The organism is Mycobacterium riyadhense, assembly GCF_963853645.1.
Taxonomy (GTDB): Bacteria; Actinomycetota; Actinomycetes; order Mycobacteriales; family Mycobacteriaceae; genus Mycobacterium; species Mycobacterium riyadhense.
On record NZ_OY970456.1, the window covers coordinates 230,687 to 344,585 of the forward strand.

General features: G+C 65.1%; 98 protein-coding genes, 5 pseudogenes and 2 riboswitches (2 of these 105 cut by a window edge). Of the genes and pseudogenes, 60 read left to right on the plus strand and 43 right to left on the minus strand.

From position 1 onward, the window contains the following. Positions 1-1,727 carry the 5' portion of a heavy metal translocating P-type ATPase gene (locus tag AADZ78_RS01015; RefSeq protein ID WP_085250414.1) on the minus strand. 508 nt of this gene lie to the left of the window's left edge, so the window shows 1,727 of its 2,235 coding nt (coding positions 1-1,727); its start codon is at positions 1,725-1,727; the stop codon falls past the left edge of the window. Positions 1,728-1,880: 153 nt separating this feature from the next. Next, positions 1,881-3,341, minus strand: a complete 1,461-nt coding sequence (locus tag AADZ78_RS01020; RefSeq protein WP_085250413.1) for a DUF4185 domain-containing protein — start codon at positions 3,339-3,341, stop codon at positions 1,881-1,883. Between the two features lie 260 nt (positions 3,342-3,601). On the opposite strand from AADZ78_RS01020, the gene AADZ78_RS01025 reads away from it, so the two are divergent. Beyond that, complete coding sequence (locus AADZ78_RS01025; RefSeq protein ID WP_085250412.1) at positions 3,602-4,507, plus strand: SDR family NAD(P)-dependent oxidoreductase; 906 nt, start codon at positions 3,602-3,604, stop codon at positions 4,505-4,507. Continuing rightward, the gene (locus tag AADZ78_RS01030; protein WP_085250411.1) at positions 4,504-6,081 is read left to right on the plus strand and encodes an AMP-binding protein; all 1,578 of its coding nucleotides are present in this window, start codon (positions 4,504-4,506) and stop codon (positions 6,079-6,081) included. Before AADZ78_RS01025 ends, AADZ78_RS01030 begins: the two co-directional genes overlap by 4 nt. On the opposite strand, the gene AADZ78_RS01035 is transcribed toward AADZ78_RS01030, so the two are convergent. Together AADZ78_RS01035 and AADZ78_RS01040 are read right to left on the minus strand one after the other, a co-directional pair. Beyond that, complete coding sequence (locus tag AADZ78_RS01035; protein WP_085250432.1) at positions 6,078-10,946, minus strand: cation-translocating P-type ATPase; 4,869 nt, start codon at positions 10,944-10,946, stop codon at positions 6,078-6,080. The genes AADZ78_RS01030 and AADZ78_RS01035 overlap by 4 nt on opposite strands. A gap of 159 nt (positions 10,947-11,105) precedes the next feature. Continuing rightward, positions 11,106-12,074, minus strand: coding sequence for a sigma-70 family RNA polymerase sigma factor (locus AADZ78_RS01040; RefSeq protein WP_264033244.1), 969 nt, complete (start codon positions 12,072-12,074; stop codon positions 11,106-11,108). A 169-nt stretch (positions 12,075-12,243) separates the two neighbouring features. Between AADZ78_RS01040 and AADZ78_RS01045 the strand changes: the two genes are divergently transcribed. Together AADZ78_RS01045 and AADZ78_RS01050 are read left to right on the plus strand one after the other, a co-directional pair. Continuing rightward, a complete protein-coding gene (locus AADZ78_RS01045) occupies positions 12,244-13,002 on the plus strand; it encodes an SDR family oxidoreductase (protein ID WP_085250410.1) in 759 nt (252 codons plus the stop codon). A 38-nt stretch (positions 13,003-13,040) separates the two neighbouring features. Then, positions 13,041-13,796, plus strand: coding sequence for a DUF899 domain-containing protein (locus AADZ78_RS01050; protein WP_085250409.1), 756 nt, complete (start codon positions 13,041-13,043; stop codon positions 13,794-13,796). Positions 13,797-13,853: 57 nt separating this feature from the next. Here AADZ78_RS01050 and AADZ78_RS01055 read toward each other — a convergent pair whose 3' ends face one another. Further along, complete coding sequence (locus AADZ78_RS01055; RefSeq protein WP_083113642.1) at positions 13,854-14,078, minus strand: hypothetical protein; 225 nt, start codon at positions 14,076-14,078, stop codon at positions 13,854-13,856. Positions 14,079-14,411: 333 nt separating this feature from the next. On the opposite strand from AADZ78_RS01055, the gene AADZ78_RS01060 reads away from it, so the two are divergent. The 3 genes from AADZ78_RS01060 to AADZ78_RS01070 all read left to right on the plus strand — a co-directional run bounded on the left by AADZ78_RS01060 (position 14,412) and on the right by AADZ78_RS01070 (position 18,596). After that, positions 14,412-16,310, plus strand: coding sequence for a PPE family protein (locus tag AADZ78_RS01060; protein ID WP_204903493.1), 1,899 nt, complete (start codon positions 14,412-14,414; stop codon positions 16,308-16,310). 168 nt (positions 16,311-16,478) lie between these two features. Further along, a complete protein-coding gene (locus AADZ78_RS01065) occupies positions 16,479-16,937 on the plus strand; it encodes a PE family protein (RefSeq protein ID WP_085252357.1) in 459 nt (152 codons plus the stop codon). 156 nt (positions 16,938-17,093) lie between these two features. Then, positions 17,094-18,596 carry a PE family protein gene (locus AADZ78_RS01070; protein WP_085252356.1) on the plus strand — a complete coding sequence of 501 codons (1,503 nt, stop codon included), beginning with the start codon at positions 17,094-17,096 and terminating at the stop codon, positions 18,594-18,596. Here AADZ78_RS01070 and AADZ78_RS01075 read toward each other — a convergent pair. Beyond that, entirely contained in the window at positions 18,593-18,979 is a 387-nt protein-coding gene (locus AADZ78_RS01075) for a nuclear transport factor 2 family protein (RefSeq protein ID WP_085252355.1), read from the minus strand. The genes AADZ78_RS01070 and AADZ78_RS01075 overlap by 4 nt on opposite strands. Before the next feature lie 56 nt (positions 18,980-19,035). Here AADZ78_RS01075 and AADZ78_RS01080 point away from each other — a divergent pair, with 56 nt between their 5' ends. The 3 genes from AADZ78_RS01080 to AADZ78_RS01090 all read left to right on the plus strand — a co-directional run bounded on the left by AADZ78_RS01080 (position 19,036) and on the right by AADZ78_RS01090 (position 22,107). Then, on the plus strand, positions 19,036-19,896 hold the full coding sequence (locus AADZ78_RS01080) for a rhomboid family intramembrane serine protease (protein WP_085252354.1): 861 nt from the start codon (positions 19,036-19,038) through the stop codon (positions 19,894-19,896). Beyond that, positions 19,893-20,354, plus strand: a complete 462-nt coding sequence (locus AADZ78_RS01085; RefSeq protein WP_085252353.1) for an SRPBCC family protein — start codon at positions 19,893-19,895, stop codon at positions 20,352-20,354. The genes AADZ78_RS01080 and AADZ78_RS01085 overlap by 4 nt, the downstream gene beginning before the upstream one ends. Positions 20,355-21,009: 655 nt before the next feature. Further along, positions 21,010-22,107, plus strand: a complete 1,098-nt coding sequence (locus tag AADZ78_RS01090; protein WP_085252352.1) for an LLM class flavin-dependent oxidoreductase — start codon at positions 21,010-21,012, stop codon at positions 22,105-22,107. Positions 22,108-22,145: 38 nt separating this feature from the next. Here AADZ78_RS01090 and AADZ78_RS01095 read toward each other — a convergent pair whose 3' ends face one another. After that, on the minus strand, positions 22,146-22,934 hold the full coding sequence (locus AADZ78_RS01095; protein WP_085252351.1) for an SDR family NAD(P)-dependent oxidoreductase: 789 nt from the start codon (positions 22,932-22,934) through the stop codon (positions 22,146-22,148). Position 22,935: 1 nt separating this feature from the next. Beyond that, the gene (locus AADZ78_RS01100) at positions 22,936-24,540 is read right to left on the minus strand and encodes an AMP-binding protein (RefSeq protein ID WP_239656807.1); all 1,605 of its coding nucleotides are present in this window, start codon (positions 24,538-24,540) and stop codon (positions 22,936-22,938) included. Positions 24,541-25,094: 554 nt separating this feature from the next. Between AADZ78_RS01100 and AADZ78_RS01105 the strand changes: the two are divergent. The 3 genes and pseudogenes from AADZ78_RS01105 to AADZ78_RS01115 all read left to right on the plus strand — a co-directional run. Further along, positions 25,095-25,352 (plus strand): annotated as a pseudogene (locus AADZ78_RS01105) (short-chain dehydrogenase); the annotation flags it as partial. Further along, positions 25,345-26,508 carry a CaiB/BaiF CoA transferase family protein gene (locus AADZ78_RS01110; protein WP_085252349.1) on the plus strand — a complete coding sequence of 388 codons (1,164 nt, stop codon included), beginning with the start codon at positions 25,345-25,347 and terminating at the stop codon, positions 26,506-26,508. The pseudogene AADZ78_RS01105 and the gene AADZ78_RS01110, both read left to right, overlap by 8 nt. A 191-nt stretch (positions 26,509-26,699) precedes the next feature. Then, complete coding sequence (locus tag AADZ78_RS01115; RefSeq protein WP_085252365.1) at positions 26,700-28,706, plus strand: acyltransferase family protein; 2,007 nt, start codon at positions 26,700-26,702, stop codon at positions 28,704-28,706. On the opposite strand, the gene AADZ78_RS01120 is transcribed toward AADZ78_RS01115, so the two are convergent. Next, on the minus strand, positions 28,707-29,372 hold the full coding sequence (locus AADZ78_RS01120) for an O-methyltransferase (RefSeq protein WP_085252348.1): 666 nt from the start codon (positions 29,370-29,372) through the stop codon (positions 28,707-28,709). Positions 29,373-29,429: 57 nt separating this feature from the next. Further along, a riboswitch (M-box (ykoK) riboswitch) is annotated at positions 29,430-29,604 on the plus strand. A gap of 234 nt (positions 29,605-29,838) precedes the next feature. Here AADZ78_RS01120 and AADZ78_RS01125 point away from each other — a divergent pair. Together AADZ78_RS01125 and AADZ78_RS01130 are read left to right on the plus strand one after the other, a co-directional pair. Then, positions 29,839-30,027 carry a hypothetical protein gene (locus AADZ78_RS01125; protein ID WP_085252364.1) on the plus strand — a complete coding sequence of 63 codons (189 nt, stop codon included), beginning with the start codon at positions 29,839-29,841 and terminating at the stop codon, positions 30,025-30,027. A 104-nt stretch (positions 30,028-30,131) separates the two neighbouring features. Continuing rightward, positions 30,132-31,805 (plus strand): NRAMP family divalent metal transporter, encoded by a 1,674-nt coding sequence (locus AADZ78_RS01130; RefSeq protein ID WP_085252347.1) that lies wholly within the window; start codon positions 30,132-30,134, stop codon positions 31,803-31,805. Between the two features lie 121 nt (positions 31,806-31,926). Here AADZ78_RS01130 and AADZ78_RS01135 read toward each other — a convergent pair whose 3' ends face one another. Further along, positions 31,927-32,682 (minus strand): L,D-transpeptidase, encoded by a 756-nt coding sequence (locus AADZ78_RS01135; RefSeq protein ID WP_085252346.1) that lies wholly within the window; start codon positions 32,680-32,682, stop codon positions 31,927-31,929. A 235-nt stretch (positions 32,683-32,917) separates the two neighbouring features. Between AADZ78_RS01135 and AADZ78_RS01140 the strand changes: the two genes are divergently transcribed. Beyond that, positions 32,918-33,850: a LysR family transcriptional regulator gene (locus AADZ78_RS01140; RefSeq protein ID WP_085252345.1), complete on the plus strand. Its 933-nt coding sequence runs from the start codon at positions 32,918-32,920 to the stop codon at positions 33,848-33,850. 23 nt (positions 33,851-33,873) lie between these two features. Here the strand turns inward: AADZ78_RS01140 and oxc are convergent, their stop codons facing one another. Further along, the gene (oxc, locus tag AADZ78_RS01145) at positions 33,874-35,580 is read right to left on the minus strand and encodes an oxalyl-CoA decarboxylase (RefSeq protein ID WP_085252344.1); all 1,707 of its coding nucleotides are present in this window, start codon (positions 35,578-35,580) and stop codon (positions 33,874-33,876) included. A 198-nt stretch (positions 35,581-35,778) separates the two neighbouring features. Between oxc and AADZ78_RS01150 the strand changes: the two genes are divergently transcribed. Continuing rightward, positions 35,779-37,329: a FadD7 family fatty acid--CoA ligase gene (locus tag AADZ78_RS01150; protein WP_085252363.1), complete on the plus strand. Its 1,551-nt coding sequence runs from the start codon at positions 35,779-35,781 to the stop codon at positions 37,327-37,329. 6 nt (positions 37,330-37,335) lie between these two features. Here the strand turns inward: AADZ78_RS01150 and AADZ78_RS01155 are convergent, their stop codons facing one another. From AADZ78_RS01155 to AADZ78_RS01165, 3 genes are all read right to left on the minus strand, one after another. Next, entirely contained in the window at positions 37,336-37,803 is a 468-nt protein-coding gene (locus tag AADZ78_RS01155) for a DUF2231 domain-containing protein (protein WP_085252343.1), read from the minus strand. A 6-nt stretch (positions 37,804-37,809) separates the two neighbouring features. Next, positions 37,810-39,957, minus strand: coding sequence for an elongation factor G-like protein EF-G2 (locus AADZ78_RS01160; RefSeq protein WP_085252342.1), 2,148 nt, complete (start codon positions 39,955-39,957; stop codon positions 37,810-37,812). A 119-nt stretch (positions 39,958-40,076) separates the two neighbouring features. Beyond that, the gene (locus AADZ78_RS01165) at positions 40,077-40,484 is read right to left on the minus strand and encodes a TIGR03668 family PPOX class F420-dependent oxidoreductase (protein ID WP_085252341.1); all 408 of its coding nucleotides are present in this window, start codon (positions 40,482-40,484) and stop codon (positions 40,077-40,079) included. Positions 40,485-40,520: 36 nt separating this feature from the next. On the opposite strand from AADZ78_RS01165, the gene AADZ78_RS01170 reads away from it, so the two are divergent. The 5 genes from AADZ78_RS01170 (at position 40,521) to AADZ78_RS01190 (ending at position 46,124) form a co-directional block, all read left to right on the plus strand. Further along, entirely contained in the window at positions 40,521-40,982 is a 462-nt protein-coding gene (locus AADZ78_RS01170) for a nuclear transport factor 2 family protein (RefSeq protein WP_085252340.1), read from the plus strand. 121 nt (positions 40,983-41,103) lie between these two features. Further along, positions 41,104-42,156, plus strand: a complete 1,053-nt coding sequence (locus AADZ78_RS01175; protein ID WP_085252339.1) for a S1C family serine protease — start codon at positions 41,104-41,106, stop codon at positions 42,154-42,156. Positions 42,157-42,240: 84 nt separating this feature from the next. Next, positions 42,241-44,037, plus strand: a complete 1,797-nt coding sequence (gene treS, locus AADZ78_RS01180) for a maltose alpha-D-glucosyltransferase (RefSeq protein ID WP_085252362.1) — start codon at positions 42,241-42,243, stop codon at positions 44,035-44,037. Then, positions 44,034-45,407: a maltokinase N-terminal cap-like domain-containing protein gene (locus tag AADZ78_RS01185; protein ID WP_085252338.1), complete on the plus strand. Its 1,374-nt coding sequence runs from the start codon at positions 44,034-44,036 to the stop codon at positions 45,405-45,407. The genes treS and AADZ78_RS01185 overlap by 4 nt, the downstream gene beginning before the upstream one ends. Before the next feature lie 36 nt (positions 45,408-45,443). Beyond that, positions 45,444-46,124 carry a YoaK family protein gene (locus AADZ78_RS01190; RefSeq protein ID WP_085252337.1) on the plus strand — a complete coding sequence of 227 codons (681 nt, stop codon included), beginning with the start codon at positions 45,444-45,446 and terminating at the stop codon, positions 46,122-46,124. A gap of 67 nt (positions 46,125-46,191) precedes the next feature. Here the strand turns inward: AADZ78_RS01190 and ag85C are convergent, their stop codons facing one another. The 3 genes and pseudogenes from ag85C to AADZ78_RS01205 all read right to left on the minus strand — a co-directional run bounded on the left by ag85C (position 46,192) and on the right by AADZ78_RS01205 (position 49,050). Continuing rightward, entirely contained in the window at positions 46,192-47,256 is a 1,065-nt protein-coding gene (gene ag85C / locus AADZ78_RS01195) for a diacylglycerol acyltransferase/mycolyltransferase Ag85C (RefSeq protein WP_085252336.1), read from the minus strand. A 169-nt stretch (positions 47,257-47,425) separates the two neighbouring features. Continuing rightward, positions 47,426-48,244, minus strand: coding sequence for an ABC transporter permease (locus tag AADZ78_RS01200; protein WP_085252335.1), 819 nt, complete (start codon positions 48,242-48,244; stop codon positions 47,426-47,428). After that, a pseudogene (locus tag AADZ78_RS01205) lies at positions 48,234-49,050 on the minus strand (ATP-binding cassette domain-containing protein). The gene AADZ78_RS01200 and the pseudogene AADZ78_RS01205 overlap by 11 nt, the downstream one beginning before the upstream one ends. A 423-nt stretch (positions 49,051-49,473) precedes the next feature. Between AADZ78_RS01205 and AADZ78_RS01210 the strand changes: the two are divergent. Next, on the plus strand, positions 49,474-49,929 hold the full coding sequence (locus AADZ78_RS01210; protein WP_085252334.1) for a MaoC family dehydratase: 456 nt from the start codon (positions 49,474-49,476) through the stop codon (positions 49,927-49,929). A 67-nt stretch (positions 49,930-49,996) separates the two neighbouring features. Here the strand turns inward: AADZ78_RS01210 and AADZ78_RS01215 are convergent, their stop codons facing one another. Then, positions 49,997-51,292 carry an acyl-CoA dehydrogenase family protein gene (locus AADZ78_RS01215; RefSeq protein ID WP_085252333.1) on the minus strand — a complete coding sequence of 432 codons (1,296 nt, stop codon included), beginning with the start codon at positions 51,290-51,292 and terminating at the stop codon, positions 49,997-49,999. A 167-nt stretch (positions 51,293-51,459) separates the two neighbouring features. On the opposite strand from AADZ78_RS01215, the gene AADZ78_RS01220 reads away from it, so the two are divergent. After that, positions 51,460-51,783, plus strand: a complete 324-nt coding sequence (locus AADZ78_RS01220; protein WP_204808665.1) for an NAD-dependent epimerase/dehydratase family protein — start codon at positions 51,460-51,462, stop codon at positions 51,781-51,783. 281 nt (positions 51,784-52,064) lie between these two features. Here AADZ78_RS01220 and AADZ78_RS01225 read toward each other — a convergent pair whose 3' ends face one another. The 3 genes from AADZ78_RS01225 to AADZ78_RS01235 all read right to left on the minus strand — a co-directional run bounded on the left by AADZ78_RS01225 (position 52,065) and on the right by AADZ78_RS01235 (position 55,241). After that, positions 52,065-52,292, minus strand: coding sequence for a hypothetical protein (locus AADZ78_RS01225; RefSeq protein ID WP_372510518.1), 228 nt, complete (start codon positions 52,290-52,292; stop codon positions 52,065-52,067). Between the two features lie 59 nt (positions 52,293-52,351). Then, positions 52,352-54,064, minus strand: a complete 1,713-nt coding sequence (gene ctaD, locus AADZ78_RS01230) for a cytochrome c oxidase subunit I (protein WP_085252331.1) — start codon at positions 54,062-54,064, stop codon at positions 52,352-52,354. A gap of 79 nt (positions 54,065-54,143) precedes the next feature. Further along, positions 54,144-55,241 (minus strand): F420-dependent hydroxymycolic acid dehydrogenase, encoded by a 1,098-nt coding sequence (locus tag AADZ78_RS01235; RefSeq protein WP_085252330.1) that lies wholly within the window; start codon positions 55,239-55,241, stop codon positions 54,144-54,146. Positions 55,242-55,331: 90 nt separating this feature from the next. Here AADZ78_RS01235 and AADZ78_RS01240 point away from each other — a divergent pair, with 90 nt between their 5' ends. Together AADZ78_RS01240 and AADZ78_RS01245 are read left to right on the plus strand one after the other, a co-directional pair. Further along, a complete protein-coding gene (locus AADZ78_RS01240; protein WP_085252329.1) occupies positions 55,332-55,937 on the plus strand; it encodes a GNAT family N-acetyltransferase in 606 nt (201 codons plus the stop codon). A 42-nt stretch (positions 55,938-55,979) separates the two neighbouring features. Then, on the plus strand, positions 55,980-56,300 hold the full coding sequence (locus AADZ78_RS01245) for a hypothetical protein (protein ID WP_085252328.1): 321 nt from the start codon (positions 55,980-55,982) through the stop codon (positions 56,298-56,300). Between the two features lie 37 nt (positions 56,301-56,337). Here the strand turns inward: AADZ78_RS01245 and AADZ78_RS01250 are convergent, their stop codons facing one another. Together AADZ78_RS01250 and AADZ78_RS01255 are read right to left on the minus strand one after the other, a co-directional pair. Beyond that, positions 56,338-56,508 carry a hypothetical protein gene (locus tag AADZ78_RS01250; protein ID WP_169726376.1) on the minus strand — a complete coding sequence of 57 codons (171 nt, stop codon included), beginning with the start codon at positions 56,506-56,508 and terminating at the stop codon, positions 56,338-56,340. 349 nt (positions 56,509-56,857) lie between these two features. Continuing rightward, on the minus strand, positions 56,858-57,532 hold the full coding sequence (locus AADZ78_RS01255; RefSeq protein ID WP_085252327.1) for a TetR family transcriptional regulator: 675 nt from the start codon (positions 57,530-57,532) through the stop codon (positions 56,858-56,860). Between the two features lie 70 nt (positions 57,533-57,602). On the opposite strand from AADZ78_RS01255, the gene AADZ78_RS01260 reads away from it, so the two are divergent. Both AADZ78_RS01260 and AADZ78_RS01265 read left to right on the plus strand, forming a co-directional pair. Next, the gene (locus AADZ78_RS01260; protein WP_085252326.1) at positions 57,603-58,664 is read left to right on the plus strand and encodes a flavin reductase family protein; all 1,062 of its coding nucleotides are present in this window, start codon (positions 57,603-57,605) and stop codon (positions 58,662-58,664) included. Positions 58,665-58,745: 81 nt separating this feature from the next. Further along, positions 58,746-59,882 carry a fatty acid desaturase family protein gene (locus AADZ78_RS01265; protein WP_085252325.1) on the plus strand — a complete coding sequence of 379 codons (1,137 nt, stop codon included), beginning with the start codon at positions 58,746-58,748 and terminating at the stop codon, positions 59,880-59,882. Here AADZ78_RS01265 and AADZ78_RS01270 read toward each other — a convergent pair. Together AADZ78_RS01270 and AADZ78_RS01275 are read right to left on the minus strand one after the other, a co-directional pair. After that, positions 59,809-60,921 (minus strand): DUF1214 domain-containing protein, encoded by a 1,113-nt coding sequence (locus AADZ78_RS01270; RefSeq protein WP_085252324.1) that lies wholly within the window; start codon positions 60,919-60,921, stop codon positions 59,809-59,811. The two genes, AADZ78_RS01265 and AADZ78_RS01270, sit on opposite strands and share 74 nt — an antisense overlap. After that, on the minus strand, positions 60,918-61,493 hold the full coding sequence (locus AADZ78_RS01275) for a TetR/AcrR family transcriptional regulator (RefSeq protein WP_085252323.1): 576 nt from the start codon (positions 61,491-61,493) through the stop codon (positions 60,918-60,920). Before AADZ78_RS01275 ends, AADZ78_RS01270 begins: the two co-directional genes overlap by 4 nt. Positions 61,494-61,590: 97 nt before the next feature. On the opposite strand from AADZ78_RS01275, the gene AADZ78_RS01280 reads away from it, so the two are divergent. Together AADZ78_RS01280 and AADZ78_RS01285 are read left to right on the plus strand one after the other, a co-directional pair. After that, positions 61,591-62,763: a sulfotransferase family protein gene (locus tag AADZ78_RS01280; protein WP_139828940.1), complete on the plus strand. Its 1,173-nt coding sequence runs from the start codon at positions 61,591-61,593 to the stop codon at positions 62,761-62,763. Between the two features lie 10 nt (positions 62,764-62,773). Then, entirely contained in the window at positions 62,774-63,664 is an 891-nt protein-coding gene (locus AADZ78_RS01285; RefSeq protein WP_085252321.1) for an alpha/beta fold hydrolase, read from the plus strand. Positions 63,665-63,770: 106 nt separating this feature from the next. Here the strand turns inward: AADZ78_RS01285 and AADZ78_RS01290 are convergent, their stop codons facing one another. Both AADZ78_RS01290 and AADZ78_RS01295 read right to left on the minus strand, forming a co-directional pair. Further along, positions 63,771-63,983 carry a TOBE domain-containing protein gene (locus AADZ78_RS01290; protein ID WP_085252320.1) on the minus strand — a complete coding sequence of 71 codons (213 nt, stop codon included), beginning with the start codon at positions 63,981-63,983 and terminating at the stop codon, positions 63,771-63,773. 40 nt (positions 63,984-64,023) lie between these two features. Further along, entirely contained in the window at positions 64,024-64,629 is a 606-nt protein-coding gene (locus tag AADZ78_RS01295; protein ID WP_085252319.1) for a TetR/AcrR family transcriptional regulator, read from the minus strand. A gap of 113 nt (positions 64,630-64,742) precedes the next feature. Between AADZ78_RS01295 and AADZ78_RS01300 the strand changes: the two genes are divergently transcribed. Beyond that, positions 64,743-66,071, plus strand: a complete 1,329-nt coding sequence (locus AADZ78_RS01300) for a cytochrome P450 (protein WP_085252318.1) — start codon at positions 64,743-64,745, stop codon at positions 66,069-66,071. Positions 66,072-66,158: 87 nt separating this feature from the next. Here the strand turns inward: AADZ78_RS01300 and msrA are convergent, their stop codons facing one another. Beyond that, complete coding sequence (gene msrA, locus AADZ78_RS01305; RefSeq protein ID WP_085252317.1) at positions 66,159-66,674, minus strand: peptide-methionine (S)-S-oxide reductase MsrA; 516 nt, start codon at positions 66,672-66,674, stop codon at positions 66,159-66,161. A 39-nt stretch (positions 66,675-66,713) separates the two neighbouring features. Between msrA and AADZ78_RS01310 the strand changes: the two genes are divergently transcribed. Genes AADZ78_RS01310 through AADZ78_RS01325 form a run of 4 tightly spaced genes read left to right on the plus strand, consistent with a single transcriptional unit; the run spans position 66,714 to position 69,480 of the window. After that, complete coding sequence (locus tag AADZ78_RS01310; protein ID WP_085252316.1) at positions 66,714-67,220, plus strand: nuclear transport factor 2 family protein; 507 nt, start codon at positions 66,714-66,716, stop codon at positions 67,218-67,220. Next, a complete protein-coding gene (locus AADZ78_RS01315) occupies positions 67,217-68,239 on the plus strand; it encodes an NAD-dependent epimerase/dehydratase family protein (protein WP_085252315.1) in 1,023 nt (340 codons plus the stop codon). The genes AADZ78_RS01310 and AADZ78_RS01315 overlap by 4 nt, the downstream gene beginning before the upstream one ends. A 52-nt stretch (positions 68,240-68,291) precedes the next feature. After that, the gene (locus AADZ78_RS01320; RefSeq protein WP_085252361.1) at positions 68,292-69,077 is read left to right on the plus strand and encodes a class I SAM-dependent methyltransferase; all 786 of its coding nucleotides are present in this window, start codon (positions 68,292-68,294) and stop codon (positions 69,075-69,077) included. 25 nt (positions 69,078-69,102) lie between these two features. Next, positions 69,103-69,480, plus strand: coding sequence for a DUF427 domain-containing protein (locus AADZ78_RS01325; protein WP_085252314.1), 378 nt, complete (start codon positions 69,103-69,105; stop codon positions 69,478-69,480). Here the strand turns inward: AADZ78_RS01325 and AADZ78_RS01330 are convergent. Further along, positions 69,464-69,874 carry a nuclear transport factor 2 family protein gene (locus AADZ78_RS01330; RefSeq protein ID WP_085252360.1) on the minus strand — a complete coding sequence of 137 codons (411 nt, stop codon included), beginning with the start codon at positions 69,872-69,874 and terminating at the stop codon, positions 69,464-69,466. The two genes, AADZ78_RS01325 and AADZ78_RS01330, sit on opposite strands and share 17 nt — an antisense overlap. Before the next feature lie 70 nt (positions 69,875-69,944). Between AADZ78_RS01330 and AADZ78_RS01335 the strand changes: the two genes are divergently transcribed. Further along, on the plus strand, positions 69,945-70,856 hold the full coding sequence (locus tag AADZ78_RS01335) for a DNA-3-methyladenine glycosylase family protein (protein ID WP_085252313.1): 912 nt from the start codon (positions 69,945-69,947) through the stop codon (positions 70,854-70,856). Between the two features lie 82 nt (positions 70,857-70,938). On the opposite strand, the gene AADZ78_RS01340 is transcribed toward AADZ78_RS01335, so the two are convergent. Beyond that, entirely contained in the window at positions 70,939-72,357 is a 1,419-nt protein-coding gene (locus AADZ78_RS01340; protein ID WP_085252312.1) for a chloride channel protein, read from the minus strand. Positions 72,358-72,451: 94 nt separating this feature from the next. Here AADZ78_RS01340 and AADZ78_RS01345 point away from each other — a divergent pair, with 94 nt between their 5' ends. The 6 genes from AADZ78_RS01345 to AADZ78_RS01370 all read left to right on the plus strand — a co-directional run bounded on the left by AADZ78_RS01345 (position 72,452) and on the right by AADZ78_RS01370 (position 78,538). Continuing rightward, complete coding sequence (locus AADZ78_RS01345) at positions 72,452-73,411, plus strand: pirin family protein (protein WP_085252311.1); 960 nt, start codon at positions 72,452-72,454, stop codon at positions 73,409-73,411. Between the two features lie 2 nt (positions 73,412-73,413). After that, positions 73,414-74,049 carry a TetR/AcrR family transcriptional regulator gene (locus AADZ78_RS01350; protein WP_085252310.1) on the plus strand — a complete coding sequence of 212 codons (636 nt, stop codon included), beginning with the start codon at positions 73,414-73,416 and terminating at the stop codon, positions 74,047-74,049. A 151-nt stretch (positions 74,050-74,200) separates the two neighbouring features. Further along, positions 74,201-75,133, plus strand: a complete 933-nt coding sequence (locus AADZ78_RS01355) for a class I SAM-dependent methyltransferase (protein WP_139828939.1) — start codon at positions 74,201-74,203, stop codon at positions 75,131-75,133. Between the two features lie 105 nt (positions 75,134-75,238). Further along, a complete protein-coding gene (locus tag AADZ78_RS01360; RefSeq protein ID WP_085252308.1) occupies positions 75,239-76,672 on the plus strand; it encodes an aldehyde dehydrogenase family protein in 1,434 nt (477 codons plus the stop codon). Positions 76,673-76,703: 31 nt separating this feature from the next. After that, positions 76,704-77,564, plus strand: coding sequence for an SDR family oxidoreductase (locus tag AADZ78_RS01365; RefSeq protein ID WP_085252307.1), 861 nt, complete (start codon positions 76,704-76,706; stop codon positions 77,562-77,564). A 5-nt stretch (positions 77,565-77,569) separates the two neighbouring features. Next, positions 77,570-78,538 carry an NADPH:quinone oxidoreductase family protein gene (locus AADZ78_RS01370; RefSeq protein WP_085252306.1) on the plus strand — a complete coding sequence of 323 codons (969 nt, stop codon included), beginning with the start codon at positions 77,570-77,572 and terminating at the stop codon, positions 78,536-78,538. Positions 78,539-78,544: 6 nt separating this feature from the next. On the opposite strand, the gene AADZ78_RS01375 is transcribed toward AADZ78_RS01370, so the two are convergent. The 4 genes from AADZ78_RS01375 to AADZ78_RS01390 all read right to left on the minus strand — a co-directional run bounded on the left by AADZ78_RS01375 (position 78,545) and on the right by AADZ78_RS01390 (position 84,288). Continuing rightward, complete coding sequence (locus AADZ78_RS01375) at positions 78,545-80,326, minus strand: PE-PPE domain-containing protein (protein WP_085252305.1); 1,782 nt, start codon at positions 80,324-80,326, stop codon at positions 78,545-78,547. A 169-nt stretch (positions 80,327-80,495) separates the two neighbouring features. Further along, positions 80,496-82,109: a PE family protein gene (locus AADZ78_RS01380; protein ID WP_085252304.1), complete on the minus strand. Its 1,614-nt coding sequence runs from the start codon at positions 82,107-82,109 to the stop codon at positions 80,496-80,498. A gap of 147 nt (positions 82,110-82,256) precedes the next feature. Next, on the minus strand, positions 82,257-83,075 hold the full coding sequence (locus AADZ78_RS01385; protein WP_085252303.1) for a tyrosine-protein phosphatase: 819 nt from the start codon (positions 83,073-83,075) through the stop codon (positions 82,257-82,259). Between the two features lies 1 nt (position 83,076). Continuing rightward, on the minus strand, positions 83,077-84,288 hold the full coding sequence (locus AADZ78_RS01390) for an acyl-CoA dehydrogenase family protein (protein WP_139828938.1): 1,212 nt from the start codon (positions 84,286-84,288) through the stop codon (positions 83,077-83,079). A 190-nt stretch (positions 84,289-84,478) separates the two neighbouring features. Then, positions 84,479-84,589: riboswitch (glycine riboswitch) on the plus strand. 46 nt (positions 84,590-84,635) lie between these two features. On the opposite strand from AADZ78_RS01390, the gene AADZ78_RS01395 reads away from it, so the two are divergent. From AADZ78_RS01395 to AADZ78_RS01425, 7 genes and pseudogenes are all read left to right on the plus strand, one after another. Further along, on the plus strand, positions 84,636-86,069 hold the full coding sequence (locus tag AADZ78_RS01395) for an amino acid permease (protein ID WP_085252301.1): 1,434 nt from the start codon (positions 84,636-84,638) through the stop codon (positions 86,067-86,069). Beyond that, on the plus strand, positions 86,066-87,445 hold the full coding sequence (locus AADZ78_RS01400) for an L-serine ammonia-lyase (RefSeq protein WP_085252300.1): 1,380 nt from the start codon (positions 86,066-86,068) through the stop codon (positions 87,443-87,445). The genes AADZ78_RS01395 and AADZ78_RS01400 overlap by 4 nt, the downstream gene beginning before the upstream one ends. 26 nt (positions 87,446-87,471) lie before the next feature. Next, positions 87,472-87,942, plus strand: a pseudogene (locus tag AADZ78_RS01405) (DUF1348 family protein). A gap of 103 nt (positions 87,943-88,045) precedes the next feature. Further along, entirely contained in the window at positions 88,046-89,146 is a 1,101-nt protein-coding gene (locus AADZ78_RS01410; protein ID WP_085252299.1) for a Re/Si-specific NAD(P)(+) transhydrogenase subunit alpha, read from the plus strand. A 2-nt stretch (positions 89,147-89,148) separates the two neighbouring features. Next, positions 89,149-89,484 carry an NAD(P) transhydrogenase subunit alpha gene (locus tag AADZ78_RS01415; RefSeq protein ID WP_085252298.1) on the plus strand — a complete coding sequence of 112 codons (336 nt, stop codon included), beginning with the start codon at positions 89,149-89,151 and terminating at the stop codon, positions 89,482-89,484. After that, on the plus strand, positions 89,481-90,902 hold the full coding sequence (locus tag AADZ78_RS01420) for an NAD(P)(+) transhydrogenase (Re/Si-specific) subunit beta (RefSeq protein WP_085252297.1): 1,422 nt from the start codon (positions 89,481-89,483) through the stop codon (positions 90,900-90,902). Before AADZ78_RS01415 ends, AADZ78_RS01420 begins: the two co-directional genes overlap by 4 nt. Before the next feature lie 13 nt (positions 90,903-90,915). Next, positions 90,916-91,068, plus strand: a complete 153-nt coding sequence (locus AADZ78_RS01425; protein WP_169726375.1) for a hypothetical protein — start codon at positions 90,916-90,918, stop codon at positions 91,066-91,068. An 88-nt stretch (positions 91,069-91,156) separates the two neighbouring features. On the opposite strand, the gene AADZ78_RS01430 is transcribed toward AADZ78_RS01425, so the two are convergent. The 3 genes and pseudogenes from AADZ78_RS01430 to AADZ78_RS01435 all read right to left on the minus strand — a co-directional run bounded on the left by AADZ78_RS01430 (position 91,157) and on the right by AADZ78_RS01435 (position 94,818). After that, complete coding sequence (locus AADZ78_RS01430) at positions 91,157-93,346, minus strand: PGRS repeat-containing protein (RefSeq protein WP_423752183.1); 2,190 nt, start codon at positions 93,344-93,346, stop codon at positions 91,157-91,159. Between the two features lie 63 nt (positions 93,347-93,409). Then, positions 93,410-93,646: pseudogene (locus AADZ78_RS28865) on the minus strand (PE family protein); the annotation flags it as partial. A 1,046-nt stretch (positions 93,647-94,692) separates the two neighbouring features. Then, a complete protein-coding gene (locus tag AADZ78_RS01435) occupies positions 94,693-94,818 on the minus strand; it encodes a hypothetical protein (protein WP_139829005.1) in 126 nt (41 codons plus the stop codon). 153 nt (positions 94,819-94,971) lie between these two features. Here AADZ78_RS01435 and AADZ78_RS01440 point away from each other — a divergent pair, with 153 nt between their 5' ends. Next, the gene (locus AADZ78_RS01440) at positions 94,972-95,595 is read left to right on the plus strand and encodes a TetR/AcrR family transcriptional regulator (RefSeq protein ID WP_085252763.1); all 624 of its coding nucleotides are present in this window, start codon (positions 94,972-94,974) and stop codon (positions 95,593-95,595) included. A 13-nt stretch (positions 95,596-95,608) separates the two neighbouring features. On the opposite strand, the gene AADZ78_RS01445 is transcribed toward AADZ78_RS01440, so the two are convergent. Further along, positions 95,609-97,024, minus strand: a complete 1,416-nt coding sequence (locus AADZ78_RS01445; protein WP_085252762.1) for a PE family protein — start codon at positions 97,022-97,024, stop codon at positions 95,609-95,611. A 95-nt stretch (positions 97,025-97,119) separates the two neighbouring features. Next, on the minus strand, positions 97,120-98,613 hold the full coding sequence (locus AADZ78_RS01450; RefSeq protein ID WP_085252761.1) for a PE family protein: 1,494 nt from the start codon (positions 98,611-98,613) through the stop codon (positions 97,120-97,122). A gap of 185 nt (positions 98,614-98,798) precedes the next feature. Between AADZ78_RS01450 and AADZ78_RS01455 the strand changes: the two genes are divergently transcribed. The 4 genes from AADZ78_RS01455 to AADZ78_RS01470 all read left to right on the plus strand — a co-directional run bounded on the left by AADZ78_RS01455 (position 98,799) and on the right by AADZ78_RS01470 (position 104,008). Beyond that, positions 98,799-99,884, plus strand: a complete 1,086-nt coding sequence (locus tag AADZ78_RS01455; RefSeq protein WP_085252760.1) for a diacylglycerol kinase — start codon at positions 98,799-98,801, stop codon at positions 99,882-99,884. An 18-nt stretch (positions 99,885-99,902) separates the two neighbouring features. Then, positions 99,903-100,652, plus strand: coding sequence for a glucose 1-dehydrogenase (locus tag AADZ78_RS01460; protein ID WP_085252759.1), 750 nt, complete (start codon positions 99,903-99,905; stop codon positions 100,650-100,652). A 12-nt stretch (positions 100,653-100,664) separates the two neighbouring features. Continuing rightward, entirely contained in the window at positions 100,665-102,005 is a 1,341-nt protein-coding gene (locus tag AADZ78_RS01465) for an FAD-binding oxidoreductase (protein WP_085252758.1), read from the plus strand. 236 nt (positions 102,006-102,241) lie between these two features. Further along, a complete protein-coding gene (locus AADZ78_RS01470) occupies positions 102,242-104,008 on the plus strand; it encodes an IS1634 family transposase (protein WP_239655096.1) in 1,767 nt (588 codons plus the stop codon). Between the two features lie 80 nt (positions 104,009-104,088). Here AADZ78_RS01470 and AADZ78_RS01475 read toward each other — a convergent pair whose 3' ends face one another. From AADZ78_RS01475 to AADZ78_RS01485, 3 genes are read right to left on the minus strand one after another with little or no spacing between them, the layout of a single operon-like run. After that, a complete protein-coding gene (locus tag AADZ78_RS01475) occupies positions 104,089-104,628 on the minus strand; it encodes a TetR/AcrR family transcriptional regulator (RefSeq protein WP_085252124.1) in 540 nt (179 codons plus the stop codon). Next, on the minus strand, positions 104,625-105,449 hold the full coding sequence (locus AADZ78_RS01480; RefSeq protein WP_085252123.1) for a thioesterase family protein: 825 nt from the start codon (positions 105,447-105,449) through the stop codon (positions 104,625-104,627). The genes AADZ78_RS01475 and AADZ78_RS01480 overlap by 4 nt, the downstream gene beginning before the upstream one ends. Beyond that, complete coding sequence (locus AADZ78_RS01485) at positions 105,449-106,270, minus strand: SMP-30/gluconolactonase/LRE family protein (RefSeq protein WP_085252126.1); 822 nt, start codon at positions 106,268-106,270, stop codon at positions 105,449-105,451. The genes AADZ78_RS01480 and AADZ78_RS01485 overlap by 1 nt, the downstream gene beginning before the upstream one ends. 143 nt (positions 106,271-106,413) lie before the next feature. Between AADZ78_RS01485 and AADZ78_RS01490 the strand changes: the two genes are divergently transcribed. The 3 genes from AADZ78_RS01490 to AADZ78_RS01500 are packed head-to-tail and all read left to right on the plus strand — an operon-like array spanning position 106,414 to position 109,406. After that, on the plus strand, positions 106,414-107,304 hold the full coding sequence (locus tag AADZ78_RS01490; protein ID WP_085252122.1) for an acyl-CoA thioesterase: 891 nt from the start codon (positions 106,414-106,416) through the stop codon (positions 107,302-107,304). A 5-nt stretch (positions 107,305-107,309) separates the two neighbouring features. Continuing rightward, entirely contained in the window at positions 107,310-108,230 is a 921-nt protein-coding gene (locus AADZ78_RS01495) for an LLM class F420-dependent oxidoreductase (RefSeq protein WP_085252121.1), read from the plus strand. Beyond that, the gene (locus tag AADZ78_RS01500) at positions 108,231-109,406 is read left to right on the plus strand and encodes an acyl-CoA dehydrogenase family protein (protein ID WP_085252120.1); all 1,176 of its coding nucleotides are present in this window, start codon (positions 108,231-108,233) and stop codon (positions 109,404-109,406) included. A gap of 8 nt (positions 109,407-109,414) precedes the next feature. On the opposite strand, the pseudogene AADZ78_RS01505 reads toward AADZ78_RS01500, so the two are convergent. Then, positions 109,415-109,641, minus strand: a pseudogene (locus AADZ78_RS01505) (hypothetical protein); the annotation flags it as partial. Between the two features lie 200 nt (positions 109,642-109,841). Here AADZ78_RS01505 and AADZ78_RS01510 point away from each other — a divergent pair. The 3 genes in view from AADZ78_RS01510 to AADZ78_RS01520 are tightly spaced (at most 37 nt apart) and all read left to right on the plus strand, a layout consistent with a single transcriptional unit that may run on beyond the window. Further along, on the plus strand, positions 109,842-111,260 hold the full coding sequence (locus AADZ78_RS01510) for an OFA family MFS transporter (RefSeq protein ID WP_085252119.1): 1,419 nt from the start codon (positions 109,842-109,844) through the stop codon (positions 111,258-111,260). Between the two features lie 37 nt (positions 111,261-111,297). Further along, positions 111,298-112,812, plus strand: a complete 1,515-nt coding sequence (locus AADZ78_RS01515; RefSeq protein WP_085252118.1) for an HNH endonuclease signature motif containing protein — start codon at positions 111,298-111,300, stop codon at positions 112,810-112,812. 28 nt (positions 112,813-112,840) lie between these two features. After that, positions 112,841-113,899, plus strand: the 5' portion of a protein-coding gene (locus tag AADZ78_RS01520) for a CaiB/BaiF CoA transferase family protein (protein ID WP_085252117.1). It continues 111 nt past the right edge of the window; 1,059 of the gene's 1,170 nt are visible here — the first part of the coding sequence; the start codon lies at positions 112,841-112,843; the stop codon falls past the right edge of the window.

Below are 113,899 nucleotides of genomic sequence, written 5' to 3' on the forward strand. Positions count from 1 at the left end.
GCGTCGGCCGCGGAATCCTTGATGGTGTCGGCAATCGCAATGGCGGCGCAGGCGACACCATCGACCGACACGAAAACTACTGTCTCGCCGCGGGACTCGCCTTCGACTCGCGCGGACTCAAGCACGGAATCACGTGGCCCACTACGGGTAATCCAGGACGGTTTGCCCACCTCGACGTTACGGCTGCCGACGACCCCCGACACGCCGCACCCGGCAACCGATGCAAACTCGGTAACCGGGACGGGATCCGGTGAAGCGGCGACAATGGCCGTCGCCACCGCATGCTCGGAAGCGGCCTCGACCGCGGACGCCAGCGCCAGGACTTCCTGGAAATCACGCCCATCGAGCGTCGTCACGTTGCTCACGGTTAGCTGTCCGACCGTCAACGTGCCGGTCTTGTCGAATACCACGGTATCGATCCCGCGGATGGTTTCCAGTGCTCGGTAGCCCTTGATGAAAATCCCCAGCTGCGCACCCCGCCCGGAAGCGACCATCATCGCGGTGGGCGTCGCCAGCCCGAGCGCACACGGGCACGCGATCACCAATACCCCGAGCGTCACCGAGAAAGCGCGATCCACGCCTGCCCCGCTGGTCAGCCAGGCTGTGCCAGCTAATCCGGCGATGGCGAACACCACCGGGACGAACACCGCCGAGATGCGATCGGCGAGGCGCTGGGCGCGAGCCTTCTGCGCTTGCGCTTGCTCGACGAGGCGGACCATTGCGGCGAACTGGGTATCGCCACCGACGGCGGTGGCCTCGATGACGAGCCGGCCGTCCAGCACAACGGTGCCACCGATGACGGTCGCCTCCGGATATGCGCGCACCGGTTTGGCCTCACCGGTCATGGCGCTCATGTCGATCGCCGCGGCGCCGTCGACAACCACTCCGTCGGCGGCAATGGTCTCGCCGGGCCGCGTCACAAAGCGCTGTTGCTTCTTGAGTTCGCCGGCCGGCATTACCAACTCCGCCCCGTCGGGCAGCAGGACCGTGACATTTTTGGCGCCCAGCGCTGCGAGGGCGCGAAGCGCGCCGCCGGCCTTGGATTTGGCGCGGGCTTCGAAGTATCGACCCGCAAGAACGAAGACCGTGACCCCGGCGGCGACCTCGAGGTAGATCGAATCGCTATGCAGGATCGCCTGCCAAATTCCGCGGGTTTCCCGCAGCTGGTGATGCACGAAGACCGTCGATAACGACCAGGCGGTGGCCGCCACGATGCCAACCGAGATCAGCGTTTCCATGGACGCTGTCCGGTGGCGGGCATTGCGCAGCGCCACCGAGTGAAACGGCCAGGCGGCCCATGTCACGATCGGGGCCGCCAGGGCGGCCAATAGATAGCCCCAGCCGGCGAACCTGACACTGGGCACGATCGCGAACATCGTCGACAGATCGGCCAGCGGCACGAACAGCACCGCAGCGACTAAAAGCCGCCGCAGCAGGCGGCGAGCGTGGTCGGCGTCGGGATCCTGTTGCTCGGCGACCGACTCGGTGCGTGGAGCCGCCCGGTATCCGGCCTTCTCGACCACTTCGCACAGGTCTTCGACGCCCATGTCGACGGCGTCGATGGTCGCCACCCGGGTAGCGAAGTTGACGGATGCCCGCACGCCAGGAAGCTTGTTGAGCGTCGTTTCGACGCGGCTCGCGCAGGCCGCGCACGACATTCCCGAGACTTCCAGCTGGACGCGCCGCACCGAGTTGAGGTCGGAGTCCTCTAAAAGCGGCGCCGTCACGGCCCTCCTCGGGTCAGCTGTCTGGTCGGTATCTTTGGTACCGCCAGCGTACAAGCGCCGCTAGACCTGATTGCTGGCCGCGCGCTCCGGCGATGAGCGCGCGGTGGCGCCAGCGGCCCGGCATGCCCCACGCACGCTGCACAACAGCGCCGCTTAAGGCAACACCGTGTGCATCAACATCACGTTGTATGCAGACCACAGTGACAGGTTGAAGTACACGTCTTTGCCCGTCGACCAAGGATGCATCATCGGCGCGTAGATGCCGCCAGGCATCTGCCACGACGACACGAGCATCGTCTCTGGGCTCCACGGTCCTTGCGGCGCCGGCGCGGTCCGCGCCACGACGTCGTTGGCGCCGTTGGTGTACATCACCAAGTACTGCTTGAGATAGGTGTTGTACTGGGCCGACATTTCGCCCACCGGACCCGGGATAACCACCGTGGCCGCCTCGGGCTTGTTGCGGACCCAGGAGTTCGAATCGCCGTTCCAGTATTCGTATTTGGTGAGGTCGGGAACAAAGCGCTGGGGAACTCGGGTCAGATGCGCCGAACCGCCGCGTCCAGGCGGCGTCCCGAACGAATAGAGGTAACCGTCGCTGGACTTAAGGAACGCCCCCATCTGGAAATTCTCGTTTCCCGGAACGAATCTGGCTCGCCCGCTGTCGGTCCCGGACGCGCGGATGGTGCCCGGGTAGACCCCCCAGGTTTGGCCATTGTCGTTGGACACCGCGATACCCGAGTAGTTCGTCGTCCATTCGCCGTCACGGCCCCAATCCCTGATGGACATGAAGTTGACATATTGGGTTCTCCCGACCGAGATCGCGGACGTCGGAATGATTCCTGTCTCGTTGGGCGCCCACTTGATGCTGTTGATGAGCTGCTTGGAAAAGCCCGGGTGGCTGATCGGTGAGCCGGAATATCTGTTGGACGGATCGCCGGACGCCACGTGGATTCCGTCGGCCAGGTCACGGTCTTGGCTGCGGAACATCACGTTGTATCGCCATTGGTGTTCGTGCACGGCGCAATAGCCGAACGTGTCACCGAAGATCATGAGTGTCTGACGGTTGGCGGGATCGCCGTTGTCCCAGAGGATTCCGAGGTCGGTCCCGGAGACGCCGAAACGTTCGAGCGTCTTGTTGGGGCCGTCAGGCCCGGTGACCCACTCGGCCAGCGATGTCGTAGCCCCCCCGATGTCAGCAGGTTCTGGTCCCGGCGCAGGGGCTGGTGCGGGCGCCGCGTTCGGGGCCACCTGAGCCGCGTTAGGGGATTGTTGGGTGCCCGGGGCGGGAGGATTGGGCCCAGGCGGCAGCACACCCGCTTGAGGTTGTAGCGGCGCGGAGTATCGCTGACCCGGGTTGGTCAACCGAGACAGCGGTCCCAGCCTGGGAAGGGGCGCACGGTCATTCGCACCACGAGGCCGGGGCCCTCGCGGTATCGGGCCGAGTGTTTTAGAACTGGGCGCGGTCACCACGGCATTCGGTGGGGGTGGGGCGTTTGCAGCGTCGCCACTGCAGGGCACGGCGGACGCTGGTGGCGCGAGGCCTACCGCACTGATGAGTCCAATAGCGGCCGCGGACGCCAGCGATACCGACATGATTCGAGCAATCGCCGACATGTCACACCTTCCCTGGGAGGTCGCTTTTGACTTCCGCAATTGGATGATGTGACGATAGTGATCACTGAGGCTTTTGTGATCAGTGATCCGCGGATAGGTATGCGTCCGTAACCGTGTCGCAACCCATCTGTTCACCGTGCGAATGATCGCCGATCGGCCAAAACGGCTCGCCGCGTGAAACCAATGACGCGGCACCCGCTCGACTGCAAGAGTGGCATTGAGCGAAGATTGGTCGAACGTAATCGGGGGGACGCAGCCCAATGAATCTGGCAGCGCAGGCATTGACGGCGGTTACTCACAGACTGGTCAACCCGGCGCGCACAACAGATCCCGACAGGCTGCGCAGCGCCGTTTCCGGCAAGACCGCGCTCGTGACCGGCGCGTCGTACGGAATAGGCGAGGCAACCGCGCGCAAACTGGCCGCGGCCGGAGCGATCGTGCTGGTGGTGGCCCGATCGGCGGAACGGCTCGACGACCTTGCGGCTTCGGTCAACGCCGGCGGCGGCCAGGCCGTCGCCTACCCCGCCGATCTCACCGACGAGACCGCCGTCAGCGAGCTCACAAAACAAATCACCGAGAACCACGGACCGCTGGACATCGTGGTGAGCAATGCGGGTAAGTCGCTGCGGCGGTCGCTGCATCACCAATACGACCGGCCGCATGATTTTCAGCGGACCATCGACATCAATTATCTGGGCCCGATCTGGCTGCTCCTGGGATTGCTCCCGGTGATGCGCGAGAACGGTCAGGGGCACATTGTGAACGTGTCGAGCGTCGGCGTGCGCGTCGTTCCGGGTCCGCAATGGGGCGCCTACCAGGCGTCCAAGGGCGCCTTCGATCGCTGGCTGCGCAGCGTGGCGCCGGAACTGCATGTTGATGGCGTGGCCGTGACCACGGTCTACTTCGCTTTGGTCCGCACCCGGATGATCGCGCCGACCCCTATCCTGGGCACGCTTCCGGGCCTGGATCCGGATGAGGCTGCGGACACCATCGCCAAGGCGATCATCGAGCGCCCGCGCACGATCGAACCGCCCTGGATGCGGCCCGCCGAGCTAGCCTCGGTGCTGCTGGCCGGGCCCGCCGATGTTGCGGCCCGGGTGTGGCATCGTCGGTTCTTTGCCGAATCCGGCCCGGAATCCGACAACGAGCGAGGGGATCGTCGATGACCGGCAGCGTGGCAGGCACCGCGGCTCGGGCTTTGCTTGGTTCGGGTCTGCTCGGTCCGCCGGGTCCGGTCGCGGTGTTGCGGCTCGTCCGCGAGATCCATCGGGGTGGCGCGAATTTCTATACTCTGCTTGCCATCGCGGCCGCGCGATGGCCGGATCGAACCGCGCTCGTTGACGACGACGGCGCGCTGCGCTATTCCGAACTGCAGTCGCTCACCGAATCGTTGGCTCACGAGCTTCTTCGCGCGGATGTGGAGGCGGGGCAGGCGGTGGGCATCATGTGTCGCAATGGTCGCAACTTCGTGGCGGCGGTATTCGCGACGAGCCTGGTAGGTGCCGATGTTGTGCTGGTGAACACCGAGTTTCGCAGCGACGCCCTTGCCGGCGCAGTGAGCGCATACCAGATCCGAACGATGTTGTGCGACAAAGAATTCGTCGACCAGATACGCCAAACCGGCGAATCAATACGGGTTATCGATCCTCAGACCGTTGCGCCGCAAGCAGATTCGCGGCCCAAAGTCGCCTCGGCGGGCCGTATCGTGCTGCTCACTTCGGGCACCACGGGTGTACCGAAGGGGGTCTCGCGCACACCCACGATGAGTTCGGGAGTAGGCGTTGGCGTCACGATTCTGGACCGCACCCGGCTACGTGTCGGATCGCGAGTCGCCTTGGCGGTACCGATGTTTCACGGGTTGGGCTTCGGCATGTTGATGCTCGCCATCGGCCTGGGCGGCACGGTATTGACACGTCGGCGTTTTGACGCCGAAGCCACACTGGCACAAGCGTCGTTGCATCGCGCTAACGCGTTGAGCGCGGTGCCGATCATGCTGGCCCGCATTCTGGACCTGCCGCAGCGGGTAAAGACCCGAAATCCGTTGCCGTGCTTGAAGGTAGTGATTTCCAGCGGCGACCGGCTCGATCCCAATCTGACACGCCGATTCATGGACGCCCACGGCGACATCCTGTACAACCTCTACGGCTCCACCGAGGTCGGCATCGGCGCACTGGCAACACCGCTCGAACTGCGACGGTTCCCGGAGACGGTGGGTAAACCCGTTGCGGGCTGCCCGGTCCGAATCTTCGACAAATCCGGCAAGCCCGTCGGACCTCGCGTCATCGGACGTGTCTTCGTCGGCGGCGAACTGACATCACAGGGCTATACCCGGGCCGGGGGCGGCACGCTTCCTAATCGCGAAGCCGTCATCGACCGGATGACGAACACCGGAGACATGGGCTACCTCGACGAATCGGGCCGGCTGTATATCGTTGGCCGCGAAGACGACATGATTGTCTCCGGGGGCGAGAATGTCTATCCGCGCGCACTGGAGAACGCGCTCGCCCGGCACCCCGGCATCGCCGAGAATGTGGTCGTCGGAGTGCCTGACGAGCAGTTCGGACGTCGATTGGCCGCCTACGTCGTCTTGCGGCCGGGCAGCGACCTCGACGCGCCGGCCCTGCGGGAGTTCTTGAAGGGCAAGGTTTCTCGCTTCGAACAGCCCAGGGACATCAACATCGTCGACAGCATTCCGCGTAATCCCGCCGGCAAGGTCCTGCGCAAGCAGTTGTCGACCTAGTCTTCGGTCTCCTCTTGATCGGGCCGCACAGCACCCACTGTCTTGGCCAACCACTTGGGCGCCAGCACTGAGACCGCGGTGGCTCCCGCCGTGGCGCTGATCACCCCGGTCCAGGCGACCGGCCCCAGCGGCGTGCAGCCGAAAAACTGGCTGACAACCGGGGTTTGGATGATGCCGACCAACACGCCGGCACTGCCCAGCGCCGTCGCAACGACGAGTGGGCTGTGACTGCGGGTCAACAGAGTTTGCGCCAGCTGTGTCGTCACCAGAGCCGTCAATCCCATTGTCGACGTGCGTCTTTCGCTGCCGGGTGTCCAACGCCCGATGGCCCACGCGGCCGTTGCTCCCGCCGCCGTCACGACGCCACGGTTGACGATCTGGCGCATCAGCGGCTCGTCCAGTGACGGCTTTGCCGCGGTCAGCACTTCGCGCTGGCGTGACCGCCGCGCTTGGGCAACCTCTTCGTCGCTGAGATCCTCATCCTCCTCCGGATCCTCGTATTGCGAGGTGACGGCCACGGCAAGCGCGGGGAACATATCCGTGAGCAGGTTCACCAGCAGCAGTTGACGAGTGCCCACCGGCGCCCGTCCGGCGCCGAACGCCGTTCCGATAATGGTGAACAGCACCTCGCCGACATTGCCGCCGACCAGGATGGTCACCGCATCGCGAACACCCGCCCACATGCTGCGGCCCTCGACTAGCGCGTCGAGCAGCACGCCCAGATCATCGTCGGTCAAGACGATATCGGCGGCCCCGCGGGCGGCCGACGAACCGCGACCGCTGACCCCAATACCGACGTCGGCCATCCGGATGGCGGCGGCGTCGTTGGCCCCGTCGCCGACCATCGCGGTCACTCGCCCGCAACGCTGCAGTGCCGCCACGATCTGCACCTTTTGCTCCGGGCTGACGCGGGCAAACACCTGCACGTCGGCGGCGAGTTTGGCGGACGCATCTTCGTCGAGATTGGCGAGCTCGGCGCCGGTCACCACCCTGGCATCCGAGGGCAGCCCCAACTGGCGAGCGATCGCCCGTGCGGTGACGGGGTGGTCGCCGGTAATCAGCACCACGTTGCGCTCGGCATCCAGCAAGGCTTCGATCAACGGGCGCGATGACGCTCGCGCGGTGTCCGCCAAACCGACGTAGCCGAGCAGTTCGAGGTCGTGAGCAGCGGCGTCGACGGCGTCGGCGTCGGTTTCCTCGTCGTCGGTGGTCCCGTTCTCCCAGGGACGCTGCGCCACCGCGAGCACCCGCAAGCCCTGCTCGGCGAGGCTGCGTACCAGAGACTCGGCGTGCTGCAGGTCGGCCTCGGAATCGCCCCCGGAATGGGCGAACCGGCAGCGCGGCAGGATTGTCTCCGGTGCGCCCTTCAACATCAACATCGGTGCCGCGGCTGTGCCCGCCGTGCCGATCGCTGCGGCGTAACCGCGACTGGATTCGAACGGTACCTCGGCCAGCACCTTCCATTCCGAATCATCTTGGCTATCAAGCGAACTCGCTGCAGTAAGGATTGCCTCGTCGGTGGCGTGCGCGTGTCCCTCCCCGTTGTGGGGCTGCGTGGACGCACGGGCCGCGGCCCGTAGTACCTCGATGGAGTGCTGATCGGTGAGCTTCGGCAACTGACGGGTTGTCAGCGTGGCCGTGCTAGGCACGGCGCAAACAACGCGCAACCGGTTCTCGGTCAGCGTGCCGGTCTTGTCGAAGCAGATGGTGTCGACCCGGCCCAGCGCCTCGATGGTGCGTGGAGAGCGCACCAGCACGCCGTGCGCCGTCAGGCGCTGGGCCGCGGCAAGTTGGGAAAGGGTCGCCACCAATGGCAGGCCCTCGGGAACCGCGGCCACCGCAATCGCCACTCCGTCGGCTACCGCTTGACGCAACGATGCGCGGCGCAGCAGCGCCAGACCGGTTACCGCCGCGCCACCGGCAAGTGTCAGCGGGAGGACCTTGCTGGTCAGCTCGCGCAACCGAGCCTGCACGCCGGCCGACGTTTCGACGTCGGCGACCGCCGAGATGGCGCGGTGCGCCGCGGTGCCGACTCCGGTGGCCACGACGATCGCGCGGGCCCGTCCTGCGACGATCGTGCTGCCTTCGAACAGCATGCTGGCGCGTTCCGGGTCGGCGACGGCGACCGCGTCGACCTGCTTATCGACCGGCAACGACTCACCGGTGAGGAAGGACTCGTCGACCTCGAGGTCCTCAGCCACCAACAGCCGGGCATCCGCCGGGACCACCTCCGGGGCGGCCACGTCAATGACGTCGCCGGGTCGCAGCGACTTCGCGGAGACGGTGGCCGTGCGGGTGGCGTGCCGGGCGGCCTCCAAGCGGCGACGCGTCGTCGCTACTGCCGGGACCACAACGCGGCGCACCAACTGGTCCTGTTCAGCGAACAGTTCGGCGGCCGCGGCCTCGGCTCGCAACCGTTGCACCCCGCCCGTGAGGGCGTTGACGGCCATCACGCCCGCGACCAGCAAGGCGTCGATATTGCTGCCGACGATCGCCGATGCCGCCGCTCCGACCGCCAGGATGGGTGTCAGCGGATCGGCGAGTTCGTGCCTGGTGGCGACGGCAAGTCGCCCCAGGCTTTGTGCCGGGCTGCGCAGGGGCGCCACCAGCGGCTCGTAGGACAGGTCGTTGAGACGGCGGCGCCAGGTAGAAGTTCCGGGCTCGACGGCCAGGGGGCGCGCACCGCCGGCCAGCCGCGAGTAAACGATCTCGGGGTCCAGCGCGTGCCACGCGGTCAGCGGTTGCGGGGTCGGATCGGGCAGCCGCAGCACCCTGGCGGCCGACCAGGTCCCCGACACCAAAGCCGTTGCGGCGGCGGCGTTGACCGGATTGAGCCAGCGACGGAAGCTCGCCGGATTCGTGGATCGATCTTGTTCGCCGGTAACCAGCAGCAGCCCAGCCAACGTGGTGCCGCCCTGCGCGAGGTGTACCGCCGATTCGCTGGCGGAGCGGGCCACCGGAATCGCCGACAGGATCCGCACCGCCGCGGCGAGATCGGTGTCGGTGATGATGTCGGCGGTCCATGGTGTGGCCGCGCGGGGATCGTCGAGGGCGACTCCGACGTCGGCGATGGCCAGCGCGGCCAAGGTGTCGGTCGACGCACAATCCCGGTGCAGTGCGGTGATCAGCAAAACCGGTCCGCGGTCCGAGCGCAGCTCCCGTACCAAATTCAGCAGCGGCGTACCCGGTGGATGGGTCGAGCCAACGCTGGCAGACAGATCTTCGGTGCCAGCCACATGGCGCAACACCACCCGGGCTCCGGTTCGGTGCGCCGTCTGCAGCAGCGGGATCGCGTACGGGTCGACCTCCCACCCAACCTCGACGCTGCCCACGGATTGGCCATCGCAGATCAGGTCCGCGTGTTCGAGGCCCTGTGCGGGTGCCGCCGACGGACCCTGCGACCTGACCCAGCGCAGCCGCGCGCCGGTGGCGGGCAACTCGTCGGGATCGGGGTCGGGGGCCTCCTCGCCGTGCAGGAGAGCGTCGGCAACCTCGTAGACGCGTTCGTCATCCCACCCGGGTTCGTCTCCCAGCGCATGCAAGACAGCGCGGTGATCGCCGCGCAGCGCAGCACCGTCGATGACGACCACCTTCACCCGATCCAGGCGGCGCAGCGCGCCCGGGTCGAGAACGAGTAGTCCGGCGTTTGCCAGACCGCGACCGAGTGTGGCGGCGAACGCCTGCCGGCCAAGATGCGCGGCTTTCGGGACTCCGGCGAGAATCGCTTCGGCAGCCTCGCCGGCGCCGCCGCCGGCGAACAACGCACCTGCCGCAGCAATCACCGATCCGCCGGCCGCCTGACCCACGTATTCCTCTACTGGACCGGCCATGGAGCCCTTGGCGGTATCGATCGCAGCGTCGATTGCGCCATCGACGACGACGTGGGAGGCCTCACCCGCCGCTGCCGCTGCCCAGTTGTGTCGCGGCGCTTGAGATTCGGCGCCGGCAGAGGAGAGGACCGGCACCACCGGAGCCTGTGGTCGGCTGGGCGAGGCGAGTTCGGGTTCGCGGTCGCGCCACCGCTGGCGGTGTGCCGCCGCCTCGGAGAGCTGGAGGCCACGCTGCAGCAGGTCCAGCAGGGGCGTGCCGACCGACTGGCTGAGCCCGTACGCCAACGCCGTCGAACCGCTGAGCGCAATGTCTGTTCCTACTCGACCCAGCTTCGACTCGAGGACGGCCACCAGCCGCGGTTGATAGTTCAGCAGTGCGGCCGCGGCTCGTGCACTGCGCGGTGCCATGGGCAGCCGGGTGAACCAGCCGGTCACCGCCGCACCGATCGCCACGACGTCCATTGCCGCCGCGGTGAGCGGGACCAGAATCGCCAGCGGGTTACCGGGGTCGGCGAACGGCGCCGCTGGAGGCGCCGACGTTGATCCCGTCAGTGATATGTCGGCCGCTATGGCGGCAACCGTTTCCCGCACCTCGTCTAAGACAATGTCGCTGTCCGCGTCCTCGTCGAGTTCGACTACCAACCGGCCCAATGAGCCCTCAACGTGGGCCCCGGCCACACCCGTGATTCTGCGAACGGGCTCCTCCACCACCGCCGCATGCTCATGCCATCGCGGGAACGGCAGCAATGGATCCAGGTCGAAATGCACGCGTTGCCCGCTATACCAACGCACCGGCGGCTCGATGCCGTCAGCGGAGCCATTCGAGGACTTGCCCGTGCCCAGCATTCGGCTGGTTGACTGAGCTGCTGACTGCACCACTGGGCCAACGAGCTCCGCCACCGGACTGGCCAGTGTCTGCACGGTGTCCGCAGCGCCGGCCGCGGTTTGCACGCCGGCCCGCACTACCTGCATCGCCGCTCCGGTCAGACCGCCGGCTACATCGCCGACGAGGCTGGGCACACCCGGAATCTTCACACCATCACCCTTCATACACCTACCGCGCTAATACTGGTGGCGCCATGAGGACGTGTCCACCGATGGCGCCATTGATGTGCGGTGTGTTGTCATCAATGACTGTGGTGGTCCCGGAGAATGGCTCCCGCAACCGACGCCCGATCGCGCGCGCGACCCTGACTACCGTACCGACGGCAAACCGAACGCGGTAAACAGTGCCGGCTCGAGAAAGACGGTCATGGCCGTGATCTCGGTGCCACGCGTGGTAAGTACGTGTATCGAGTGGGCCCGCATGAGGTGGTCTTCGCTGCGCCGGTACTCGGCGACGGCGGGTTGCCCATTGGCGGCGGTCGGGATCATCACGATATCGCCGGCTCTTGTGAAGGCGTGCGCGGCCAGGAAGCGCAGCACGGCGTCTCGGCCGGTGAACCACGTTGGCACCGGCGGCATTTCGAGCTTGACGTCGGCTTGCAGCAGCTCGGTGAGGGCGGCCATGTCCGCGTCTTCGAATGCCGCACAGTAACGGTCGAGCAATTCACGGCGCTGGGCTTCATCGGGCTCGGCCAGGCCTTCCTCGGCGGGGGAGATCTCCGAGAGGTGTGCGCGGGCCCGCTGTAGCGAGCTGTTGACGGCCGCGGGCGTGGTTTCGAGCAGTTCGGCCACCTCGGCGGCGCTGAACTGCGCGACGTCACGCAGGATCAACGCGGCTCGCTGGCGCGCCGGCAGCTCCTGCAGGGCCGTCATCACCGCCAGCCGGACACTTTGTCGTGTGGCGAAAGCTGTTTCGGGTGTCAGGGCGTCGGGGATCGGCTCAAGCCAGGCGGGTGCGCTGCCCGCAGCGGCCGCGCCGTCGAGACGGGTCTCCGGGTCCACCGAGGCGCCGCCCAACCCGGCCGGCAGCACCCGCCGCGCGCGGCTCTGCAACGCACGCAGGCACGCGGTCGTCGCGATCCGGTACAACCAGGTCCGTAAGGCCGCGCGTTCTTCGAACGCTTCGTACCCGCGCCAGGCCCGTAGGTATGTTTCTTGAACCAGATCCTCGGCGTCATGCACGGAACCCAGCATGCGGTAGCAATGCGCGATCAGTTCGGCGCGAAAGGGCGCCGCCTGCTCGATGAAGTTCTCCTGGACCGGCACCTCGTGCTCCATCTGTCGTATGCGGCGGGAACGACGGCCATCTGCCTCGCTATCCACGTAGACAGCTCCGGCGGCCAAAAATCATCGCCGACCTGGGCAGCGATGAATCGTGGCGCCGCGATGCATCTGCATGAATAACCACAATCGAACGTCGAAAGGGAGCACGACCGTGAACCAGCCCATGCAAACCCATGCCGACGGCCTCGCCGGCACGACGGCGATCGTGACCGGGGCCAGCCGCGGATTCGGCCGTGCGATCGCGGTGTCGCTGTCGTCGGCCGGTGCTCACGTCGTCGGTGTCGCGCGCACCCGCGCCCATCTCGAGGACGTGCGCGAGCAGCTCGGCGACACCTTTACCCCGGTGGCCGCCGACGCGGCCGACCCTGCGACAGCGAGCCGGCTCATCGAGCAATACCGGCCGCGCACGATCGTGCTGAGCGCCGGATTGGCTCCGCAGCTTATCCCGCTACCGGAACAAACTTGGGAGACCTTCAGCCAGAACTGGAATGTTGACGTCGCGCAGGCGTTCCACTGGATTCGTTATGCGCTGGCGCGCCCGCTGGCGCCCGGCAGCGCGGTGATCGCAATCTCCAGCGGGGCCGCGGTCAACGGGTCGCCGTTGAGCGGCGGCTACGCGGGTGCGAAGGCAACCGTCAAATTCATCACCAGCTACGCCGCCGTCGAATCGCAACGGGCCGGCCTGGGTATCACCTTCATCTCGGTGCTGCCGCGACTGACCCCGGCAACCGAGCTGGGCGCGACGGCGGTGGCGGCCTACGCCAAGCGCCAAGGCGTCGATGTCGAAGCCTTCCTGCGGTCCACAGGGCCGGTGCTGACCGTCGAACAAGTCGCACGCTCGGTATTGGAGATCGCCAGTGGCGGCCGACGCGACCACGACGCATACCTACTCGCATCGGCGGGACTATCGCCAATGCCATGAGTGGGTAAGCAACGAGAACAGAAAGGTGGAATACCGAAATGAAGACACCCGAGATCGTGTCGGTGCAGGAATGGGAAGCCGCACGCCAGCAATTGCTCGTCAAGGAAAAGGAGCTGACGCGTGCCCGTGACGCGCTGGCGGCGCAGCGGCGGCGCATGCCATGGCTCGCCGTGGACAAGGAGTACGTGTTCGACGGGCCCGAGGGAAAGGTCGATCTGCTGGGTTTGTTCGCTGGCCGGCGCCAGCTCATCGTCTATCGCGCCTTCTTCCAGCCCGACGTGCATGGCTGGCCCGATCATGCCTGCCGAGGCTGCTCCATGGTTGCCGACAACATCGGCCACGTTGCCCATCTGAATGCCCGGGACACCACGCTGGTGTTCGCCTCGCGGGCGCCGCAATCAGACATCGATCGCCTGAAGGCGCGGATGGGCTGGCAGATGCCGTGGTACACGATCATCGACGACAGCGGTCATTCATGGGACGCGGACTTCGGCGTGGACGAGTGGCACGGCACCAACGCGTTCATCCGCGACGGCTCCCGGGTGTTCCGCACCTACTTCATCAACAACCGTGGTGACGAGGCGCTGGGCACCACCTGGAGCTTCCTGGACATGACGGCACTTGGGCGGCAGGAACTCTGGGAGGATTCCCCGGAGGGCTACCCGCAGACCCCGCCGTACGAGTGGTGGGATTGGCACGACGAATACGGTCAGCACGAGCCATCGCGCTGGTTTGGCGAACCAGACCCAAACGATCCCAACGATCAACGTCCGCCGCGCAGTGACACTGCATGAACTATCGGCAGCCCGCGCACGGGCTCGCTGCCGCAGTAGAGGGACTACAGGCGCGGTTTACAGAATTCGGTGGTTTGCCTTGCCGACGTGGTACCCGGTCGGGAACGACTTCTCGATGACCTGAAGTTGATGGTCAACCCTGGACTCGAGTTCGAGGACCACGCAGCTGTCGCCGACGGCCTTCGACTCAAGAACTATGTAACGTTGACCGCCGTCAGTGATCGGGTCACCTGAATGCAATGTTTCGACGGGCACCAATTCGGGCGTTCCGTGTGACTCCACGCGATTCACAGTAAGGCAATTCCGCTGACCAGGGAACAGCCTGAGATGTTACAAAACGTGTCGCTTGATAGGTGGGGTCGTCGGGCAATGCCGAAGCGCTTGTCGAGCAGGCTATTTCGAGCTTGTACTGCAGCCGTAGTTCGTCGGTGTGGTGGTGGTGAGCAGCAGTGCGTCGAAGAGGAACCCGGCGAGGCGCCACCAGGTGCGAATTTACAAGTGGGACTTGTAAATACGTGGTCGCACACGAATATTCTCAATATTGTGACACGTGTCAAACAGCGTTGCTACGCTGCTCCGGCACAGGGGTGCTGTCGTTGAGAAGGGGTCGTGGTGATGAATTTTTCGGTGTTGCCGCCCGAGGTCAATTCGTTGCGGATGTTCACCGGGGCGGGGTCGGCTCCGATGCTGCAGGCGGCCCTCGGGTGGGACGGGTTGGCCGCGGAGTTGGGTTCGGCCGCGGACTCGTTCGCCTCGATGACGTCGGCGTTGGCCAACCAGGCCTGGCAGGGCCCGGCCTCGCAGGCGATGATCACCGCGGCAGCGCCGTATGCCGGGTGGCTAAGCGCGGCGGCGGCGCGCGCTGCCGGGGCGGCAACCCAGGCCAAAACGATCGCGAACGCGTTCGAGGCCGCCCGAGCGGCGACGATTCATCCGTTGGCGGTGGCGGCCAATCGCACGGCGTTTGTGCAGTTGGTGGTGTCGAATGTGTTCGGGCAAAACGCTGCGGCAATTGCGGCTGCCGAAGGCGTGTATGAGCAGATGTGGGCCCAGGACGTCGCGGCCATGGTCGGATACCACGGCGGTGCCTCGGCCGCCGCGGCGGCATTGCAGTCGTGGCAGCAGGTGCTGCAGACCGTGCCGGGCCTGTCCGATCTCAACCTCGGCATCGGCAACATCGGCAATAACAACGTGGGTTCGGGAAACACCGGCGACGACAACCTCGGCATGGGTAACCGCGGCAACGCCAACTCAGGCAGCGGAAACAGCGGCGACGCCAACACCGGTTCGGGAAACCTCGGCACTACCAACCTGGGGTCGGGAAATACCGGAAACTACAACCTCGGTAGCGGCAACTTCGGCGACAACAACCTGGGCTCCGGAAACACCGGCGACAACAACCTGGGCTCAGGTAATAACGGCGACCGCAACCTCGGCAACGGAAACACAGGCGATTCCAACGTCGGGTCGGGGAACATCGGCGACGGCAACATCGGCAGCGGAAACCTCGGTTACCGAAACATCGGTTTCGGCAACTCGGCGGGGGACAACAATATTGGGTTCGGCAACACCGGCAACAACAACCTGGGCTTCGGTAACACCGGCAGCAACAACTTCGGCATCGGGCTTACCGGCGACAATCAATTCGGTATCGGCGGGCTGGACTCCGGCAGTGGAAACATCGGTTTGTTCAACTCCGGCGCCAACAATATCGGCTTCTTCAACTCCGGCGAGGGAAACCTCGGCATCGGGAACTCCGGCGTCACGAATACCGGCTTTTTCAACTCGGGCAGCCTCAACACGGGTTTCTCTAACTCAGGCGGTCTGAATACGGGCTTCGCCAACTCCGGTGACACAAGCATGGGTAGCTTCAATTCCGGGACCGGCGGTTTCAACGTAGGTAGCTTCAACGCTGGCGGCGGTGGCAATGTGGGCAACTTCAACTCGTCGTTCGGTAATAATGTGGGCAACTTCAACTCGGGCGACGGCTTCAACCTCGGTAGTTTCAACTCTGGCGGCGGGCAAGGCAGCAACACGGGCTCCTTCAATTCGGGTGCCCACAACACCGGTTGGGCCAATTCAGGCAACACCAACACCGGTGTCTTCAACTCGGGTACTCTCAACACGGCTATCGGCGCTACGGAGTTACTCGATCTCGATAACTCAGGATTCGGAAACGTCGGCGTGGGTAACTCGGGCTTCTTCAACATCGGAGACTTTAACTCGGGTGTGGGAAATAATACGAGTGAAGGTGACCTGAACGTCGGCTTGTTCAATTCCGGCGTCGGTAAGAACAGCACCGGCATCGGAAACACCGGCGGTAACAACGTGGGCTTCTTTAACTCGGGCGCCCTCAGCAGGGGTTTCTTTAATCCCGGCATGAGCGACGTGGGCATCCTAAACATGGGCGCCTCAAGCACGGGCGTTCTCAACCTGGGCTTTATCACCTCGGGCGCCTTAAACGTGGCTACCCAGCGATCGGGTTTCTTGCACGGGTTGGTCCCGGGCTGGTGAGCTGCGCTCCCTCGTAGCTGGCCAACACACGAATACGGCATCAAGGGGTCCAAGAAAATTAGTGCACGGGGCACCTCTGGGGCCCGGTTACGATTTATTTCTGCCGATCTTTAGCAATGGCGACCGTATGAATCCGATTGGTCCTCGGGCCTGGTGAAAGGTGTCTAAATGCCGTTTGTAAACGCATACCCGGAGCTGGTGGCGGCGGCGGCATCCGATCTTGCGGTCATCGGTTCGGCGATCAGCACGGCCAACGCTGCTGCAGCGATCCCGACTTCGGGGGTCTTGGCCCCGGGTGCAGACGCGGTATCGGCCGGGATCGCGGCGCTATTCGGCGCGCACGCCCAGGCGTATCAGGTGCTGAGTGCTCAGGCGGTCACGGTTCACGATCAGATTGTTCAGACGCTGAACGCGGGAGCGAACTCGTATGCGGCCGCCGAAGCCGCCAACGCAGCTCCGCTCCAGGCTGTCCAGACCGCACACCACGACCTGCTGGTGACGCGATCGGATGGCCCCGCCAGGGCGGGGTTAGCGGCACCGGCGTCGGCGACACCGGTGCCGGCTCCGGCACCAGCCAGGCCTGTGGTGGCGCCGGCGCGTCCACCGGGCAGGCGCGCTCCTGGCTAGAGTGCATAGGTCGCGCGGCGCGAGTGGTAACAGGATCTGGGCGTGCTTGAAAGACAAGGTCCCTCACGTACGAGCGCGTAGGTATCACAGTTCCAGGTTTGCCCCGATTGGCGATGAGAGCGGGGTAAGTTTGGCCTTCCTAGGGGAAGGTGTCCAATGTCGTTTGTGATCGCGGCGCCGGAGATGGTTACGGCGGCGGCGACGGATCTGGCTGGTATCCGTTCGGTGATCAGCGCGGCCAATGCCGCGGCCGCAGTGCCCACGACCAGTGTCTTGGCCGCCGGTGCCGATGAGGTATCCGCAGCGATCGCGGCGTTATTCGGCGCGCACGCCCAGGCGTATCAGGCGCTGAGCGCTCAAGCGGTGGCGTTCCACGACCAGTTAGTCGAGGCGCTCAACTCGGGTGCGAGCGCCTATGCCGCTGCCGAGTTCGCCAACGCGTCACCGCTGCAGGTTCTGCAGGCTGTGCAGCAGGACGTGCTCAACGCAGTGAACGCGCCTGCCCAGGCGCTGTGGGGGCGGCCACTGATTGGCAACGGCGCTGACGGGTTACCGAACACCGGGCAAGACGGCGGGCCAGGCGGGTTGTTATACGGCAACGGCGGCAATGGGGGGTCCGGCGGGGTGGGCCAGGCCGGCGGTAATGGTGGTCCGGCCGGCTTGATCGGCAACGGCGGGGCCGGGGGAATCGGCGGTCCTGGCACCGGGACCTCGATGGCCGGCAAACCGGGTGGGGCCGGCGGTGCCGGCGGGTGGCTGTTCGGCAACGGCGGCGTGGGGGGTGCAGGGGGAGTGAGTGTCATGACGGGTGACGGCGGGCAGGGCGGTGTCGGCGGGAGCGCTGTCGGTCTGTTCGGCAACGGCGGAGCCGGTGGCGCGGGCGGGACAGGCGGGCAGGGCGGTGTCGGCAACGGCGGGAACGCTGGCAATGGTGGCAATGCCGGTCTGTTCGGCCGCGGCGGGGTAGGCGGGGAAGGTGGCGTTGGCAGTCTCAACGGCGGGCTTGGCGGTCGTGGGGGCAACGCTGGGCTCATGGGCGACGGCGGCCACGGCGGGGCCGGTGGCCTCGGCGACACCGGAGACGGAGGGGGCGCCGGTAACGGCGGTGCGGGCGGGGTGTTCGGCGACGGCGGGGTCGGCGGGGACGGCGGCATCGGCAGTGTTAATGGCGGGCTTGCCGGCAATGGGGGCAACGCCGGGTTCTTCGGTGACGGCGGCACCGGCGGCAACGGTCAATTGGGTAGTGGCGGAAACTCGTCGGCGGGCGGTATCGGCGGTAACGGGGGCGTCGTGATCGGCAACGGCGGCGCCGGTGGGTTAGGCGGGGTGGGTGCCTTTGCCGGCAACGGCGGTAACGGCGGCACCGCCATCGGGCTGTACGGCCAGGGCGGGGTTGGCGGGACCGGAGGAGCGGGTATCGGCGGTAACGCTGGCGGCAACGGTGGTAACGGTGGTACCGGCGGATTCATCGGCAACGGCGGGACCGGTGGTGGCGCCGGCACCAGCACTGGGCAGCCGGCCGCTGGCGGGCAAGGCGGTAATGCCCGGTTGATCGGCAACGGTGGTGACGGTGGGCCCGGTATGTTCGGCGGGGCCGGCGGCGCCGGCGGTACGGGCGGCACCATATTCGGCTTCGACGGCGCTCCCGGGCCGAGCTAGCCTGCTGGTGACCTGCTGTCGGCCCCCCGCTGCTTGAAGAACACGCTGACGCGAGAAATCAGGCCGTCGTCGCACTGTTCGAACAGCAGGCATTCGGGCCACGCGGCGGGAACACCGTCGATCTCGAAGGTCTCTGTCAACTCGACGTACGACACCCGAGAATCCACATGCGAAATCCGTTGTACATCCAAGCGATGACCCTTCAGATGGGTGAGAACGCTGCGCAGGTAGCTGACGTAGGGCTCCTTGCCTTCGATGACGTCGCAGAACGGGCCCTCTCGGATCAATCCCTCATCGGCGATAGTGGTGGCCAGGCCGTCCCAATCGTGACCGGCCAGGCAGGTCAGATAGCGCTCAACAACCCCGCCCGTGCGCTCACTCACAGAAGCACCGTAAGTCAACGCGATACACCGCGAAAGGCCCAAGCAACAATGGTGCGATGAGTGGGCCAAGCACGCCGGAGTCACCAGCCTGCTATCGACACCCCGGGCGCCGGACCTACGTCCGCTGCACCCGATGTGATCGGTACATCTGCGGGGAATGTATGCGGGTGAGCCCCGTCGGCCACCAGTGCGCGGAGTGCGTGGCAGCGGGCGCCCGGACTGTTCGCCAACCCATCTCGCAATTCGGCGGACGGCAGCGGTCTGCCCACCCGGTGGTCACGTATGTGCTGATCGCGGTGAATCTGCTGACCTTCACACTGCAGATGACTTCGGTGGGTCTGGAACGGCAGCTCGCACTGTGGCCACCCGCGGCCGCCGATGGTCAGCTGTACCGGTTGGTGACGGCGGCGTTCTTGCACTACGGCGTGATGCATCTGCTGCTGAACATGTGGGCGTTGTTTGTCGTCGGTCCGCCGCTGGAGATGTGTCTGGGTGCATTGCGATTCGGGGCGCTGTATGCACTGAGCGCGCTGGGTGGCTCGGTGCTGGTTTACCTGATCGCACCGCTCAACACGGCGACGGCGGGGGCGTCGGGGGCGGTGTTCGGTCTCTTCGGAGCCACCTTCGTGGTGGCAAAGCGGCTCAATCTTGACGTCCGCTGGGTTGTCACGCTCATCGTGATCAACTTGGCCTTCACTTTCGTCGCCCCGGCCGCCGGTTCGCAGCCGATCAGCTGGCAGGCACACGTAGGTGGGCTGATCACGGGTGCGCTGGTCGCCGCCGCGTTTGTATACGCGCCCCGGGAACGTCGCAATGCCATCCAAGCCGGCGTGACGACCGCTGTCTTGGGTGCTTTCGTCGTGCTGATCTGGTGGCGCACAACCGATCTGCTCGCGATGCTCGGCGGGCAGCTATGAGCTGTTGGATCGTCCACGCCGAGCGCATGCTCACCGCAGAGGTCTCCGCGCCACCGGACGCCGTTCGCGATTTCTATGTGGATCTGGACAACATCAAAGTCGTGCACCCGCTGATCGTGTCCGTGGAAGCGCTGTCTCGCACCGAAACCTCGGACGGCTACCGGCAACACTATCGGGTGGTAGATCGAATTTCGTTGGGCCCGTTCGTTACTCAGCTCTCCTATCGGGCTCGGCTGGATGTCCCCGTGGTAGGCGATGTGAAGACCGAGGCCGATCAGTGGCCAGGAGTGCGGCTACGCGGAACGGTAACCTTTGCACCGATTGGCGGCGGCACCCGTCTTACCGAGAAGCTACGGATAGCGGCGCCGCGGCCCCTGGCCGCGTTCACCGCCCGCGAGGCGGTTAAAGCGCACGCCGCGATGCTCGGCGGCATTCGGCGTCACTTCGAATCGGGTTGAGCGCGAACTACATTCTGGGCGTGGGACGACCATCGGCCGACGTGAGGAGTCGGTAGGTCCGTGGGTTGCGGCGGCCAGCTTGTTGCGCGCCAAACTTCCTGGCTGTCTAGCGATGTGTTGCATTGTCGCTCGGCTTACCGGCTTAGCGGTCGAGCAATTCGCGGCGCGTCGCGTCGTTGGGCTCGGCCAGGGAGTCTTCGGTGGGGGAGACCTGGGCGAGGTGGGCGCGGGTCCGCTGCAAGGAGCTGTTGACCGCGCCCCGGGCGTGGTTTCCAGGAGCTCGGCAATCTCGGCGGCGATGAACTGTACGACGTCGCGCAGGACCGTCGCGGTGGTTTGGCGAGCCCGACCCAAACGATCCCAATGATCAGCGGCCGCCGCGCAGCGACTAAAACGGTTGCTTGAATACGAATTCGCGGTAGCCGTCGAACGGCAATGACGGCATCGAGGGCGAAGAACGCGGCATCCGAGCTGCGTCGAGCGCGGTTGCGGATTTTGGCGTCGTGGCCCGTTGCGGGCTGGCCGCGCTCAGCGTGCAGGATCAGGCGCACCGGCATATGGTTGCCGAGATTTTTCAGTTACATCCCGTCGCGGCCGGGCTTGACCATTCATCGAACGGCAACGATGCGAGCGATACTGCGGAGGCGAACTTTTCATGCAGAAGACGATAGGATCGGGTGTATTCATTCCGATCAGCAATCACGGATGGATCCGCTCGGTTCACTCTCCCGCGGTTGAAACGGCCGAGTACACGCGCGTGCTGGAAATCGTACGCGGCGCGGAATGCCTCGGCTTCGACTTCGTTCTCAGCCCTGCCAATTGGCGCGGCCTCAGGGGGCCGTCTCAACATTGGTGGTACTCACTGGAATCGGTGACGACCTCGGCGGCGCTCCTTCAGGCGACCAGCCGCATCAACGTCTTCAGTACCGTCCATGTGACGATCTTCCCGCCTGCCTTGGTCGCGAAGATGGCGGTTACGCTCGACCAGATCGGGCCGGGGCGCGTCGGGCTGAATCTGGTGACCGGAGGTAGCTATCTGGACCTGGCGCATCTAGGGATGTGGAACGACGCCCTGGATCATGACGGGCGCTATGACCTAGCCGACGAATGGCTCGACGTGGTCAAGCGGCTTTGGACCGACGAGGTCGTCACGCATAAGGGAAGGTTCTTCGAAACAATGGGAGGGACCATGCGTCCGAAGCCCTCGCGCATGCCGCAACTGGTAAATGCCGGGGCATCGTCGCGCGGTTTACGATTTGCGTTTGAGAATTGCGATGCCGCCTTGATCACGACCGGTGACGACCCGAACCTGACCGAGACGACCCGAAACGCAAAACGCAAGGCGCAGGAATTGAATAAGCCCAATCTGAAGATCTTCGGCGTCATCACCGCGATTCCCGGTAGTACCGATGAAGAGGCGCAGGCAAGGCTCGACTATTTCGAAGCGGGCATGGATCGGGAGGCACAGGCCGACGCCGTGGCGGGTTATGAGCAGAACCGTAGCTGCAAAGAGCTGAGCAAGGCGTCGAGGTCGCTCACCGTGCAAAGCTCAGTCTTGCCGGGAACGATCGTCGGCGCTCCCGAAACGCTCGCTAGTCGGCTGGCGGCCACGGTGATCGACGGAGAGCTCGACGCGCTCATGCTCATCGTGCCAGACTATGTTGACGATCTGAAGATCATCGCGACCAAGGTCTTCCCGCTCATGGCCGAGTATGGAGTTACCGTAAACCTAAACGCCACCGCCGCCGCCTAGTCAAAGCGCACATCCAAGTGTTGGCCGGCAATCCGCCGTCACGTTGAATTGCGTTGAGCGGCCTTCCACTCCGAAGTCAACGCGAACTCCGAGAGGTATCTTGTCGAGCTCCATCCGCCGTCCACGACGATTGTTTGACCGTTGATGAAAGCGCCACCGGGAGAACACAAAAACGCCACGGTGCTCGCGACGTCTTCGACCGTGCCCAACCGCTGATGCGGTGTCATCTCGGCATTGATCCGCCGGAACTGCTCGTCCTGCAGCCGCCGCGCGGTCATAGGCGTCTGTATGACCCCGGGAGCGACTGCGTTGCAGCGTATTCCGCGTGCGCCGTATTGGCAGGCGATGTGGGTGGTCAGGGCCGTGAGGCCGCCCTTGGCGGCCGAGTAGGCGCCGCCGCGCATGCCGCCCACCACGGCGAACGTCGATGTGATGTTGATGATTGCTGAGCCGGGCCGCAGGTGCGGCAGCACTTCGCGCGTCAGTCGAAACGGTGCCCGCAGCATCAAACCCAAGAAGTGGTCCAATGATTGGTCGTCGGTTTCGTGGAGCGGCTTGGGGCTGCCCACCCCGGCGCCGTTAATCAGGAAGTCGATCCGGCCCCACCGGGTGACGGCGGCGTTCGCGATCTGTGTGGGCGCGTCGTCCTCGGTGAGATCGACGGCGTGGGTGGCCACCCGATCGGGGTCATTGATCGCTTGCGTCAGTGTGGCCAGCTTGTCCTCGTTGCGTCCGGTCGCCAGCACCGCCATGCCCATCTCGGCGAGCTTGATCGCACAACCAAAACCGATTCCGCCGGTCGCCCCCGTGACGATCGCCACCTCCATGTCACCGCTCTGCCTTCATCAGTGCCGCCTTGATCTGGTATTTGAGAATCTTTCCCGCGTCGTTCTTCGGTAGCGCATCCCAGATAACCACTTGCTCGGGCACTTTGAACCGTGCAACGCCCGCGGCCTCCAGAAAGCTGCGCAGGCTCGCTAGCTCCAGTCCGGCGTCCGACCCGTGCCTTGCGGCGGTGGGTACGACGACCGCGCACGCCCGCTCCCCGGTGCGATCGTCGGGCACTCCGACGATGGCGATCTCGGCGATTTCGAGATGGCCGGCCAGGATGTCCTCGACCTCCTTGGGCGAAATGTTCTCGCCATTGCGCACGATGATGTCCTTGAGCCGTCCCGTGACGACGAGGTACTCATCGTCGACCCAGCGGCCAAGGTCCCCGGAGCGGAAGTAGCCCTCGGCATCGAAGCATGCGGCTTCGTCGGCAGGGTGTTGGTAGCCGGCCAGCATCTGTGGCCCCCGTACTCGGATTTCGCCGGAAACAAGCTTGACCTCGGCTATGCCGAGGTGGCCGTCGGTGTCTGCGGAGTGGTCGGAGCTATCCGGAGAGCCGATGGTCGTGACCGGCACTTCCGTCGAGCCGTATACCCGGGTGACGGCAGCGTGATCGAAATAGGCTGCGGCCCTATTGATCAACGACGGCGACACCGACGCACCGCCGCATACGAACAGCTTCAGGTCAGGCAACCGGGTACCGCTACGTTGCGCGGCCGCCAGCAATTGCTCGAGGAACGGCGTTGCGCCGGCCATATGTGTGCACCGTTGCGCCTGCATCAGCGCCACCGCCTGGTCGGCGTTCCAGTGATCCATCAACACCGCGGTCGTGCCCAGCAGTAACGGGCATTCGAACGCATAGATGGAACCGCCGATGTGCGCAATCGGCGACGCAACCAGGAATGTGTCGCCCGGCTCGACCATCCAGTGCCGGCCGATCTGACGGATGAGTGCATGGATCGAGTTATGGGTATGCAGCACGCCTTTCGGACGGCCGGTGGTCCCGGCGGTGTAGAGGATCATACGTACGGCATCGGGATTCAGGGCGGGCAGCTGCGCGGCGACCCCGTGGGTGAGCAATGACTCCAACGTAATCTGCCCGCTACCCGGATGCCCGCGCACAACGACGACCTGCGGCGGAGCTTCCAACTGCGCCGTGACCCGCTGCAACATCGCGATGTAGTCGTGACGACCGAAATGTGTTGGCACAAAGACGATGCGGCTGTCGGCGTCTTCGAGGATGAACCGCAATTCGCGGTCCCGCATGGACGGCAGGATGGGATTGGCCACCATTCCGGCCAGCGTTGTGGCGAGGTAGATCACCGCGGCTTCGTGCCAATTGGGCAGCATGAACGACACCACGCTGCTGGGTGGAATGCGTGCGTGCAGCGCCTGCGCCAGCATGGTTGCCCGTTGGTAGAGGGTCTGACAGTCGACGTGCAGATCGGCGTCGATCAGCGCCACCCGTTGGGGTGTATGCCGCGCGGCTTCGCGCAGCGAATCGGCCAGCGTGCCGCGCACCCACCAGCCGCGTGCGTAGGCATTCGCGGCGCGTTCGTCGTCCCAACGAACCCGACGTCCGGCGATCGACCTGGTGCCCACGCCCCTCAACATTACGGCGGACGCGGCGGGGCTGTCCGAGCCTGTATTTCCGCAGCGAAGGTTCGAGTAGAGCCCTGCAAAATTACAGGCCCGGTGTTGGTCACGACCGGCAACATTGAGGTGCTCGGCCAATCCCGGTGAAATGAGTACCGCGGTGATTTCTCGCTGAATCTCAACGATACTCAGTCCAAATCGGTCTTCGGTCGGCGGGAAGGCGGGGCCTTCGTGGCGCCGTAGCAGCCTACCAACCGTCGCGAATACACGCTTGAAGTAGCTTTCCGTACGAGAGATCGCAGCTTCGGAAGGCTCGCCGGATCGAGGGCATCGTCGGCGACCCCGAGACTGCCGAGGCGCTCAAGCGGTTAAGGGTCTGCACGGTCTCTTGCACAGAAACCGGTAATAGGATCGCCGCCAATGACGAGTTGCAGGGCGATCACATATCCGGGAGACCGCAATTGACAACAGCCAATTCGATTGAGTATGCACACCGGGCTGTTACAACGATGGTGTTAGCGAGGGCACGGCTGCCCAAGGAGGCATCTGGTCATACCTCGGCGAACCATACCGACCCGGTCAACGGCGAGATGCTGATTGCCATCGCAGGTCGGGTCGCGCCAGCTGTTGTCTCTGAAATGCCTGGTGTGCAACGTCTTTCGTGGTCAACCGAGGACGTGGCCCAACAGCTGAACGCCATCCGGGATCTGAACGCACCGCGGGTATTCCCCGCCGTCCCAGACGGGCATGCGGACCACATTCGGTACAGCTTCGAGTCGGCCGCTTGGGCCAGGCGGGAAAGTGTGCATCATGTCTAGCGCCGGGCCGCTGGTGGGTGTGCGCGTCGTCGATCTCACCGCAATGGTGATGGGACCCTACTGCACCCAGATCATGGCCGACATGGGCGCCGACGTGATCAAGATCGAGCCCCCGCAGGGGGATGACACCCGCTACATCTCGGTCGGGCCGGCCCCCGGCATGAGCGGAGTGTTCGTCAACGTGAACCGCGGCAAGCGTGGTGTCACCCTCGATCTGAAGTCCGACTCCGGTCAGACCGCCCTACGCGCGCTCATCGAAGGCGCCGACGTGTTCATCCACTCGATGCGGGCCAAGGCGGTTGCCCGGCTCGGATTCAGCTATGCCGAGGTCGCGGCCATCAACCCGGCCATCGTCTACACCAACTGTTACGGATACGGGCGGCGTGGACCCAACAAGGACCTGCCCGCCTATGACGACACGATCCAGGCGGCCTGCGGCCTGCCGTCGGTTCAAGAGCAGCTCACCGGCGAGGCCAACTACGTCGGAACGATATTGGCGGACAAGGTCGCCGGCCTCACGGCGCTCTACGCGACGATGATGGCGCTGTTCCACCGCGAGCGCACCGGTGAAGGCCAAGAGGTAGAAGTCGGAATGTTCGAGGCGGTGGCCTCGTTCATGCTGGTCGAGCATGCCAATGGCGCCATGTTCGAGCCACCATTGGGCGCGGCGGTCTATCCCCGCACGGTGGCGCCCAACCGGCGGCCGTATCGCACTTGCGACGGGCACATCGCCGCGCTGATCTACAACGACCGGCATTGGGCCGCCTTCGTCGACGCGGTGCGGCCGGCGTGGGCGTGCGAACGGTACGCGACGCTGGAGGCGCGGGCGCGCGAGATCGACACCGTGTATGCGTTGCTGGCCGAGACGATCTCGCAGCGCAGCACTGAGGAGTGGCTAAAACTGTTCCGTGAGTTGGAAATACCCGCGTCGGCGTTGTCGAGTCCGGCGGCGTTGTTCGATGATCCGCACCTCAACGCCGTCGGCTTCTTCGAGACCGTCAGCACCGGCAACGGCCCGGTGCGGTTCCCCGGCGTGCCGACCTGGTTTTCCCGAACACCGGGGCGAGTCGCTGGCCCGGCCCCCGAGCTGGGCGCGCACACGGCCGAGGTCCTCGGCGAGCTTGGACTGGCTACTGCGGATGCCGAACCGGCCTAGCGTGTCGTCCGCAGATCTGGTGCCGCCGCCTCTAAGCTTGCTGAGGTCAAGAGGAGGGGTAGCGACGTATTGGCGGCAACTACGGCGCCGGGCGACAACGTGGTCGGGGCGCGCTAACAGCGAGCACTGAGCCGGGCGGGACGGACTCCGCGCCGGCGCGTTCTGTTAGGCGGCCCCGATGGGTGGCCCCGGTGCGGCGCGCGGGCCGCAATGCGATCTGGGATCAGTCGGAGCGCCGCAGTGGCATTCCCGCGCTGGATGGCCTTCGTGCGATAGCCGTCGCGCTGGTTCTTGTTGGCCATGGCGGCATCCCAGGCGTGAGTGGCGGCTTCATCGGTGTGGACATCTTCTTCGTCCTCAGCGGATTCCTGATCACGTCGTTACTGCTCGACGAGCTCGGTCGCACCGGCCGCATCGACTTGACCGGGTTCTGGATTCGCCGTGCGCGCCGACTGCTGCCGGCACTGGTGTTGATGGTGCTCACCGTCGCCGCGGCGCGCGAACTGCTTCCCTACCAAGCCCTTACCGGATTACGCAGCGACGCGATCGCCGCGTTCCTCTGGATTGCCAACTGGCGCTTTGTCGCACAGCAGACCGACTACTTCACCCAGGGCGCGCCTCCTTCGCCGCTGCAGCACACCTGGTCCCTGGGGGTGGAAGAACAGTATTACCTCGTCTGGCCGCTCCTGCTGATAGCGGTGACCCTGCTGTTGGCGGCGCGGGCCAAGCGCTACTTCGCCAAAACCACCGTGGGCCACGTAAGATTCGCCACCTTCGTGATTGCCACCCTCGGCGCGATTGCCTCCGCGGCCGCCGCCATCGTCTTCACTTCGGATACCACGCGTGATCGCATCTATTTCGGCACCGATACCCGTGCCCAGGCGTTGTTGGTCGGTGCCGCGGCATCGGCTCTGCTGGTTCGGGATTGGCCGTCACTGAATCGGGGCTGGTGTCTGATCCGGACCCGGTGGGGGCGCCGGATCGCCCGTCTGCTGCCGATCGTCGGTCTGGCTGGGTTGGCGGCGATCACTCACTATGCAACAGGAAGCGCGGGCGAATTCCGCCATGGTCTGCTGATCGTGGTGGCGACTGCCGCCGTCCTCGTCGTCGCCCCGGTCGCACTGGAGCAGCGCGGGCTGGTGGCCCGCATCCTGGCCTGGCGCCCGTTGGTGTGGCTGGGCACCATCTCGTACGGCGTCTATCTGTGGCACTGGCCAATCTTCCTGGCACTCAACGGTGAACGCACCGGCTGGACCGGCCTTGGATTGTTCGGCGCCCGGTGCGCCCTCACAGTGGCAGTGGCCTTCGCGTCGTGGTGGCTGATCGAACAACCGATCCGGCGCTGGCGACCGGAACGAGTGCCGCTACTACCGCTGGCGGCGGCTACCGTCGCGACCGCGGCCGCGGCGACGATGCTGGTGGTCCCCGTCGGAACCGGTCCGGGGCTGCGCGAGGTCGGCCTTCCGCCTGGCGTGTCCGCGGTCGCCGCGGTGTCCCCGTCGCCGCCGGGTCAGCCGGGGCCGGCTCCCGGGCCGCGAGACCCCAACCAGCCGTTCACCGTTTCGGTATTCGGTGACTCGATCGGGTGGACGTTGATGCATTATCTACCGCCGACACCCGGATTCAGGTTCATCGACCACACCGTCATCGGCTGCAGCCTGGTGCGCGGCACGCCGTATAGCTACATCGGACAAACCCTGGAACAGCGCGCGGAGTGCGATGCCTGGCCGGGCAGATGGACGACCCAGATCGGCCAGGACCGGCCGGACGTCGCGCTCCTCATCATCGGCCGCTGGGAGACGGTAGATCGGGTCAACGAGGGACAGTGGACCCACATCGGCGACCCAACCTTCGACGCGTACCTCAACTTCGAGCTGCATCGGGCGCTGAATATAGTGGGCTCCACCGGTGTTCGGGTGATGGTTGCTACCGTGCCGTACAGCCGGGGTGGCGAGAAGCCGGACGGCCGCTTGTACCCAGAAGATCAACCCGATCGGGTGAACCAGTGGAACACCATGTTGCGCAACGCGGTTGGACAACATCCCAATGTCGGGATCATCGATCTGAACAAAAAGCTATGCCCCGACGGCGTTTACACCGCCAAGGTCGACGGCATCAAGGTGCGCAGCGACGGGGTTCACCTCACACCGGAGGGTGCGAAATGGCTACTCCCGTGGCTCGAGGAATCGCTCCGGTAGCTAACCCGTTGCCCAACAGCTGAGTTCCATGCTGTCGCTTTGCCTGGCGGGGAAGTTGAAGCTCACGTAGCCGTTGTCGGGGCTACGCACGTAGTCGAGGTAGGGCCGTGTATCGGCGGCCTCGGCGTTGTCGGCGACGATCAGCGCACCCGGGGACAACCGCGGTTCCAGCAGCTTGATCACCGGTAGGTACAGCTCCTTCCAACCGTCGAGCAGCACGAAATTGACCGGTCCGTACAGGCTCGCCAACGTGGAAAGCGCATCGCCTTCCAGGATGGTGATCAGGTCGTCCAGCCCGGTTTCGTGGAACGTCTGCTTCGCGGCGGCGATCTTGGCTTCGCTGAGTTCGGTGGTTATCACCCGGCCGTTGCCGTTGTCGCGCACGGCCGAAGCCAAATGGATCGTCGAGATTCCGAAGGACATCCCGAATTCGACGACCGTGGTGGGACGCGTTGCCCGAACCAGCGCGTACAACAGTTGGCCGGCTTCGGGAGTCACGGGGATGTAGAACTCGCTCATCGCGTCGGCGCGTTCCTGTGAGGTTGCTGACGATAGCCGTTCGAGTTCGCCATGTTTCGCGCGCAACCTTGGCATCTGGTTGTTCGTCTCGGTATACATCCGGGCGAGCGCCGCCGCGACGCTGGGACTCCGCAAAGTTGTGGCCATCCTTCGAGGGTAGGCGAGTTTGACGGGCGCCAGTTTTGGGTGTAAGCATGGAACCCGCAAACACCTCGGTAGGTGAGGCGTCTGCACGGACACAGGCCACTGACCCCGAACGTCGAGAGACGCCCCGGGTCAGGACAGCTCTTCCCGGCTTAAGGGTTGAGCCCAAGTGGCTTCCAGACGATGGTCTGGATACGCCGTGCAGTGCCGAAGCTCCGTCGAGTGGGGGTGTTCGGCGGTTGACCGCCGGGCGTTTCGCCTCCTTTTCGGGCCCCTATCGTGCAGTGACTGTTGTGACACCCGCGTGTGTCTTGGCCGAGAGGAGGTGAGGGCGAGATGAGTCCGAGCGATAGTCCCTATCCAAAATCCGTCTTGTCCCGATCCGGTTCCGGCATTCCTTCGTTTGCCTGAGAGCGCTTTGACGCGCTGGAATGACGCACGCCGGCCGGGCCTCCGGCAGGAGCAGATCATGACCACAATGACCATGAATTTTATTGCTGCACACCGTGTTACTCGCGTATGGAATGGGCGGGAATCGACGCTGCAGCGGATGGGTCGGCGGTTGACCGGCAAGGTGCGCGCGTCGCTTGACATGACGGCGCAGGACCGGGCCGATCGGTACGTGGCAATGACACCGATCGCGGTGCTTGCCGCCTAGCGCGACACAACGAACGCAATTCGTTTCGCCGACATCAACTCAGCGGCGGGCGCTTGCCCCGCGCCCGCCGCTGTCCCCTCCCTCGTTGAGATAGCGAGAATCCGATGACTTCGATCTCCACCCAGCTTCGTGGTGGTTTGCCCACCGCGCCACTGTCCGGTCAACCGGTACTGGACTCGGCACACGCCGGCGACATCGTCGGCGCGTTCGGCCGCATTCGCCGCGACGACCCCGGCGCGATCAGCGGACGTTGGCAACGGCTGCGCACACTGCTGGTCATCATTGGGCCTGGACTGATCGTGATGGTCGGTGACAACGATGCCGGCGGTGTCGCGACTTACGCGCAGGCTGGACAGAACTACGGGATGGCCCTGTTATGGACGCTGACATTGCTCATTCCCGTGTTGTATGTCAATCAGGAGATGGTGTTGCGGCTGGGCGCGGTCACTCGAGTTGGGCACGCGCGACTGATATTTGAGCGGTTCGGCAAGTTCTGGGGTGCGTTCAGCGTCGGCGATCTGTTGTTGCTCAACGCATTGACGATAGTCACCGAATTCATCGGCGTTTCAATGGCATTGGGGTTCTTGGGTTGTCCAAGGATCGTCGCCATCCCGGCCGCTGCCGTGTTGTTGTTCGCCGTGGTAGCCGGGGGCTCGTTCCGGCGCTGGGAAGGGCTGATGTTCCTGCTGATTGCGGTGAACGTGGTAATCGTCCCAATGACGCTGCTGGTGCATCCGACGTGGAAAGGGACCGTCGGCGGGTTAATGCCGCAGTTCCCCAGCGGGCTCAACTCCACCTTGCTGCTGCTGATCGTGGCGATAGTGGGCACCACGGTTGCGCCGTGGCAGCTGTTCTTCCAGCAGTCCAATGTGGTGGACAAGCGCATCACCACACGCTGGATTCCTTATGCGCGAGCCGATTTGGTCCTCGGCATCGTCGTAGTAATGGTCGGGGGCACCGCGTTGATGGCGGTTAGCGCGTTCGGCTTGGCCGGCACCACCGACGCTGGAAACTTCACCGACGCGGGTGCGGTCGCCACCGGTCTGGCCAATCACCTCGGCAGCACCGTGGGGGTGCTGTTCGCGATCATCCTGCTGGACGCATCGTTGATCGGCGCGAACGCCATCGGACTGGCCACCACCTATGCCGTTGGTGACGCTCTCGGCAAACGACACTCACTGCATTGGAAGATCAGCGAAGCGCCCTTGTTCTACGGTGGCTATGCCGCGCTCCTTGCGATTTCGGCCGCCATCGCATTCAGCCCCGACCACATCCTGGGCTTGGTGACTCAAGGCGTGCAGGCGCTCGCCGGTGTCCTGTTGCCGTCCGCGACGGTGTTCTTGGTTCTGCTTTGCAACGACCGCGCCATCATGGGCCCGTGGTCTAACACAGTGCGGCAGAACATTGTTGCCTGGACCATTGTGTGGGCGTTGGTGCTGCTGTCGCTGGCCCTGACCGCGACGACGTTCTTCCCAAACCTGTCGACGATCACCATCGAGCTTGGCTTGGCGGCCGGTGCGGCGCTCGGTGTGGTTGGCGGTGCCGCCGTGATCATCACCGGTCGTCGGTATAACGACGACACCCCGCTGCTGACGCGTTCCGAGCGGCGTGCTCTTCGCTACCAGGACCGGGCGAACTGGCACACCCCTAACCTGACCGCCCTGGATCGTCCGGTGATGTCGCCGGCGCGTCGAGCGGGTCTGTTCACCCTGCGCGGCTATCTAGCCCTAGCGGTTGGGTTGGTCGTCATAAAGATCGTCGAGGCCGGGATGGCTTGATCGGCTCGGCTCAGCTGCGCGAGCAGACGCAAAAGCCCCCATTTTGGCACGGTTTTGGGGGCTTTTGCGTCTGCTCGGCGGGATTGGCGAGTCATTCGCCACGACCAGAGCACGACTACGGTCAGCCGATCACCTGGATGGGATCGCCGATAGTGACGGCGTTGAAGTACCACGCGGCGTTGTCGGGGCTCAAATTGATGCAGCCATGGCTGACGTTGGCGTAGCCTTGCGAGTTCACCGACCACGGCGCCGAGTGCACGTATACGCCGCTTGAGGTGACGCGTACCGCGTACGAGGCGGTGATCAGGTACCCGTCGGGGGAATTCAGCGGGATGCCGATGGTCCGCGAGTCCATCACGACGGTGCGTTCCTTGGACATCGCGTTGAAGTTACCGATCGGCGTCGGGCGGCTCGGCTTGCCCAACGATGCGGGCATCGTGCGCAGCACTTCCCCGTTCCTACTGACGGTAAAGGTGTGTGCGGAGACGCTGGCAACACCGAGCAGCTGGTCGCCGGTCTCGAAGCCTTCAGTCAGTTCCTGCACACCGACCGAGATATGGGTGTGGGTCGGCCAATAGTGGTCCGGAATCCACTGCACGACATTGCTTTCGACCCATTCGAAGTGTCCGGTCATGTTGTTCGGCGAGATGACCCGAATCCGCCGCTCGACGGCGCGGCGATTGGTCACCGGTGTGGTGAACGTCACCACCACCGGGTGTGCCACGCCCACCACCGCGCCATTGGCCGGCAAAATCGAAGCAACGCCGGGAGCCGGCGTGGGTACCGGCACGGCGCCGGTAGCGGGATTACCAGACACCGCCACGGCCATTACCGTAATCGCTACCATAACGAATAGATAACGTACAACTCGAGGCATAGCGTCCACCCTTCGAGATGGTGCGATCAACACAACGGCATTCTAGTGTCTATCTACCCGTTAGGTGTCGCAGCAAACAATGCTAGCCAGCGACCCGGCTTAGCTTGGTCGTCATGGTAGCCGGGTGCGCCTGCCGTGCGCTTGGTCGAAAGTCATTGCGAACCAAGTCGTTGCCGAGCCGTTGGCGACACGTTAGCCTCAGCGAGGTCGGTACCCGAATGCCGGGGAGGTGCGGATGCTCTTCCGTCAGCTGGAGTACTTTGTTGCCGTCGCCCAGGAGCGGCACTTCGCCCGGGCCGCCGAGAAGTGCTATGTGTCGCAACCCGCGTTGTCGTCGGCGATTGCCAAGCTCGAACGCGAACTCAACGTCACCCTGATCAACCGCGGGCGTAGCTTCGAGGGGCTCACTCCTGAGGGGGAGCGGTTGGTGGTGTGGGCCAAGCGGATTCTCGCCGAACACGATGCGTTCAAGGCCGAGGTGGACGCCGTGCGGTCCGGGATCACCGGGACACTTCGGCTGGGGACGGTTCCGACCGCCTCGACGACGGCGTCGCTAGTGCTGGAGGCCTTCTGTTCGGCGCATCCTTTGGCAAAGGTGCACATCAGTTCTCGGCTGGCAACCACGGAGTTGTACCGACGGCTGCGCGACTTCGAACTCGATGCCGTCATGGTGCATCCCGCGCCCGAGGACTCTGTCGACGTGGACCTAGTTCCGCTGTATGAAGAGCATTTCGTGCTGCTGTCGCCGGCGGACATGTTGTCGCCCGGGGTGTCGACGTTGGGGTGGCGGGACGCCGCGCAACTGCCCCTGGCGTTGCTCACGCCGGATATGACGGACCGACAGGTCATCGACGCGGCTTTCGCCGAACACGCCATCACCGTCAGCCCCCAGGTTGAGACGGACTCCGTCGCTTCGCTGTTTGCACATGTGGTAACCGGCAACTCGGCGTGTATCGTGCCGCACACCTGGTTGTGGATGACGGCAACAAGCGGCGAGATCCGTGCGGTCGAGCTGGTTGACCCGCCCGTGAAAGTCCAAATCGCCCTTGCCACCAACGCTGCCGGGCCGGGATCGCCGGTCGTGCGCGCGCTCACCGCGTGTGCGCAGAGGCTGAAGCTGAACGAATTCTTCGACGCGCAGCTAAGGGCCATTGTGCAGCGGCACTGACCGCGTCTGCTCGCGGTCTAACGCTAACCCTTCGCCGCGCTGGTGGGGTTCAGGCTCGCGAGGTGTCCGCTTTCTACCCCTGCGGCGGGGTCGAGTTCGCAGTCGATGATCGCGGGGCCGTTCGACGCAAGCGCCTCGGTGAGAGCCGACTCTAGCTCAGTCGGGGTGGTCACGTGATATCCCTTGCCGCCGAAGGCCTCTGCAATGAGTTCGTGCCGAGCCGCGGCGTTGAGCACGGTCGGCGCGGGGTCTTTTCCTGATGCGGCCGCACCGGCCGCGATCTCGTCGCCGCGGTAGACGCCGCCGTTGTTGAGGATGACGACGGTGACCGGCAGCCGGTAGCGGCAGATGGTTTCGATCTCCATGCCGCTGAAGCCGAATGCGCTGTCACCTTCGATTGCGACGACGGGCCGCCCGGTCTCGACGGCCGCGGCGATCGAGTAGCCCATCCCGATGCCCATCACGCCCCACGTTCCGGTGTCGAGCCGGTGTCGTGGCAACTCCATGTCGATGACGTTGCGGGCCAGGTCCAGCGCGTTGGCCCCTTCGTTGACCACATAGACATTCGGATTGCGTTGCAGCACAGTGCGAATAGCGCCAAGAGCGTTGTAAAACCGCATCGGGTGCGGATCGTCGGCTAGCCGCTCCCGCATCTTGCTGTCATTGCGGGCCTTGCGATCGGTGAGCTCGCTCACCCACGCCGTGGGCGTGATGATCGGATGGTTGGCCACGCCGTCCAGCAGGGCGGACATCACCGAACCAATGTCACCGGTCAGTGGTGCCGCGATCGGCCGGTTGCTGTCGAATTCCGACGCTGCGACATCGACCTGAATGAACTTGACGTCCGCCGACCACTGCGGCGACTCTCCATGCCCGAGTAGCCAATTCAGCCGCGCGCCAACCAACAGGACCGCATCGGCGCGGGCTATCGCCAGCGACCGGGCCGCGGCCGCGGATCGCGGATGCGAGTCGGGCAACAGCCCCTTGGCCATCGACATCGGTAGGAAGGGAATGCCAGTCTTTTCGACAAACTCCCGAATCACGTTGTCGGCCTGCGCGTATGCCGCGCCCTTGCCCAGCACGACGAGAGGCCGCTGCGCCCGGGCGAGCACGTCCAAAGCGCGATCGACCGCGTCCGGCGCCGGTAGCTGGCGTGGCGCCGGGTCGACCAGCCGCCAGATAGTGTCGGCAGCGACACGAGCGTCCATGGCTTGGCCGAGCACCTCGCCGGGGATGTCGAGGTAGACACCGCCCGGCCGGCCGGAGATCGCGGTACGAATGGCTCGAGCGACACCACGCCCGATGTCCTCGACCCGGCCGATACGGTACGCCGCCTTTGCAAACGGTCGAGCGGCGTTGAGCTGGTCGATGTCTTGGTAGTCGCCGCGCTGCAGGTCCACGATCGGCCGCTGGCTAGAGCCGGAGATCTGGATCATGGGAAAGCAGTTCGCGGTGGCGTTCGCCAGCGCGGGCAGCCCGTTGAGGAAACCGGGACCGGACGTCGTCAGGCACACGCCGGGCCGCTGGGTGAGGAAACCGGCGGCCGCGGCCGCATTGCCGGCCGAGGTTTCGTGGCGGAAGCCGATGTAGCGGATCCCCGCCGCCTGCGCGGTGCGAGCGAGGTCGGTGATCGGGATGCCGACAACCCCGTAGATGGTGTTGACGTCGTTGGCCTGGAGCGCGTCCACCATGAGGTGGAAGCCGTCGGTCAGTCGCGACGATGTGGTCATGCTCACTACTGTTGTCTGGTCATCGAGGCCGTGTCCAAGACCGGGTCGCTATTCGGCGATTCACGCTGTCTATCGAACGTGATGAGCAGCGGATTCCAGGCTCGATAGCTGCCGGCTATTGGGCGTTAGCGGATGGGTATTGGACGTAGCGGCGAAGTTGGCGGCTGAATGGGAGCTACTACGGAAGGAGCGCACGTGATGACATCAGACGTGATCACCAGCAGCCCACGTATCGCCGATCTGGTAGCAGCAGCGGCGGCTCGGTTGCCGGATGCGCCGGCGCTCGTTGTCACCGCTGACCGCATCGCAATCACCTACCAGGAGTTGATCCGGTTAACCGATGACCTGGCCGAGCAGTTGACGCGGGCCGGCCTCATGCCGGGTGACCGCGTGGGGTTGCGGACGGCCAGCAACGCCGAATTCGTCGTCGGGTTATTGGCCGCATCACGAGCGGATCTGATTGTGGTTCCGTTGGATCCGGCGTTGCCGGTCAGCGACCAGCGCGCCCGCAGCGAGGCTGTGGGAGCCCGGGCTGTGCTCACCGACGGCGAAGGTCCCGGTGATGAGGGAGAGCCGACCGTCCGCTGGTGGCCGATCACCATGGCGGTCGGCGACGCCACGCGCTCGGTCCACTTGGACGCGGCCACGGGACCGAATTCGGTCGTCGCGACGCCTGAGGGGCTGCGGCGCGACGACGCCATGATCATGTTCACCGGGGGGACCACCGGGTTTCCCAAAATGGTTCCCTGGACGCACGGAAACATCGCCAGTTCGGTGCGGGCCATTATTGCCGGGTACCGTTTAGGCCCGCAGGACGCCACCGTCGCGGTGATGCCGCTCTACCATGGCCACGGCCTGATGGCCGCGTTGCTGTCCAGCCTGGCGTCCGGCGGCACGGTGTTGCTTCCCGCCGGCGGGCGGTTCTCGGCGCACACGTTCTGGGACGACATCGACGCCGTTGGCGCCACGTGGTACACCGCGGTGCCGACGATTCATCAGATCCTGCTGGAACGTGTCGGAGCCGAGCCGTCCGGGCGCAAGCGGGCACTGCGCTTCATCCGCAGCTGTAGCGCGCCGCTCACTACCGAAGCGGCGCAGGCGCTGCAGACCGAGTTCGCCGCGCCCGTGGTGTGTGCCTTCGGCATGACCGAAGCAACCCACCAGGTGTGCACGACCGGCCTCGACCAACACGAAAACCCCGCTGAGTCAACCGGTCTCGTCGGCCAATCGACCGGAGCCGAGGTCCGTATCGTCGGGCCCGATGGATCGACGTTGCCGACGGGTGCGGTCGGGGAGATTTGGCTCCATGGCAGCACCGTGGTGCGTGGCTACTTGGGAGATCCGACGATTACCGCTGCGAACTTCACCGACGGTTGGCTGCGCACCGGTGATCTGGGGTCAGTGTCGGCGGCCGGTGACCTGAGCATCCGCGGCCGGATCAAGGAGCTCATCAACCGGGGCGGTGAGAAGATCTCGCCGGAGCGCGTCGAGGGAATCCTGGCCGGCCATCCCAACGTCATGGAGGCAGCGGTGTTCGGCGTGCCGCACCCGATCTACGGGGAGGCTGTCGCGTCGGCAATCGTGCCCCGCGAGACCGCCCCGACGCCGGAGGAACTGACGGCGTTCTGCCGGGACCGGTTGGCGCCCTTCGAGATTCCCGCCAGCTTTGAGGTGACGGCCGAGTTGCCGCACACCGCCAAAGGTTCGCTGGACCGCCGCGCGGTGGCGGAGCAGTTCGGCCGCCGATAACCGCAGTTACTGCGACGTCGCGATGGAGCCCCAAGCGGCGCGGGCACCGGATTCGCCGACGCGGTAGGTCTGCACCAGCGTGGCGGCCGCGGCAGCGATCACCACGACGGCGACCACCACGTGCGCAGCGGATTTCACGGTACGGCCGCGTGCCTGGCGCAGGTGCACGACGGCCAGCACGGTGATGGCGGCCACGAGTGTCGCAATGATGTAGACCAGGGTGTCGCCGAGCTTGGCATGGCTGTCAATTGCGGGTGAGTTCCCGATCTTTCCCGCTAACCACACACCGGAGCTGGTGGTTAGCGGGGTCACGATCAGCGTGATAGCGCTGAGCACCAGAACCAGCCAGATGAGCCTGCCTCGCGCGGCGGGCCACACCGCGCAGAGGATGGCCAGTATCGCTGCCAGCGGTCCCAGGACAACGACCACATGGTTGAGCAGGACGTGCGCCGGAAGCCCGTTGACCGTCGACATGAGTTGCTACGCGGTGGTCTTCACCTTGGCCGCGGCGGATTCGGGCATGGGTTCATAGCGCGCGAACGAACGCGTGAATGACGCGGCCCCGTGTGCCAGTGAACGCAAGTCGATTGCGTACCGGGTCAATTCGACCTGCGGCACCTCGGCCTTGACCACCGTGCGTTCGTGGCCGGCAGTGTCGGTACCAAGTACCCGGCCGCGGCGACCGGACAGGTCACCCATCACCGCGCCGACGAAATCGTCGGGCACCAGCACCGAGATCTCGTCGATCGGTTCGAGCAGGATCACCTTTGTCGCGGCCGCGGCCTCCCGCAACGCCAGCGCGCCGGCCATCTGGAACGCGAAATCCGAGGAGTCGACGCTGTGCGCCTTACCGTCGAGCAACGTGACCCGGATGTCGACCACCGGGTAGCCGGCGTGCACCCCTTTTTCCATCTGGGCGCGGACGCCCTTCTCCACGCTGGGGATGAATTGCCGCGGCACCGCTCCACCGACCACCTTGTCCAGGAACTCGAACCCGGCGCCCTCCGGCAGCGGCTCGACCTCGATGTCGCACACCGCGTACTGGCCGTGCCCGCCGGACTGCTTGATGTGACGGCCATGGCCTTTCGCGTGGCCGCCGAGGGTTTCTCGCAGCGGTACCCGGAGCTCGACCGTGTCCACGGTTACGCCGTACCGATTGGCGAGCGCGTCGAGCACCACGCCGGCGTGCGCCTCGCCCATGCACCACAGCACGACCTGATGGGTCTCCTGGTTCTGCTCGATCCGCAGTGTCGGGTCTTCGGCGGCCAGCCGACCCAACCCCACCGACAACTTGTCCTCGTCGGTCTTGGCATGTGCCTGAATAGCGATCGGCAGCAGGGGCTCCGGCATGGTCCAGGGTTTGAGGACCAGCGGTTCGGACTTGTCCGACAGTGTGTCCCCGGTCTCGGCCCGGCTCAGTTTGCCGATCGCGCAGATGTCACCCGCCACCACGGCCGGGGCCGGCCGCTGCTGCTTGCCGAGCGGGAACGACAGGACTCCGATGCGCTCATCTTCGTCATGGTCGGGGTGGGTACTGCCCGCCCCGTTACCGTCTCCGAAGAACGACGAGAAATGGCCCGACACATGAACCGTCGCGTCCGGTCGGATGGTGCCGGAAAACACCCGCACCAGGCTGACCCGGCCGACGTACGGGTCGGACGTCGTCTTCACCACTTCCGCCAGCAAGGGTGCGTCAACGTCGCAGGCCAACTCGGCATGCGCAGCGCCCTGCGGCGTAAAGACCTCCGGCAGTGGGTGTTCCATCGGCGAGGGAAATCCGCGGGTGGCCACCTCCAGCAATTCCAGTGTTCCGACACCGGTGCTGCTGCACACCGGGATCACCGGGAAAAACGAGGCGCGGGCAACGGCCTTTTCCAGATCCTGAATCAACACCGATTCGTCTATCGCTTCACCGCCGAGGTAGCGCTCCATCAACGACTCGTCCTCGGACTCTTCGATGATTCCCTCGATCAGCCTGCCGCGCGCCTCCTCGATGTGATCGGCTTCCGACGGGTCCGGGAGCCCCTCGATCCGGTTGCCGCCGGAGTACGTGTACTGGGTTTGCGACAGCAACCCGATCAGGCCGTCACCGGTGGGCAAGTACAGCGGTAAAACCTTGTCCCCGAACGCCTCTTGCGCGGCGGCCAGTGCCTCGGGGTAGTTCGCCCGAGCGTGGTCGAGTTTGGTCATCACCACCGCTCGCGGCATGCCGACCTGGCTGCATTCCTGCCACAGCGACTTGGTCGGCTCGTCGACGCCCTCGTTTGCCGCGATCACGAACAGCGCACAATCCGCGGCGCGCAACCCGGCGCGCAGCTCACCCACGAAGTCGGCGTACCCCGGCGTGTCGACGAGGTTGACTTTGATGCCGTCGTGCGACAACGAGGCCACCGCGACGCCAACCGAGCGCTGTTGCCGGATCTCGGCGTCGTCGAAGTCGCAGACTGTGGTGCCGTCCACGATCGAGCCCGGTCGAGACAACACCCCGCCCGCGACCAGCAGGGCCTCGACGAGGGTGGTTTTGCCGCCACCAGATGGGCCCACCAGAACCACGTTGCGAACGGATTCCGGACCGTCCGCGGTGGGAGCTGCTCCCGCGCCCTGGGAAGCACTCGCTCTGTCGGCCATGACTATCCTCCAGTTCCCCCGGGGCAGTGCGCACGCGGTGTGCTCCAGCCCACAGGACGCAGTAGCAACTTTTCCCCCAACCGCCGCACAACACAAGGCCCGAGCCGATATCGCCCATGTCAGGCGTGCCAGCTGGACCAGCGGCGTACGGCGACCGCGATTACCGGCCCGTCCAACGGAACCGATTGGTACTGAGGGTATTTGGCGCGCAGCAGCCGGTATCCGGTGTGCATCACCTCGCCGTCACGATGGATCGCGGCGACGCCGTCGACCCGAATCCACCACAATTGCGTCCAGTCATCGGCGTAGTGGTCGACGAGCACGCTGGCCTGGGGACTGGTCTCGATGTTGGTGAGGCGGCGCAGCCGTCGTGTTGTTTTCGGCTTGGCGTCGACGGCGGTGTAGACGACGTCGTGGTCGAGGGCAAATACCACTGGAACAAGGTGCGGCATGCCGTCGGGCGTGATGGTGGCCAGTCGCGCCACCGGAGACTGTGCGAACCTGACCTTCGGGTCGAATTCGGCCACCGGGTCAGCTTATGGCCGGCGGGATAGGTTTACCGCATGCTCGCGGAGACGCAGATCACCAATCTCCTGTATCGCTATGCCGAATGCATCGACGGCGGCGACTTGGCGGCGGCGGCCGCGCTCTTCGAGCACGCACGGATCCGGATCGGTACGGACGAAACCATTGACGCGGCGCGGCTGCTAGGCATCTGGAAGTCGTTGATTGTGCTCTATCCGGACGGGACGCCGCGTACCAAGCACCTGGTCAGCAACCCGATCGTCGAGGTCGACGAGGACGCTGGCACCGCACGTTGCCGCAGTTACTACACGGTGCTACAGCAAACCGAAGAGTTTGCGCTGCAGCCGATTGTCGCCGGCCGCTACCACGACCATTTCGAACGCGTCGAAGGCCAGTGGCGCTTCTCGTATCGGGACCTCACCCTCATCGACATGGTCGGCAACCTCAGCCACCACCTCAGGCATCCGATTACGCCGGCCCCGCCGGCATCCGGGGCTTGACGGGGGCTCACTAAGCGACTTCGATCGCGATCTGGACTACGGTGGATAGATAAAGTTACGCCGCCCGGACCCCAGGGGCTGGGACTATTCCGACTCTTACCCCGACGCAGGAGGTTACGGGATGAGCAAATCGCGCCACCGTTCGCTCAGGTGGACATGGTTGGTGGCCGCGCTTACGGTGCTCGGCTTTGGTCTGGCCACGCCGCCGGTGCCCGCGCAGGCAGCTCCGGTCAAGAACTTCCCGGCGCTGCCACTCGACCCCGTAGCCGCCGTCGCCCAGGTGGGCCCGCAAGTGGTCAATATCAACACCAAACTGGGCTACAACAACGCGGTGGGAGCCGGTACCGGTATCGTGATCGATCCTAACGGCGTCGTGCTGACCAATAATCACGTGATCTCTGGCGCCACCGACATCAGCGCGTTCAGTGTCGCCGACGGCCGAACCTACGGCGTCGACGTCGTGGGTTACGACCGCAGCCAGGACATTGCGGTGCTGCAGCTTCGTGGTGCCGGTGGCTTGCCCAGCGCCGCGATCGGTGGTGGGGTCACGGTGGGCGAGCCGGTCGTGGCCATGGGCAACACCGGTGGCCAAGGCGGAACGCCACGTGCGCTGGCCGGCAAGGTCGTTGCAGTCGGCCAGACCGTGCAGGCATCCGATGCCCTCACCGGCGCCGAAGAGACGCTGAACGGGTTGATCCAATTCGACGCCGCGATCCAGCCCGGCGACTCGGGTGGGCCGGTCGTCAACAACGCCGGGCAGGTGGTCGGCATCAACACGGCCGCCTCGGAAAACTTCCAACTGTCCCAGGGCGGGCAGGGCTTTGCCATCCCGATAGGTCAGGCGATGTCGGTCGTTGGCCAGATCCGGTCTGGCGGTGGTTCGCCCACCGTGCACGTTGGACCAACGGCCTTCCTCGGCCTCGGCGTTGTCGACAACAACGGCAACGGCGCAAAGGTGCAACGCGTAGTAGGCAGCGCTCCCGCCGCGTCCGTCGGGATCTCCAACGGCGACGTGATCACCGCCATCGACGGTGTGCCGATCAATTCGGCCACCGCGATGTCGGATGCGCTCACACCACACCACCCCGGGGACGTGGTCTCGATTAGCTGGACATCCAAGTCAGGGGTTGCCCGCACCGAGAACGTGACCTTGGCGGAGGGGCCGCCGGCCTAACTTGCCCAGCCGCAGGCCAATTCGTTTGGCGCCGGGCGTGATTCCGATAGTCGCACCTCGGGTACCCATGGCATCGTGGATTTGATGAACCACGAGGGGGACGCCTTCAGGCAGGATCCGGAGCACCATCCCGCAGCGGGCAGTCATGTCGAACGAGGCGTGGTCGAGCACCCGACCGCCGAGGACTTCGGCAACGCCGCGATCTTGCCCGCCGACCCGACCTGGTTCAAGCACGCGGTGTTCTACGAAGTATTGGTACGGGCGTTCTTCGATGCCAGTGCGGACGGTTCCGGTGACCTGCGTGGACTTATCGACCGGCTGGACTACCTGCAGTGGCTCGGCATCGACTGCATCTGGCTGCCGCCGTTCTACGACTCACCGCTGCGTGACGGGGGCTATGACATCCGGGACTTCTACAAGGTGCTGCCCGAATTCGGCACCGTCGACGACTTCGTCGCGCTCGTCGACGCCGCACACCGGCGCGGCATCCGGGTCATCACCGACCTGGTGATGAATCACACCTCCGAGTCGCACCCATGGTTCCAGGAGTCTCGTCACGACCCTGACGGACCCTACGGGGACTACTACGTCTGGAGCGACACCAGCGAGAAGTACACCGACGCCCGGATCATCTTCGTCGACACCGAAGAATCGAACTGGACGTTCGATCCGGTCCGCCGCCAGTTTTATTGGCACCGGTTCTTCTCTCACCAGCCGGACCTGAATTACGACAACCCGGCGGTGCAGGAGGCGATGATCGATGTCCTGCGTTTCTGGCTCGGCCTGGGCATCGACGGGTTTCGTCTGGACGCGGTGCCCTACCTGTTCGAACGGGAGGGCACCAACTGCGAGAACCTGCCCGAGACGCACGCCTTCCTCAAGCGGGTCCGCAAGGTGGTGGACGACGAGTTCCCGGGCCGGGTGCTGCTGGCCGAGGCCAATCAGTGGCCGGCCGACGTGGTCGAGTACTTCGGCGAACCCAGCACCGGCGGCGACGAATGCCACATGGCCTTTCATTTCCCGCTGATGCCGCGCATCTTCATGGCGGTGCGTCGGGAGTCGCGGTTTCCGATCTCGGAGATCCTGGCGCAGACGCCGCCGATCCCCGATATGGCGCAATGGGGAATCTTCCTGCGCAACCACGACGAGTTGACCCTGGAGATGGTCACCGACGAAGAGCGCGACTACATGTACGCCGAGTACGCCAAGGATCCGCGAATGAAGGCCAACGTCGGCATCCGCCGCCGATTGGCGCCGCTGTTGGAGAACGACTTCAATCAGATCCGATTGTTCAATGCGCTGCTGCTCTCGCTGCCCGGCTCGCCGGTGCTGTATTACGGCGACGAAATCGGCATGGGTGACGTCATCTGGCTGGGTGACCGCGACGGGGTCCGGATTCCGATGCAGTGGACACCGGACCGCAACGCCGGATTCTCCACCGCCAACCCGGGCCGGCTCTACCTGCCGCCGAGCCAAGACCCGGTCTACGGCTACCAGGCCGTCAACGTCGAGGCGCAACGCGACACCTCAACATCGTTGCTCAACTGGACCCGCACCATGCTCACGGTGCGGCGCCGCCACGCCGCGTTCGCCGTCGGGTCATTCGACGAATTGGGTGGGTCCAACCCGTCGGTTCTCGCGTTTGTGCGAGAAACCCGAGCCAACGACGGTGCGGAGCGTGACGTGGTGTTGTGTGTGAACAACCTGTCGCGGTTCCCCCAGCCGATCGAACTGAACCTGCAGCAGTGGAACAACTACACGCCGGTCGAGCTGACCGGGCAGGTGGAGTTTCCGCGTATCGGGCACCTGCCGTATCTACTGACACTTCCAGGACACGGGTTCTACTGGTTCCAGTTGTCCGCATCCGAGGAGGAGCAATGACCCGTCTAGGCGAGCTGGCCTGGTCAGACTGGCTTCCGCAGCAGCGGTGGTATGCCGGACGCAACCGCGAACTATCGGCCGCCGCGCCCGGCCTGGTGGTGCAGCTGCGAGATGATCTGGACCTGGTGTTAGTCGACGTCAGCTATACCGACGGCTCCGCGGAGCGGTACCAGGTCATCGTCGGGTGGGATTCCGAGCCGGTCTCCGAGTACAGCGCGCTGGCCACCATTGGCTCCGCTGACGATCACACCGCTTTCGACGCGCTCTATGACGGCGCGTCCGCCCAGTATCTGCTGTCGCTGATCGATTCGTCGGCGGTCCGTGGCTCGGCCGAAGGCACGTCGGACGCCAAGGTGACGTTTGCCAGGGAGCCAGACGTCGAGCTACCGCTGGACGCGTTTCCCCGAGTTTCGGATGCCGAGCAGAGCAACACCAGCGTGATCTTCGATCGCGCGCCGGCGGCCATCTTCAAGGTGTTCCGCCGGGTCAGCCGCGGCATCAATCCGGATATCGAGCTCAACCGGGTGCTTGGCCGGGCCGGCAACCCGCATGTAGCCCGGCTGCTGGGCAGCTATGAGATCGCTTGGCCGGATGGCGGTGCAGGTCCTGACGCGGTGTGCCCGCTGGGTATGGCGACGGCGTTCGCAGCCAATGCGGCCGAAGGCTGGGCGATGGCCACCGCGAGCGTTCGTGACCTGTTCGCCGAAGGCGATCTTTACGCCCACGAGGTCGGCGGCGACTTCGCCGGCGAGTCCTATCGGCTTGGCGAAGCGGTCGCATCGGTGCACGCCACCCTGGCCGACCGCCTCGGAACGGCGCAGGCGGAGTTTCCGGTGGACCGTGTGCTGGCCAGGCTGTCGAAGGCCGTGGCGGCGGTGCCCGAACTGAGGGAGTACATCACCACCCTCGAAGAACGATTCGGCAAGCTCGCGGGCGAAACGATCACCGTTCAGCGGGTGCACGGGGATCTGCATCTCGGACAGGTACTGCGCACTCCGGAGAGCTGGCTGCTGATCGACTTCGAAGGTGAGCCTGGTCAGCCCCTCGCCGAACGGCGAGCACCCGATTCGCCACTGCGCGACGTGGCCGGCGTATTGCGCTCGTTCGAATACGCCGCCTACGGGCCGCTTGTGGACCAGGGCACCGACAAGCAGCTGGCCGCTCGCGCCCGGGAATGGGTCGAGCGCAACCGCACCGCGTTCTGCGACGGCTATGCGGCCGCCTCCGGCGTTGACCCGCGAGATTCGGCGTTGCTACTGGCCGCATACGAGCTCGACAAGGCCGTCTATGAGACGGGCTATGAGTCGCGGCACCGGCCGACGTGGTTGCCGATTCCGCTGCGGTCGATCGCCCGGCTGACCGCCGCCTAGCCTGCGCGGGCCGCGGGTGTCTGGAAGCATGCTCGTGTGCAAAAAGAGATCTACGACAGTGAGGCGAGGTTGTCCTGGGTGCTGGCGGGACTAGCCGGCGTATTGGGCGCAACCGCATACACCCACTCCGCCGGATATTTCGTGACCTTCATGACCGGCAACGCGCAGCGCGCGGTGCTCGGCGTCTTTCGCGACGAGGTGTGGCTGTCGATCACCGCGTCGTTGCTCATTGTGTGCTTCCTTGCCGGCGTGGTGATCGCATCGGTGTGCCGGCGGCATTTCTGGGTCGCGCATCCGCACGGGCCGACCGTGTTGACCACGTTCTGTCTGGTGTTCGCCACCGCCCTGGACATCGTCATTGGCGGCTGGGAAGAGGGCATGGTTGATTTCGTGCCGATCCTGTTCGTGGTCTTCGGTATTGGCTCGTTGAACACGTCTTTCGTCAAAGACGGTGAGGTGTCGGTCCCGTTGAGCTATGTGACCGGCACCTTGGTCAAGATGGGCCAGGGTATCGAGCGCCACATCGCCGGCGGAAGAGTGGAGGACTGGCTCGGCTACTTTCTGCTCTACGCCAGTTTCACCGTCGGCGCCGCTGCCGGTGGCGTCATCAGCGTGGTGGTCACCGGATCCCAGATGTTGGCCGTCGCCTCGATCATCTGCGCGGCGACGACGGGCTACACCTACTTCCACGCCGACCGGCGTGGTTTGTTGAATTAGTCAGCGGGAAAAAAACATCGGCAGCAGCGCTGGCCGTTGCGCTGCTGCCGATGCTGGCTGGGTTATCTCAGGCGGGTCCTACCGGGGTGAGGGCTGGTGCCGGGGCGGCCGGGGCGGCCGGGGCGGCTGGGGCGGCTGGGGCGGGTGCGGCGTTGAGCACCTGCAGGATGTCGGGCTTCATGGCAACCAGCTGCTGGTTCCAGTAGGGCCACGAGTGCGTTCCATTGGTCGGGAAGTTGAACACGCCGTTGCGTCCACCCGAGGCCTGGTAGGTGTCCTTGAAGGTTTGGTTGGTGCGCAGCGTGAGGCCTTCCAGGAACTTCGCCGGCATGTTGTCGCCACCCAAGTCGCTTGGTGTGCCGTTACCGCAGTAGACCCAGATCCGGGTGTTGTTGGCCACCAGGCGCGGAATCTGGACCATGGGGTCGTTGCGCTTCCAGGCCGGGTCACTGGACGGGCCCCACATGCTGTTGGCGCTGTAGCCGCCCGAGTCGTTCATCGCCAGGCCGATCAGCGTCGGCCACCAGCCCTCGGAGGGGTTGAGGAAGCCCGACAGTGACGCTGCGTAGGGGAACTGCTGTGGGTAGTACGCGGCGAGGATCAGGGATGAGCCGCCGGACATCGAAAGCCCCACTGCCGCATTGCCGGTCGGCGAAATACCCTTGTTGGCCTGCAGCCAGGCGGGCATTTCCCGGGTCAGGAAGGTCTCCCACTTGTAGGTGTAGTTTTGGCCGTTGCCCGTCGAAGGCTGGTACCAATCGCTGTAGAAACTGGACTGGCCGCCCACGGGCATGACCATCGATAGGCCGGACTGGTAGTACTCCTCAAAGGCCGGGGTGTTGATGTCCCAGCCGCTGTAGTCGTCCTGTGCGCGGAGGCCGTCGAGTAGGTAGACGGCGTGCGGGCCGCCACCCTGAAACTGGACCTTGATGTTGCGGCCCATCGACGGTGACGGCACCTGGAGGTATTCCACCGGGAGGCCCGGCCTGGAGAATGCTGCCGCGGTCGCCGAACCGCCAACGGCACCGACGAGCCCGGTCAACAGGGCAGCTCCGACGGCCGCGATAGCCAGCCGGCGCGGCGTACCGATCGCTGCGCAACGCAACCGCCGCATCTCTTTCAAGAACGACATAGTTCTACCCATCCCAACTTTCATCGTCTCTTGGTGCCGTGCACCGCGGTCGAATCCGTTCTGGGGGAGTGAAACACAGCCGGGTGCTGTGTTCGGTCTGTCGCCTCCGGGACGAGACGTCGCAGTTGGCTAACGATTGAGTGTCGGCGCGGAATCGGCCTGCTTGGCCTTATCGAACCAGCCGGCGCAACAGTGCTGACGCGGCCGATATCCCCAGTACGGCCGCGATTACCAGAACGGCGATATCCAACGGGTTGAAGCGGGTGCCGATCAGCAACGTCCGCAGCGCGTCGGCCTCGTAGCTGAGCGGGTTGACCGTGCTGAGCCCTCGCAGCCATGCGGGCATCGCCTGGACCGGGTAGAGCGTGTTCGATGCGAAGAACAACGGCATGGTGATGATCTGGTTGATCCCCATCAGGCGATCGCGGCTACGCAACAGTCCGGCGAGCGTCATCGACAAACAGGCAAAGAACGCAGCGCCGAGCACAACGATCACTATCGCCGCCAGCAGTCGGAGCGGATTCATGGTCAGGTGCACGCCAATGAGATAGGCCAACACCAGCACTGCGGCGGCCTGGGGTACTGCCCGCGCACCCGCGGCCGACACCTTGCCGGTGACCAACGCTGACGCTGGGGTGGGTGTCGCCATCAGTTTGGCCAGCATGCCGGCGTCTCGATCCCAAATGACTTGGATCCCATAGAAGCTCGAGATGAACAAGGCCGACTGGGCGATAATCCCCGGCACCAGATAGTCGAGATAGGACACCGATCCGGTGTCTATGGCGTGGACCCGGCTGAAGGTGGTACCGAAGATCAGCAGCCACAGCATCGGCGGCACCATCCGGCTGACGAGTTGGGTGCGGTCGCGCCGAATTTTCTGCCGTTCGACGAGCGCGAACGTTCCAATGCCCGCCACCATGCCGCGGGCGCGGTGACAGCCATGCGGAGCGCGGACGATGATCGGGTGGGCGGCTTCCTCAGCTGACACGGCGGATAAGCCTTCTGCGGGAACGGACTTCACGACGACCGTCCGCGGTGGTCGTCGTCGAGGTCCGAACCAGCGTAATGCCGGAATACGTCCTCGAGGGTGGCGTTCGGCGCTACCGTGGACTTCAATTCGGCGGGCGTTCCGACCGCCCGCAACCTACCTTGGTGCATGAGTGCGACCCTGTCGCAAAGCGCCTCCACCTCCTGCATGTAGTGGGTCGTCAGCAGCACTGTCATGCCGAAAGCCGCCTGCAGCTGTTGCACTTGGGCCCAAACATTTTCACGAGCTATCGGATCAAGTCCAACGGTCGGTTCGTCCAGAATCAGCAACGACGGGCGGTTGACCAGGGCCTGCGCCAGCTCCAACCGGCGCACTGTGCCACCGGAGTAGGTGGCGGCGGGCCGGTCGGCCACGTCGAGCAGCTGCATCGCAGCGAGTGACTCGTCGACGCGGTCGGAGCGAAGGCGGCGCGGCACGCCGTATAGCCGCGCGAACCACTGCACGTTCTCTCGCCCTGTCAAAAGGGGCTCGACCGAAAGCTGCTGCGGCACGTAGCCGATATTGCAGCGAATGTCCAGGCCATGGCGGCGGGCGTCCAGACCTAATATGCGCAATTCGCCGTGTTGTACCGGAGCCAACGTGGTGAATAAACGCACGACTGTGGACTTGCCAGCGCCGTTCGGGCCGAGCAGAGCCATGAACTCGCCGGGCCGTACCTGCAGTGTCAGTTCGTCGACCGCGGTGAGCCGGCCGTAGCGGTGAATCAGATACCGGCAGTCGATCGCCATCGGAAGTGAATCGCTCATGAGTGCCGTTCTTGCAGCGTTAGGACCATCGTGTCGAGGACGGCCAATCCGTCAGTCAGGACAGCGATTTGGCGGTAGTCAATCTGAAAGCGGCATATCCACCACGGGCGGTTCGTTGCCATCCTTGGCGTCAGCCTTAGTTCTGGGATCCGCCAGTGTCGGCTAGCTGGATGGGGCTGTGGTGGATTACCGCTTCGCGATCAAGTGTTCGGGAAATTGGCGTGCCCTGCTATCCCACAGATAGCCGGCGACAGTGGGAACCACGATTCCGCTGGCGGGAGGATCACGGCCGTCCTCCAATTGGGGGACAGTGGACCCGCAGCCGTCGCGACGACCGGTCATATGCACATCGGCGTCGGTAAAGTCGATCGAGATCCCTGTCGGCAATCAGCAGCAACCGCCTGGGTTCTATGCTTACCTCTCATGCGCACCTTCGAGTCGGTAGCCGACCTCGCCGCCGCCGCCGGCGAGACCATTGGGCAAAGCGACTGGGTAACCATCACTCAAGCGGACGTCAACCTGTTCGCCGACGCGACCGGCGACCACCAATGGATCCACGTCGACGCGGAACGAGCGGCCAAGGGTCCGTTCGGCAAGACCATCGCGCACGGCTTCATGACGCTGTCGCTGCTGCCGCGGCTGCAGCACGACATGTACACCGTCAAGGGCGTCAAGCTCGCAATCAACTACGGTCTTAACAAGGTTCGCTTTCCCGCGCCGGTGCCGGTGGGCTCTCGGGTGCGTGCGAATAGTTCGTTGGTCAGCGTCGATGATCTCGGCAACGGGTCCGTACAAGCGACGGTGTCGACCACCATCGAGGTCGAGGGGTCGCCCAAGCCGGCCTGTGTAGCCGAGAGCGTCGTCCGCTACATCACGTGAGCCCGGCGAGCAGACGCAAAAGGCCCCCAAAATGGCCATTTTGGGGGCCTTTTGCGTCTGCTCGCCGTCAAAACTCGGCGATCGCGTGTTCCAGGCGCTCGGCCAGCCGAGCTTCGGCCTCCGCCCGTCGTGTCGGTATGTGCTGGGACGGGAAAGGCGTTGTGATGGGCTGGTATTCACGCAGTGTGCGGCGGGCTACCGTCATCTTGTGCAGTTCGGTGGCCCCGTCGGCGATCCCCAATGATTCGGCGGCCACCATCATCTTGACGAACGGCATCTCGTCGGAGACGCCAAGCGCACCGTGCAGATGCATGGCCCGTTGTACGACGTCGTGGAGCACCTGCGGCATCGCGACCTTTACCGCGGCGATGTCGCGGCGCACCTTCTGGTAGTCATGGTGCTTATCGATCAACCATGCGGTGCGCAGCACCAGCAGCCGGAACTGCTCGATCTGGATCCAGCTGTCGGCGACCTTTTCCTGGGTCATCTGGAGGTCGGAAAGTCGCCCATGTCTGGTCTGCCGAGACACCGCTCGCTCGCACATCATGTCAAATGCCCGGCGCGCCAGCGCAATCGAGCGCATCGCGTGATGAATACGGCCGCCGCCAAGCCGGGTCTGCGCGATCATGAAAGCCTGGCCCTCGCCGCCCAGCACGTGATCGGCGGGCACGCGAACGTCGTTGTAGCGCACGTACCCGTGGCTGGCATGCTTGCCGGACTCTGCCCCCACGCCGACATTGCGCACGATCTCGATGCCCGGCGTCTCGGCCGGAACGATGAACAGCGACATCCTCTCGTATGTGTGGGCCTCGGCGTTGGTGACGGCCATGACAATGAAGAACGACGCGTGCTTGGCGTTGGTGGAAAACCACTTCTCCCCGTTGATGATCCAGTGATCGCCGTCGCGTGTTGCGGCGGTGACGAACAATCCCGGATCGGAACCGCCCTGCGGTTCGGTCATCGAATAGCACGAGGTGATCTCGCCGTCGAGCAGCGGACGCAGGTAGCGGGCCTTCTGCTCGTTGGTACCGAACAACGCCAGGATCTCGGCGTTCCCGGAGTCCGGTGCCTGGCAACCGAACACCGACGGCGCCCAGCGAGAGCGGCCCAGGATCTCGTTGAGCAATGCGAGCTTGACCTGCCCGAAACCCTGCCCACCGAGTTCGGGCCGCAGATGCGCGGCCCACAGCCCCTGGTCCTTCACCTGCTGCTGCAACGGCCGCAGGATCGCCATCATGTCGGCGTTCTTCTTGTCATAGGGGTCGAGGGCGACCAGATCAAGCGGTTCGAGCTCGTCGACCATGAACTTTTCGACCCAGTCCAGCTTCGCCTGGTATTCCGGGTCTGTTTCGAAGTCCCACACTTCTCGGCTGCCGTTCCCCGGCGCACCGTTGCACCGGCTTCGTGAATCGCGTCACACCATCGTAAGCGCGGCGGCAAGTTGGGAGTTTCAGGGTTTTCCTTCGCGACGGGAAGGGCATATCTGCGTTGCGGTGTGCCAGGTATCCGGGGACGACCCGGCAGAAAGGAATGCACCGTGGGAGAATCATCGTTGTCGGCGGCACCGGGCTGATCGGCTCCAAGATCGTGACAAGGCTGAGCGAACAAGGGAGCGAATCCGTTGCGGCCTCACCGAAGTCCGGGGTCAATGCCGTGACCGCTGTGGGACTGGTCGACGCGCTCACCGGGGCAGACGTTGTCGTCGATGCATCCAATACGTCGTCGTTCGACGACAAACCCGCGATCGAATATTTCGCGACCTCCACGATGAACCTGCTAGGCAATCGCCGATGCCGCTACCGAAGACGCCACGGTGCGGCTGCCGGACGCGCTCGTCCAGCCCACAGACGCTAGCGATCTCGCGGACCTGGTGGTTGACGTCGCAATGGGCCAGCCCCTGAACGGCATCGTGGAGGTGGCAGGCCCCGAGCAGTTCACCCTCGATGAACTCATCAGCGAAGTCCTCAACGCCAAACACAGCCCACGAGAGGTCGTCGTCGATGCGCATACCAGCTACTTCGGCGCCCCGCTCGACGAGTCCACGCTGCTACCGGGAGATGGCGCCGTGATTACCAGCACGTCGCTGGACGACTGGATCGCACATCGTCTCCCGGGATGTGCAGGCGCTGGTCGGCTTACAAGAGACGCTGTGCCAGTAGCTGTTTGGCCATTTCCGCGCCCTTACGACTGTCGGCTTGCGCTTTGCGGAACAGGTCGGCCACCTGCTGGTCGCCGTCTCGTTCGGCGTCTGCGATGTAAGTCTCCAGCCGTAACGCGTTCTCCAAGCATTTTTCCGTGTACCAGATCAGGTCGTAGGTCTTGTCGCCGGTTCCAGTCACTTGACCTGTATCGGTGATGCTCACCGTCAATCTCCCTTCCGTAACGATCGTCGAGACATCCCGTTGTTGAGACATCCTTGGTGCTACCCATCGGCGTGGCGCTCAAACGAGGCGCGTACCTGGGATTCGCTGCGCAAGCGTTCCACCATGTGCGGATAGTGCATTTCAAACGCCGGGCGCTGTGAGCGGATGCGGGGCAATTCGGTGAAGTTGTGCCGCGGCGGCGGGCAGCTGGTGGCCCATTCCAACGAGTTGCCATAACCCCATGGATCGTCGACGGTCACCGGTTCGCCGTAGCGATAGCTGCGAAAGACGTTCCAGATAAAGGGAACCATCGACACGCCCAGGATGAACGCGCCCAGAGTCGAGACGACGTTGAGTGGCCCGAAGTCGTCGGTGGGCAGGTAGTCGGCATAGCGGCGGGGCATGCCCATGTCGCCGAGCCAGTGTTGCACCAGAAAGGTTGTGTGAAAGCCGATGAGCGTCAACCAGAAATGCAGCTTGCCCAGCCGCTCGTCAAGGAGTCGCCCGGTCATCTTGGGGAACCAGAAATAGATGCCGGCGAAGGTGGAGAACACGATCGTGCCGAACAGCACGTAGTGGAAGTGGGCGACGACGAAGTAGGTGTCGGTGATGTGGAAATCCAGCGGCGGGCTGGCCAGCAACACCCCGGACAGGCCACCGAGCAGAAACGTCACCAGGAACCCGACCGAGAACAGCATCGGTGTTTCGAAGGTCAGTTGGCCCTTCCACATGGTGCCGATCCAGTTGAAGAATTTGATCCCCGTCGGCACCGCGATCAGATAGGTCATGAAGGAGAAGAAAGGCAACAGCACCGCGCCCGTGGCGAACATGTGGTGCGCCCAGACTGCGGCCGAGAGAAAGACGATGGCCCATGTTGCGTAAACGAGCGTCGTGTAGCCGAAGATCGGCTTGCGAGAAAACACCGGGATGATTTCGGTAACGATGCCAAAGAACGGCAGCGCGACGATGTACACCTCGGGGTGACCGAAGAACCAGAACACGTGTTGCCACAGGATCGGCCCGCCGTTGGCCGGGTCGTAGATGTGCGCGCCGAGGTGACGATCGGCGGCCAAGCCGAACAACGCCGCGGTCAGGATGGGGAACGCGATGAAGATCAGGACGCTGGTTCCCAAGATGTTCCAGGTGAAGATCGGCAGCCGGAACATCGTCATACCGGGTGCGCGCATGCAGACGATCGTGGTGACCATGTTGACCGCGCCCAGAATGGTTCCCAATCCGGACACGATCAGGCCGACGATCCACAAGTCGCCGCCCGCACCCGGCGAGTGGATGGCGTCGGACAGCGGCGTGTAGGCCGTCCAGCCGAAGTCTGCGGCGCCGCCCGGGGTGGTGAAGCCCGCCAAGACGATGAGTCCGCCGAACAGAAACAGCCAGTAGGAAAGCGCGTTGAGCCGTGGGAACGCGACGTCCGGCGACCCGATCTGCAGCGGCAGAACCACATTGGCGAAGCCGAAAACGATCGGCGTCGCATACAGCAACAGCATGATCGTGCCGTGGATGGTGAACAGCTGGTTGTACTGCTCGTTGGACACGAACTGCAACCCGGGGGCGGCCAACTCGGCGCGCATCAGCAACGCCATCAGGCCCGCGGTCAGGAAGAAGCCGAATGCGGTGACAATGTAGAGCTGCCCGATCAACTTGTGGTCGGTCGTCGTGACGACATTGAGCAGCGCGCCGCCGAGTGATTGGCGGCGCGGCGGGAAGGGCCGGCGCGCTACCGGAGGTCGCACCAGGGCGGCTTCGGAGACCATTCCCCTCGCTCACAGTCTGGATTGCCCGTATTCGGGCCGTGGGTACCCGCGAATGACGAGCTGAAACCCGGTCGAGGGCTCAGCGCAGCTTGGGCAACACGTTGCTGCGGTAGAAGTCGATCGCGGTCACTGGGTCGTCCTGGGGAAAGTGCACGAATGGGATGGCGCCGGCGTCGAGAACCGTTTGCAGCGCACCGATGTGGGTTGCGGGATCGCTGCCGACCGTCCAGTTGGCTAGCACCTTATCGATCGGATTTGCCGCGGCGGCCCGCTGTATCTCGACCGGATTGGGCTGGTCGACCGCGCCGGCGGTAAATCGCCACAACGTGGCGGCACGGGTGGCTACGTCGGTGTCGCCGACGACGGCGAACAGCTCCGCGCGTTTGCTCATGCTGGCGGGATCGCGTCCGGCCGCCCGCGCGCCCGCGGTGAATGCGCCGAGCAGCTTTGCGTCCTTGATGTCGTGGGCTTGGGCGATCCACCCGTCGCCGTAGCGGCCCGCCAGCGTGGCGCTTTTGGGGCCGCTGGCGGCGACGAAGATCGGCGGCGGCGTCGGGGGCACGTCGTAAAGCCTCAGCGCATTCGTCTGAAAGTATCGACCCGTGAACGAGATTCGCTCGCCGCTCCACAGCTGGCGGATCAGTCCGATGGCCTCGACCAGTCGGTCGTGGCGCTCCGTGTAGGTGCCGAAGACGTTGGTGGCGGCCTGCTCGTTGAGCCGCTCTCCGGTGCCCAGCCCCAGAAACACCCGCCCGGGACTCAGAATCGCCAGGGAAGCGAATGCCTGGGCGACCGTGGCGGGGTGATAGCGGTAACTGGGACAGGTCACCCCGGTGCCGAACGAGATGCGGCTGGTGCGCTGACCCACGAGGGCCAGGGTCAGCCAGGGAAACATCGAGTGGCCCTGGTTGTCCTGCCATGGCTGCAGGTGGTCGCTGGCCCACACGTACTGAAAGCCGGCTTGTTCGGCGGCCTGAGCCTGGGCGACCAGCTGGTCGGTGCGAAATTGCTCATGCGCCAACACGAACCCCACACCTTTGCCTGACGGCGGCGCAAGACCGGAGGGCGCGCCCCGATCGGCGCCGCGTGTGTGGCAGGCGGCGACTAGCGCGCCGGCGCTGAGCACGCCAGCCCCGGCGGCCATCCGCCCGAATACCCGTCTCGAAATACCCGTCATCAACTCGGAATACCCGCCAACCCATCCACCACACTCTTGGGCTCGGGGGCGCTCGTGCGGGCCACCGGGTAACCCACTAGCCTGATTTGGGTGACCCCGCAGGCCCGCCCGGCGCTCAGAGCCGATGTCCGCGAACTGTCGCGGACCATGGCCCGCGCCTTTTACGACGATCCGGTGATGATCTGGCTGTTCCCCGACGCCACGGCCCGAACCACGCAGCTGCGTCGGTTGTTCGCCACGATGACCCGCCACCACCATCTGTCCCGCGGCGGCGTTGAGGTGGCTTGCGACGGACCGGGCATCGGCGCGGCCGCACTGTGGGATCCGCCGAATCACTGGCGGGAGACACGCCTTGGGGAGTTGGCGATGACGCCGACGCTGCTGTGGGTGTTCGGCTCGCGGATGACGCTTGGACGTGCCGTACAGGAAGTGATGCGGCGTGCGCACCCCGAAGAACCACACTGGTATCTGGCCACCATCGGTAGCGACCCGACCGTCCGCGGCCAAGGCTTTGGACAGGTGCTGCTGCGGTCACGACTAGAGCGCTGCGATGCCGAGCACTGTCCGGCGTATCTGGAGTCGAGCAAGCCTGAAAACGTGCCCTACTACGAGCGTTTCGGTTTCACCGTCACGGGTGAGATCGTGCTGCCCGACGGCGGCCCCCCGATGTGGCCGATGTGGCGGGAACCGCGGTAACGAGCCTCGCCGCGGTTTAGTGGCAGCATCCTCGGGCACCCAATGCAGATGCAAGGCGGCCCCGATAACTCCCTGAAACCGAGTGAGTCCACCAATTCCGATGAGCTTCGCAACGACGACGGCGACACCGTCGTCGACCCACCCGAGGACTGGAGCGAAGCCGACCGGCACGGAATGACGGCGAGCGAAGAGCGAGAGGGCGAATCCCTCGACGACAGACTTGCCGCCGAGGAACCGGACTTTAACGAGGGCGCGGCACGCGACGAGGGGGACCAGGGGGGCCCCGGCCGCGCGCATCGAGGACAGGTCGGCGGCGCCCCAGAGGACGGCGAATCGCTGTACGAGGTGGTCGATGATGAGTAATCCGAAGCGGCGGTGCTAGCGGCGCGCCGCTTAGCGATCAAGCGGGGTTGTCGAGGCGAAAGCCTTCGGGAATCCCGCTACGCGAACCGTCATCGACGTCGTCGATCTCGGCGTTCGAGCCGAATGCGTTCGCGGCGCGCAACGCTGCCAACACTTGCGCTTCGCCACGCAGACCTTCGCGAACGACTCGAATAATCTTTGTCAACATCGGAATTCGCTCCAGTCAACATTCCGGCAACAGCGTCGTCCAGATGGACAACGGCCGCCGAGCGAACCCCTTTCCTGTATGAGAATGGCCGAAGCGAACCGGCTCGCCGCATCCTGCATGTTCACTCCAATCGCCAGCGGCTATCGATATTCGGGTACCCGCGATGGAACGCCGGAAACCACTCGCTGACCCACAAGCGTTTGGCTGCCTAGGAATCGGGCGAAACGCAACGGAATGTTTCAGCCCCGCGGCCTCTTTGCGGCAGCAAGGCCCGTGCGCGTATCCGCCGAACGGAGCCCGGCTACGGCGGCCGCCCGCTCGTGGTCGACAAGGTTCAGTTATCGCGTGATCATGGATTGCTTTTCCAGCCGGCGACACCGATGGCGATCATTCGAAGCTGCTTGACGGCAATACGCCGGATCTCTTCCAGCGCCTCGGCGCTCTGCGCGTCCTCGATGGCCTCGGCAATGACGATCATGGCGTTGACGAACAAAGTCGCCAGCACGTTGAGATCTTCGGTGCTCCAAGCGTTCAGTCCTGGGAAGCGCGCCAGATCGGTGGCCAGCTCGGAGGTGATCAACCGGATCTCGGTGCGGATGGCATAGCGCAACACGGTGAGTCCGCTGGACCGCTCGCGGCCGATCAGGCGCCAATGCTCGCGTCGTTCGGCGACGCTGGCGATCAGGATCTCGACGGACGACTCGATCACCCGATTCGGGTCGAGTTTCCCAGCGCGCGCGCCACGCAGCGTATCGCGCAGGGTGCGGAAAGACTCGTCGATCAGGACCAGGCCGAGGGCCTCCATTGACTCGAAGTGACGGTAGAAGGCCGCGGGCACGATTCCGGCCTCCCGAGTCACCTCGCGCAGGCTCAGGCCGCTGAAGCTGCGGTCGTTGAGCAGCTTCAGCGCGGCGGCGATGATCGCGCGCCGGGTGGCTTCTTTGCGCTCCTCCCGCGAGGGGCTGCCGCGGGTATGGTCGCGCCCTGATCGGTGCGGACGTGAGCTAGGAGTACGGTCGTTCACCGTGTGAACCCTACCACAGAGCTGGTGAAACTCCTTGACGACCTGGGATGTCGCGCAGCACTGTGTACATATGTTCACTCAAAGTTTGAAGCAGCGCGTCCTGGGTTCCAACCTGGTCGACTTGCTTACCGGGCCCCACGGCGTGGATCGCTATACCGAGCTGGTGGTGCCCACCTGGACGCTGGGTGAGGGCCGGGCCAGGGTCGTCGACGCGCGACGAACCACTCCGCGCAGCGTCACCCTCACCCTGGCTCCCAACGACGCATTCACCGCCGCCCACAGCGTCAAGGCCGGGCAGTACGTCAACCTGACGGTCGAGATCGACGGTCGTCGGCACACTCGGTGCTACTCACCGGCCAACACCGAAGGCAGCACCCACATTGAGCTGACGATCGGTCACCACGAAGACGGGCTGGTCTCGAACTACCTGTATGAGCGGGCCCGTCGTGGCATGGTGGTCGGCCTGGGCGGGGTCGGCGGCGACTTCGTGTTGCCCTCGCAGCGGCCGCGTCGGATCCTGTTCGTCTCCGGCGGCAGCGGGATCACGCCCGTCATGGCGATGCTGCGCACCCTGCTTGCCGAGCGCCATACCGGTGAGATTGCGTTCGTGCACTATGCGCGCTCTGCCGCCGAGGCGTGCTACCGCGACGAGCTGGCCTCGATGCGCAGCGTGCGGGTGCTGCACGGCTACACCCGATCCGATGACGGTGACCTTGTCGGCCGCTTCGGTGCCGAACACCTGGCCGCGGCCATGCCGGCGCCGGATGCGGTGTTCGTCTGCGGGCCAACAACTTTGGTCGAGGCGGTGCGGGAGCGCTGCGCCAACGTGTACACCGAGAGCTTCGTGCCCTCGGTGCTCGAGGCGCCGGCCAATCCGTCAGGCGGCCGAGTCACGTTCGCCGACAGCGGGATTGACATCGTCGACGACGGCCGCTCGCTGCTGGAGCAGGCCGAATCGGCCGGCCTGAAGCCGGAGAACGGATGCCGAATGGGCATCTGTCACACCTGCACACGGCGAAAGACCGCCGGCACCGTGCGCAACCTGATCACCGGCGCCGTATCGACCGGACCCGACGAGGACGTGCAGATCTGCGTGTCCGTCCCCGTCGGCGATGTCGATCTATCCCTCTAAACCCAAACGCGACTGTGAATCTGGCGACGGCCGCACGGCGTGTCGCGTCGCGATATTCACAGTCGCGGCGAAAGGAAAGTCATGACAAAGATCACCCTGACCCCCGAACAGGCCGACGCGTTCGGCCGCGAACTCGACGCCATCAAGGAACGCGTGATGGCCGACCTCGGCGAAGAAGATGCCGATTACATCCGCCGCGTCATCAAGGCCCAGCGGGCCTTAGAAGTCGGCGGGCGCGTGCTGCTGTTCCTGCCGCCGGCTTGGCTGTTGGGCACCGCGATGCTAGGCGTCGCGAAGATTCTGGACAACATGGAGATCGGCCACAACGTCATGCACGGCCAATACGACTGGATGCGTGACCCCGCGATCTCCGGGCGTACCTTCGAGTGGGACACCGCCTGCCCGGCCGACCAGTGGCGGCACTCGCACAACTACATGCACCACACGCACACCAACATCGTGGGGATGGACCGCGACATCGGCTACGGCATCCTGCGGATGAGCGAAGACCAGCGCTGGCAGCCGTACTACCTGGGCAACCCGGTCTACGCCTTCCTGTTGATGGTGCTGTTCCAATACGGGGTTGCGCTGCACGAGCTGGAAAGCGAGCGCATCCGCTCCGGCGAGATCAGCTTGGCCGACAAGCGCGATACATTAAAGGCCATCTGGCGCAAGACCCGCCGGCAGACGCTGAAGGATTACGTCGCCTTCCCGCTGCTGGCCGGGCCGTTCGCCCCATTCGTGTTCGCCGGCAACCTGACGGCCAACCTGATGCGCAACGTCTGGTCGTACATGATCATCTTCTGCGGCCACTTCCCCGACGGCACCCAGGAATTCACCGTCGACGAGACCAAGGACGAGTCCCGCGGCCAGTGGTACTTCCGCCAGGTCCTCGGCTCGGCGAATCTGACCGGCGGCAAGCTCTTTCACCTGTTGTCGGGCAACCTCTCGCACCAGATCGAGCACCACCTGTTCCCGGACATGCCGGCCCGCAGGTATGCCGAGATCGCCCCCGAGGTGGAACAGATCTGCGAACGCTACGGCATCCCGTACAACAAAGGGCCGCTGTTGCGGCAGTTCGGCACCGTCGTCCGCAAGATCGTCAAGCTGACCCTTCCGGAGTCGCGTTCACTGCCGCGACGCGCTAGTGCACGTTCGTCGGCGCTTCCGATACCTTCACGAGTTTCACCTCGGGCCGCGTCGGCACTCGGTCGGTGAGAAACCATCGGAACGCGAGGTTGCCACGTGGATAGCCCAGCGCCGTAAGCGAATTGGGGTGGGCCGTCGTCCCGCGCGACAGGACGACCGTCACGGAGCCGTCACTGTTGAGCACCGCGCTATGGCCATTGACGGAACACCGGGCATCGGGTCCCTCCACGGCGCCGTAGGTGGCCATGAACTGATTCCAAACCACCAGATTCCAGAACCTGCACGACGGCGGTCGGTGCGTGATGACCAGCGCTTCGTCGTCGTCCAGCACGAAGCTGCCGTAGGAGTAGCAGGCGTCGCGTGCCGACCAGCCGAAGTTGGCGTCGGGCACTTGGTAGGGAACGGCGAATTGGTTTGCGGCGTGCACGGTTTCGTGCCCTAGCGTGTGCTTGTTGTCGACCCGGGTTCCGACGGCCAGCGGCAATATGGCGAACATGGTGCGCATCCAGGCGGCGGTCGCCCGCAGACGTGCCGCGGTCTCCGCGTCGCCGTGTCGTATCGGCTCCGGTTCGTCGAGCGCCTCGATGTGCCAGGTAACCGGGCGGCCGGTCAGGGGATCGGCTTGGTAGTCACGGGTCATCAGCACGGCCGCGTCGGGTGTGGCAGGGAATTCGAAGCTGAAGTTGCCGTCGGCGTCGACGTCAAGATCGGTGTCGCGGACGATTGAAACGATCCGGTCCGACCATGCGCCGGGCGATGGTTCGTTGTAGGCAGTCACCGAGAAATACACGCTGTCGCCTTTATTGCCACTGATGCGGTAACGGCGCTGGGGATCGACCGAACAGATGAAGTAATAGGCGTCGGTGTTGTCACCGCCCCACCGGCGGTCGCGACGAAACGGCGTGTTGACCGCCACGAACTGTGGCCGACCCGGTTCGGCGAACAGGTACGTGTCGAAGGCCACGCCCAGGGTGGTGGCCAGCATCCGGTAGCCGTCGGCAATGTGCCGGTCGTCGGTCACCGCGCGATCGCCTTCGGTGAACGAGCGGTCAAGGGCACCAAGGGTTTCCAGCAGCTCCTGCCAAGCGGCAGTCGATTCGTGCGTCATGCGCCAATTCCTTTCAGGAGCAATGTGGTTGTGCGATCGACCCAGGCGTCATCGAGTTCGGTGGCGCGGGTGAGCAGGGCAATTAAGGTGAGTCCGGCAATCCCTTCGGCCAGTTCGGTGGCGGTCACGTCGGATCGGACCGCACCCGATGCCGCGGCCTGCTGCAGCCACTCGGCGAGGCCACCGGCAAAGATGCCTGCGAACCGCTGCAAGAGCGCCGAATGCAGGGTCGGATCTGCCGCCATCTCGCCGACCAGCCCGGGCAGGGCCGTCCTGGCGGCCGGGGTGGTCAGGAAGGCCATTGTGCGGCGGACCATCTCGCGCAGGTCCTCGCGCAGCGATCCGGTGGCGGGGATCTCGGTTGCGGCTCCGATCGGGAACACCGCCTCGTGCACGACGTGCGCTTTGCTGGGCCAGCGCCGGTAAATCGCGGGCTTGCTGGTCCCGGCTCGCTCGGCAATGGCCGCGACCGAAAGGCCCGGATAACCGGTTTCGGCGAGCAGCTCAACCGTCGCGCGAAGCACCGCACCGTCGATCCGTGGGTCACGAGGTCTGCCAAATTCGACTACCATTACGTAACTCAACGTAACATAAGTCACCGTGACCCAAGTCCGCCTGGACGACCTCGCTCAGCCCCGATTCAGCGCCGAGGCCCGGCAGATCCTCGACATGATGGCCGCGCTGGCTCCCGAGTGCCCGTTGGATGCCGCGGCGTTGCATGCCAGGGCCAGCGCCGACACCGGCCTGCACGATTTCGGTCCGGCAGACTACCGAGAGCGACTCGAGGTCTACCTCGCCGCCCTACGTGACATCGACGGGTTACACGACGCCGGCGCGGTCAACTTCTTTGCGCAACTGTTGCAGTTGCTCAAGAACCGGCTGCTGTTGACCGAACTGCTGCGCCGCCATCCCGAGATCGACGACATCGAACTGCGCTCGCCGGTGGTGATCGCCGGGCTACCCCGCACCGGCACCACCCATCTGCACAATTTGCTGGCGGCGGCGCCCACCTTCCGCACCATGCCGTACTGGGAAAGCATCGAGCCGTTTCCGTTGCCGTCTGAAGCCGGCCGGAGCGCGGTTGAGCCGGATCCGCGGCGGACGCGGACGGACGTCGCGGTTGGCGTGATCGACACCGTGATGCCGCACTTTCGGCTTATGCACGAGATGACCGCCGATCATGTCCACGAAGAGATCCAGCTGCTGGCCAACGATTTCTCCACAATGCTGCTGGAGACGCTCGCCGACGTGCCGCGCTGGCGCGACTACTACCAAGCCCACGACCAGACGCCCCACTATGAGTACCTGGCCAGGCAACTCAAAGCGATGCAGTTCCTGCGCGGGGGGCGGCGCTGGCTGCTCAAGTCGCCCCAGCACCTCGAGCAGGTACCGGTGCTCGACCGTGTTTTCCCCGACAGCATCGTCGTGTTCACGCACCGGGACCCGGTGCCAGTGGCGCTGTCGATGATCGCGATGATCACCTACTCTGCCCGCATGCACCGCGCACCGGTGCCGGTAGAACGGATCGCCGACTATTGGATCGACCGTCTTGAACGGATGCTCACCACACTCGTCCGCGACCGGGACACCATCGGCTCGGACCGCTCGATCGATGTCCGTTTCGACGACTTCATGGCCAACGAATGTGGTGTTGCCGAGCAGGTGTACGCCCTGGCGGGTGAACCGTTCACCGAAGACGCACGCACGGCGACCGCCGGCTATCTGTCGGGTCACCGGCGCGGCCGACTGGGAAGCGTCGAAACGTCGTGTGCGATGTTCGGGCTCAACGAGGACGACCTGCGTGCCCGGTTCGCGCCTTATGTCGAGCGGTTCTTGGCATAGTCTTCCCAGCATGACCGCTTTGCCCGCGTTAGAAGGCGTCGAGCACAGCTACATCGACGTAGGGGAAGGTGTCACGATCCACGTGGCAGACGCCGGCCCGCCCGATGGTCCCGCGGTGATGCTGGTCCACGGGTTCCCGCAGAACTGGTGGGAGTGGCACGAACTGATCGGTCCGCTGGCCGCCGACGGTTACCGGGTGTTGTGTCCCGACCTGCGCGGCGCGGGTTGGAGTTCGGCGCCCCGCTCGCGTTACCTGAAAAGCGAGATGGCCGAAGATCTGGCCGCGGTTCTGGATCGCTTGGGCGTCGCGACGGTCAAGCTGGTGGCCCATGACTGGGGTGGACCGGTGGCATTCATCATGATGTTGCGTCATCCGGAAAAGGTGACCGGTTTCTTTGGCGTGAACACCGTGGCGCCCTGGGTGAAACGTGACCTCTCGGCGATCCGCAATCTCTGGCGGTTCTGGTACCAGATTCCGATGTCGCTGCCGGTAATCGGTCCGCGGGTGATCAGTGATCCCAAGGCCCGCTACTTCCGAATGCTGGCGTCGTGGGTCGGTGGTGGGTTCTCGGTGCCCGACGACGATGTGCGCATGTACGTCGAATGCCTGCGCCAGCCGGGCCACGCGGAGGCCGGTTCGCGGTGGTATCGCAGCTTTCAGACCACGGAAATGTTGCGCTGGGTGCGCGGCGAGTTTGACGACGCGCGCGTCGAGGTGCCGGTCCGTTGGCTGACCGGCACCAAGGACCCGGTGATCACGCCCGATCTGACCGACGGGTATGCCGACCGCATAAGCGATTTCGAGGTCGAACTGGTCGACGGCGTTGGCCACTGGATCGTCGAGCAGCGACCCGATCTGGTGTTGGATCGGGTACGCGCGTTCCTGCGCATCGAAACCTAGGCACGCTCAGGGCTGGACCCTGGCTTCGGGATCGGCACGTCGTCCGGCACAACATCTTTGGGGCTCGCATAGCAGCGAGCAGTGCGCATCGCGGGCGCCATCGGGACTACTCGACGCCGATCGTCACTTCTGTCGATTTGATGAACACCGTCGCGGGCTGACCGACCGCAAGGCCCAAGCCGACCGCGGCATCTTTGGTGATCGAGGACGTGACCACCTGATCCCCGCCGTCGAGCCGAACCTTGACGATTGCCATCACGCTGCCGAGATCGACCTCAGTGATGATGCCCTTGAGCTGGTTGCGGGTCGAAAGGCGCATAGCAAGGTCCTCCATTGCTCGACGGTTTGGCATTCGAAGCCTAGTAACGCGGGCCGAGCAACGCGATCGACGCGTCCACTGCCGGTTCGACGATGTCGCGCACCGGTCTGCCGTCCTCTACGGCCAGTGCGACTAGCTCGCGTAAACCGCCCACCAGGATCATCGCCAGCGGCGCGGTCAGGGGCGGCAGATTGGCGCGCCGAAAACCCGGGCTGCCGCTCAGGTCGATCAAAAGGCTCGTCAGCAGCTCCAGCCCTTGACGCTGGACGGGGCGCGCGACGTCGCCTATGGACGGAAGCTCGCGAATCCAGCTCAGCGTGATGGCCGGCCGCGACTCGATATTGCCGACGTAGCCCTCCACGGCCTGACGAATCTGGTCGTGCCAATCAGCCTCGGGATCAACCGCCTTCCGGATGTCTTCGGCCATGACCTCGATCTCGACTTGTAGCAGTTCCAGAAAGCACTGCTGCTTGCTGGCGAATTGGTCGTAGAACGTGCGCTTTGACGTGCGCGCGTGGCGGACGATGTCGGCGACCGTGGTGGCGCGGTAGCCGCGTTCACGGATGGAGGCGGTGAGCCCGTCGAGCAGCCGACGCCGAAACGGATCAGGCTCAACCTGAATCGCGTCTCCAGCCAATGCCGTCACGACTGTGCCCCTTTCGGCGAAACGCTTGTCAGGCTTGGTACCACAGAGTACCGTACCGGGAAAGGCCAGCGGTACGCTGCGGTACCAGACCGGACGTTGGGAGTCATACCTCCATGAGCCAAGCAGTCACCGACACGCCAGCGCCGCCGGCGGTCAAGTTGCCTCCCGCGACCCGAATCCCGAAGCTGCTCCAAGGCTTGGTCTTTGCGATGTCACGGCGGGGCATGATGCAACGGGTGGCTCGCCGCTACGGCAATGTCTTCACGTTGAACATCCCAATCTACGGACGGGTAGTGGTGGTCGGTGAACCACAGCTGGCCAAGCAGATTTTCACAACCAGTCCCGACGATCTCGGCAACATCCAACCCAACCTGAGTCGGCTGTTCGGATCGGGCTCCGTCTTCGCCCTGGACGGCGACGATCACCGCCGGCGGAGACGGCTGTTGGCGCCGCCGTTCCACGGCAAGAGCATGAAGAACTACGAGGCCCTCATCGAAGAAGAAACTCTGCGAGAAACCGCCAATTGGCCGGAGGGCCAACCTTTCCCGACGTTGCCGTCGATGAACCACATCACCCTCAACGCCATCCTGCGCGCGATCTTCGGAGCCGACGGCGCCGAACTCGACGAGCTGCGCCGGCTCATCCCGCCGTGGGTCACCCTAGGTTCGCGACTGGCAGCAATGCCGAAACCCCGACGAAACTATGGCCGTTTCGGCCCGTGGGGCCGGCTTGCCGAGTATCGACGCCAGTATGACCTCGTCATCGACAAGCTGATCGACTACGAAAAGTCAGACCCGAACTTCGCCGATCGGACCGACGTGCTCGCGCTGATGCTGCGTAGCACCTACGACGATGGTTCAGTCATGTCCCGCAAGGACATTGGTGACGAGCTACTCACGCTGCTGGCCGCCGGACACGAAACTACCGCGTCCACGCTGGCGTGGGCCTTTGAGCGGTTGACGCGGCACCCCGATGTGCTGGCCGCCTTGGTCGACGAGGCTGATAACGGCGGAGGCGAGCTACGCCAGGCGGCGATCCTGGAGGTCCAGCGGTCCCGCACCGTCATCGATTTTGCGGCTCGGCGCGTGTACCCAGAGGTTTATCAACTCGGTGAGTGGGTCATTCCCCGCGGAGATTCGATCATCGTCAATATCGCGTGGATACACGAAAGGCCCGAGGTGTTCCCGAACCCGGAGCGCTTCGACCCACAGCGGTATATCGGAGGAGGCAAGCCGTCCGCCTTCGCGTGGATCCCCTTCGGCGGCGGCACCCGCCGTTGTGTTGGGGCCGCGTTCGCCAACATGGAAATGGATGTGGTGCTACGAACGGTGTTGCGCCACTTTACTATCGAGACCACTACCGCTCCGGACGAGCAACGGCACTGCCGGGGTGTTGCCTTCACCCCGAAGCACGGCGGTCGGATTGTGGTGAGCCGACGTTGAGCCTGCGGTAATGGCGTCGAACCTGCGCTCAGCGCGGGAGTTGGGGCGAAAAAACCTCGCTCTGAATGCAGGCTCGGTTGCTAATTGCTAATTGCTGGCCCCAGCCCGTCGCGGCAGCTTCCAGCCGGGACGGATGAAGTGGCAGGTATACCCGTTGGGGTAGCGCTGCAAATAGTCCTGGTGTTCGGGCTCGGCCTCCCAGAAATCCCCCGCCGGACTGACTTCCGTCACGACCTTGCCGGGCCACAAGCCTGAGTCCTCGACATCGGCGATGGTATCCAGGGCAATCCGCTTCTGTTCGTCGTCGACGTAGAAGATCGCTGAGCGGTAGCTGGTCCCTCTGTCGTTGCCTTGGCGGTCCTTCGTTGTCGGGTCGTGGATCTGGAAGAAGAATTCCAGCAGCGCGCGGTAGTCGGTGACGGTGGGGTCGTAGAGAATCTCCACCGCCTCGGCGTGGGTGCCGTGATTGCGGTATGTCGCATGGGGGACATCGCCGCCGCTATAGCCGACGCGGGTCGAGACCACACCGGGCTGCCGGCGAATCAGTTCCTGCATTCCCCAGAAGCAGCCGCCGGCCAGAATCGCCCTTTGGTAGTCAGCCATGGGCCCAGGCTACACTCCGCCCGTGAGGTGTAACGGCGCGTGAGCGGCCCGCAATTCTCGCGAAGCGAACTGTCCGCGGCGTTCCAAAGGTTCGAGGACACCGTGGCCCGGGCCGCCGATACCCGCGACTGGGACGCCTGGGTTGAGCACTACACCCCCGATGTCGAGTACGTCGAGCATGCGGCGGGCACCATGCGCGGCCGCGAGCAGGTGCGCGACTGGATTCGGCGAACGATGACGACCTTCCCGGGCAGTCACATGGTGGCGTTTCCGTCACTGTGGTCGGTCATCGACGAACCCACCGGGCGGATCATCATGGAACTGGACAACCCGATGCGCGACCCCGGCGACGGCAGCGTGATCAGCGCGACCAACATCTCGATCATCACCTATGCGGGCGAGGGCCAATGGTGTCGCCAGGAAGACATCTACAACCCGCTGCGCTTCGTGAAGGCGGGCATGAAGTGGTGTCGCACGGCGCAGGCGCTGGGCACCCTTGACGACGACGCGGCGCGTTGGCTGCAGCAGCACGGAGGAACTCAATGAGCGCACCCAAGCTGGTGATCGGCGCCAACGGCTTCCTGGGCTCCCATGTGACGCGCCAGCTCGTTGAGGCCGGCCAAGACGTGCGGGTGATGGTTCGGCCCACCGCCAACACGCGCGCCATCGACGACCTGACCCGATGCTCGCGCTTTCAAGGCGACGTGTTCGACACCGCCACCGTCCGCGAGGCAATGGACGGTTGCGATGACGTGTACTACTGCGTGGTCGACACCCGCGCCTGGTTGCGTGACCCGGCACCACTGTTTCGCACCAACGTGGACGGTCTGCGCAATGTCCTCGACATTGCCAAGCACGCCAACCTACACAGATTCGTATTCACCAGCACCTACGCGACGGTGGGCCGCCGGCGTGGGCACGTGGCCACCGAGGAAGACGTGGTCGACGTCCGCACGGTGACTCCCTACGTCCAATCCCGGGTTCAGGCTGAGGATCTGGTGCTGCGCTACGTCGCGGACCACGGTCTGCCCGCCGTCGCAATGTGCGTCTCTACCACCTACGGCAGCGGCGACTGGGGGCGCACCCCACACGGCGCCTTTATCGCCGGCGCGGTCTTCGGCAAGCTCCCATTTCAGATGAACGGAATCCAACTGGAAGTCGTCGGTGTCGACGATGCCGCCCGGGCCATGATCCTGGCCGCCGAACGGGGACGTAACGGCGAGAAGTACCTCATCTCCGAACGCATGATGCCGTTGAAAGACGTCGTGCGGATTGCGGCCGACGAGGCCGGTATACCACCGCCGCGACGGTCGATCTCGGTACCCGTGCTGTACGCCCTGGGCGCGCTGGGTAGCCTGCGGGCGCGGCTAGCCGGAAAGGACGCCGAACTCAGCCTCCAGTCGGTGCGAATGATGCGCTCCGAGGCCGACATCGACCACAGCAAGGCCGTCCGCGAATTGGGCTGGCAGCCACGCCCGGTAGCGGAATCGATCCGCGAGGCCGCCCGATTCTGGATGGCGATGCGCAAGACCGGCAGAACTAGCATCGTCAGCCGATCCGAATAAGCTCGCGGGAGTGGAACGCGTTCATGTCGACCTCACCGGACCGCCCCAGACCATGCTCGCGACGCTGTACGCCAAGGCGGTCGACGCCGACGCTCCCCGATCGATTCTGCGGGATGCGTACGCGAAGGCCGCCGTGGCGCGCATCGATTACGACTGGGCCGCAACGACTATCACGCCGCGGCGGGCGCCTTCGGTGGCGATCCGCACCGCGCACTTCGACAACTGGACGCGCCAATTCCTGGCAGTACACCACGCAGCGGTGGTGTTGCACGTGGGCTGTGGTTTGGATGCCCGGGTGTATCGGCTCGATCCGCCCACGAGTGTGCGGTGGTACGACATCGACTATCCGGACGTCATCAGGTTGCGTGAGCAGGTATACCCCGGTCGCGACGACTACTGGATGGTTCCGGCATCGGTGACTGACCCGCACTGGTTGGCCGAGATTCCGGCCGACCGTCCCACATTGTTCATCGGGGAGGGCCTGACGATGTATCTGACGAAGGACGACGGGCTGGCGTTGCTTCGTCGTGTGGTGGATCGGTTCGGCTGGGGCGAGCTGCAATTCGACGCGTTCAGCACGTTGGGAATCCGGACGCAGGTGATCAATTCGGTGGTCCGCCGCTCCGGATCGAGGTTGCACTGGGGAATCGACGGTCCCGACGACATCCTCGACGAGGTGCCAGGGGTGCGTCTCCTGGCCTGGCAGTCGGTGTTCGATAGCGACACGTTTGCCCTCGTGTCGCCGTCGCTGCGGTGGCTGGGCCGGGTGATGGCGGCGGTCCCGGCATTGCGGACCATGGCGCAGTACCACCGTTATGCGTTCGGCCGGGAATGTTGACTGCCAACGGGCGTTGCACCAAGACATGAGCCACCGCAAAGTCTTAGAACCCAACGCAGGACACCCAATCACCATCGAGCCCACTGGCGGGCGGGTACAGGTTCGCGTCAACGGCGAACTCGTTGCCGACACGTCCGCGGCCCTGCAATTGCAAGAGGCCACGTTGCCGCCGGTGCAATACATTCCACTAGGCGACGTAGTCCAGGATGTGCTGACTCGCACCGACACCAGCACCTACTGCCCGTTCAAGGGCGAAGCCAGCTACTACAGCGTGACTACTGCGGCCGGCGAGACCGTCGATGACGTGATCTGGACGTACGAACAGCCCTATCCCGCCGTCGCCGCGATCGCAGGGCACGTGGCGTTTTACCCCGACAAGGCTGAGATCAGGGTGACCCGCTAGCGGCACCGGCCTCCGGGTACACCTGTGCCAACGACTGAGTATCGCTGTATTCGCGCAACGACACGATCATTCCGTCGCGGGTATCGAAGATGAAGACGAACGGGCTGTCATATCGGGCGCCGTCGACGGTGAGGCCGTCGCAATACCCCTCCACCACTACCGTTTCGCCTTCGTTGACGCAGCGGCGCAGCTCGATGTTGACCTCGAAGACCTTCTTGCGCCGCTCGACCGCTCGGCGCAGCGTCTGCTTGTCGTAGGCCTGGCGGGTGACGATGCTCCAGTAGGTGAAGTCGTCGCTGAGCAGCGCGAAGCCCTCGTCGAGATCTCCCCCTTCGCACATGCTTTGCATGAACATCCATGCCAGTTCGGCCTGCGGGTCGTCGAACGGCGTCATCACAACCGCCATCCTGGCTCCCGAGGTAGTTTGTGGTCAATTTGATGGACCATCCGGCGGAGTTATCGGGTTGAAGAGCACGCGCACTGTCGCATTCTCCGGGGCGGCCACCTTCGGTCATACATTGGCGCCTTTGCGCCGTGGCCGTGGCGATCCGTGCTTCCGGGTTTCCGGCGACGGCACCATCTGGCGGACCAGCCTGCTGTCCACCGGGCCGGTGACCGCGCGGATCGGCCGGGCGGCATCTGACGCGGCCCACTGCGTGGCGTGGGGCAGTGGTGCCGAGGAGTTCATCGACATGCTGCCCGCAATGCTCGGCGCCGCCGACGATGCCTCGGATTTCATGCCGCAGGATTCGACGGTGGCCGCCGCGCACCGGCGGCTTCCGCATTTGCGCCTGGGCCGCACCGGGCAGGTATTGGAAGCTTTGATCCCGGCGGTCATCGAGCAACGTGTGCCCGGCGCCGACGCCTTTCGGTCGTGGCGAGTGCTGGTGACCAAGTACGGGACACCGGCCCCGGGGCCCGCGCCGGGCGGGATGCGGGTGCCGCCGTCGCCCGAGGTATGGCGACGCATCCCCTCCTGGGAGTTCCACCGGGCCAACGTTGATCCCAGGCGTGCCCAGACGGTGGTGGGTTGCGCGCAACGGGCGGCGTCGTTGGAACGGCTGGTAGCGCTACCGGCGGCGCAGGCACGCGAGGCGCTCACATCGCTGCCCGGAGTGGGAGCTTGGACCGCGGCCGAGACCGTGCAACGTGCCTTCGGCGATGCCGATGCGGTGTCGGTGGGCGACTACCACATTCCGAAGATGATCGGCTGGACTCTGGTGGGCCGTCCGGTCGACGATGCGGGCATGCTCGAGCTGCTAGAACCGATGCGCCCCCATCGCCACCGGGTGGTCCGGTTGCTTGAAGCCAGCGGTCTGGCCTACGAACCGCGGCGCGGCCCTCGGCTGCCGGTGCAGAAGATCCGCTCCCTCTAACCCGGGGAGTGGGTTGGTCCCCTGCCGTGAGGGGGCGTGTCGGTACGGAGACACGCCGAGGATGACGTACAACTGCGCACGGTCACGCGGCTCCGGCCTCACGCCTGCGCTCGGCCGCGGCGGCTTCCCGGTTCAGCCGCTGCGCTTCGTAGATGGTGACGTTGGTGCGCGACATCAGCAACGACGCGATGCCGACGGCGATGATCGCTCCGGGTACCACCGAGAACGAGCCGGTCATCTCCGCAACCATGATCATGATCGCCAGCGGCGCCCTCGCGACGCTCCCAAAACACGCCATCATCCCGACCACCACGAAGATCCCCGGCGCGTCCGGCACCCCCGGCAGCCCGGTCAGCTCGCCCAGGCGCCAGACCGCGGCCCCCACGAAGGCGCCGATAACGATTCCGGGCCCGAACAACCCGCCGGATCCGCCGGTACCGATTGACAGCGACGTGGCAACGATCTTGGCGATGGGCAGGACGATGATGATCCACAACGGAATCGCCATCAGCGAACCCCGGTCGGCGGCCAGCTGCGCCCAGCCGTAGCCACTGCTCAGGACCTGGGGGATCAGCAGGCCCAACAGCCCGACCAAGAGTCCGCCGATCGTCGGCTTGATGACGGGCCCACCGGGAAGCCGGTGGGTCAGCGCCACTGATGCGTGGAAGATTCGTGCATACAGATAGCCCACGGCCGCGGCGGCCAGACCGAGGACCACGAACCACAGCAGCGGCCACGCCCTTTCGAACCGATACTCAGCGTCGATGTAGCCGAACAGTGGGTCGAATCCCAAGAATGAGCCGAGCACCGCATACGCCGTCCCCGAGGTGATGAATCCGGGCAGCAGGATGCGGTAGTCGAAGTCGTCGCGGTAGGGGATTGACGCGGCCAGGACTGCTCCGCCGAGTGGTGCGGCGAAGATGGCGCCGATGCCCGCGCCGATCCCCAGTGCGACCGCGGTCCGGCCGTCCTCGTCGGACACACCGAGCCGGCGGGTCAGCAAGGAGCTGAAGCCGGCCGAGATCTGCGCCGTCGGCCCTTCGCGGCCACCCGAGCCGCCAGAGCCGATGGTCAGCGCGCTGGCCACCATCTTCACCAGCACGGCGCGGCCACGGATGGCGCGGGGGTCGCCGTGCACCGCTTCGATCGCTTCGTCGGTGCCGTGACCGGTGGCCTCTGGGGCGAACTTGGCCACGATGACCGCCGACAGCAGGGCACCGCCGGTCGTCACCATCGGAATCGCCCACGGCCGGACGAAGCCGGCCGACCCGCGACTACCGCCACCCTCTCCAACGGGCCTGGGGATGTGGTATCCCGCCAGGTAGCCGAGGAGAAATTCGCCGGTGTATCGCAGCGCTAGGTAGAAGAGCACCGCCCCCAGGCCCGCGATGACGCCGATCGTGATGCCCAGCAGAAACCACTTGCGTAGGTAACCGGCGCTTCTGATCGATGCTCCGAATCGTCCGCCGGCGGCTCCCCCGGCATCGAAGGGCGAGGTCATTGCGTGGGCCTGACGAGCACTCGGCCATCCTAGACAACCGGGAATAACCGGACCGAGGTCCGGTTATACGGGTAACTGTAGCAAGGAGGTAACCATGCCCGCTATTACCGCAGACACGCTCACGTTGCCGCGGGTGGGACCGGCCAGTCCCGCCGACACCGAGCGCCCGGTCCGATCGATCACCACCGGTCCTCGAGGGCATGAAGGTCTGGGCTTCCCGGTGGTAAGGGCCTTCGCCGGGGTCAGCACGGCCGCCCTGGATCCCTTTGTCCACATGGACCAGATGGGTGAGGTGGAGTACCAGCCCGGCGAACCCAGGGGCACCGACTGGCATCCGCACCGCGGCTTTGAAACCGTCACCTACATGATCGACGGCACGTTGGTGCACCAAGACTCCCACGGCGGCGGCGGCCTGATCGCGGACGGCGCGACCCAGTGGATGACTGCTGGGTCAGGGATTATACATATCGAGACGCCATCTGTCGACATGGTAAATAGTGGGGGAACATTTCATGGCGTACAGCTGTGGGTGAATCTTCCGCACCGCGATAAGTTCACCCCGCCTCGGTATCAGGCCATTGAAGGCGTCGACACGAGGCTGATCGCTTCCGACGACGGCGGCGCGCTGATCCGCATCATCGCCGGTGAAATTGACGGCCATCGCGGGCCGGGGGCCACCCACACGCCGATCACGCTGGCGCACGCGACACTGGAAAGCGCTGCGCGACTTAATATTCCGTGGCGCCGCGATTTCAATGCGCTGGTTTACCCGCTGTCCGGACGGGGATCAGTCGGTCCGGTGGGACATCCGATTCGGCAGGGGCAGTTGGCGGTTTTGGGGCCTGGCGACCGAATCACCATCGCCGCCCGGTCGACTTTGGACGTGCTCATCCTTGGCGGACGGCCGATTCGGGAGCCGGTTTTTCACTACGGACCGTTCGTCATGAACTCGCGGGCGGAAGTGATCGAGGCGCTCGAGGATTACCAAACTGGGAAGTTCCGTAGCATCCCGCCGAACGCCGTGATGCCACTCCACCGCGATGGCACACTTTGAAAATGCGGGTTACGGCCAGTCGCGGCCCGGGACGTCCCCCAGCGGCGAAAGCAGACGAGACGCGTGGGCGCATCCTACGTGCCGCTCGCCAGGTCTTCAGCGAACGCGGCTACGACGGGGCGACCTTCCAGGCGATCGCGATTCGCGCGGATCTGACTCGGCCGGCGATTAATCACTACTTCCCCAGCAAGCGGGCGCTGTATCGGGAGGTGGTCGAGCGCACCAACGAACTCGTCGTTGCGGCCGGTATCGACGAGGCCCGGCGTGAGACGACGCTCATGGGGCGGTTGGCGGTGTTCATCGCTGTAGCGATGAAGGCAAATTCCGAGTATCCGTCCGCGTCTGCGTTCCTGATCACCAACGTCCTCGAATCTCAGCGTCATCCGGAATTGAGCCAGACCGAAAACGATGCTGTTCTGGTTAGCCGGGAATTCCTGACACTGGCTGTCAATGATGCAATCGAGCGCGGTGAAGTCATCGCCGATATCGATGTACCCGCGTTGGTCGAGACATTGCTCGTCGTACTCTGCGGTGTCGGGTTCTATGCCGGTTACGTGCGCAGCGCCGAAGAGATGGCCGCCCTCATCGACATGTTGCGGCAGCTGCTGGGTGGCACGGTCTGGCGGTCCAACGCCTAACCCGCGGTCGAGCCCGGTGACCTCGCGCACAAAGCGTATAGATTGCCTAACTTATTAGGTAGCATGGTCGTCGCATGAGCCGGGCTGGTGACCGCGGCCAAACATCTGATCACGGTAGAAAATTCACGATGCGGAGCACGCAATGAGCACGATGCGCACCCATGACGACACCTGGGACATCCGAACGAGCGTCGGTGCGACAGCGGTGATGGTGGCTGCCGCACGGGCCGTCGAAACCGACCAGGCCGACCCGCTGATTCGCGACCCGTACGCCAGGCTGCTCGTCACCAACGCCAACGCCGGCGCCATCTGGGAAGCGATGCTCGACGAGTCGATGGTTGCCAGGGTCGAGGCTATCGACTCCGAAACCGCGGCCACCGTGCAGCACATGCGCAGCTATCAAGCGGTCCGGACCAACTTCTTCGACAGCTACTTCGCCGACGCCGTCGCCGACGGAATTCAGCAGATCGTGATTCTAGCGTCCGGACTCGATTCCCGCGCTTACCGGCTGGACTGGCCGGCCGGCACCACCGTATACGAGATCGATCAGCCTCAGGTGCTTGCCTACAAGTCCGCGACGCTGGCGACGAACGGCGTGACGCCGGCCGCGCAGCGCCGTGAGGTGCCGATCGATTTGCGTCAGGACTGGCCGGCGGGCCTGTGCGCTGTGGACTTCGACCCGACGGCGCGGACCGCCTGGTTGGCCGAGGGGCTATTGATGTATCTGCCCGCCGAAGCTCAGGACCGGCTGTTCACCCAAATCGGTGAGCTCAGCCCGACCGGGAGCAGGATCGCCGCCGAGACGGCGGGAAACCATGCCGATGAGCGCCGTGAACAAATGCGGGAACGGTTCCGGAAGGTGGTCGAGACGCTAGGCCTCGAGCAGACCGTCGACGTGCAGGAGCTGATTTATCACGATCCGGACCGGGCGGTCGTCGTTGACTGGCTCAACGAACACGGCTGGCGGGCTACCTCCCAAAACGCCAGCGACGAGATGCGCCGCGTGGGCCGTTGGGTTCAAGGGGTGCCGATGGCCGACGACAAGCAGGCGTTCTCCGAGTTCGTGACGGCGGAGCGGTTGTAACGACACGCCTATTGCGGCCCCAACCTGGTGACTAGGATCGCGGGTATCGCCGATGAGCGGCCGTGCGCCAACAGCAGCGGGTGGCTCCGGAAAGGAAGGACGACGATGACCACCGAATCCCCACCCAAAGCCGCGCCCGCGTCTGGTGCATCCGAATCAACCGATGTCACCCGGACGGTCGCTCGGCTCCGTAAGACCTTCGCCACCGGGCGCACCCGCAGCATCGAGTGGCGTAAGCGGCAGTTGCTCGGGCTGCAACGGTTGATGGAGGAGAACGAGGCCGCGATCGGCAAAGCGCTCGCCGAGGATCTGGACCGCAACACGGTCGAGGCGTTCATCGCCGATGTGGCAACCACGATCGCCGAAGCGAAGTACGCGGCCAAGCGCGTGCGCAGATGGACGCGCCGCAAGTACCTGCTACTAGAGGCGCCGCAGTTGCCGGGTCGTGGCTGGGTGGAATACGAACCCTACGGCACCGTGCTAATCATCGGCGCCTGGAATTACCCGTTCTACCTGACGCTGGGTCCGGCCGTCGGGGCAATTGCCGCCGGGAACGCCGTCTTGCTCAAGCCCTCCGAAATCGCCGCAGCATCGTCGCATTTGATGGCCGAGCTGATACCTCGCTACCTCGACAACGATGCGATCGCGGTGGTCGAAGGCGACGGCGCAGTTAGCCAGGAGCTGATCGCGCAAGGCCTGGACCGCGTCATGTTCACCGGTGGCACCGAGATCGGCCGCAAGGTCTACGAAGGCGCGGCACCGCACTTGACCCCGGTCACCCTCGAACTGGGCGGCAAGAGCCCGGTGATCGTCGCGGCCGACGCCGACGTGGACGTCGCGGCCAAGCGGATCGCCTGGATCAAAATCCTCAATGCCGGCCAAACCTGCGTCGCACCCGACTATGTGTTGGCCGACGCATCGATTCGCGATGAACTCGTCAGCAAGATCGGCGCCGCGCTCACCAAGTTCCGGTCCGAGGAAGACCCGACCGGACTGCGCATTGTCAACCAGCGCCAGTTCGACCGGCTCAGCGGCTACCTTGACGCCGTGAAGGCCGACGGCAAAGGCAACGTCGTTGTCGGAGGCGGGTGTGACGCATCCAGCCTGCGCATCCAGCCAACAGTAGTCGTCGATCCCGACCCGGACGGGCCGCTGATGACCAACGAGATCTTCGGCCCAATCCTGCCGGTGGTCACGGTCAAGTCCCTGGACGAGGCGATAGGCTTCGTCAACTCGCGGCCCAAGCCGTTGTCCGCGTATCTGTTCACCAAGGGGCGCGCCACCCGCGAACGGGTCATCAAAGAAGTGTCGGCAGGCGGCATGCTGGTCAACCATCTCGCCTTTCAGGTGTCAACGGCCAAGCTGCCGTTCGGCGGCGTCGGTGCGTCGGGCATGGGCGCCTACCACGGCAAGTGGGGCTTCGAGGAGTTCAGCCACCGTAAGTCGGTGCTGACGAAACCGACCCGGCCCGACATGTCGAAGATGATCTACCCGCCTTACACCGAGCGGGCTTTCAAGCTAGCTCGCAAGCTGTTCTGACCCGACTTCAAAGACTGGAGAGAGGAACCTGATGCCCGGAGTGCAGGATCGCGTCGTTGTCGTTACCGGGGCCGGCGGCGGACTGGGCCGTGAATACGCTCTCACCCTCGCCCGCGAGGGCGCCTGCGTGGTTGTCAACGACCTCGGTGGAGCCCGCGACGGGACCGGCGCTGGGTCGGCGATGGCCGACAACGTCGTCGCCGAGATCCGTGAGGCCGGTGGCCGCGCGGTCGCCAACTATGACAGCGTGGCCGAGCCCGACGGCGCAGCGAACATCATCAAGACCGCGCTCGACGAGTTCGGCGCCGTGCACGGTGTGGTGAGCAACGCCGGGATCCTGCGCGACGGCACCTTCCACAAGATGTCGTTCGAGAACTGGGACGCCGTGCTCAAGGTCCACCTCTACGGTGGGTACAACGTCATCCGGGCGGCGTGGCCGCATTTTCGTGAGCAGAGCTATGGCCGGGTGGTCGTCGCCACCTCCACCAGCGGGCTGTTCGGAAACTTCGGCCAGAGCAACTACGGGGCAGCCAAACTCGGCCTGGTCGGCTTGATCAACACCTTGGCGCTGGAGGGTGCCAAGTACAACATTCACGCCAATGCGCTCGCCCCGATCGCGGCCACCAGGATGACTCAGGACATTCTTCCGCCCGAGGTCTTTGAGAAGCTGACGCCAGACTTCGTTGCTCCGGTGGTGGCCTACCTGTGCACCGAGGAATGCGCGGATAACGGATCAGTGTTCATCGTCGGTGGCGGCAAGGTGCAACGGACCGCGTTGTTCCAGAACGACGGCGCCGTCTTCGACAAGCCGCCGTCGGTGCTGGATGTCGCGGAGCGCTGGGCCGAGATCACCGACCTGTCCGCCGCGACCAAAGCTGGATTCAAGCTGTAGCTTTCATGAAAGCTTGTGTTGTACAAGAGCTTTCCGGGCCGTCCGGCATCGTCTATACCGATGTTGATGACGCCTCCGGCGGTGACGACAACCTGGTCATTGAGGTTCGCGCCGCCGGCGTGTGCTTTCCCGACCTGCTGCTGAGCAAGGGTGAGTACCAACTGAAGTTGGCGCCGCCGTTCGTGCCCGGCATGGAAACCGCGGGTGTCGTGCTTTCGGCGCCGTCGGATTCGGGTTTCCGTGTGGGCGAGCGTGTTTCGGCGTTCGGAGTGCTCGGCTGCTACGCCGAGCAGGTAGCCGTTCCGGCGGCAAATGTGGTGCGCAGCCCGGCAGAGCTTGACGATGCCGAAGCGGTGTCGTTGTTGGTGAACTACAACACCATGTACTTCGCCCTGTCCCGTCGTGCCGCCATGCGGCCGGGCGACTCGGTGCTGGTGCTGGGCGCGGCCGGCGGGGTGGGCACGGCCGCCGTCCAGATCGCCAAGGCGATGGGCGCCAGTCAGGTGCTCGCTGTGGTGCACCGGGAGAGCGCGATTGACTATGTCGCCTCGCTCGGGGCCGACGTTGTGCTTCCGCTGACCGACGCCTGGGTCGAGCAGGTTCGTGAGCACACTTACAGGCAAGGGGTGGACATCGTTGTCGACCCCATCGGTGGTTCCGCTTTCGGCGACGCGCTCAACGTGCTGGCGATCGACGGCAAGTTGTTGGTGATCGGGTTCGCGGCGGGAAGCATTCCTACACTCAAGGTCAGCCGCCTGCTGCTGCGCAACATCAGCGTGGTGGGCGTCGCGTGGGGCGAATACCTGAACGCGGTCCCCGGTTCGGCCGAGCTGTTTTCCTGGGGCTTGAATCAGTTGGTCTTTCTGGGCCTGAGACCACCTCCGCCGCAACGTTATCCGTTAAGCGAGGCCAAGGCAGCGTTGCAGAGCCTCGACGACGGCGGCGTGCTCGGCAAGCTGGTCCTGGAGCCGTAGGCGCGGCTAGGCGGCACCCGTGAGGTCGCCAATAACCGACTCGAGGGCGTAGAAGAGCACGGAGGCCTCGAAACCGCCGGCGAGCGTCAACAAGGCCACGTCGGCGGCGATCGGGTAACCGATGGCGTTGACCAGTCCGATGGGATCGCCGGTTGCCGCCTGTGCGATCCCGTCCAGGAAGAGGTTGAAGTTATAGGACGGAACAATGGTCACGAGGGTGTTCAAGATGTCGGCTGTCGGCAGCGCAACAGCGTAAGCGTCGGCGGCCGCGCTCGAAATGGCTTCGGCGATCTCGGTGTTCGCCGCTTGAAGGGCGTCGATGAAGCCGTCGATTGGCGAGCCCGTGGCCGCCGGCAGGCTGGGGAGCGCCCATGGCGTTGACGAGCCGCCGGTCTGCGCGAGGCCCGCCAGCGACAGGTCGGGCGGCATGGTCGGCGCCATGGCCTGGATGTCGCTTACGAAGGCAGTGACACCCTGTTGGGCCAGGCTGCCCATGTCGGCCGCGAACGTTATGGGGTTGATCGGCGGAAACAGCCCGAACGGCGTGGGCACATCGGCGTACCCGGTCGAATAGCCGTAGCGGGGATCGCCGTAGCCCAGGTTGACCAGATAGGTCAAGTTCGGCTGCACCAGATCCGCCAGCGGATCGCCGATCACCGGGACCGCTCGCAGCGGCTCCAGGAGCGGAAGATCCGGGTGGGTGATCATGTAGTAGTGCTCGAGCCCGTTGTTGCCCGGGGATACCGGCAATTCGACGAGGCTGTAGCCGGGGGGAAGGTTGTTCGGATCCAGGCCGGGGTAGTTACCGTGCACGGATTGGATGCCCATGAAGGCGTTGAGGTCGGCCAGGAAATTGAGCGGGTACTGGGGGAAGTCGGCGTACCCGTCGTATTGGAGTGTGTACTGGGTGAGCGGGTAACCCGTGTTCGATGGCGTCGCCCCGTAGAACTCCAGGCCCAGCGCCGGCATGGACAGACCCGGAAAGCGCGACAGCAGACCGCCGTTGGCTGCCATCGGATTGCCCAGCAGGGTGAAGCTGAGCATGTCCGCGCTCGGGCTCCCGACGGCCGCGAGGTTGCGCATCTCGATCGAGGAGAGGATGGCGCTTTGCGAGTAGCCCAAGACGGCAACGCTTTGTCCGTTGGTGATGAGCCCCTGGGGCCCAAAGAGGGCGTTGTGGAGCATTTGTACGCCGAAGGTCACCGACTGGTTGAGGGGCAGGTCCTTGATCTGGGTCAGCGGGTATAACCCCTCGGGCGTGTTCAGGGGTATGTTTCCGCCGAGCACATTGAAACCGGCTGTGATGAACGGGCGAACGCTGGCCATGTAGTCCGGTGACGGTATCGGCGTGCCGCTGCCGGTCATGATCAACGCCACGTCGAATGTCGCCGCCGCAAGGGGCGCCGCGACGACACTCCCGCCGGCGGAGCCGGTTGTCGCGGTGCCGCCGAGCAACGACTGGATGGGCGCGGTCAGCGCTCCCAGTGCCCCCGACACGGCTGCCGCATTAGCGGCCTCGGCTTCCCCGTAGGCGGTGGCCGCGGCGGACAATGCCCGAACAAATTCTTCGTGGAAAGCGGCTGCCCACCTGATCAGCGCCTGATACTCCTGGCCATACGCGCTAAACAGCGTTGCGGTGGCCGCCGACACCTCGTCGGCGGCCGCCGCCACCAGGCTGGTTGTCGGGCCGGCCGCGGCCGCATTGGCCGCGTCTATCGCCGAACGAATTCCCGCCACATTCGCCGCGGCCTCGGCCACCAGCTGCGGTTGCGTCACCAAGTACGTCATCGACCAACCCCCTTCACGGGCAAGGCTTTTCGTCTTCCCGTCGCTATGCCGACGATGCCATGAAACCGATCCGGGCGAAGCCGGTCACCGTGACGCCGGCATTAGTTAGCCTAGGTCGCCAACAGCCGGCCGTTTGCCGTTTCCTTAAAAATTTCTGAACCGCCGCGTGCTAGACGTTGAGGCTCTGGAGATCCTGAGCAATCGTTGCCGCCGCTTGCACGACCGCGATGGCCTCGATCATGGCGCCGAGCGCGGCCAACCCGAAGGTCGCCGCGAGCGGAAGTTCGATCGCACCGACGAGGCTTCCGTGCGCTAGCTCGTTGAGGAACAGGCTGAGGTTATAGGCCGGGAGGATGGTGACGAAGGCAAGACCTATGTCCGCCGTCGGAAGAAGGACCGAGTAACCCGTCGAGACGGCAGCAGTGAGAACCTCCGCGACGCGCAGCGGCGTCGAGGGCACCGGGGGAGTCGGTTCCGGCAGTACGGATTGGATGTACGGCGGGAACGCGAGCGACGGCATTTCGGGTGGGGTCGAAAGGGCGACCGGCAGGCTGGCCCAGAAGTCCGAGACACCTTGCTGGGTCCCGGCGACGAGCGCGTCGGCGACCACCTGTGGGGGGACGTCCGGGAACAATCCGAACGGAGTAGGAACATTCGCTGGGCTCGTCGAATAGCCGTAGTTCGGGTCGCCGTAGCCCAAATTGACGATCACCTTCAAGTTGGGTTCGACCAGGGCGGCCAGCGGTTCACCGATCACCGGGATGGCCCGCACCGGAGCCAACAGTGGCAGGTGCTCGGTGCGAATAATGTAGTAGGTGTTCGACGTGGGGCCCTCTGTTGGCAATAGGACGGCGTTCGCTATGTCCGAAGGCGGCAGGGTCGCGTACTGCGTGTGCAGCAAGAGAATACCCATCGTGGCGTTGAGGTCAGACAAAACATTGAGCGGATACCGCGGGAAGTCGGCGAAGCCGTCGTATTCGATCGTGTAGGTCGTTGTCGTATAGGGGTTGTCCGGAGTCGCCCCGTAGAACGGCAGGCCGATGCTTGTGATGTTCAGACCGGGTATGCGCGCGAGGATGCCGCCGTTGGGATTCATCTCGTTGCCGGTCAGCACAAAGGTGAGCTGCCCCGTATACGGCGCACCTTCGGAAATGAGGCGCTGCATCTGCAGTGACGCGATGACGGCGCTTTGGGAATACCCGAAAACGGTGACGTTATCTCCGGCTTCGAGCCGCGGTATGAGCGCGTTGTTGAGAATAGTGAGGCCCTCCTCCACCGACTTTTGGAGGGTCAAGCTTTTGACGCCGGTAATGGGATAAAGCTCTTCGGGGGTGACGAGGCCCTGGGTAAGGTCCGGGACGAACGGAATGTACCGTGCCACGACGTCGTCAATATACGTTTGTGAAGGTATCGGCATTCCCGTGCCGCCCATGATTAACGCTACGGCTGCGGCAGCGGGTGGCTGGGCAGCAGGGCTGAGCGCGGCCTGCACAGCCGCCGCATTGGCTGCCTCGGTCGCCGCGTAAGCGCTCTCAGCGGTGGCCAATGTCTGGGTGAACTGGGTTTGCAACGCCGCAAGTCGCGCGCTGATCGCTTGGAACTCCTGGCCGTACGCGCCGAACAGCTTCGCGATGGCGGCCGACACCTCGTCGGCGGCGGCCGTTGCCACCGCGGTCGTCGGCGCCGCCGCAGCAGCAGCGGCCGCATTGATCGCGGAACCAATTTCCGCCAATTCCGTAACCGCGGCCGCCAACGTTGGCAGCTGTGCGCTCACATATGTCATCGCGTCAACCCTCCCTGGCGGCCCGGGTCGCTCCCCGCAAAACAAACCCGATGAACCCGATGAACTCGCTGCTAACAGCCCGTGACTCCTGAGAATACGGCGACCCCGTGAGCATGTCTGGCCTTTGCGCAGACACCTAGAATCGGGTCAAGACAGCAATTTGCCGCGCACGCGTTCCACGTCCGCCTCGGTGATACCCGCGTCGCGTAGGTAACCGGCCAGCGATCCGAATGCCTCGTCGATCGTCTGCCAGGCGGCGGCCAGATACTCTGGGCGAACACCGAGGACCCCGTCGGACAACCGGGCCTTGGTGAAGGTCACCACCTCGGGTGTCACGGTGTCCACGCGCTGCTGGATCATGTCGGTGATCTGGGCTCTGAGCTGGGGGACGGCGTCGTTGCTGCGCAGGTAGTCGGCGACGATGACGTCGCGGTCCAGTCCGACGGCTTCCAGCACGGTCGCGACCACGAAGCCGGTGCGATCCTTGCCCGCAAAACAGTGCGTGAGCACCGGGCGTCCGGAAGCCAGCAGAGTGAATACGCGATGCACCGCGCGTTGCGCTCCGTTACGGGTTGGGAACTGGCGGTATTCGTCGGTCATGTAGCGGACGGCGGACTCCTCGATGGATTCCTCCGATTCGTCGGATTCGCCGTTGGTCAGTAGCTTGCGGAAAGCGGTTTCATGCGGAGCCGCGTCTTCGGTGTCGGCCTCGTCGTCGGCAAGGTCGGGGAACGGCAGCAGGTGGATCTCGACGCCGTCGGGAACCAGTCCCGGACCACGGCGGGCGACCTCGCGCGAGGCGCGCAAGTCGGCGACGTCGGTGATGCCCAGCCGGCACAGCATTGCGCGGCCGTCGTCGTCGAGGCGGCTCAGCTCGCTCGATCGAAACAGCCGGCCCGGGCGGAGCAGTGCCGCGGTGCTTTCTGAGACGTCACGAAAGTTCCATGCGCCCGGCAGATCGGCCATGTCAGGTGACCGCCGCCGCGAATGGGGACTTCTCCCGGCCGATTTCGGCGCGCGCGATGGTGCGCATGTGCACCTCGTCGGGTCCGTCGAAGATGCGCATGGCGCGATGCCACCCGTACAGCCGGGCCAACACGGTGTCGTCGCTGACGCCGGCGGCCCCGTGCACCTGGATGGCGCGGTCGACGACATCACACGTCACCGTTGGGGCGACCGCCTTGATCTGCGAGACCAGTAGGTGCGCTGCCTTGTTGCCGTGCTGATCGATCGTCCATGCGGCCTTCTCGCAGAGCAGCCTGGCCTGGTCGATCTCGTTGCGGGACTTGGCAATTGCCTCTCGAACCACGCCCTGGTCGGCCAGCGGCCGGCCGAACGCCACCCGGTTGCGAGCCCGGTCCACCATGAGCGCCAGCGCGCGTTCGGCCCCGCCGAGGGCGCGCATGCAGTGGTGGATTCGGCCCGGTCCCAGGCGGGCCTGGGCGATGGCGAAGCCGCTGCCCTCTTCGCCGAGCAGGTTGGTGGCCGGCACCCGGACATTGTCGTAGTTGATTTCGCAGTGCCCGTGCTGGTCCTGCCAGCCGAAGACGGGTGTCGAGCGAACGACCGTCACGCCTTTGGTGTCCATTGGCACCAAGACCATCGACTGTTGCTGGTGTGCGGCCGCCTCGGGGTTGGTGCGGCCCATCACGATGAGGATCTTGCAGCGCGGGTCCGCCGCGCCCGAGGTCCACCACTTACGCCCGTTGATCACATAGTCGGCGCCGTCACGCACGATGGACGTCTCGATGTTGCGGGCGTCGCTGCTGGCAACCGCCGGCTCGGTCATCGAGAAGGCGCTGCGAATCTCGCCGGCCAGCAACGGTTCCAACCACTGCTTGCGTTGTTCGTCGGTGGCGAACAGATGCAAGGTCTCCATGTTTCCGGTGTCCGGCGCGGCGCAGTTGAGTGCCTCGGGCGCAATCTCCAGGCTCCAGCCGGTCAACTCGGCCAGCGGCGCGTATTCCAGGTTGGTCAGTCCTGACTCGGCCGGCAGGAACAGGTTCCACAGGCCGTGCTCCTTGGCCTTGGTTTTCAGGTCCTCGATGATCGGGGGCACGGTGTGGTCGCGCGGGCCGGCCTCGTGGCGGTAGCGGTCGTATTCAGCCTCGGCCGGAAAGACGTATTCGGTCATGAAGTCGGACAACCGCTTGTGGTAGTCGATCGCCGTGGCCGACATCGCGAAGTCCATGTCCGCCACGATAGGACACGTGCGGCGGCGCTCACTTTGCCGGTCGCGAAAGGGCAAGCGGTCGGATACTCTCTGAATGCCTTTGAGTCGCGGCGGGAGAGTCCCGCCGATTCATTTCGGCAGGCGCCGCAGGAGCAAATCCTCCCCGGGAATCTCTCAGGCACACCTACCGCCGCGACGAGGCACCTCTGGAAAGCAGCCGTGCAATGCGGCTCACCGACGGGGCAAGCGAATCGTCACCAGACCGACGGTTCGCGAAACTCTCAGGTACAGCGACAGAGCGGGGAGGGACCGCGTTCGACCCTTCCCATTGTCCTGAGACCCGTAAGGCTGAGATGGCGCAACCCACTGCTGAAGCCGCAGCGCACGAAGATCTTTCCCGGCAACTGTCCAACCGTCACATTCAGCTGATCGCGATCGGTGGCGCCATCGGCACCGGCTTATTCATGGGCTCAGGAAAGACCATCTCGCTCACCGGTCCGTCGGTGATACTCATCTACCTGATCGTCGGTTTCATGTTGTTCTTCGTGATGCGCGCGATGGGCGAATTGCTGTTGGCCAACCTGCAGTACAAGTCCTTCATCGACTTCGCCGTCGATCTGCTCGGACCGTGGGCGGGCTTCTTCACCGGCTGGACCTACTGGTTCTGCTGGATCGTCACCGGCTCGGCCGACATTATTGCCATCGCCGGATACGTGAGCTTTTGGTGGCACGGTCTGCCGCTATGGATACCCGCATTGCTCGCGGTGCTGCTACTGATCGCGCTGAACCTGCCTACCGTCAAGGCATTCGGCGAGACCGAATTCTGGTTCGCGTTGATCAAGGTCATCGCGATCGTCGCGCTGATCGTCGTCGGCCTGGTGATGGTGTTCAACCACTTCAAGGCGCCCGGCGGTGCCACCGCGAGCTTCGCGAACTTGTGGAAGGACGGGTTCTTCCCCGCCAGCTCGATGGGATTCGTCGCCGCCTTCCAGATCGCGACGTTCGCGTTCGTCGGCATCGAGTTGGTCGGCACCACCGCGGCGGAAGTGAAGGCCCCCGAGCGCAATTTGCCGAAAGCCATAAACTCGATCCCCCTTCGGGTGATGCTGTTCTACGTGGCCGCATTGACCACGATCATGGCGGTGACACCGTGGCGCGAGATCAGCGCCGAACACAGCCCATTCGTTGCCATGTTCAGCCTTGCCGGCCTGGCCATCGCGGCGTCGGTGATCAACTTCGTCGTCCTGACTTCGGCAGCGTCAGCTGCGAATTCCGGAGTCTATTCGACATCGCGAACGATTTACCGGCTGGCGCTGGCGGGCGACGCACCCCGCCAGTTCGCCAAGCTCACCGCGCGGCGGGTACCGGCCAATGGGTTGTTCCTGTCCGGGGTGTTTCTGCTGTCGGCGGTGGTGATGGTTGCCGTCGGCAGCTCGATCATCGGGCCGTTCACGGTTGTCACCACGATTTCCGCGTTGTGCTTCATGTTCGTTTGGTCGATCATCCTGATCAGCTACCTGGTGTATCGCCGACGTCATCCGCAGCTACACGAGGCGTCCCGGTTCAAGATGCCCGGCGGGAGCGCCATGTGCTACGTGGTGCTGGCGTTCTTCGGGTTCCTCATCTGGGCGTTTGCCCAGAAGCACGACACGCTGCAAGCCCTGCTGGTGACGCCGGTGTGGTTCGCGGTGCTCGGTGTCTCCTGGCTGGTGCTGCGCCGACGGCCGCGCCACCTCGTCCGCGAGGCGGACTTCACATCGGAATTGCATGCCGGGGACAACCCATGACCATTAGCGTGTTCGACCTGTTCAAGGTGGGGATCGGACCGTCCAGCTCGCACACGGTCGGTCCGATGCTGGCCGCAGCTCGGTTCGTCGCCGACCTCGACCGGCGAGGAATGCTGGCCGACGTGTCCAGCCTGCGGGTTGATCTGTACGGGTCGTTGGCCGCGACCGCAGTCGGGCATGGCACCATGCCGGCGATCCTGCTGGGCCTGGAGGGCTACTACCCCGACACCATCGAAAGCGACGAGATGGAGCAGCGCCTGGCCGCTCTCCGGGCAACCGGACAGCTCACCTTGGCCGGCTCGGTCCCGATCGCCTTTGCCGAAGATGACATCGCGCGGCACCCACGAACAGTGCTGCCGCGGCACCCGAACGGCATGGTGATCACCGCGATCGGGCGCGATGGACGCGAATTGCACTCGGAGACCTACTTTTCCATCGGCGGTGGTTTCGTCATCACCGAATCCGAACCCGACCAGGCCGGCCCGGGCGCGGACACGCCATGGTCGTTCAGCTCGGCTGCGCAATTGCTCGCCCTGACCGACCGTCATCACGTGCGGATCAGTGACGTGATGCTGCGTCACGAGCTGGCAACCCGCTCCTACGCAGCCGTGCGTGAACAGCTGCTGCACCTGCGCGATGTCATGATCGCCTGCGAGCGCCGCGGTATCAGCCGGGACGGGTACCTGCCCGGCGACCTGCGGGTGCGCCGCCGAGCTCGGGGCTGGTACCTGCGACTCATTGACGAGGACCCCGGCCGCGATCCCGCCTTCGCCGAGGATTGGGTGAACCTGGTCGCCCTCGCGGTCAACGAGGAGAACGCGTCAGGAGGGCGCATCGTGACCGCCCCAACCAACGGTGCCGCGGGAATCATCCCAGCCGTCATGCACTACGCGGTGCACTACACCGGCAAGGGGACCGACGCCGATGACGTTGCGATGCGCTTCCTGCTGACCGCGGGTGCGATCGGCTCGCTCTACAAGGAGCGGGCATCGATCTCCGGGGCGGAGGTCGGCTGCCAGGGCGAGGTCGGGTCGGCCGCCTCCATGGCCGCCGGTGCCCTCGCCGAGATCCTTTGCGGCACACCGCGTCAAGTCGAGAACGCTGCCGAAATCGCGATGGAACACAGTCTTGGCCTGACCTGCGATCCGATTGCCGGCCTGGTACAGGTGCCCTGCATAGAACGAAACGCCATCTCGGCAGGCAAAGCCATCAACGCCGCTCGAATGGCGTTGCGCGGAGATGGCACCCACCGGGTCAGTCTCGACGAGGTGATCGCCACCATGCGGTCCACCGGCGCGGACATGAACACCAAGTACAAGGAAACCGCCACCGGCGGGCTCGCCGTCAATGTTCCGGTGAATCTGGTCGACTGTTGACGCGCAGGATGGACGTCATGACCGAGATGTCCGGGCCTTTTGAGGCCCGCCCGCCGTTTCCGCCGTTCACCCTCGATACCGCGATTCAGAAGGTACAGGCCGCAGAAGACGCCTGGAACACCCGCGACCCCGAGCACGTCAGCATGGCCTACACCGTCGACTCCCGGTGGCGAAACCGCGACGAGCACATTGTCGGCAGGGAGGAAATCGTGGCGTTCCTGAGTCGCAAATGGCAGCGCGAACTTGACTATTCGCTGCGCAAGAGCTTGTGGGATTTCCACGACAACCGCATTGCGGTGCGGTTTCAGTACGAATCTCGGGATCGCACCGGCCAGTGGTATCGCAGCTAGGGCAACGAACTGTGGGAATTCACCCCGACGGGCTTGATGGCGCGCCGCGAAGCCAGCATCAACGACGTGCCGATCGCCGAATCCGAGCGACGCTACTTCGGGTCGCGCCCGCTATCGGAGCACGGGCGGGATATTCCCCTGTGGTGACTCGGGCAGTTCGGTTGAGCTGGGCCGTTCGGTTAGGGTGTCTTCGCACACCGGCGATTGGCCGGCCGGTAACTCATGAATCAAGAAAGTAGATGTACGCGCCATGACAGATCCGGAGACCATGCTCGTTACGGTCGGGGTGGTGGCCGAGTCCGGGCCCGAGGAGCGGCGCGTTGCGCTGGTGCCCAAGGCGGTCGCTTCGCTGGTGAACAGTGGTTTGGCGGTCGTGGTTGAGGCTGGCGCGGGCGAGCGGGCGCTGCTTCCCGACGAGCTCTACCTGGACGCGGGTGCCAGCATCGGGGATGCGTGGGGCGCCGACATCGTCGTCAAGGTAGCGCCGCCCACCAAGGACGAGGTCGGCCGGCTGCGCAGCGGACAGACGCTGATCGGTTTCCTCGCACCCCGCGACGCCGACAACTCGATCGGCGCGCTGAAGCAAGCCGGTGTACAGGCGTTCGCGCTAGAGGCCATCCCGCGCATCTCGCGAGCCCAGGTAATGGATGCGCTGTCGTCACAGGCCAACGTGTCCGGCTACAAGGCGGTGTTGCTCGCGGCCACGGAATCGACCCGGTTCTTCCCGATGCTGACCACCGCGGCGGGCACGGTGAAACCGGCCACCGTGCTGGTGCTCGGAGTCGGCGTGGCCGGGCTGCAGGCGTTGGCGACGGCCAAACGCCTCGGTGCGCGCACCACCGGCTACGACGTGCGCCCCGAGGTAGCCGACCAGGTCCGTTCCGTGGGGGCGCAATGGCTTGATCTAGGCATCTCCGCGGCGGGCGAGGGCGGTTACGCGCGCGAGCTCACCGAAGATGAACGCGCCCAACAACAGAAGGCTCTGGAAGAGGCGATTAGCGGCTTCGACGTGGTGATCACCACCGCGCTGGTGCCGGGCCGGCCGGCGCCGCGGTTGGTGACGGCCGACGCGGTGGAAGCGATGAAGCCCGGCAGCGTGGTGGTGGACCTGGCCGGGGAGACCGGCGGCAACTGCGAGCTGACCGAGCCCGGACAGACCGTCGTCAAACACGACGTCACCATCGCGTCACCGCTCAACCTGCCCGCGACGATGCCCGAGCACGCCAGCGAGCTCTACAGCAAGAACATCACGGCGCTATTGGACCTGCTGGTCAAGGACGGCAAGCTGGCGCCCGACTTTGACGACGAAGTCATCGCGGAGTCATGTGTGACCCGAGAACAGAAAGCTTAGGTATGTACGACGAACTACTGGCCAATCTGGCGATCCTGGTGTTGTCCGGATTCGTTGGGTTCGCGGTGATCTCCAAGGTGCCCAACACGCTGCACACCCCGCTCATGTCGGGGACCAACGCCATCCACGGCATTGTGGTGCTCGGTGCGCTCGTGGTGTTCGGGGAGGTCGAGCACCCGTCGCTGGCCGTGCAGATCATCCTGTTCGTCGCGGTGGTGTTCGGCACGCTGAACGTCATCGGCGGGTTCATTGTCACCGACCGGATGTTGGGCATGTTCAAGGGCAAGAAGAAGGCGTCGGCCGACAAGGCCGAGAAAGCGGAGGCGGCCGCCAAATGAACTACTTGGTGATCGTCCTCTACATCCTTGCGTTTTCGCTGTTCATCTACGGTTTGATGGGCCTGACCGGGCCCAGGACCGCGGTGCGGGGCAACCTGATCGCAGCGGTGGGCATGGCCATCGCCGTGGCGGCGACGCTGGTCAAGATTCAGCACACCGATCAGTGGGTTCTGATCATTGCCGGCTTGGTGGTGGGTGTGGTGCTCGGCGTCCCGCCGGCACGGCTGACCAAGATGACCGCCATGCCGCAGTTGGTGGCGTTCTTCAACGGCGTCGGCGGCGGAACCGTCGCGCTCATCGCGCTGTCGGAATTCATCGAGACCAGCGGCTTTTCCGCGTTCCAGCATGGCGAGTCGCCGACCGTGCACATCGTGGTGGCCTCGCTGTTCGCCGCGATCATCGGATCGATCTCGTTCTGGGGTTCGATCATCGCGTTCGGCAAGTTGCAGGAAATTATCTCCGGCCGGCCGATCGGTATCGGAAAGGCGCAGCAGCCGTTCAACGTGCTGTTGCTGGTGGTGGCCGTCGCCGCCGCGGTGGTCATCGGTCTGGACGCGCATCCCGGGTCCGGCGGGGTGTCGCTGTGGTGGATGATCGGCCTGTTGGCCGCGGCCGGTGTGCTGGGTCTGATGGTGGTGTTGCCGATCGGTGGCGCTGACATGCCGGTGGTCATCTCGATGCTGAACGCCATGACCGGCCTCTCGGCCGCGGCGGCGGGCCTGGCGTTGAACAACACCGCAATGATCGTGGCGGGCATGATCGTCGGCGCGTCGGGTTCGATCCTGACCAACCTGATGGCCAAGGCAATGAACCGATCCATCCCGGCAATCGTCGCGGGCGGCTTTGGCGGTGGCGGCGTTGCCCCCAGCGGCGACGGCGGCGACAAACACGTCAAGTCCACTTCGGCCGCCGACGCCGCGATTCAGATGGCCTACGCGAACCAGGTGATTGTGGTGCCGGGCTACGGTTTGGCCGTCGCACAGGCCCAGCATGCCGTTAAAGATCTGGCCAGCCTGCTCGAAGACAAGGGTGTGCCGGTGAAATACGCGATTCACCCGGTTGCCGGCCGGATGCCTGGGCACATGAACGTGCTGTTGGCCGAGGCCGAGGTCGACTACGACGCGATGAAAGACATGGACGACATCAACGACGAATTCGCGCGCACCGACGTCACCATCGTCATCGGGGCCAACGACGTCACCAATCCGGCGGCCCGCAACGAGCAGTCCAGCCCGATCTACGGGATGCCGATACTCAACGTCGACAAGTCGAAGTCGGTGATTGTGCTCAAGCGGTCAATGAATTCCGGATTCGCCGGCATCGACAATCCGCTGTTCTATGCGGACGGCACCACCATGTTGTTCGGGGACGCAAAGAAATCGGTGACCGAGGTCGCCGAGGAACTCAAGGCTTTGTAGCTGGGGCTTGGGGATGGGCGCGAGTCAGGGCAAGCCGTTGATCCCGTTGCTGGCCCAACAGCTGCCCGCCGGTGCCGCGGGCACCAACGACATCTGCGACACCTCCCAGCACAATCACCACCAGCGTCTTGGAGCCAGTGCCCGGATACACAACCGTAGCCGATAGGGCGCCAACACATTACTGTTCGCCCGACGCTAGACCTAACGAGGAGCCGACGTTCAACAACCTTAACTTCGCGCTAGTGATCCTCGGCCTAGGGCGATCCGTTGATGCCGTCGACACCCAACAGCTGCCCGCCGGCGCCGCGGGTGCCGGCCTTGCCGAGAGTGGTAGCGAACCCGCCGTTGCCGCCGTTGCCGCCGACGCCGATTTGCCCCGCGTTGCCGCCGGTCCCGCCCGCCCCGCCGGTACCGCTAGAGAACGGGCGGCCCTGCCCGCCGGCGCCGCCAGCGCCGCCGTTGCCCAGCAGGTGTCCGGCCTTGCCGCCGTCCCCGCCGTCCCCGCCGAACCCTCCGTTGTGGCTCGCTCCTCCGGTCCCTCCGGTCCCCCCGTCGCCGAGCAGACCGGCGTTGCCGCCGGTCCCGCCGGCCCCGCCGCCACCGTTATTACTGAATCCGCCGGTCCCGCCGGTCCCGCCGGGGCCGAACAGCAGCCCGGCATGGCCACCTGCCCCGCCTGACCCGCCAGTGGTACCAAGGCAGGATCCACCGGCCCCACCGGCTCCGCCAGGGCCAAACAGCAGTCCGGCGTTGCCGCCGACGCCGCCTGCCCCGCCGCCACCGTTATTGCCGAATCCGCCGGTCCCGCCGGCCCCGCCGGGGCCGAACAGCAGCCCGGCATCGCCGCCGACTCCGCCGGCACCCCCATTGCCTAATTCGCCGAACCCGCCGGTGCCGCCTGCGCCGCCGCCGAGCAGCCCACCCGTCCCGCCGGCCCCACCAGCCCCACCGTTAGTCTGACCCCATCCGCCGGCGCCGCCGGTCCCCCCGGCGCCCCACAGTCCACCGATCCCGCCGGTCCCACCGGCGCCGCCGTTGCCGATGTTGCCGACGTCGCCGAATCCCCCGACGCCGCCAATCCCGCCGTCCCCGAACAGCATTCCGCCGGCCCCACCGGCCCCACCGGCCCCCCCGTTGCCAGTCGTGGATCCCCCGCCAGCCCCGCCGACCCCACCAGTGCCCCACAGCCCGGCGGCACCGCCGATCCCGCCGTCTTGGCCCGCCGCGCCGGAGCCACCGGCGCCACCATCGCCGAGCAGCCAGCCACCGGGTGCCCCGGCTTGCCCGCTGCCGGGGGCGGCATGTGCGCCGTTGCCGATCAGCGGGCGCCCGGTCAGTGTTACGACGGGGGCGTTAATCACATCGAACACTCCCTGTAGCGGTCCGCTAGCGCCGGTGGTGCCGGCGGGGCCCAGCGTCGCGCCCAGCCCGCCGTAGGCACCGTTGCCGGCACTGCCGATCAGCGCGGCGTTGCCACCGCCCCCGCCGGCACCGCCGGTGGTGACGCCCTGCCCGCCGGTGCCGCCACCCCCGCCATTGCCGATCAGCTGTCCGGCCTTGCCGCCGGTCCCGCCGGCCCCGCCGCCGGCGCTGACGCTGGATCCGCCGACCCCGCCAATCCCGCCGTTGCCGATCAACTGTCCGGCGGTGCCGCCGTGCCCGCCGGCCCCGCCGGCCCCGCTCTCACTGGTTCCGCCGGTGCCGCCGGCCCCGCCGTTGCCGATCAGCTGTCCGGCGTTACCGCCGTCCCCGCCTGCCCCGCCCGTGCCGCCGAGGCTGGATCCGCCGACACCGCCCGCCCCGCCGCCGCCGATCAGGCCGGCGTTGCCACCGGCTCCGCCCGCCCCGCCGTCGGTGAAGGCGCCGACCCCGCCAGTCCCGCCGGCCCCGCCGCTGCCGAACAACAGGCCGCCGTCCCCGCCGGCTCCACCAGCGCCCCCGACGCCGCCGCTGGCGAATCCGCCGGGGCCGCCGTCGCCGCCGGCGGCCCCGATCAGCCCGCCCAGCAGCCCACCGGTTCCGCCAACCCCCCCGGCGCCGCCAAACTGACCGCTTCCGCCGCTTCCGCCGGCCCCACCGGCACCAAACAGCCCACCGGACCCACCGGCACCACCGGCCCCACCGGTTTGGCCGATGATGGATGTAGACCCGCCGGATCCCCCGGTGCCGCCGTTGCCCCACAGCAAGCCACCAGCCCCACCAGCCCCACCGTCGCCGGTCCCGCGTCCGCCCGCCCCGCCGGCCCCGCCGGTGCCGATTAGCCCGGCCGCCCCACCATTGCCACCCCGCTGGCCGGTCGCGCCCGAGCCGCCAGCCCCACCATTGCCCAGCAGCCAGCCACCCGGCGCCCCGTCCTGCCCACTGCCCGGGGCGCCGCTGGCGCCATTGCCGATCAACGGGCGCCCGGTGGCCACAACAGTCTGGGCGTTGACCGCATCCAGCACACTCTGCAGCGGCGAGGCGCTGGCCGCCTCCGCGCTGGCATAGGCGCCCGCACCGGCGGTCAGGGCTTGCGCAAACCGGTCATGAAACGCTGCCACCTGCGCGCTGGCCGCCTGATAGCTCTGCCCGTGAGCGGAAAACAGCGCCGCGATCCCCGCCGAAACCTCATCGGCGGCGGCGGCCACGATGCTCGTCGTCGACGCCGCCGCGGCCGCATTGGCCGCACCCAGCGTCGAACCCGCACCGGCCAAATCCGAAGCCGCTGTCACCAACAGCTCGGGCACCACGAAGGTAAACGCCATCTTCGACCTCCTAAACGACATCTTCGGCCGCCGGACGAGGAGCGTAGGAGCCGGTTCGGGGCGGGGCAACGTCAAAGGCGCACCGAATAAGGTGCAGCCATTGTGCAAAGTGCACCACCTCGGTTTGCCCCAACACGGGGCTTTGCTAACCGCCGCGAACTGCGATCTTGCCCAGCTCGTGGTGTTCAACGTGCTGAACAATCACGTGTGGAAGCTCACCGACAAAGTGGGCCAGCCATCCACACAAAGGGAGACGCTGGATCGTGTCCCGCTACTTTGGCGCGTTTCACCCATCGAGCCGTGACCGCTGGGTTCTCGGTGACCGCGATGGCGGCGCCTACCTGGTTAAGTTCGTCCGGACGTCGATCATTCGGCACACCCTGGTCTAGGTTGGGCGTCCCAGGATGACCCTGCCTTGACTGACTACTGGGCGGCCCGGCGTCGCCGCGGGCGATCCTCGCTGAGCCGGGCCCGATCGGGGTTGATCCACATGCAACGCGGACGCTGCCCTTGAGCCGATTGCTTGGAAAGCGGGCACGGCCGGTTCTTAGGGGGCTCCGGCGCGACGACGCGCCGGAGCTACCCGACCGGCGGATCTGGTACTAGCTGCTGGAGGCGGCAGGCCTGCCGGTCCAGCTGGTCAACGCCCGCGATGTGAAGAAACCCCACTACGGCAACCATTTGAGCCGTGCCGGCTGGTTGATGGCGACGGTACTGCTGTTGGGCCGGCCGCACCGTAGCCAAGTTGATGCTGTGCGGGTGAACTGCGGCCAGTCAGCGTTCCTACCGGTTGGATGGCGTGCCTGCTCAGGTACGCCGGTGAGACGAACATCGCCGAAATCACCCGCCCCTTTGATCAGGACCGCCCGATTGCCAAGGCAGATGTCGGCATCGCTGATACGTTCCGCCGGGAGATCCCGCGTGCAAAAGCGCCAAACCCAATCGGAGGCATACCCACGTAGCACAACAGCATCCGACGTAGCACAACAGCATCCGACCAACAGCGTGCTTCGGTCACGTCGACTGTTTGCTGCACCAGGCCGTTGCTATACGGGCGGGTATGCCGGCGGCGGGTATCCGTTTCCGTCTTCCACGCCGCGAAGACCCCAGGTGAGGTAGTTGAAGAAGAACTCGATCTCGTCGCTTACGTCGTAGTCAGGACTCGGGTCCATTGCTCCACCCTTCTACTCACGATCGACTCCGCGACTTGATCCGCCCCACGAGTCTAGGCCCATCCGCGTCGATGCGGTAGGCGGCCGCGGCCTTAAACTGTCCAACCAGTTGATTGATAGCCGGTCTGCCGGCAGCGACGATAGTGAGTGCAGATGCGATCCGAAAATGGCCTTTCGCGCCGTGAGGAGTTGCTGGCCGTTGCCACCAAGCTGTTCGCTGCCCGCGGCTATCACGGCACCCGGATGGATGACATCGCCGATGTGATCGGGCTGAACAAGGCGACGGTCTACCACTACTACGCCAGCAAGTCGCTGATCCTCTTCGACATCTACCGCCAGGCCGCCGACGGCACACTGGCCGCCCTTCACGACGAACCATCCTGGACCGCCCGCGAAGCGCTCTACCAGTACACCGTCCGGCTGCTCACCGGGATCGCGAGCAATCCCGAGCTGGGCGCGGTGTATTTCCAGGAGCAGCCCTACATCACCGAGTGGTTCACAGACGAACAGGTTGCCGAGGTTCGCGACAAGGAGTCGCAGGTCTACGAGCACGTGCATGGTCTGATCGACCGGGGGATAGCCAGCGGCGAGTTCCATGCGTGCGATTCGCACGTGGTGGCGCTCGGCTACATCTACATGACGCTGGGCAGCTACCGCTGGCTGCGACCGACCGGCCGGCGCACGGCCAAGGAGATCGCGGCCGAGTTCAGCACCGCGCTGCTGCGCGGGCTGATCCGCGACGAGTCGATCCGCAACCAGTCTCCGCTGGGGCCGTAAGCCAACGCGAAGATCACGTGACTGGAGGAATCAATCTCGCCACGGACCCGATGGCCCCACTGAGCACAGACAACTCCGTCACACTCGATTGCCCGAAGTTGAACATCAGGCCTGGATTCGCCGACGGAAGATACGGATACGTAGTGGGCAGCGAGGACTGCGGCAGCAATCCGATTTCTACCAGGGCGGCTTGGGGGCCTTGCACTGTCCCAGTCGCCAGGGCCGAGGCCACCGCGATCGGGTTGATGGGCGGTAACAGGCTGGCCGGGGTGGGCACATCCGCGTAGCCGTAGCCATAGCCCAGGTCAACCAACACCCGTAGGTCGGGCTGAATCAGTTCGGCAATCGGTGACCCGATGAAGGGGATGGCGCGTATGGGTGCCAACAGCGGCAGGTCCTGGGTCAGAAACATGTAGTAATGGGTGTTGCCGGTGTAGCCCGGAGACGTCGGCAATGGCACCGCATTCGCAACCTCGGCGGCAGTGAAGGGGTAGGCGTTGTGCACCTGGCTGATGCCCATGAAGGCGTTGAGGTCCGACAAGATATTGAGCGGGTATTGCGGGTTGTGGGCATAGCCGTCGTATTGGCCCGTGTAAATGTAGGTCTGGTAGGGGGAATTCGATGGAGTCGCACCGTTGAATGAGATATCCAGGAACGGGATGTAAAGGCCGGTGTAACGCTCCAGAATGCCGCCGTTGGGGTTGTTGATATTACCGATCAACGTGAACGCCAGCCGGCTTGGATCTGGGGCTTGGCCGGGTGGTAGCGCCATCAGCGCGCGTATTTCATTGGTGGCTACCGCGGAACTTTGCGAGTAGCCGAAAACGACGACGTCACGGTTGTTTTGTAATTCCGCGTTGATTCCGTTGTTCAGCAGAGTGACACCCTGGGCGATGGACTGGTCGAGTGACAGATTTCCGATAAACGGCCACCATTGCTCGGGCGTGTACTGGGCGACCGGGGTGTTGGGCCCGAAGATCGGCGAGATGTACGCGCTGTCAATGATCGACAACGCGCGCGGAGGCAGTATCGGTTGCCCCGTGCCGCCCATCATTAACGCCGTCAGCGGGTTTCCCGCCAGCATCGCGACGGAAGTCGACGTGCCGATGGCGCCGCCGGACCCGGCGTTGCCCAACATGACTGCGGCGTTGGTGGCCTCGGCCTGTGCGTAGGCGGCCCCAGCGGCGGCCAGTGCCTGGGTGAACTCGCTGTGGAACGCCGCAGCCTGCTTGAGGACCTGTTGATACTCGCGCGCGTATTGGCTGAACAGCGCCGCAGTGGCCGCCGACACCTCATCGGCGGCTGCGGCCAGCACTGCGGCCGTTGGGCCCGCAGCGGACGCGCTGGCCGTGCGGATCGCCGAACTGATCTCGTCCACCTCCGCGGCCGCCGTCGTCAACATCTCCGGGGCCGCGATCAAGTAGGACATCGGGTCTCCTTATCGACGCTGAGGCCCTTAGAGCCTAGAGCGCGGCCGTCGGGAAGCCAGGCATTTCCTACTAATCCTCGCCGACCGCGGCCGCGTCAGTTCAGGACGGGCGGAATGAGGTGCAGAACGTTCCCCAGGCCGCCGCTCAGCAGCGATAGCGCCGTCACCTGCGGTTGGCCGAAGTAGAAATTGAGTCCGGGGTTGATCGACGGAACCCACGGGTAGGTGTCTGGGAACCACTCGGGCCCCCAGAGCCCAGCCTGCACCCCAATTTCCACCGCGGCGCCGTAGGGTGCCTGCAAACTCCCCAAGGCCAGGTAATAGGTGACCGCGAATGGGTTGGGAATTGAGAACAGCCCTGCGGGCGTGGGGATGTCGGCATAGTTGCCGGCGGGTCCGTAGTCGGCGTAGCCCAGGTCGACGAGCACCCGCAGCTGCGGTTGGATCAGGTCGGCCAGCACGGGGCCCGCATACGGAATGTCGCGGATCGGCTGGACCAGGGGCAGGTCCTGGGTGAGGATCATGTAGTACTGGGTGTTCCCGGCGTAGCCAGGAGAGGTCGGCAACAGTACCGCGTTGGACAGATCCTGCGGCGTCAAGGTCGGGTAGTCGCTATGCACGTAGAAGTACCCCATGAACGCGTTGATGTCCGACAGGATGTGGAGCGGGTACTGCGGCGCGTGCGCAATGCCGTCGTACTGCAGGGTGTAAATGTGGGTCTCATAAGGGGTATTCGCCGGAGTCGCACCGTTGAACGGCACATCCAGGAATGGAATGTAAAACCCGGGGAAGCGGGCGAGGAGCCCGCCGACCGGGTTGTTGGGCGCGCCGATCATCGCGAAGGCAATGTCGTTCGGATTAGGTGCGCCCGCCGCCATGAGATTGGTGATGTAGTTGTTGACGATCGTGGCGCTCTGCGAGTAGCCGAAGACGACGACTTTGTTCCCAAGGGTCAGCTCGTTGGTGACCGCAGTACTCAGCAGCGAAACGCCTTTGGCGACAGACTGGTTGAACGTCATGTTGCCGAGATCGGGAGTGATCGGCCAGAACTGTTCGGGTGTGAACAGCCCCTGAGGGATGGCGCCCGGGAAGAGCGGCTGAATGTATCTGGCGTTGATGTCGGTCACGTACTCGGCGAGTGGTAACGGGTTGCCGGTGCCCCCCATGATCAACGCGGTCGTCGATGCCGCCAACGGGCTGACGCCGCTCGATGCGCCGATGCCCAGTGGCGTCTGCCCCAACAGCGACCGGATCGGTGCGTTGATCGTGTTGACCGCGTTCGTCACCGCGCCGTTCACCAGCGCTGCGTTAGTGGCCTCGGCTTGCTGGTAGGCGCTTGCTGCGGCAGCCAGCGTCCGGGTGAACTCGTCTTGAAAAGCGCTCGCCTGCCTGAAAACCGCTTGATACTCCTGGGCGTATGCGTTGAACAGCGCGGCGGTGGCCGCCGACACCTCATCCTCGGCCGCGGCGATTACACCGGATATCGGCGCCGCCGCGGCCGCATTGGCCGCTCGGATGGTCGTTGCGATGCCGTCCACATTCGCCGCAGCGGACACCAATATCTCAGGCGCGGTAAGCATGTGCGACATCTCCCCGTCCTTCCCCGCAGCCGGGGCCGGTCCCGGTCTGACGGGGACTGACCGCTACCGCGGGTATTAGGTAGTTATAGAGAGTAGAGCGGTCCCGCGGATACGTCCGGCGTTTGAAGAGATGCAGTTCGGCGAGACTACTGTCTAAAAGGTTGCAGCGTCGCAGCTGCGGACGGAGGACCCTCATGGCGATTCGCGTCGCCCACGTCGGCACCGGGAATGTCGGTCGGCTGGCCCTGACCGAACTCGTCACCAACCCCAAGTTCGAATTGACGGGATTGTGTGTGTCCGCACCGGAGAAGGTGGGTCGCGACGCCGCAGAGCTCTGCGGGGTTGACCTGGAAACCGGTATCAAGGCCGTCGCCGACCTTGATGCCGTCCTCGCCGCCGCACCCGAATGCATCGTCTACTGCGCCATGGGCGATACCCGCCTGCCCGACGCCATGACCGACGTCCGGCAGATCCTGGCCGCGGGCATCAACGTGGTCGGATCGTCGCCCGGGCTGTTGCAATATCCTTGGGGCGTCATGCCCGACAAATACATCGATCGGGTGGAAGCCGCTGCCCAGCAAGGGAATTCGAGCATCTTCATCAGTGGTGTCGACCCGGGGTTCGCCAACGACCTGATCCCGTTCGCGCTCGTCGGGACTTGCCAGCGCATCGAGCAGGTGCGCTGCATGGAGATCGCCGATTATGCGACGTACGACGGCTCGGAGGTCATGTTCGACGTCATGGGGTTCGCCAAACCCTTGGGCGAAGTGCCGATGCTGCTGCAGCCCGGGGTGCTCAGCATCGCGTGGGGGACCGCGATCCGCCAGCTCGCGGCCGGCCTGGGTGTCGAGCTCGACGAAATCACCGAGTCATCCCAACGCGAGCCGGCGCCGGAAGACTTCGACATCGCCGTGGGACGCGTTGCCAAGGGCACCCTGGCCGCGCTGCGGTTCGAGATTCGCGGCATCGTCAACGGCCACCCCGTCATCGTCATCGAGCACATCACCCGCCTGCGGCCAGACCTGCGACCCGAATGGCCGCAGCCCGCCGCCGGCGGCGGCTCGTATCGCATCGAGATCACCGGGGAGCCCTGCTATGCCGTGGACGTCGTTCCGAGCAGCCGCAAGGGCGACCACAACCACGCGGCGATCGTGGGCGCCGCCGGGCGCATCGTCAACGCCATCCCGGCGGTAATTGCGGCGCCACCGGGCATTAGGACCACACTCGACCTGCCGCTGGTCACCGGCAAAGGGCTCTACACGCCAATGGTGGCCATCTAACCGAAAGGACCCCGTGCGATGGGACATGTAGGACGGGTAGCGGGCAAAGTTGCCCTCGTCAGCGGCGGCGCCCGCGGGATGGGCGCCGAACACGCGCGCCTGCTCGTCGAGGAGGGCGCCCAGGTGGTGATCGGCGACATCCTCGACGAGGAGGGCAAGGCATTGGCCGATGAAATTGGTGACGCCGCGCGCTACGTCCACCTCGACGTGACCCAGCCTGACCAGTGGGACGCCGCGGTCGCCACGGCAACCGGCGAATTCGGGAAGCTCGATGTGTTGGTGAACAACGCCGGCATCGTGGCGCTCGGACAACTGAAGAACTTCGACCTGGCCAAGTGGCAGAAGGTGATTGACGTCAACCTGACCGGCACCTTCCTGGGCATGCGGGCGGCCGTCGACTCGATGACCGAGGCCGGTAGTGGCTCGATCATCAACGTGTCGTCGATCGAGGGACTGCGCGGTGCGCCGGGGGTGCATCCCTATGTCGCATCGAAGTGGGCAGTACGCGGTCTTACCAAGTCGGCGGCCCTGGAACTGGCACCGCTGAACATCAGGGTGAACTCGATCCATCCCGGTTTTATCCGCACCCCGATGACGGCCAACTTTCCCGACGACATGGTCACCATCCCGCTCGGCCGGCCCGGCGAGGCGCGGGAGGTGTCCACCTTCGTCGTATTCCTTGCCAGCGACGACGCCTCCTATGCGACCGGCAGCGAGTTCGTCATGGACGGCGGGCTGGTCACTGACGTACCGCACAAACAGCTGTAGAGGCGCGCGAGCATGCTGCGCAGCCTGGCAAGTGCGGTGGGCTCCGGCCACGTCGTCACCGACCCCGACGTGCTGGCCGGCCGCAGTGTCGACCACACCGGCCGCTATCGGGGTCGGGCCAGCGCGCTGGTGCGGCCGGGATCGGCGGATCAGGTCGCCGAGGTGCTGCGGGTTTGCCGCGACGCCGGAGCACACGTCACCGTCCAAGGCGGCCGCACTTCGTTGGTGGCCGGCACCGTTCCCGAGCACGACGACGTGCTGTTGTCCACCGAAAGACTGTGCACGGTAGGCGATGTCGACATCGTCGAGCGGCGTATCGAGGTGGGTGCCGGAGTCACCCTGGCTGCGGTTCAGCATGCCGCGACTGCGGTGGGCCTGCTGTTCGGCGTGGACCTATCGGCCCGCGACACCGCGACGGTCGGAGGGATGGCGTCGACGAACGCAGGAGGTCTGCGCACGGTCCGCTACGGCAACATGGCCGAACAGGTCGCCGGCCTGGATGTGGCGTTACCGGACGGTTCCGTGCTGCGCCGGCACAGCTGGGTGCGTCGCGACAATACCGGCTACGACCTGCCGGCACTGTTCGTCGGGGCCGAGGGCACCCTGGGTGTCATCACCGCGCTGGATCTGCGGCTGCACCCCACCCCGTTGCATCGGGTGACGGCGGTTTGTGGGTTCGCCGACCTCGAGGCCCTTGTCGACGCCGGCCGGCTATTCCGCGACGTCGACGGCATCGCCGCCCTGGAATTGATCGACGGCCGGGCCGCCGCGCTGACCGGCGAGCATCTCGGGGTGGGCGCCCCGGTCGAGGGCGACTGGTTGCTGCTCGTGGAACTGGCCGCCGACCACGACCAGACCGATCGGCTCGCGGAGTTGCTCGACGGCGTGCAGCTGTGTGGGGAGCCCGCCGTCGGCGTGGATGTGGCTGCACAGCAACGGTTGTGGCGGCTCCGCGAATCGCTGGCCGAGGTGCTCGGCGTGTACGGGCCGCCGCTGAAGTTCGACGTGTCGCTGCCCTTGGCCGCGATCGGCGGATTCGCAAGGGACGCAGTTGCATTGGTCCATGCACAGGTACCCGACGCGCTGCCGGTGTTGTTCGGCCACGTCGGTGAGGGCAGCCTGCACCTCAACGTGCTGCGCTTCCCGCTGGAGCGGGAGCAGGCGTTGTATCCGGAGATGATGGGCTTGATCTCAGATAGCGGCGGCAACGTCAGCTCTGAGCACGGAGTCGGCACCCGCAAGCGGCCTTATCTGTCGATGTCTCGGGACGCGACTGACATAGCGACGATGCGGGCGGTCAAGGCGGCGCTGGACCCGACGGGGTACCTGAACGCGGCGGTGCTGTTCGACTGAGCCTGGGTCTTCTCGCCGCCACCGTGCACGTTTGTACGGCCGAGACGGCGAGTCGCCGTGCAGACACGCACGCTCGTGGCTGGTTAGTCCGAAGTTGCGTCGGGTGAGATGGCGAATTTGGCGGTTGAGCTGGGATCTGTGTGGGTTTGGGGCCTGGATATGTAGCCAGTGAATATGGCGTGTTGATGACGTATATTGGTGAATTTGCCTGGTAGTATCCGGTTATGGTGAAGCCGATGCGAATGCATGTAGCCCGAACACCGAGCAGGTACGTGGACAAGGCCGGCAACGTGCACCGCTACGAGTCGGTGCTGGTGCGCCGCACCTACCGCGAGGGCAAGAAGGTCCGCCACGAGACCCTGGCCAATCTGTCCAAGCTGCCCGCGGAGGCGATCGCCGCGATCGAGGCAACGCTGAAGGGGCAGGCACTGGTACCCGCCGAGGCGGCGTGCACCATCACTCGCTCGCTGCCGCACGGGCATGTGGCCGCGGTCGCCGCGATGGCCCGCCGATTGGGGTTTCCGGGCCTGTTGGGCCCGGCCTGCCGATCTCGGGACCTGGTGCTGGGGTTGATTATCTCGCGGGTGATCCGCCCGGCCTCCAAACTGTCCACGCTGTCGCGATGGGCCGATTGCACCCTGGGGCCCGACCTGGCGGTGGCAGATGCGTCTACCGATGAGGTGTATGCCGCGATGGACTGGTTGGCCAATCGCCAGGACGCAATCGAGAAGAAGCTAGCCGCCAAACACCTTGGGCCAGAGGCGAACCCAAGCCGGATGGCGTTGTTTGATCTGACCAGCTCGTGGGTGACCGGGCGGTGCTGTGAGCTGGCCGCCTATGGCTATTCCCGCGACGGCAAGAAGGGCCTGCCGCAGATTGAATACGGGGTGCTCACCGACCCGGCCGGGCGCCCGGTGGCGGTACGGGTAGTGCCCGGGGACACCGCCGACCCGGTCGCGTTCAGCGACATCGTCGAGGTGATCCGCGACCGCTTCGGGTTGACCCGGCTGGTGCTGGTCGGCGATCGCGGCATGATCACCTCCGCGCGCATCGACGCGCTGCGCAAGCTCAACGACAGCCCCGACACCGCAACGGCTTTCGGGTGGATCACGGCGCTACGCGCCCCGGATATCGCCACACTGGCCGCCGAGCAGGGACCGCTGCAAATGAGCCTGTTCGACACCCAAGACCTCGCCGAGATCAGCCACCCCGACTACCCGGGGGAACGGTTGATCGCTTGCCGCAACCCCGCCCTGGCCACCGAGCGGGCCCGCAAACGCAACGAACTGCTGGCCGCCACCGACGCCGACCTGGCCGCCATCGCCGCCCGGGTGGCATCCGGGCGCCTGCGCGGAGCGGGCAAAATCGGCGAGGCCATCGGCCGGGTAATCGCCAAACGCAAAGTAGGCAAGCACTTTCGCCGCGAGATCACCGACACCACCTTCACCTACCACCGCGACCAGGCCGCCATCGATGCCGAAGCCGCCCTCGATGGCATCTACGTGCTACGCACACCGGTACCCGCCACCGAACTCGATCCGACCGCGGTCGTAGAAAGCTACAAGAACCTGGCCCACGTCGAACGCGACTTCCGCAACATCAAAACCGACGACCTGGATCTACGACCCATTCACCACCGCCTCGACGAGCGCGTCCGCGCCCACGTACTGATCTGCCTGCTAGCCTGCTACCTCATCTGGCACCTGCGCAAAGCCTGGGCGCCACTGACCTTCACCGACGAACACCCACCCACCCGCGACAACCCCGTCGCCCCCGCGCAACGCTCACCGCAGGCCCAAGCCAAGGCCTCCACCCAACACGACGCCAACGGCAACCCGCTACGCAGCTTCCGCGGCCTACTCGACCACCTAGCGACCCTGACCCGCAACGACATTCACTACCACGGCACCAACGCCACGGTGCCCACCTTGGCCGAACCCACCCCCGATCAACGCCGCGCCTTCGACCTCATCGGCACCCCGATCCCACTAACCGCAGCGTAGCCAGAACCACCACCCCAACAAGACCAGCAAAACCCCAGGTCAACTAGAAATCCACTCACCCATAACGCCGCAACTTCGGGTTAGTCGGAGCCCTTGATACCGACGGCGTGGCGCAACTGTGCCAGGAATTGGTCGGCGTCGTCGCTTCGAACGACGTAGTGCGAGATCGCGATTCGGATCGCCGTCGCCGCCTTCACCGCGGCGTTGGGTCCGGGGAGGAGCCGTTGCAAGCCCTCCCGCATCTCCGGTATGACTCCCGACATTTGCGCGATGACGAGCTCCGGCTCGATATCGACCATGCGCACCCCCGAGTACGAGTACTGATAGTCGACGATGAACCGCAGCGCCGCGTCCAGCCTGTCGACGCCCTTGAGCCCGGAAGTTGCCTTGGCCAAGCCGATTTCGAACACCTGTCGCTCGTAGTTCGAGAATGCCGAAAGCAACTCTTCTTTGGACGCGAACCAGCGGTAGAGCGTGGGGCGCGATACTCCGGCCTGGGCGGCGACCTCAGAGAGGCTGAGCTTGGTCTTGCCGTTGCGCGCGAGCACCTCGGCGGTGGCCGAGAGAATGCGCTGGCGAGTTGAGGTGTCGGTGTCGGTGGTGGCTGTCGCCTGGCTCATGTCTGTCTCCCCGGGCGTCGGCGCACCAGCACGGACTGCTGGATGGCGCCGATCGCACCCTGCTCGTCGAAAAGTGTGCCAACCGTCGTCCCGATGCCGTCCGGCCCGTAGTTGGTCTCGGCCCGAATACCGATCCAATCACCCACGGGGATCCGGAACACGTGCACCGCCAGGTCGGTGTTGAGGAATGTCCATTTGCTGATGTCCAGCTTGCTGCCGATGCCGTTGGCGCAGTCGGCCACCGCGAACAGCCGCTCCAGCTGCGTCATGGTCTCGCCGTTGACAAGGTCGGCTGTCGGCTTGATCCAGGATTCTCCTGGGCCTTCGGTCAACGGTTCGGTCAGCCACAGCCACTCCAGGCTGTGCACGTAGTTGCGGTCCCGACTCATTGCCTTGAGGTTGCGCGAGCGGGCCTCGCTGAGCGGCCGCGGGAGCGGTATGGCCGCATGCGCGATGGTCTGGGTATCGAGGTGCTGCAGCCGCCAACCGCTGGCCCTGGCGACCGGTCGCGGTTGCCCGTCGGGACCCAGCGCCAGCATTTCGGCGCTCACCAGCTCGATCTGCTTGCCGGGGCGTTCGAGTTGCGGGCGCACCCACAGGTCACCCTCGGCCGGCACCGGACCCAACAGGTCGACGACGACCCGACTGAGCCGGGTGTCGTCGCGCCGCGAGCACCGCTGTAGCGCGCGGACCAGCAGCGCCGACACCGGCGCACCGTGTTGTATCTCGGACGACCAGGTGCCGCGCGCCAGGTCCGTCGCCCTGAACTTTTCACCCAGCGCGTCGGCGCCGTCGATCAGCTCGTAGTACGCGTCGGTCATTACGGCAGCCCAGCGCCGGGGGCGTCGACCAACACGGCGTCAAGTCGAGAGAGCCGGGTGCCGATGAGGCGTTTGGGATAGGTGTCGGTGCTGGACAGCAGGAACAGCGTCCGACGCTGGGGTCCGCCGAGCGTGCACGCGATGGCGACCCGGTCACCCATATCGATGCGGTCGGTAACCTCGCCGCCTTCGGTGATCCGCTCGAACTGATGAGCCAACGTCATCGAGGTCCACACGCCGCCCTCGGCGTCGAGCGCGATACCGTCGGGCGGTCCGTCGAGGCCGTCGGCGAAAACCCGGCGCTCGGTGAGTGCGCCGTCATCAGCGATGGTGAACGCGGTCAGCCGTCGGGCCATGGATTCGGCGACGATCAGCGTCTTGTGGTCCGGTGTGATGACCATCCCGTTGGGAAAGTCGAGGTCCCTGGCGACGACCGTCGAGCCGTTGTCAGCATCGAGCCGGATGATCAAGCCGCCTCCTGTGAATGCTTGGGAGCCGATGTATGCCCGGCCCGCGTCGTCTATCACCATGTCGCCGAGGTTGGCCGGTGCGAGGTCGGTGAGGTCGGCGATCGTCTCGGTGGTTTCGCCGTCATAGCGCAGCACCAGCCGGTCCTCGGCGGAGGCGATCAGCAGCGACCCGTCGGGCCGGAAGCCCAGGCCTGACGGGGAGTGGCCGGTTAACCGCAACGTCGTCAGCGAACCACGCATGTCCGACGTGTGCACGGCTTCGCCGAGCAGGTCAGAGAACCACAGCAGTCCTTCGAACCAGCGCGGGCCTTCGCCGAAGCAGAAGTCGTCGGCCAACGGCGTCGGAGTCATCGAGCCTTTACAAATCACGGCAAAAGTGTCACGCATCACGGGCACCGCTGTCAACGCGGGGCCAGGCAGTGGGTGTGCTTTACAAATCTACTATGAAATGTCACGCTGGGCCGGTGGGCGCGGTGGGCCGCGGGTAACGAGAGGTGAGCGCTTTGACCACAGATTCTGAACGGGCGCAGTGGTCGGTCGAACGCCTGCTCGACCTGTTCGAGGTGCGGGCCGACGGTCCGGATCGGTTCACCGCTGACACCGGGATTGCCGGGCAGGATGAGCGGCAGGTGGTGGAAGGCACCCAGGTCTTGGCGCAGGCGATTGTCGCTGTGGCCCAGCGTCTCCCGGGCAAGTCGGTGCGTTCGACGCACGCGGTGTTCTCCCGCGCCATCGCGGTTGGCCCGCCGATCGAACTCGTCGTCGACGTGGTGCACGAAGGCCGAACGACCGCTACCGCGATCGTCGCTGTGCACCAGAACGGCCGGCGCTGCCTGAGCGTGACGGTGCTGGCCGACGTTCCGACGGCCGACGTGATCCGCCACCATCTGCCGCGGCCCGATGTTGCGGCACCCGCGGCCGCCCACGTGTCGGAGATGCCGATGATCGGACGGGAGCTGCGACTCGTCGACGTGGTCGACGTCAACAGCCCCGACGAGGTCGGGCCGCCGGAACTGTACGCGTGGCTGCTTTACGACCCCATCCCGACCCGCGACGAACTGGCCAAGGCGCTCGTCGCGTACTTCACTGGGCACCTGGGGATTTCCACCACCATGCGGGCGCACCCAGGCATCGGTACTAGCCAGGCGCACCTGACGGTGTCCACCGCCCCGATGACGATCTCGGTCGCATTTCACGAACCCGTGCACTGGCATGGATGGCTGCTCTATACACACGAGAGCACCCAGGTCGGCGCCGGGATGTCGTACGTGCGCGGCACCGTGCACACCGAGGAGGGTGAGCTGCTGGCATCCTTTGCCCAGGAAGCGTTGATCCGGCCGCTACGCACCGGCGACACGGCGATCGACGCACGTTCACGGTTCTAAATGCCATGCGCTTCACCATCACCCACCCGATGCACGGCAATCCCTACCATCCGGACCTGTTGAGTGGGGACGGCATTGCGGCGGTGGCCGCTGCGGCCGAAGCGGCGGGATTCGATGGGTTCGGCTTCACCGACCACCCCGCCCCCTCGCAGCGGTGGCTGGAAGCGGGCGGGCACGACGCCTTAGATCCTTTCGTCGCACTGGGTTTCGCGGCGGCCCGAACGACAACGCTGCGTCTGATTCCCAACATCGTCGTGCTGCCTTATCGAAATCCATTCGTAGTGGCCAAATCCGGAGCGACGTTGGACCTACTGTCCGGTGGGCGATTCACTCTCGCGGTCGGTGTGGGTTACCTCAAGCGGGAATTCTCGGCACTGGGTGTGGACTACGACCAGCGCGCGGAGCTGTTCGAGGAAGCCTTGGCGGTGATCCGCGCGGTGTGGACCACCGACGACATGTCATTCGAGGGACGGCATTTCACCGCGCGCGGAATCACCGCGCATCCCCGTCCGGTCTCTAACCCGCATCCTCCGATTTGGGTCGGCGGCAACACGGCTTCCGCCCGCCAGCGAGTTGTTCGGTACGGCGATGGCTGGTGCCCGTTCCCCGCTTCTCCCGGCCTGGCCCGCACCGCGGGTACGGCGGCCATTGACTCGTTAGATCGTCTTGGCGACGGCATTGAGGATCTACGCCGCCGGTGCGACGCTGCCGGCAAAGACTGGTCGGTCATCGACGTCACATTCACCAACTTCGACGGCGGCAGCCCCGGGAGCGATGCTTTCAATGCCGACGCCTACCTCGGTGGTCTGGAAAAGCTGGCGGCGCTTGGTGTTACGTGGGTGCAGGTTGGTCTGCCGGGCGACAGTTTGGCGCATGCGTTGGACAGCATCGACCGGTTCCGGACGACGGTTATCGACGTGATCTAGATGGACTTCTCACGGGTCGCACTTTCGGAGGCCGACGCGGCCTTCCGTGACCAAACGCGGGCTTTCGTGACCGAGCACGTCACCGACGAAGTGCGCTGGCGGAACCGGGAGTTCGGCGAAAACTTCGATGAGCAAGTGCATTTGGCGCTGGGCGGCGCGGGTTATCTGGCGGGGGATTGGAAGCCCGAGTCCGAGGGTGGGTTCAGTCCCATACGCCGGCGAATCTTTGAGCTCGAGATCGCCCGGGCCCATACGCCTTGGTATCACTGGGGCACTACGTCCGTGGTCGCGCGTTTGGTGCAGCAGTTTGGTGCGGCCGAACTCGTCGGCCAGGTTTTGCCAGGAGTGCTGTCCGGCCATATCCGGCTATGTCTCGGTTACACCGAACCGGAGGGCGGCTCCGATGTCGCGACCTGCAAGACGCGCGCGGTTCGTGACGGTAGTGCGTGGATCATCAATGGCTCCAAGATGTTCACGTCCAACGCGCAGCATGCCAAGTACGTCTTTTTGCTGACCAATACCGACCCGCAGGGACCAAAACATAAGAACCTGACCATGTTTCTGGTTCCGCTGGCTTCACCTGGCATCGAGATACGGGGGATCCGCACGTTGGACGGTGACCGCACCAACGTCGTTTATTACAGCAACGTACGAGTCGACGACCTATACCGGGTCGGTGAGGTGAACGGCGGCTGGACAGTGATGCGGTCTGCACTGGACGCCGAGCATGGCATTGCCGAATTGGACGTCGGTACGGAAGCCCATGGCCTGCAGGATATTGCGGCTATGTCGGGTCACGCCATGTTGATGGCTGAGGTAGTGGATGGGGTCGCGGGCGTCGTCGCGGAGGCAGCTGACGAGTCGGTGAAGTACCGGCTTGGGCGCAGTTTCGTCCGGGTAGAAGCGGCGTTGTCTACTCCCGGGATGTTCGGACGTGTGGCGATCGCCCAGACGATGCGTGAAGCCTCCGGGGACTTGATGGATGTCCTGGGGGCGGCTTCCGCGTTGCCGACAGATACCCCGGGTTCCGCCAATGACGGGGCGACAGAGTATCTGTTCCGGCTGGCGTTACCGATGGGGATCTACGGCGGCACCCTGGAGGTCTTCCGCAACATGATCGCCCAACATGAGCTTGGCCTCGGCCGCCCCAACTACGGGAGCTCTGCCACGACCTGAACACGCTGCTCGGTGGGTAAGTCATTGACCACGTCGGCCGGGAATGCGCAACTCACTGGGTGATTTCGCCGATGTACCAGTAGCGCCCGTTCGGTATTGATCACCATTTGGCCGTTTCGCAAAGCCTGACTGCGACGCGGATGCGGCTCGATACATATAACGTCGTCGGGGATCGGTGGAGCGAACCACTCGCGGGATCGTTACTGAGCGGGCCATGCCCGGCCACTAAACTCATGCGTCCCCGAATCCTTTTGCATTACAGATTCTCGCCGACTGCGTAATCGCCGGTCAGGGACGGCTGGATCTCCTAGTGCTATTGTTTTCTGCTGCTACTATTTCTGCAGTAGTAGTCGTGGTGGTCTGCGATAGACCATTCATCACATCGGCGTGAACGGAACAGTCCTCTTTACGAAGCCCGAAGGGATTCCGGCACGCATGGATGCACCAACGCAAGTGAGCTATCGCGAGGTAGTGGATACAAACGGCCGGGTGTATCGGATCGGGGAGACCGATCGCGGCATCTTGGGGCGCTCACGGGTATGGATGGTATGGCTTCCGTGGATTGCGATGATGGCCATCAGCTCATCCGAATATGCCTTCACCTCAACCCGGGACACTCTCTCCGAAGCGCACGGCTGGCGCGGCGTGCATATCTTTTGGCTGCTCGGCATATGGGTGCTCTTCCAGGCCGCAGCGGCGTTTCCGGTGGGGCGAATGCGCGAAAGTGGACGGTTGTCGGCGCGCACGGCCATGATGCTCGGCGCGATCGGGGCGCTCCTGGGTTATGTATCGCTGGCGTACGCGCCGCACGTTGTCCTCGCGTATGTCGGTTTCGGGTTGTTAGGCGGAACCGGAGCCGGTTTCGTCTATGCCACCTGCATCAATATGGTCGGGAAGTGGTATCCCGAACGTAAAGGCGGCAAGACCGGCTTCGTCGACGGCGGCTTCGCTTACGGGTCAATGCCTTTCATCTTCTTGTTCACCAACTACCTGGCCCTGGACAACTACCAGGGCATTCTCCTGGTGGTCGGAGTTTTCCTGGCCGGCCTGGTGGCGGTGAGCGGCATCTTCTTCAAAGACCCGCCGAAGAACTGGTGGCCACCCCACGTGGACCCGCTCCGCGGCGACGATGACCCGCGGATTTGCCGCTCGCTGCGCAAGAATCCGCCAGCGGTCAACCAGTACAGCCCGATGGGTGCGATCAAGACCGGCATCTTGCCGTTGATGTGGTTCGTCCTGCTGTGCACCTCGGGCATCAATATCTTTGGGATCGCCATGCAGGTGCCCTTCGGCAAGCAGATGGGCTTCGCCGGCGGAATCGTGGCGCTTGCGATGAGCCTCAAAGCGTTCATCAACGGCGCCGGACGCGGTGTGATCGGCTGGATCTCGGACCGCTACGGGCGTCGGGACACGCTCATCCTCGTATGCGTGGTGCTCGGGGTCGCGCAGTATGCGGTGTATTTTTCTGGCTCAATCGGCAATATGCCGCTATTCCTTCTGGCGTCGATGGTCTCCGGCTTCGGCGGCGGGGCGATTTATCCCCTGTTCGCGGCGATGACCGCCGACTACTTCGGTGAGAACAACAACGCCGCCAACTACGGCCTGGTCTACAGCTCGAAGATGATTTCCGGACTGGTGGGTGCCGGCATGGGGTCGCTCGTGGTCGACGCGTGGGGTTATCGCGCCGCGTTCGTCATTGCCGGTTCGGTCGGTGTCGGCTGTGCTGTATTGGCGATCTTCCTGCGCCGGCCGAAGTTGCCGCAGCCAAAGACGACGAAGGCGCCGGTGCCGTCGGCGCGGGTGAAGAAGCGCGTGAGCGTGTTTCCCAACTTGGTGGCACCGATCTGGGTGTGAGCCCTTCTTGTCGGCCTTCGCTGCTACTATCGAAAGTATGTTCGAACAGTCGGAGGTGATCGCTCGCTTTGATGAGATGTTCGAGCGGTGCTATCCGTCGACCACGGCGGAGTCGGCGGCGCTGATCGATCGGATGTGTGCGGCCGCGCGCGCGGAAAACCGGGCGGCGGCCGCGCAGTTGGTGGCGATCGGGGAGTTGTTCGCCTACCGGCTGTCGCGGTGTTCGGACACCGAGGAGTGGGCGGTGGACACCGAGGCGGCAGTCAGCGCTGAGGTGGGTGCGGCGTTGCGGATCAGTCAGGGCCTTGCGGGCAGCCAGTTGCGCTACGCGCGCGCGATGCGTGAGCGGCTGCCGCAGACCGCTGAGGTGTTTAAGGCCGGTGATATCGACTATCGGATGTTTCGGACGATCGTGTATCGCACCGATCTGATCACCGACCCCGAGGTGCTCGCCGCTGTGGATGGGCGGTTGGCGGCCCAGGTGGGGCGCTGGCCCTCGCTGACCAAAAAGCGGCTGGCCGCACAGGTGGACAAGATCGTGGCCAAAGCCGATGCCGATGCGGTGCGGCGGCGCAAGGAGTGCCACGACGATCGCGAGATCGTGATTGAGGACTGCGTCGAGGGTATCTCCGAGATCCGCGGCCGGTTGTCCACTGCGGACGCCCACGCGTTGGATCGGCGGTTGAATGCGTTGGCGGCCACGGTGTGCGCCCATGATCCACGCACCCGGGAGCAGCGCCGTGCCGACGCTGCCGGGTCGTTGGCCGCCGGGTCGGATCGGCTGGAGTGCCGGTGTGGGCGCCCGGACTGTGCGGCCGCCGGCCGGCCGGGCGCCTCGCCGGTGGTCGTTCATGTGATCGCCGAGCAGGCCACGCTCACCGGCACCGGGACCGCGCCGGCCTCCCTGATCGGCGCCGACGGGCTCATCACCCCCGAACTAGTGGCCGAACTGGCCAACACCGCCAAGCTGGTCCCGCTGATCCACCCTGGCGATGCCGCCCCCGAACCCCACTATCGACCCTCGCGGGCGTTGGCTGATTTTGTGCGGTGCCGGGATCTGACGTGCCGTTGGCCAGGCTGCGACCAGCCCGCCACCAACTGCGATGTGGACCATACGATTCCCTACGCCCAGGGCGGGCCCACCCACGCGTCCAACCTGAAATGTCTGTGCGCCACCCACCACCTGGTGAAAACCTTCTGGGGCTGGGGCGAACAGCAATTGCCCGACGGCACACTGATTTTGACCTCTCCGTCGGGACACACGTATGTCACCACGCCGGGCAGCGCGCTGCTGTTTCCCAGCCTGTGTCGCGCCACCGGCGCCATCGCCGCACCCGAAGTCGACCTACCGCACGACTACTGCGGTGAGCGCACCGCGATGATGCCCAAACGCCGCCGCACCCGCGCCCAAGACCGCGCCCACCGCGTCGCCACCGAACGCCGCCAAAACCACGCCGCCCGCATGGCCGCCCGCGCCACGCGGCGAGCCGAACTCACCAGCTACACCGGGCCCGCCCCACCGGATCCCGACGACGAACCACCGCCATTTTGATCCGGAAGGGCTGATTAGTGTCCCAGTCATGGCCGGACCGGTAGAAGGCGTCAAAGTAGTCGAACTGGGCGTATGGGTGGCAGCTCCGGCCGCCGCGGCAATTCTCGCCGACTGGGGTGCCGACGTCGTCAAGATCGAACCGCCGACCGGTGATCCGGGGCGTTTGTTCGGCCCGATGCTGGGGTGTGAGCCCGGGATCAACCCGCCGTTCGAGATGGACAATCGGTCCAAGCGCAGCATCGTGTTGGACCTGACCACCGATGCCGGCCGTGATACCGCCTTCGAATTGCTAGCCGACGCGGACGTTTTCGTGACCAACGTGCGGCTTGGGGCGTTACGACGCCTGGGACTGGACTTCGACACGGTGTCCGCCCGCAATCCCCGTCTGATCTACGGCCTGATCACCGGGTACGGCGAAACGGGGCCGGAGGCCGACCGCGCCGCGTACGACGTGGCCGCGTTCTGGTCCCGCGCCGGCATTGCGGATCTACTTACCCAACGCGGCAACCCGCCGCCGTTCCAGCGGGGTGGCATGGGCGACCACTCGGCCGGTATGACGCTGGTCGCGGCGGTGTGCGCGGCGTTGCTAGCCCGCGACCGCACCGGAACCGGGCAACTCGTGACCACCTCGCTATACCGCCAGGGCGCCTATACGGTCAGCTTTGACCTCAACACCTATCTGATGACCGGCCAGCCCATCATGCTTGGGCAGCGCGAATCGATGTTCAACCCGTGCATGAACAACTACACCGCCGGCGACGGGCGACGGTTTTGGATCGTGGGCCTCGAGGGCGATCGGCACTGGCCCGCGCTATGCCGCGTCGTCGGTCACCCGGAGTGGTTGACCGACCCGCGATACAGCGAGGTGCATGCCCGGGCCGCCAACGCTGTGCCACTCATTGCGCAGCTCGACGAGATTTTCGCCACCAGGTCGCTTGCCGAATGGGAGGAAGTCTTTGCCGGCGAACCGGAATTCTTCTGGTCGCCAATCAACACGATCGAGGACGTCGTGGCTGACGAGCAGTTTCACGCCGCGGGCGGATTCGTTGACGTGCCGGACGGCGACTCGAGCGTCCTGATGGTGGCC

Bases quoted from the DNA above. Each gene is read 5' to 3' on its own strand.
- AADZ78_RS01020 (WP_085250413.1), bottom strand. From the start codon at position 3,341: ATGTCGGCGATTGCTCGAATCATGTCGGTATCGCTGGCGTCCGCGGCC.
- AADZ78_RS01025 (WP_085250412.1), top strand. From the start codon at position 3,602: ATGAATCTGGCAGCGCAGGCATTGACGGCGGTTACTCACAGACTGGTC.
- AADZ78_RS01030 (WP_085250411.1), top strand. From the start codon at position 4,504: ATGACCGGCAGCGTGGCAGGCACCGCGGCTCGGGCTTTGCTTGGTTCG.
- AADZ78_RS01040 (WP_264033244.1), bottom strand. From the start codon at position 12,074: ATGGAGCACGAGGTGCCGGTCCAGGAGAACTTCATCGAGCAGGCGGCG.
- AADZ78_RS01045 (WP_085250410.1), top strand. From the start codon at position 12,244: ATGCAAACCCATGCCGACGGCCTCGCCGGCACGACGGCGATCGTGACC.
- AADZ78_RS01050 (WP_085250409.1), top strand. From the start codon at position 13,041: ATGAAGACACCCGAGATCGTGTCGGTGCAGGAATGGGAAGCCGCACGC.
- AADZ78_RS01060 (WP_204903493.1), top strand. From the start codon at position 14,412: ATGAATTTTTCGGTGTTGCCGCCCGAGGTCAATTCGTTGCGGATGTTC.
- AADZ78_RS01065 (WP_085252357.1), top strand. From the start codon at position 16,479: ATGCCGTTTGTAAACGCATACCCGGAGCTGGTGGCGGCGGCGGCATCC.
- AADZ78_RS01070 (WP_085252356.1), top strand. From the start codon at position 17,094: ATGTCGTTTGTGATCGCGGCGCCGGAGATGGTTACGGCGGCGGCGACG.
- AADZ78_RS01080 (WP_085252354.1), top strand. From the start codon at position 19,036: ATGAGTGGGCCAAGCACGCCGGAGTCACCAGCCTGCTATCGACACCCC.
- AADZ78_RS01085 (WP_085252353.1), top strand. From the start codon at position 19,893: ATGAGCTGTTGGATCGTCCACGCCGAGCGCATGCTCACCGCAGAGGTC.
- AADZ78_RS01090 (WP_085252352.1), top strand. From the start codon at position 21,010: ATGCAGAAGACGATAGGATCGGGTGTATTCATTCCGATCAGCAATCAC.
- AADZ78_RS01095 (WP_085252351.1), bottom strand. From the start codon at position 22,934: ATGGAGGTGGCGATCGTCACGGGGGCGACCGGCGGAATCGGTTTTGGT.
- AADZ78_RS01110 (WP_085252349.1), top strand. From the start codon at position 25,345: ATGTCTAGCGCCGGGCCGCTGGTGGGTGTGCGCGTCGTCGATCTCACC.
- AADZ78_RS01120 (WP_085252348.1), bottom strand. From the start codon at position 29,372: ATGGCCACAACTTTGCGGAGTCCCAGCGTCGCGGCGGCGCTCGCCCGG.
- AADZ78_RS01125 (WP_085252364.1), top strand. From the start codon at position 29,839: ATGACCACAATGACCATGAATTTTATTGCTGCACACCGTGTTACTCGC.
- AADZ78_RS01130 (WP_085252347.1), top strand. From the start codon at position 30,132: ATGACTTCGATCTCCACCCAGCTTCGTGGTGGTTTGCCCACCGCGCCA.
- AADZ78_RS01135 (WP_085252346.1), bottom strand. From the start codon at position 32,682: ATGCCTCGAGTTGTACGTTATCTATTCGTTATGGTAGCGATTACGGTA.
- AADZ78_RS01140 (WP_085252345.1), top strand. From the start codon at position 32,918: ATGCTCTTCCGTCAGCTGGAGTACTTTGTTGCCGTCGCCCAGGAGCGG.
- oxc (WP_085252344.1), bottom strand. From the start codon at position 35,580: ATGACCACATCGTCGCGACTGACCGACGGCTTCCACCTCATGGTGGAC.
- AADZ78_RS01150 (WP_085252363.1), top strand. From the start codon at position 35,779: ATGACATCAGACGTGATCACCAGCAGCCCACGTATCGCCGATCTGGTA.
- AADZ78_RS01155 (WP_085252343.1), bottom strand. From the start codon at position 37,803: ATGTCGACGGTCAACGGGCTTCCGGCGCACGTCCTGCTCAACCATGTG.
- AADZ78_RS01160 (WP_085252342.1), bottom strand. From the start codon at position 39,957: ATGGCCGACAGAGCGAGTGCTTCCCAGGGCGCGGGAGCAGCTCCCACC.
- AADZ78_RS01170 (WP_085252340.1), top strand. From the start codon at position 40,521: ATGCTCGCGGAGACGCAGATCACCAATCTCCTGTATCGCTATGCCGAA.
- AADZ78_RS01175 (WP_085252339.1), top strand. From the start codon at position 41,104: ATGAGCAAATCGCGCCACCGTTCGCTCAGGTGGACATGGTTGGTGGCC.
- treS (WP_085252362.1), top strand. From the start codon at position 42,241: ATGAACCACGAGGGGGACGCCTTCAGGCAGGATCCGGAGCACCATCCC.
- AADZ78_RS01185 (WP_085252338.1), top strand. From the start codon at position 44,034: ATGACCCGTCTAGGCGAGCTGGCCTGGTCAGACTGGCTTCCGCAGCAG.
- ag85C (WP_085252336.1), bottom strand. From the start codon at position 47,256: ATGTCGTTCTTGAAAGAGATGCGGCGGTTGCGTTGCGCAGCGATCGGT.
- AADZ78_RS01210 (WP_085252334.1), top strand. From the start codon at position 49,474: ATGCGCACCTTCGAGTCGGTAGCCGACCTCGCCGCCGCCGCCGGCGAG.
- AADZ78_RS01220 (WP_204808665.1), top strand. From the start codon at position 51,460: ATGCACCGTGGGAGAATCATCGTTGTCGGCGGCACCGGGCTGATCGGC.
- ctaD (WP_085252331.1), bottom strand. From the start codon at position 54,064: ATGGTCTCCGAAGCCGCCCTGGTGCGACCTCCGGTAGCGCGCCGGCCC.
- AADZ78_RS01235 (WP_085252330.1), bottom strand. From the start codon at position 55,241: ATGACGGGTATTTCGAGACGGGTATTCGGGCGGATGGCCGCCGGGGCT.
- AADZ78_RS01245 (WP_085252328.1), top strand. From the start codon at position 55,980: ATGCAGATGCAAGGCGGCCCCGATAACTCCCTGAAACCGAGTGAGTCC.
- AADZ78_RS01250 (WP_169726376.1), bottom strand. From the start codon at position 56,508: ATGTTGACAAAGATTATTCGAGTCGTTCGCGAAGGTCTGCGTGGCGAA.
- AADZ78_RS01260 (WP_085252326.1), top strand. From the start codon at position 57,603: ATGTTCACTCAAAGTTTGAAGCAGCGCGTCCTGGGTTCCAACCTGGTC.
- AADZ78_RS01265 (WP_085252325.1), top strand. From the start codon at position 58,746: ATGACAAAGATCACCCTGACCCCCGAACAGGCCGACGCGTTCGGCCGC.
- AADZ78_RS01270 (WP_085252324.1), bottom strand. From the start codon at position 60,921: ATGACGCACGAATCGACTGCCGCTTGGCAGGAGCTGCTGGAAACCCTT.
- AADZ78_RS01275 (WP_085252323.1), bottom strand. From the start codon at position 61,493: ATGGTAGTCGAATTTGGCAGACCTCGTGACCCACGGATCGACGGTGCG.
- AADZ78_RS01280 (WP_139828940.1), top strand. From the start codon at position 61,591: ATGATGGCCGCGCTGGCTCCCGAGTGCCCGTTGGATGCCGCGGCGTTG.
- AADZ78_RS01285 (WP_085252321.1), top strand. From the start codon at position 62,774: ATGACCGCTTTGCCCGCGTTAGAAGGCGTCGAGCACAGCTACATCGAC.
- AADZ78_RS01290 (WP_085252320.1), bottom strand. From the start codon at position 63,983: ATGCGCCTTTCGACCCGCAACCAGCTCAAGGGCATCATCACTGAGGTC.
- AADZ78_RS01300 (WP_085252318.1), top strand. From the start codon at position 64,743: ATGAGCCAAGCAGTCACCGACACGCCAGCGCCGCCGGCGGTCAAGTTG.
- msrA (WP_085252317.1), bottom strand. From the start codon at position 66,674: ATGGCTGACTACCAAAGGGCGATTCTGGCCGGCGGCTGCTTCTGGGGA.
- AADZ78_RS01315 (WP_085252315.1), top strand. From the start codon at position 67,217: ATGAGCGCACCCAAGCTGGTGATCGGCGCCAACGGCTTCCTGGGCTCC.
- AADZ78_RS01320 (WP_085252361.1), top strand. From the start codon at position 68,292: ATGCTCGCGACGCTGTACGCCAAGGCGGTCGACGCCGACGCTCCCCGA.
- AADZ78_RS01325 (WP_085252314.1), top strand. From the start codon at position 69,103: ATGAGCCACCGCAAAGTCTTAGAACCCAACGCAGGACACCCAATCACC.
- AADZ78_RS01330 (WP_085252360.1), bottom strand. From the start codon at position 69,874: ATGACGCCGTTCGACGACCCGCAGGCCGAACTGGCATGGATGTTCATG.
- AADZ78_RS01340 (WP_085252312.1), bottom strand. From the start codon at position 72,357: ATGACCTCGCCCTTCGATGCCGGGGGAGCCGCCGGCGGACGATTCGGA.
- AADZ78_RS01345 (WP_085252311.1), top strand. From the start codon at position 72,452: ATGCCCGCTATTACCGCAGACACGCTCACGTTGCCGCGGGTGGGACCG.
- AADZ78_RS01350 (WP_085252310.1), top strand. From the start codon at position 73,414: ATGCGGGTTACGGCCAGTCGCGGCCCGGGACGTCCCCCAGCGGCGAAA.
- AADZ78_RS01355 (WP_139828939.1), top strand. From the start codon at position 74,201: ATGCGCACCCATGACGACACCTGGGACATCCGAACGAGCGTCGGTGCG.
- AADZ78_RS01360 (WP_085252308.1), top strand. From the start codon at position 75,239: ATGACCACCGAATCCCCACCCAAAGCCGCGCCCGCGTCTGGTGCATCC.
- AADZ78_RS01365 (WP_085252307.1), top strand. From the start codon at position 76,704: ATGCCCGGAGTGCAGGATCGCGTCGTTGTCGTTACCGGGGCCGGCGGC.
- AADZ78_RS01370 (WP_085252306.1), top strand. From the start codon at position 77,570: ATGAAAGCTTGTGTTGTACAAGAGCTTTCCGGGCCGTCCGGCATCGTC.
- AADZ78_RS01375 (WP_085252305.1), bottom strand. From the start codon at position 80,326: ATGACGTACTTGGTGACGCAACCGCAGCTGGTGGCCGAGGCCGCGGCG.
- AADZ78_RS01380 (WP_085252304.1), bottom strand. From the start codon at position 82,109: ATGACATATGTGAGCGCACAGCTGCCAACGTTGGCGGCCGCGGTTACG.
- AADZ78_RS01385 (WP_085252303.1), bottom strand. From the start codon at position 83,075: ATGGCCGATCTGCCGGGCGCATGGAACTTTCGTGACGTCTCAGAAAGC.
- AADZ78_RS01390 (WP_139828938.1), bottom strand. From the start codon at position 84,288: ATGTCGGCCACGGCGATCGACTACCACAAGCGGTTGTCCGACTTCATG.
- AADZ78_RS01395 (WP_085252301.1), top strand. From the start codon at position 84,636: ATGGCGCAACCCACTGCTGAAGCCGCAGCGCACGAAGATCTTTCCCGG.
- AADZ78_RS01400 (WP_085252300.1), top strand. From the start codon at position 86,066: ATGACCATTAGCGTGTTCGACCTGTTCAAGGTGGGGATCGGACCGTCC.
- AADZ78_RS01410 (WP_085252299.1), top strand. From the start codon at position 88,046: ATGACAGATCCGGAGACCATGCTCGTTACGGTCGGGGTGGTGGCCGAG.
- AADZ78_RS01415 (WP_085252298.1), top strand. From the start codon at position 89,149: ATGTACGACGAACTACTGGCCAATCTGGCGATCCTGGTGTTGTCCGGA.
- AADZ78_RS01420 (WP_085252297.1), top strand. From the start codon at position 89,481: ATGAACTACTTGGTGATCGTCCTCTACATCCTTGCGTTTTCGCTGTTC.
- AADZ78_RS01425 (WP_169726375.1), top strand. From the start codon at position 90,916: ATGGGCGCGAGTCAGGGCAAGCCGTTGATCCCGTTGCTGGCCCAACAG.
- AADZ78_RS01435 (WP_139829005.1), bottom strand. From the start codon at position 94,818: ATGGACCCGAGTCCTGACTACGACGTAAGCGACGAGATCGAGTTCTTC.
- AADZ78_RS01440 (WP_085252763.1), top strand. From the start codon at position 94,972: ATGCGATCCGAAAATGGCCTTTCGCGCCGTGAGGAGTTGCTGGCCGTT.
- AADZ78_RS01445 (WP_085252762.1), bottom strand. From the start codon at position 97,024: ATGTCCTACTTGATCGCGGCCCCGGAGATGTTGACGACGGCGGCCGCG.
- AADZ78_RS01450 (WP_085252761.1), bottom strand. From the start codon at position 98,613: ATGTCGCACATGCTTACCGCGCCTGAGATATTGGTGTCCGCTGCGGCG.
- AADZ78_RS01455 (WP_085252760.1), top strand. From the start codon at position 98,799: ATGGCGATTCGCGTCGCCCACGTCGGCACCGGGAATGTCGGTCGGCTG.
- AADZ78_RS01460 (WP_085252759.1), top strand. From the start codon at position 99,903: ATGGGACATGTAGGACGGGTAGCGGGCAAAGTTGCCCTCGTCAGCGGC.
- AADZ78_RS01465 (WP_085252758.1), top strand. From the start codon at position 100,665: ATGCTGCGCAGCCTGGCAAGTGCGGTGGGCTCCGGCCACGTCGTCACC.
- AADZ78_RS01470 (WP_239655096.1), top strand. From the start codon at position 102,242: ATGCGAATGCATGTAGCCCGAACACCGAGCAGGTACGTGGACAAGGCC.
- AADZ78_RS01475 (WP_085252124.1), bottom strand. From the start codon at position 104,628: ATGAGCCAGGCGACAGCCACCACCGACACCGACACCTCAACTCGCCAG.
- AADZ78_RS01480 (WP_085252123.1), bottom strand. From the start codon at position 105,449: ATGACCGACGCGTACTACGAGCTGATCGACGGCGCCGACGCGCTGGGT.
- AADZ78_RS01485 (WP_085252126.1), bottom strand. From the start codon at position 106,270: ATGACTCCGACGCCGTTGGCCGACGACTTCTGCTTCGGCGAAGGCCCG.
- AADZ78_RS01495 (WP_085252121.1), top strand. From the start codon at position 107,310: ATGCGCTTCACCATCACCCACCCGATGCACGGCAATCCCTACCATCCG.
- AADZ78_RS01500 (WP_085252120.1), top strand. From the start codon at position 108,231: ATGGACTTCTCACGGGTCGCACTTTCGGAGGCCGACGCGGCCTTCCGT.
- AADZ78_RS01510 (WP_085252119.1), top strand. From the start codon at position 109,842: ATGGATGCACCAACGCAAGTGAGCTATCGCGAGGTAGTGGATACAAAC.
- AADZ78_RS01515 (WP_085252118.1), top strand. From the start codon at position 111,298: ATGTTCGAACAGTCGGAGGTGATCGCTCGCTTTGATGAGATGTTCGAG.